Source organism: Candidatus Binatus sp. (assembly GCF_036567905.1).
Lineage (GTDB): Bacteria > Desulfobacterota > Binatia > Binatales > Binataceae > Binatus.
On sequence record NZ_DATCTO010000013.1, the window covers coordinates 1 to 95,645 of the forward strand.

86 protein-coding genes and 1 tRNA gene are annotated in these 95,645 nt (G+C 62.8%); 54 read left to right on the forward strand and 33 right to left on the reverse strand.

Translation table 11 applies throughout. From position 1 onward, the window contains the following. Window positions 1-281: 281 nt before the first annotated feature. From VIO10_RS01935 to VIO10_RS01945, 3 genes are all read right to left on the reverse strand, one after another. Window positions 282-545 carry a hypothetical protein gene (locus VIO10_RS01935; protein ID WP_331958500.1) on the reverse strand — a complete coding sequence of 88 codons (264 nt, stop codon included), beginning with the start codon at window positions 543-545 and terminating at the stop codon, window positions 282-284. A 750-nt stretch (window positions 546-1,295) separates the two neighbouring features. After that, window positions 1,296-3,206, reverse strand: a complete 1,911-nt coding sequence (locus VIO10_RS01940) for an alkaline phosphatase family protein (RefSeq protein WP_331958503.1) — start codon at window positions 3,204-3,206, stop codon at window positions 1,296-1,298. A gap of 73 nt (window positions 3,207-3,279) precedes the next feature. Continuing rightward, complete coding sequence (locus VIO10_RS01945; protein WP_331958506.1) at window positions 3,280-4,248, reverse strand: alpha/beta hydrolase family esterase; 969 nt, start codon at window positions 4,246-4,248, stop codon at window positions 3,280-3,282. Between the two features lie 181 nt (window positions 4,249-4,429). Here VIO10_RS01945 and VIO10_RS01950 point away from each other — a divergent pair, with 181 nt between their 5' ends. Further along, complete coding sequence (locus VIO10_RS01950; protein WP_331958509.1) at window positions 4,430-5,350, forward strand: methionyl-tRNA formyltransferase; 921 nt, start codon at window positions 4,430-4,432, stop codon at window positions 5,348-5,350. A gap of 16 nt (window positions 5,351-5,366) precedes the next feature. Here VIO10_RS01950 and VIO10_RS01955 read toward each other — a convergent pair whose 3' ends face one another. Further along, window positions 5,367-5,690 (reverse strand): hypothetical protein, encoded by a 324-nt coding sequence (locus VIO10_RS01955; RefSeq protein WP_331958512.1) that lies wholly within the window; start codon window positions 5,688-5,690, stop codon window positions 5,367-5,369. A gap of 237 nt (window positions 5,691-5,927) precedes the next feature. On the opposite strand from VIO10_RS01955, the gene VIO10_RS01960 reads away from it, so the two are divergent. Then, window positions 5,928-6,932, forward strand: a complete 1,005-nt coding sequence (locus VIO10_RS01960) for a hypothetical protein (protein ID WP_331958514.1) — start codon at window positions 5,928-5,930, stop codon at window positions 6,930-6,932. A gap of 38 nt (window positions 6,933-6,970) precedes the next feature. Here VIO10_RS01960 and VIO10_RS01965 read toward each other — a convergent pair whose 3' ends face one another. Beyond that, entirely contained in the window at window positions 6,971-7,780 is an 810-nt protein-coding gene (locus VIO10_RS01965; RefSeq protein ID WP_331958517.1) for an SDR family NAD(P)-dependent oxidoreductase, read from the reverse strand. Between the two features lie 185 nt (window positions 7,781-7,965). Here VIO10_RS01965 and VIO10_RS01970 point away from each other — a divergent pair, with 185 nt between their 5' ends. Next, entirely contained in the window at window positions 7,966-8,955 is a 990-nt protein-coding gene (locus VIO10_RS01970; protein ID WP_331958520.1) for an SPL family radical SAM protein, read from the forward strand. Here VIO10_RS01970 and VIO10_RS01975 read toward each other — a convergent pair. The 11 genes from VIO10_RS01975 to VIO10_RS02020 all read right to left on the reverse strand — a co-directional run bounded on the left by VIO10_RS01975 (window position 8,952) and on the right by VIO10_RS02020 (window position 16,756). Beyond that, window positions 8,952-9,695, reverse strand: coding sequence for a hypothetical protein (locus tag VIO10_RS01975; protein WP_331958523.1), 744 nt, complete (start codon window positions 9,693-9,695; stop codon window positions 8,952-8,954). The two genes, VIO10_RS01970 and VIO10_RS01975, sit on opposite strands and share 4 nt — an antisense overlap. Window positions 9,696-9,795: 100 nt before the next feature. Next, a tRNA-Leu gene (locus VIO10_RS01980) sits at window positions 9,796-9,881 on the reverse strand. 77 nt (window positions 9,882-9,958) lie between these two features. Then, window positions 9,959-10,342, reverse strand: coding sequence for a preprotein translocase subunit SecG (gene secG, locus VIO10_RS01985; RefSeq protein WP_331958526.1), 384 nt, complete (start codon window positions 10,340-10,342; stop codon window positions 9,959-9,961). 10 nt (window positions 10,343-10,352) lie between these two features. Further along, window positions 10,353-11,126 carry a triose-phosphate isomerase gene (gene tpiA, locus VIO10_RS01990; protein WP_331958529.1) on the reverse strand — a complete coding sequence of 258 codons (774 nt, stop codon included), beginning with the start codon at window positions 11,124-11,126 and terminating at the stop codon, window positions 10,353-10,355. A 25-nt stretch (window positions 11,127-11,151) separates the two neighbouring features. Beyond that, complete coding sequence (locus tag VIO10_RS01995; RefSeq protein ID WP_331958532.1) at window positions 11,152-12,327, reverse strand: phosphoglycerate kinase; 1,176 nt, start codon at window positions 12,325-12,327, stop codon at window positions 11,152-11,154. Window positions 12,328-12,479: 152 nt separating this feature from the next. Further along, window positions 12,480-13,415 carry a site-specific DNA-methyltransferase gene (locus tag VIO10_RS02000; RefSeq protein WP_331958535.1) on the reverse strand — a complete coding sequence of 312 codons (936 nt, stop codon included), beginning with the start codon at window positions 13,413-13,415 and terminating at the stop codon, window positions 12,480-12,482. 22 nt (window positions 13,416-13,437) lie between these two features. Then, entirely contained in the window at window positions 13,438-13,986 is a 549-nt protein-coding gene (locus VIO10_RS02005; RefSeq protein WP_331958538.1) for a hypothetical protein, read from the reverse strand. Then, window positions 13,983-14,204, reverse strand: coding sequence for a helix-turn-helix transcriptional regulator (locus tag VIO10_RS16155; RefSeq protein ID WP_349259213.1), 222 nt, complete (start codon window positions 14,202-14,204; stop codon window positions 13,983-13,985). Before VIO10_RS16155 ends, VIO10_RS02005 begins: the two co-directional genes overlap by 4 nt. Window positions 14,205-14,408: 204 nt before the next feature. Continuing rightward, window positions 14,409-15,413, reverse strand: a complete 1,005-nt coding sequence (gap, locus tag VIO10_RS02010) for a type I glyceraldehyde-3-phosphate dehydrogenase (protein WP_331958541.1) — start codon at window positions 15,411-15,413, stop codon at window positions 14,409-14,411. Between the two features lie 270 nt (window positions 15,414-15,683). Then, window positions 15,684-16,136 carry a MauE/DoxX family redox-associated membrane protein gene (locus VIO10_RS02015; protein ID WP_331958544.1) on the reverse strand — a complete coding sequence of 151 codons (453 nt, stop codon included), beginning with the start codon at window positions 16,134-16,136 and terminating at the stop codon, window positions 15,684-15,686. After that, the gene (locus VIO10_RS02020) at window positions 16,133-16,756 is read right to left on the reverse strand and encodes a rhodanese-like domain-containing protein (protein ID WP_331958547.1); all 624 of its coding nucleotides are present in this window, start codon (window positions 16,754-16,756) and stop codon (window positions 16,133-16,135) included. Before VIO10_RS02020 ends, VIO10_RS02015 begins: the two co-directional genes overlap by 4 nt. 500 nt (window positions 16,757-17,256) lie before the next feature. Between VIO10_RS02020 and VIO10_RS02025 the strand changes: the two genes are divergently transcribed. The 8 genes from VIO10_RS02025 (at window position 17,257) to VIO10_RS02060 (ending at window position 24,964) form a co-directional block, all read left to right on the forward strand. After that, a complete protein-coding gene (locus VIO10_RS02025) occupies window positions 17,257-18,855 on the forward strand; it encodes a B12-binding domain-containing radical SAM protein (RefSeq protein WP_331958742.1) in 1,599 nt (532 codons plus the stop codon). A gap of 116 nt (window positions 18,856-18,971) precedes the next feature. Continuing rightward, window positions 18,972-19,673, forward strand: coding sequence for a MotA/TolQ/ExbB proton channel family protein (locus VIO10_RS02030; protein ID WP_331958551.1), 702 nt, complete (start codon window positions 18,972-18,974; stop codon window positions 19,671-19,673). A gap of 11 nt (window positions 19,674-19,684) precedes the next feature. Continuing rightward, window positions 19,685-20,119 (forward strand): protein TolR, encoded by a 435-nt coding sequence (tolR, locus tag VIO10_RS02035; RefSeq protein ID WP_331958554.1) that lies wholly within the window; start codon window positions 19,685-19,687, stop codon window positions 20,117-20,119. Window positions 20,120-20,128: 9 nt separating this feature from the next. Next, on the forward strand, window positions 20,129-21,223 hold the full coding sequence (locus VIO10_RS02040) for a cell envelope integrity protein TolA (protein WP_331958557.1): 1,095 nt from the start codon (window positions 20,129-20,131) through the stop codon (window positions 21,221-21,223). Window positions 21,224-21,286: 63 nt separating this feature from the next. Beyond that, window positions 21,287-22,627, forward strand: coding sequence for a DPP IV N-terminal domain-containing protein (locus tag VIO10_RS02045; RefSeq protein WP_331958560.1), 1,341 nt, complete (start codon window positions 21,287-21,289; stop codon window positions 22,625-22,627). Next, the gene (pal, locus tag VIO10_RS02050; RefSeq protein ID WP_331958563.1) at window positions 22,620-23,156 is read left to right on the forward strand and encodes a peptidoglycan-associated lipoprotein Pal; all 537 of its coding nucleotides are present in this window, start codon (window positions 22,620-22,622) and stop codon (window positions 23,154-23,156) included. Before VIO10_RS02045 ends, pal begins: the two co-directional genes overlap by 8 nt. 11 nt (window positions 23,157-23,167) lie before the next feature. After that, entirely contained in the window at window positions 23,168-24,016 is an 849-nt protein-coding gene (locus tag VIO10_RS02055) for a tetratricopeptide repeat protein (protein ID WP_331958566.1), read from the forward strand. Window positions 24,017-24,040: 24 nt separating this feature from the next. Beyond that, window positions 24,041-24,964: a bifunctional riboflavin kinase/FAD synthetase gene (locus tag VIO10_RS02060; protein WP_331958569.1), complete on the forward strand. Its 924-nt coding sequence runs from the start codon at window positions 24,041-24,043 to the stop codon at window positions 24,962-24,964. A 3-nt stretch (window positions 24,965-24,967) separates the two neighbouring features. Here the strand turns inward: VIO10_RS02060 and VIO10_RS02065 are convergent, their stop codons facing one another. Further along, window positions 24,968-25,852, reverse strand: a complete 885-nt coding sequence (locus VIO10_RS02065; protein WP_331958572.1) for an LLM class F420-dependent oxidoreductase — start codon at window positions 25,850-25,852, stop codon at window positions 24,968-24,970. Beyond that, window positions 25,849-26,721 (reverse strand): hypothetical protein, encoded by an 873-nt coding sequence (locus VIO10_RS02070; RefSeq protein ID WP_331958575.1) that lies wholly within the window; start codon window positions 26,719-26,721, stop codon window positions 25,849-25,851. Before VIO10_RS02070 ends, VIO10_RS02065 begins: the two co-directional genes overlap by 4 nt. 269 nt (window positions 26,722-26,990) lie before the next feature. On the opposite strand from VIO10_RS02070, the gene hemE reads away from it, so the two are divergent. The 30 genes from hemE to VIO10_RS02220 all read left to right on the forward strand — a co-directional run bounded on the left by hemE (window position 26,991) and on the right by VIO10_RS02220 (window position 54,986). Further along, window positions 26,991-28,964: a uroporphyrinogen decarboxylase gene (gene hemE / locus VIO10_RS02075; protein WP_331958578.1), complete on the forward strand. Its 1,974-nt coding sequence runs from the start codon at window positions 26,991-26,993 to the stop codon at window positions 28,962-28,964. A 4-nt stretch (window positions 28,965-28,968) separates the two neighbouring features. After that, a complete protein-coding gene (gene hemH, locus VIO10_RS02080; RefSeq protein ID WP_331958581.1) occupies window positions 28,969-29,895 on the forward strand; it encodes a ferrochelatase in 927 nt (308 codons plus the stop codon). A 43-nt stretch (window positions 29,896-29,938) separates the two neighbouring features. Beyond that, on the forward strand, window positions 29,939-31,357 hold the full coding sequence (gene hemG / locus VIO10_RS02085; protein WP_331958745.1) for a protoporphyrinogen oxidase: 1,419 nt from the start codon (window positions 29,939-29,941) through the stop codon (window positions 31,355-31,357). A 21-nt stretch (window positions 31,358-31,378) separates the two neighbouring features. After that, entirely contained in the window at window positions 31,379-32,638 is a 1,260-nt protein-coding gene (dinB, locus tag VIO10_RS02090; RefSeq protein WP_331958584.1) for a DNA polymerase IV, read from the forward strand. 90 nt (window positions 32,639-32,728) lie between these two features. Beyond that, complete coding sequence (locus tag VIO10_RS02095) at window positions 32,729-33,208, forward strand: MarR family winged helix-turn-helix transcriptional regulator (protein ID WP_331958587.1); 480 nt, start codon at window positions 32,729-32,731, stop codon at window positions 33,206-33,208. A 69-nt stretch (window positions 33,209-33,277) separates the two neighbouring features. After that, window positions 33,278-34,684, forward strand: a complete 1,407-nt coding sequence (gene leuC, locus VIO10_RS02100) for a 3-isopropylmalate dehydratase large subunit (protein ID WP_331958590.1) — start codon at window positions 33,278-33,280, stop codon at window positions 34,682-34,684. A 173-nt stretch (window positions 34,685-34,857) separates the two neighbouring features. Continuing rightward, window positions 34,858-35,463 (forward strand): 3-isopropylmalate dehydratase small subunit, encoded by a 606-nt coding sequence (gene leuD / locus VIO10_RS02105; RefSeq protein WP_331958593.1) that lies wholly within the window; start codon window positions 34,858-34,860, stop codon window positions 35,461-35,463. A 67-nt stretch (window positions 35,464-35,530) separates the two neighbouring features. Continuing rightward, window positions 35,531-35,749 carry a hypothetical protein gene (locus VIO10_RS02110; protein WP_331958596.1) on the forward strand — a complete coding sequence of 73 codons (219 nt, stop codon included), beginning with the start codon at window positions 35,531-35,533 and terminating at the stop codon, window positions 35,747-35,749. 35 nt (window positions 35,750-35,784) lie between these two features. Beyond that, window positions 35,785-36,786, forward strand: a complete 1,002-nt coding sequence (locus VIO10_RS02115; protein ID WP_331958599.1) for an RluA family pseudouridine synthase — start codon at window positions 35,785-35,787, stop codon at window positions 36,784-36,786. 322 nt (window positions 36,787-37,108) lie between these two features. Beyond that, window positions 37,109-38,500 (forward strand): transcription termination factor Rho, encoded by a 1,392-nt coding sequence (gene rho / locus VIO10_RS02120; RefSeq protein ID WP_331958602.1) that lies wholly within the window; start codon window positions 37,109-37,111, stop codon window positions 38,498-38,500. A gap of 93 nt (window positions 38,501-38,593) precedes the next feature. After that, a complete protein-coding gene (locus tag VIO10_RS02125) occupies window positions 38,594-38,920 on the forward strand; it encodes a hypothetical protein (protein ID WP_331958605.1) in 327 nt (108 codons plus the stop codon). Window positions 38,921-38,925: 5 nt separating this feature from the next. Beyond that, a complete protein-coding gene (locus VIO10_RS02130; RefSeq protein ID WP_331958608.1) occupies window positions 38,926-39,264 on the forward strand; it encodes a hypothetical protein in 339 nt (112 codons plus the stop codon). A gap of 157 nt (window positions 39,265-39,421) precedes the next feature. Further along, the gene (gene rpsB / locus VIO10_RS02135; RefSeq protein WP_331958611.1) at window positions 39,422-40,204 is read left to right on the forward strand and encodes a 30S ribosomal protein S2; all 783 of its coding nucleotides are present in this window, start codon (window positions 39,422-39,424) and stop codon (window positions 40,202-40,204) included. Window positions 40,205-40,307: 103 nt separating this feature from the next. Then, on the forward strand, window positions 40,308-40,928 hold the full coding sequence (gene tsf / locus VIO10_RS02140; RefSeq protein WP_349259214.1) for a translation elongation factor Ts: 621 nt from the start codon (window positions 40,308-40,310) through the stop codon (window positions 40,926-40,928). Window positions 40,929-40,989: 61 nt separating this feature from the next. Next, window positions 40,990-41,739 carry a UMP kinase gene (pyrH, locus tag VIO10_RS02145; RefSeq protein ID WP_331958617.1) on the forward strand — a complete coding sequence of 250 codons (750 nt, stop codon included), beginning with the start codon at window positions 40,990-40,992 and terminating at the stop codon, window positions 41,737-41,739. 2 nt (window positions 41,740-41,741) lie between these two features. After that, complete coding sequence (gene frr, locus VIO10_RS02150) at window positions 41,742-42,299, forward strand: ribosome recycling factor (protein ID WP_331958748.1); 558 nt, start codon at window positions 41,742-41,744, stop codon at window positions 42,297-42,299. A gap of 47 nt (window positions 42,300-42,346) precedes the next feature. Further along, window positions 42,347-43,132 (forward strand): isoprenyl transferase, encoded by a 786-nt coding sequence (locus VIO10_RS02155; protein ID WP_331958620.1) that lies wholly within the window; start codon window positions 42,347-42,349, stop codon window positions 43,130-43,132. 31 nt (window positions 43,133-43,163) lie between these two features. Continuing rightward, on the forward strand, window positions 43,164-43,904 hold the full coding sequence (locus VIO10_RS02160) for a phosphatidate cytidylyltransferase (RefSeq protein ID WP_331958751.1): 741 nt from the start codon (window positions 43,164-43,166) through the stop codon (window positions 43,902-43,904). A 60-nt stretch (window positions 43,905-43,964) separates the two neighbouring features. Beyond that, window positions 43,965-45,317 carry an RIP metalloprotease RseP gene (gene rseP, locus VIO10_RS02165; protein WP_331958623.1) on the forward strand — a complete coding sequence of 451 codons (1,353 nt, stop codon included), beginning with the start codon at window positions 43,965-43,967 and terminating at the stop codon, window positions 45,315-45,317. Then, window positions 45,304-46,110 carry a tRNA (adenosine(37)-N6)-threonylcarbamoyltransferase complex dimerization subunit type 1 TsaB gene (gene tsaB, locus VIO10_RS02170; protein ID WP_331958626.1) on the forward strand — a complete coding sequence of 269 codons (807 nt, stop codon included), beginning with the start codon at window positions 45,304-45,306 and terminating at the stop codon, window positions 46,108-46,110. Before rseP ends, tsaB begins: the two co-directional genes overlap by 14 nt. After that, complete coding sequence (locus VIO10_RS02175) at window positions 46,071-46,301, forward strand: hypothetical protein (RefSeq protein WP_331958629.1); 231 nt, start codon at window positions 46,071-46,073, stop codon at window positions 46,299-46,301. The genes tsaB and VIO10_RS02175 overlap by 40 nt, the downstream gene beginning before the upstream one ends. 39 nt (window positions 46,302-46,340) lie before the next feature. Next, window positions 46,341-46,871: an acetolactate synthase small subunit gene (gene ilvN, locus VIO10_RS02180; protein WP_331958632.1), complete on the forward strand. Its 531-nt coding sequence runs from the start codon at window positions 46,341-46,343 to the stop codon at window positions 46,869-46,871. Between the two features lie 33 nt (window positions 46,872-46,904). After that, on the forward strand, window positions 46,905-47,921 hold the full coding sequence (ilvC, locus tag VIO10_RS02185; RefSeq protein ID WP_331958635.1) for a ketol-acid reductoisomerase: 1,017 nt from the start codon (window positions 46,905-46,907) through the stop codon (window positions 47,919-47,921). 6 nt (window positions 47,922-47,927) lie between these two features. Next, complete coding sequence (locus tag VIO10_RS02190; protein ID WP_331958638.1) at window positions 47,928-48,626, forward strand: phosphatidylserine decarboxylase; 699 nt, start codon at window positions 47,928-47,930, stop codon at window positions 48,624-48,626. Further along, on the forward strand, window positions 48,623-49,543 hold the full coding sequence (gene pssA, locus VIO10_RS02195) for a CDP-diacylglycerol--serine O-phosphatidyltransferase (protein ID WP_331958641.1): 921 nt from the start codon (window positions 48,623-48,625) through the stop codon (window positions 49,541-49,543). The genes VIO10_RS02190 and pssA overlap by 4 nt, the downstream gene beginning before the upstream one ends. A gap of 307 nt (window positions 49,544-49,850) precedes the next feature. Next, entirely contained in the window at window positions 49,851-51,419 is a 1,569-nt protein-coding gene (locus tag VIO10_RS02200; protein WP_331958644.1) for a 2-isopropylmalate synthase, read from the forward strand. Window positions 51,420-51,663: 244 nt separating this feature from the next. After that, entirely contained in the window at window positions 51,664-52,779 is a 1,116-nt protein-coding gene (gene leuB / locus VIO10_RS02205; RefSeq protein WP_331958647.1) for a 3-isopropylmalate dehydrogenase, read from the forward strand. Beyond that, entirely contained in the window at window positions 52,776-53,762 is a 987-nt protein-coding gene (locus VIO10_RS02210) for a hypothetical protein (protein ID WP_331958650.1), read from the forward strand. Before leuB ends, VIO10_RS02210 begins: the two co-directional genes overlap by 4 nt. Window positions 53,763-53,777: 15 nt before the next feature. Further along, window positions 53,778-54,509, forward strand: a complete 732-nt coding sequence (gene truA, locus VIO10_RS02215; protein WP_331958653.1) for a tRNA pseudouridine(38-40) synthase TruA — start codon at window positions 53,778-53,780, stop codon at window positions 54,507-54,509. 195 nt (window positions 54,510-54,704) lie between these two features. After that, a complete protein-coding gene (locus VIO10_RS02220) occupies window positions 54,705-54,986 on the forward strand; it encodes an HU family DNA-binding protein (RefSeq protein WP_331958656.1) in 282 nt (93 codons plus the stop codon). A gap of 70 nt (window positions 54,987-55,056) precedes the next feature. Here the strand turns inward: VIO10_RS02220 and VIO10_RS02225 are convergent, their stop codons facing one another. Next, window positions 55,057-56,421, reverse strand: a complete 1,365-nt coding sequence (locus VIO10_RS02225) for a replication-associated recombination protein A (protein ID WP_331958659.1) — start codon at window positions 56,419-56,421, stop codon at window positions 55,057-55,059. Between the two features lie 125 nt (window positions 56,422-56,546). On the opposite strand from VIO10_RS02225, the gene VIO10_RS02230 reads away from it, so the two are divergent. The 4 genes from VIO10_RS02230 (at window position 56,547) to VIO10_RS02245 (ending at window position 61,268) form a co-directional block, all read left to right on the forward strand. Continuing rightward, complete coding sequence (locus VIO10_RS02230) at window positions 56,547-57,362, forward strand: BadF/BadG/BcrA/BcrD ATPase family protein (RefSeq protein WP_331958662.1); 816 nt, start codon at window positions 56,547-56,549, stop codon at window positions 57,360-57,362. Between the two features lie 142 nt (window positions 57,363-57,504). Continuing rightward, entirely contained in the window at window positions 57,505-58,764 is a 1,260-nt protein-coding gene (locus tag VIO10_RS02235) for a CaiB/BaiF CoA-transferase family protein (protein ID WP_331958665.1), read from the forward strand. 16 nt (window positions 58,765-58,780) lie between these two features. Beyond that, window positions 58,781-59,998 (forward strand): CoA transferase, encoded by a 1,218-nt coding sequence (locus VIO10_RS02240; RefSeq protein ID WP_331958668.1) that lies wholly within the window; start codon window positions 58,781-58,783, stop codon window positions 59,996-59,998. Window positions 59,999-60,017: 19 nt separating this feature from the next. After that, on the forward strand, window positions 60,018-61,268 hold the full coding sequence (locus VIO10_RS02245; RefSeq protein WP_331958671.1) for an ABC transporter permease: 1,251 nt from the start codon (window positions 60,018-60,020) through the stop codon (window positions 61,266-61,268). Between the two features lie 55 nt (window positions 61,269-61,323). Here the strand turns inward: VIO10_RS02245 and VIO10_RS02250 are convergent, their stop codons facing one another. From VIO10_RS02250 to VIO10_RS02270, 5 genes are all read right to left on the reverse strand, one after another. Beyond that, window positions 61,324-61,611, reverse strand: coding sequence for a hypothetical protein (locus VIO10_RS02250; RefSeq protein WP_331958674.1), 288 nt, complete (start codon window positions 61,609-61,611; stop codon window positions 61,324-61,326). Between the two features lie 299 nt (window positions 61,612-61,910). Continuing rightward, a complete protein-coding gene (locus tag VIO10_RS02255) occupies window positions 61,911-62,243 on the reverse strand; it encodes an SCP2 sterol-binding domain-containing protein (protein ID WP_331958677.1) in 333 nt (110 codons plus the stop codon). A 135-nt stretch (window positions 62,244-62,378) separates the two neighbouring features. Continuing rightward, window positions 62,379-63,905, reverse strand: coding sequence for a TonB family protein (locus tag VIO10_RS02260; RefSeq protein WP_331958680.1), 1,527 nt, complete (start codon window positions 63,903-63,905; stop codon window positions 62,379-62,381). Window positions 63,906-64,008: 103 nt separating this feature from the next. Further along, the gene (locus tag VIO10_RS02265) at window positions 64,009-64,860 is read right to left on the reverse strand and encodes an LLM class F420-dependent oxidoreductase (RefSeq protein WP_331958683.1); all 852 of its coding nucleotides are present in this window, start codon (window positions 64,858-64,860) and stop codon (window positions 64,009-64,011) included. Window positions 64,861-65,016: 156 nt separating this feature from the next. Then, window positions 65,017-66,450, reverse strand: coding sequence for an MFS transporter (locus tag VIO10_RS02270; protein ID WP_331958686.1), 1,434 nt, complete (start codon window positions 66,448-66,450; stop codon window positions 65,017-65,019). 163 nt (window positions 66,451-66,613) lie between these two features. Here VIO10_RS02270 and VIO10_RS02275 point away from each other — a divergent pair, with 163 nt between their 5' ends. Both VIO10_RS02275 and VIO10_RS02280 read left to right on the forward strand, forming a co-directional pair. Then, window positions 66,614-67,246: a hypothetical protein gene (locus tag VIO10_RS02275; protein ID WP_331958689.1), complete on the forward strand. Its 633-nt coding sequence runs from the start codon at window positions 66,614-66,616 to the stop codon at window positions 67,244-67,246. Window positions 67,247-67,252: 6 nt separating this feature from the next. Further along, window positions 67,253-69,169: a glycoside hydrolase family 36 protein gene (locus VIO10_RS02280; RefSeq protein ID WP_331958692.1), complete on the forward strand. Its 1,917-nt coding sequence runs from the start codon at window positions 67,253-67,255 to the stop codon at window positions 69,167-69,169. A gap of 9 nt (window positions 69,170-69,178) precedes the next feature. Here VIO10_RS02280 and galK read toward each other — a convergent pair whose 3' ends face one another. Together galK and VIO10_RS02290 are read right to left on the reverse strand one after the other, a co-directional pair. Next, complete coding sequence (gene galK, locus VIO10_RS02285; protein WP_331958695.1) at window positions 69,179-70,597, reverse strand: galactokinase; 1,419 nt, start codon at window positions 70,595-70,597, stop codon at window positions 69,179-69,181. Next, complete coding sequence (locus VIO10_RS02290; protein ID WP_331958698.1) at window positions 70,594-71,352, reverse strand: nucleotidyltransferase family protein; 759 nt, start codon at window positions 71,350-71,352, stop codon at window positions 70,594-70,596. Before VIO10_RS02290 ends, galK begins: the two co-directional genes overlap by 4 nt. Window positions 71,353-71,437: 85 nt before the next feature. On the opposite strand from VIO10_RS02290, the gene ribB reads away from it, so the two are divergent. The 4 genes from ribB (at window position 71,438) to gyrA (ending at window position 79,797) form a co-directional block, all read left to right on the forward strand. Next, window positions 71,438-72,610 carry a 3,4-dihydroxy-2-butanone-4-phosphate synthase gene (gene ribB, locus VIO10_RS02295; protein WP_331958700.1) on the forward strand — a complete coding sequence of 391 codons (1,173 nt, stop codon included), beginning with the start codon at window positions 71,438-71,440 and terminating at the stop codon, window positions 72,608-72,610. Window positions 72,611-72,667: 57 nt separating this feature from the next. Continuing rightward, complete coding sequence (locus tag VIO10_RS02300; RefSeq protein ID WP_331958703.1) at window positions 72,668-74,488, forward strand: protein-disulfide reductase DsbD family protein; 1,821 nt, start codon at window positions 72,668-72,670, stop codon at window positions 74,486-74,488. Window positions 74,489-74,804: 316 nt separating this feature from the next. After that, window positions 74,805-77,219, forward strand: a complete 2,415-nt coding sequence (gyrB, locus tag VIO10_RS02305) for a DNA topoisomerase (ATP-hydrolyzing) subunit B (protein WP_331958706.1) — start codon at window positions 74,805-74,807, stop codon at window positions 77,217-77,219. 34 nt (window positions 77,220-77,253) lie between these two features. Beyond that, complete coding sequence (gene gyrA, locus VIO10_RS02310; protein ID WP_331958709.1) at window positions 77,254-79,797, forward strand: DNA gyrase subunit A; 2,544 nt, start codon at window positions 77,254-77,256, stop codon at window positions 79,795-79,797. A 76-nt stretch (window positions 79,798-79,873) separates the two neighbouring features. On the opposite strand, the gene VIO10_RS02315 is transcribed toward gyrA, so the two are convergent. Next, on the reverse strand, window positions 79,874-81,094 hold the full coding sequence (locus VIO10_RS02315; protein WP_331958712.1) for an alanine--glyoxylate aminotransferase family protein: 1,221 nt from the start codon (window positions 81,092-81,094) through the stop codon (window positions 79,874-79,876). 183 nt (window positions 81,095-81,277) lie between these two features. Between VIO10_RS02315 and VIO10_RS02320 the strand changes: the two genes are divergently transcribed. Genes VIO10_RS02320 through VIO10_RS02330 form a run of 3 tightly spaced genes read left to right on the forward strand, consistent with a single transcriptional unit; the run spans window position 81,278 to window position 85,282 of the window. Further along, window positions 81,278-82,711 carry an FAD-linked oxidase C-terminal domain-containing protein gene (locus tag VIO10_RS02320; protein WP_331958715.1) on the forward strand — a complete coding sequence of 478 codons (1,434 nt, stop codon included), beginning with the start codon at window positions 81,278-81,280 and terminating at the stop codon, window positions 82,709-82,711. Between the two features lie 22 nt (window positions 82,712-82,733). Next, window positions 82,734-84,005, forward strand: a complete 1,272-nt coding sequence (locus tag VIO10_RS02325; protein ID WP_331958718.1) for an FAD-binding oxidoreductase — start codon at window positions 82,734-82,736, stop codon at window positions 84,003-84,005. Further along, window positions 84,005-85,282: a (Fe-S)-binding protein gene (locus tag VIO10_RS02330; protein ID WP_331958721.1), complete on the forward strand. Its 1,278-nt coding sequence runs from the start codon at window positions 84,005-84,007 to the stop codon at window positions 85,280-85,282. The genes VIO10_RS02325 and VIO10_RS02330 overlap by 1 nt, the downstream gene beginning before the upstream one ends. Window positions 85,283-85,361: 79 nt before the next feature. Here VIO10_RS02330 and VIO10_RS02335 read toward each other — a convergent pair whose 3' ends face one another. The 6 genes from VIO10_RS02335 to VIO10_RS02360 all read right to left on the reverse strand — a co-directional run bounded on the left by VIO10_RS02335 (window position 85,362) and on the right by VIO10_RS02360 (window position 95,572). Next, complete coding sequence (locus VIO10_RS02335; protein ID WP_331958724.1) at window positions 85,362-86,807, reverse strand: glutamate synthase subunit beta; 1,446 nt, start codon at window positions 86,805-86,807, stop codon at window positions 85,362-85,364. A gap of 59 nt (window positions 86,808-86,866) precedes the next feature. Then, a complete protein-coding gene (gene gltB / locus VIO10_RS02340; RefSeq protein ID WP_331958727.1) occupies window positions 86,867-91,426 on the reverse strand; it encodes a glutamate synthase large subunit in 4,560 nt (1,519 codons plus the stop codon). After that, entirely contained in the window at window positions 91,423-91,986 is a 564-nt protein-coding gene (locus tag VIO10_RS02345) for an Lrp/AsnC family transcriptional regulator (RefSeq protein WP_331958730.1), read from the reverse strand. The genes gltB and VIO10_RS02345 overlap by 4 nt, the downstream gene beginning before the upstream one ends. A gap of 225 nt (window positions 91,987-92,211) precedes the next feature. Continuing rightward, on the reverse strand, window positions 92,212-93,645 hold the full coding sequence (locus tag VIO10_RS02350) for an ammonium transporter (protein ID WP_331958733.1): 1,434 nt from the start codon (window positions 93,643-93,645) through the stop codon (window positions 92,212-92,214). After that, a complete protein-coding gene (locus tag VIO10_RS02355) occupies window positions 93,642-94,658 on the reverse strand; it encodes a serine/threonine-protein kinase (RefSeq protein ID WP_331958736.1) in 1,017 nt (338 codons plus the stop codon). The genes VIO10_RS02350 and VIO10_RS02355 overlap by 4 nt, the downstream gene beginning before the upstream one ends. Before the next feature lie 86 nt (window positions 94,659-94,744). After that, the gene (locus VIO10_RS02360; protein WP_331958739.1) at window positions 94,745-95,572 is read right to left on the reverse strand and encodes a PP2C family protein-serine/threonine phosphatase; all 828 of its coding nucleotides are present in this window, start codon (window positions 95,570-95,572) and stop codon (window positions 94,745-94,747) included. Between the last annotated feature and the right edge of the window lie 73 nt (window positions 95,573-95,645).

Genomic DNA, 95,645 nt, shown 5'->3' on the forward strand with positions numbered 1-95,645 from the left:
CAGTCTCGGCGCCTTGACGCCAGCCGAGTTCGCAGCGTTAAAAAGACGGGAAACGCAACCGCCCGAGGAGGGCGAAAAAACCGGCGGACTCTACTTATGATTGGCGGGAAATTGGGGAGCAGGCCACTGGCATTCGATCCTGGCTGACTCCTCAGAGTTCCCCAGCACGACAGCTTAGCATCCCGAGCGAGGCCTTCCTCGCTGCCGCGCGATCCGAGCCGAGATTAGTGATCGCTGAGCATGCGCTTGATTACGCTGATAGTCTCAGCGACCTTCGCCACCTATTCGCAAATGACGCTGCGCTCGCGTTGGCGGACTATGCACAGAAGGTTGGGACAAATATAGGGGATTTGAGTGAGTTTTTTTTGCAACACGCTCTTCAGCACGCGTTGAACGGTCAAATCGTTATTGGATATAAGGTTACAATTGATAGTAGGGTCGTCATGAGAGGTTCGACGGAACAACACCTTACCAAAGGCAATAAGACTAACCGCGACAATGCTGCGCGAGTGTACTTCGACAGCATCGAATATCGAGGCCTTCATCTCGTGGCCGTCCTATACTGTGGTCCGCACCCACGGTCGAGTTTTCCGGTCGATGTAGATCTGAGCCATCTATTTGACCATTGAACCGCTGTCGCCTTCTCGCGCGCCCTCGTCCCGTAATCGCGCGACAATCGGGTAGGACAAAGGACTCTCCGTGCCGTGCTCCCGGGTTAGCCGCGCAAATGGATAAGATCCGGGGTCCCTCGGCTACGCTCGGGATGACGCAAAGATAAGAAGCGGACGGCTAAAGAATGGACGCAGAATCCTGAATCGCGCGCCCGTTGGCACGGGGCAGGGGTGACCCCTGCACCCACCGTTAAGAAAAGACGGCCGTTGGCACGGGAGGCCAGTATTAAGAAGGGGAAACAGGGCGCGCTGTAATCGGACCCTCACCTTCATCCTCTCCCTTACAGGGCGAGGAAATTAACGCGCAAGGCATGACGCAAAAACACAAGGCGCGGGCATCGAACCAGAACCATCAACAACCGCCTAATCCGCCCTCTAACCCTTCTAACAGGGCGAAGCCCGGCCGTTGGCACGGCTGGCCAGTATTAAGAGGCCGCGCGCGACAACGGAGCGCGGCCTTAACACTGGGTGCAGGGCTCAGCCCTGCGGTGCAGGGGTCACCCCTGGCCGTGGCGACGGCAGCGCAGTATTAAGCCGGTGGCAGGGGCCGCGCGCGACAACGGAGCGCGGCCTTAACACTGGGTGCAGGGCTCAGCCCTGCGGTGCAGGGGTCACCCCTGCCTTTTATGGTGAGCTGCCTAGCGGCTTATGCGCGACCGTCGAGCCGTCGAGATACGGCTCGTCGCCGAGCCAGGTCACTTGAATCGTCGTCACGGCCTCGACGCCTTGCAGCGTCAGGTCGGTCGTCATCGTTTGCGTATGCGCTCCTCCAGCGCCGTGGCGGCCATCGGTCAACGCCTCGGCCATCGCGCGCCCGGCGGGCGCCACACCGCCCGGGCCGATATTCGGCAGCATACCCAATATCTGCGTGATCGTCGGCGCAACGTCGATGTTCGCGGTGGGATTGAAATCGACGAACCCGCGCCGGAAGTCCGGGCCAATCGCAGCGCAAAAGTTATGAATCTCGCGCTCGCCTGCCGCGCCATGCATCCCCATCCCGGTCGTGAAGGTCTCGCTGGTCCCGCTATCCTCGTACACGAGTCCTTTTACCGGATGCACCAGTTCGGCGGACTTGTTGCGGGTCGAGACCTGTCCAGTCTCGCCGATCAGGAACGCGGGATTGCCCGGCCCGGTAAGGCCCTTGTTGTCGGCGTTGGGCTCCTCGCGAAATGAAATCACCAGGTCCGGCGAGCGCGCGGAATTGTAGAGACCCACGACGCGCTGGCTGAAGGTGCCGTCGATCCATCCGAGGTACGGTTTGGGCGCGCGCCGGCGGCGACGGCCACGACGGCTCGGCTCATCGGGCGCGGTGGCGGACTCGCGCGAGAAGATCGGTCCGCACCATTCCTGCGCCTCGGCGAAGTTGACGATCTTCTGCAGCACCGCGTGGCGCGACTGCGGCGTGGGAAATTCCGTCGGCGACAGGTAAACCAGGTCCGCGCCGCCGTTGGGGGCGACTATGATGTCGGTGCTGTCGTGCGATTTCTTGATTCCCGCCGCCACCAGCATTTCCGACAGAACGATTCGGAACTTAATCGTCGCGAAGCCGTGGTCCGAGACCACTATCAGGTCGGTTTTGTCCGCGATGCCCAGCGCGTCGATCGCCGCGCGAAGACGCATCAGGTTGTTGTCGCAAAGGCTGAGCGCCTCGATCGCGGGCGACGTGCCCAAGCCGGCAATGTGCTGCGTGAGATCGGGATTGTGCTGCCAGAAAACAACCAACGCAGGCCGGCCCGCATCCGCCGCGCGCTTGGCCGCCGGCAGCGCGTCTTCCACGGCCAGCCGCGCGAAGTACAAGTCGCGCTGCTCATCGGCGATCGGGGCTTTCGATTCGGGCGGCATCGCGGAGCTTATTTTCCGACTCACCGACTCGGGCTCGACCAGATCGTCCGAGGCGAACAGGTAATCCTTGTGAAGATCGCCGAGAATATCCTTGCCGTCGACGACCGTTTCAACGCGATTGTCAAACACCGAGGTCGGTCCCTGCTTGCCGATCACGGCGATGTAGCCGCCCTCGCGCGCGACTTCCTGCGTGATTGTGTCCAACCCGATCAGCCGGCCCTTGAATCCACCCGCGCCGTTTAAGTTGACGATTGCCCTGGCGCCCTCCGCCCAGACCATCCGACCCTCCGCGTCTTTCGCAATCGTGGGCGCCCCGGGCTTGGCCTCAAAGGGAAAAGTGTTGCCGATAGCCGGCGCCGCATCCGCCGGCACATAGAACACGTTGCCCTCGAGTCCGTTGACGCCGGGCGGCGCTCCGGTGGCAAGCGCGGTGGCGTTCACCATCGTAAGCGTCGGGAAGATCGCGTGATGGCGGTCAAAGCGCACGCCGTCGCGCGCCAGCCGGAAAAGATTCGGCGTGTCGCGTTGCGTGACGAAGTCTGGCCGCAGCCCATCCCACACCATCAGCACCACGATACGGCCGCGGCCGCGACGGGCACCCCAATGGTCTTGCGCCAGGCAGGGCGCGGCGACTGCGACTGCGAGTAAGAGGAGGATCGCGAGAATTTTGGGAGCGCGTCGAGTGAAGAACATTCGATCGGTCATCAAAGCGGGCTGCAACCGACCGTGTCAATCGTTCTTCGATGAAATTCAGCGAAGCATTGGCTCAAGGCGCCTGTGTCCGCGGATGCGCTTTGAAGAATTCCCAGATGACGTCGGTCGCGTTGAGACTGTTGCTCGGCTTGCCAACCCACTTCTCCGGCAGCTGATTGCGCCCGCCGGGCCACACATGGCCCAATCCTCTGACCCGGTAGTACTCGACCTCTCCGCCCTTGGCGCAGCGATCGTAGGTGATTTCGAGCACGCCGTTGCCGCGAGCCGTCTGCACTTCCGGTCCGCAGCCGAGCATCCGTTCCCACTCCTTGAGCGAATTCTCGACGGGCGGGTGGTACTGAGTCATCCCCCACGGGATTTTCACGTTGCCGCCGTCGATCGGGTTGAGCGGGTCTTTCGTTCCGATGATGAAGAGCAACGGAACGGGATACGTGAGTTGTTTTTCCTGGCACCAGAGATGGCCGGAGACGGGCGCGATCGCGGCGATTCGATTCGACAGGTTGAGTCCCACGCTGAACGTCATCGACGCGCCGTTGGAAAAGCCTGTGCAATAGATTCGGGCCGGGTCGGCGCCGTAGCGCGCCTCCAGGAAATCGATCATCGCGGAGATAAAGCCGAGGTCGTCCACCTTGTCCACGCCGATCGCGCCGCGGCCGGAGCCGTCGTTCCACAGCCGCGGATTGGTCAGGAATCGGGCCGGAAGCGCAGCGCGCGGCGGAGTGCCGTCGGGGAAAACCGCGATGAAGCCCTCGCGATCGGACTTCGCGCCCCATCCCGTCTGAGCGATCGCTTCCGCACCGCTGCCGCCCGCTCCGTGGAGCATAATCACCACCGGCAGTTTCGATTTGCCGTCGAACCGGGGAGGCAGATGCACGACGAACGTGCGCGCCGTCTTGCTGGCGCCGGCGCCGAGCTCGAGCGACTCGTCATGATTCCCCGCCGCCGGCACAGGCTGATACGCCGGCGCACCCGCCGTCGCGGAAAATACCACGGCCGTCAATATCACCGCGGCGACGGCCAATGAAAAAAGTGGAAAACTTGAAATGCCAAAACTGCGCATCGCTTGAGTTGCCCTGAAGCTCTGGTTCGATTCCCAGTTCAATGTACGCCGCAACTGACACGTCGTTTCAAGGTGCAAGTAGATTTTTGATTTGGTAGCGTGAGCGCAGAACTGCGCCGGAAACCTACGGAGGAACACCAGCTTGCGTATCGCACTGCTCGGCCAGGCTGCATTCGCGGAAAAGGCGCTCGAGGCGCTCGTCAATCACGGTGACGAAATCGTTCACGTCTTCGCGCCGCCCGATCCGCCCGCCGGCAAGGCGGACCCGCTGGCCGCCAAGGCGCGCACGATGGGCCTGCCGCTCAGCCAGCCCAAGTCGTTCAAGAACGACGCCGCGTTCGAGCATTTCAAAGCGCTGGACGCCGAGCTGGCCATCCTCGCGTTCGTCACCCTGATAATTCCCGAGCGGATTCTCTACGCGCCGCGCTACAAGTCGATCTGCTTTCACCCTTCCCTCCTCCCGCGCCATCGCGGCGCCAGCGGGATCAACTGGGCAATTATCCAGGGCGACGCGGAAACAGGAATCACCTGGTACTGGCCGGATAAGGGTATCGACACCGGACCGATCCTCGTTCAGAAGCGCGCGGCGATTGCGGAGAGTGACACCGTCGGCTCGATTTACTTCAACACGCTGTTCCCGATGGGAATCGACGCGATGGTCGAAGCGGTCGATCTGATCAAATCGGGCAACGCGCCCGCGCTCGTGCAGGACGAGAGCAAGGCGAGCTACGAGCCGCCGTGCCGCGACCAGCACGCGAAGATCGATTTTGCAAAACCGGCGCGCGAGGTCTTCAACCTGATTCGCGGATGCGACCCACAGCCGGGCGCGTTCGCCAGCGTCGGCGACAAACGCCTGCGCCTCTACGACGCCAGCTTCTCAGCAGGCCGCTCAGATGGCGATCCAGGAACGATAGCCGTTATCGATGCGGATGGAATGAAAATCGCGCTAGCGGGCGGGACGATTACGGTCAAGCGAGCGCGAATCGATCCAAATCCAAAGAAGGTAGCACCCGCCGAGCTCGCAGCTGCCGGCGATCTCAAAGTCGGCACCAAGCTGACGTAGGTTGTCCGCGCCGCCGTTATTTTGCTTTTGGCTTGAGGCGGGGATCGTCGGCCGAGACGCACACGGATTCCTCCATCCGTCTGCTCATTTCCGACTTACTAAGGGGATGCATTTTGGCCTTCAGCGTGGCCTGCGCGGCTATTTGATATTCGGATGGTGTCATTGGGTTTTCGATTGAGTCCTTCAGAGACGCCTCGCATTCCTTCGCGGAGTCAAAGCTCACGCTTTTTCTCCACTTCGACAAGGGCGCACCTGCGTCAACTCTGTTGTCGGCATTGATCGGCGGGATCATCAGATACCAGGCAACGATCGCGAGCGCGGCGCCGTGTCGAAGCTTCATGCGCATCTCTCTATCAAGGCGCGCCGCAAACCAGAAGATGCTCCGCCCGGCCAAGTTCTAACCGGGACGAAGTCCCGCATCTTTTCTTAACATTGGGGGCAGGGGTCACCCCTGCCCAAGGAAGCACGAAGCCCACGGTGGGTTTCGTTACAATCAAGTTCTTCTCCTTCCTCGCCGCTGTTGCGTCCGAGTCGTTTGCGCTACGATCGGTCGCGCTCACGAGAGGTGTACACTGGGATGCGTCTGTGCATCGGGACGGCCAAGGGCATTGTGATTCTGGATCCCTCGCGCGGCGGGGCTCCGCTGATGGTGCTTGCCGATCCGTCAGCCGTCTGGTGCATGGCGCAGGATACCGTCGATCCCACGCTAATCTACGCCGGTTCAACCGAGAGCATCCGCGGCAAGGGCACGCTCGCGCGATCGACCGACGGCGGCAGAACCTGGACCGACGTGACTCCCCCGCTCGCGCGCGAGGAAGAGGTCTGGTCGATCGCCGCCTCTCCCGCGGTGAAGGATCGCGTATTCATCGGAACGTCGCACGCCCGCCTGTTCCGCAGCGACGATCGCGGGCGCATCTTCAAGGAATCCGACGGCTTCCTGAAAATCCCGGGGCGCGACCGCTGGACGTTTCCGCCGGCGCCGCATATCCCGCACGTGCGTTCCATCGCCTTCGATCCGCATGACCCGTCCACGATGTACGTCGGCGTCGAGGAGGGCGGCGTCTTCCGCTCGCGCAGCGACGGCGCGTCCTTCGAGCCGCTCAACGACGGTCTCCATTGGGATGTTCATACCGTCGCGGTGGACTCGCGCGATTCGCACCGCCTCTACGCCACCACCGGCAATGGGTTCTACTTGTCCGGCAACGCCGGCAAATCGTGGCAACACGTGACGCGCGGGCTCAACCGCACCTACACTGTCCCGCTGCTGGTAAGCCGGCCGGACAGCGAAGACGTTTTTACCGTGGCCGCGATGGGCCCGCCGCCCACCTGGCGGGTCGGACCGGCCGGCGCCGACGCGATGCTGTTCCGCAGCGGCGATCGCGGCGAAAGTTTTACGCCGATTTCCACCGAACAGAGTTTTGGGCGCGGCATGGTGATGCGGCTGAAGGCCGATCCGGAGAACGGCGGCTTCTTCGCGGTCTGCAACGACGGCGCCGTCGTTCGCGCAACCGCTGACGGGTCGTCGCTCGCGACGATCGCGGAGAAACTGCCGCCCGCCTACGATCTCGCGACAATTCCATGAGCGAGTTGCCGGCGGTTCGAACAAGCTGACTATTCGCTTTACCGCAGCTCTTGCGGGGTCGACCCTTCGGTCACCTTCTTCGCGATGATCACCGCCGTCGATCGAGGCACCAGCCGCGTCGCATTGGCGCGCACCCAGTTGAACCATCCCGAGATAACGCTCGGCTGCTTGCCGAGCGCGTCGAGCGCGACCCGCACCACATTTTCCGCCGGCTCGCCGTGGTCAGGCCCCACGCTCTCCCCCGCCACTGCCTGGAACTCGGTCTTCGTGGCGCCCGGCTCTATCACCAGCGCATCGATGCCCGTCCCGCGCAGCTCGCCCCACAACCCCTCGCCGAACAGCAGATCGAATCCCTTGGTTGCGCTGTAAACCGCGTGCAGCGGCAGCGGCTGGCGTCCCGCCACCGATCCCACAATGATCACCGCGCCGCGTCCACGCTTGACCATCCCGGGCATGATGCGGCTGGTCAGCACCACCGGCACGACGCAGTTCACGACCACCATCGCGCGCAGCCGGTCGATTGCCTGCTTGTCGAAACGGCCCGCGTAGCCGAAGCCGGCGTTGTTGACCAGAAATGCGATCGGCAAATCCGCGACTGCGTCGGCCAGACGATCCGCGCCGTCCGGCGCCGCGAGATCGGCCGCGACCACCCGCGTATCGACGTGAAAATTCTGGCGCAGTTCCGCGGCGAGCGCATTGAGCCGTTCCTCGCGCCTGGCCGTCAGCACTATCGACATGCCCTCGCGCGCAAGCGCCCGCGCAAACTCAAGGCCAATTCCCGCCGACGCGCCCGTCACGAGAGCCCATTCGCCGTACTTCTCACGATATTTGCGCCCATTATCTGCCATCGCGATCTCCTCCCGCTGCGACGCGCTACCCCGCGCCACGCGCTCCGTATAGAACCTAGCAGCTTTGCCGCAGCAGATACTCCTGCATTTCCTCGGATGACGCCGAAATCCCGCCCAGCGCAAAGACGTCTGGCCGACACAGCTTGACTTTAGCGAAGAAAAAGCGAAAATAGCCGTGCCGTCAGATGAAAGCCGTCGCCACATTGCCGCTCTATTCGGCCCCGCCCGAAGACCTCGAAGCCACCCGCGGCGTCGAGTTTATCGAGATGCCGGTGCGGCAGATTCTCAATCGATGCGACAGCCCGCGCGTGCCGTTTCGATGGACGATCAACCCGTATCGCGGCTGCGAGTTCGGATGCGGGTACTGCTACGCGCGCTACACTCACGATTTTCTCGAGCTGCGCGACCCGATGGACTTCGAGCGCAGAATTTTCGTCAAGCGGATGGCGGCCGAGGTGCTGGCGCGCACGCTCTCGCGCACGCCGATCGGCACCGACGCGATCGCAATCGGCACGGCGACCGACCCGTATCAGCCGGCCGAGCGGAAATACGGGCTGACGCGCTCGATGCTCGAGGTTTTTGCGCAACTGTCGGGGCTGGAGCTGTCGATCACGACCAAATCCAGCTTGATCGTCCGCGACCTCGAGTGGCTCAAAAAGATTAATCGGCGCTCGAAGCTGTCGGTGAACTTCTCGCTGATAACGCTCGATCGAAAACTGCAACGAATCCTCGAGCCGCGAGCGCCGCGTCCGGGCCTGCGGCTGCGCGCGCTGCTGGAGCTGGCGCGGGCGGGTATCCGGTGCAACGTGCTGATGATGCCGATGATTCCGGGGCTGACGGACGATCCCGCGGCGATCGAGAGCGTGATTCGCGGAGCGCATCGCGCGGGCGCGTCGGCAGTGTGGTGGCGTTCGCTGTTTCTAAAACCCGCGGCGGCGCGCCGCTTCATTCCATTGGTCAGGGAGCGATTCCCGCATCTGGCGGAGCGTATCGACATGTTTTACGCGCGCGCCGAGTACGTTCCGCGTGCGTACGACGATCGGATGGGCGTGATTTTCGATCGCATTCGCGCGCGCTACGGCTTCCCTATCGAGCACGAACGCTGCACGGTGCGGCCGGCCGCCGCGCCGCAGCCGCGCCAGTTATCGCTCGGCGGCCTTGTGGAATTTCGCTAGTACCCAATGAAAACCGGCATGTACCTGGTTACTTCGACGTCGTAGCCTTCGATTTTCGGCGGTGCGGCGCGCCGAACTTTGTCGAGGCTCGCGTCTTCCTCGACTTCCACGTTGATGAAGATGCCGTCATCCGTGGGATCGAGCTCGACCTTGGCCACGTGCGGGATTTTCGTCAGTTCGTCGAGATGGCGTCGTCGCGCTTCGTCGGCCGCCTGCAGCTCGGGACTGTAGCTCGCGTCTGCTACCAGATCGAATGTGGTCGTTCGCGATTTGCCGCCTTTGCCGATGATTACTTTCACCTGCCCACGGCTGGCGCCCGATTGCTCTGGACAGAACCTGATTTCCGCGGCGCAGCGCTTTCCGGGGAGCAGATGGCCGCACGGATCGGGCTTCGAGCAGTCTCGTTCTTCTCCGTTTGGACTCTCACCCAAACCCCAGGACCCGGTCCCGCTAGTATCTTCCTCCGAAAAACCTGCACCGCTGAACTCGAGCTTCACTTCGACCGGCGCGTCGGAGTTGTTGGTGACGGCAACGGTGTCGCATGAGGAGCATTTCTGAAACTCGGCGCTCGCGCATCTGGACTCCGCGGACGGCTTCGGCGGCGGCATCGATGGGCCGCATTGCCACTTGCCGTAGTCGGAATCGTTAAGAAGACCGACCTGAACTGTGCCGGCGCTGAGGGACGCCGCCCGGATCAGCAGAACAGCCGCCGCAAGCGCAACTTTAGATGCGATTCCCATTACCCCCGAATCTCAGGATGACACAAAAGAACTCTGACAGGGACGAAGTCCCGCATCTTTTCTTTCTTTTCGTAATACTGGGTGCAGGGGTTGCCCCTGCTGGTGCGCGGGGCGGGACTTGAACCCGCACGGTATTGCTACCACCAGCCCCTCAAACTGGCGTGTCTGCCATTCCACCACCCGCGCATCGTGCATGCCGGCCGGAGCGAGGTTGAGGGTCTGAGCGCTCCGGCGCGAATTCGAAAGTACAGCTACTGCTTCTATTACTTCGCCGACGACGGCGTCGCGGCTCCGGCGGGAGGTTGACCGGCCGGGGCCGGCGCCGCGGGAAGCGCGTTTTTGGGCGCCTGCTTCGACGCCGGCATCACGCTCGACGCGGGCGCCGACGAAAACGGCCGATCGAAGATACTGCCGGTCACGCGCCGCGCCGAACTCAGCGCCAGGAAGATCGAGCTGGCGAAAAAAATAATCGCCAGCGTCCAGGTCGCCTTGGTCAGCGCGTTGCCTGCGCCGCTGGCGCCGAAGACGGTCTGGCTCGAGCCGCCGAAAACGGCGCCGACTTCCGCACCCTTGCCCTGCTGCAGCAGGATAATGATGCACATAGCCACGCAGACGATCACGTGAATCGAAACGACGATTGAAACCATTTTGTCTTCTTCAGCGAGTCCGCGCCCGAACGATGCGCGCGAACGAGTCAGCCTTTAAGCTTGCCCCGCCGACCAGAGCCCCGTCAATATCGGGCTTGGAGACGAGCGAGTCAACATTGTCGGCGTTTACGCTGCCGCCGTAGATAATCCGCATCGCCGACGCGCGCTCGGGGCCGTAGCGTTGGAGGATGGCGCCGCGGATCGCTGCGTGGACAGAATCGGCCTGGTCGGGCGTCGCGTTGCGCCCGGTGCCAATCGCCCACACCGGCTCGTACGCAATCGCGACTGCGCTGACATGATCGTCGCCAACGTTCTCGAGCCCGAGCCGAAGCTGGCGCAGCACGACATCGAGCGCACGGCCGCTGTCGTGTTCCGCCTGGGTTTCGCCGACGCACAGAATCGGCGCCATTGCGTGCTTGAGCGCGGCCAGCACTTTGCGGTTAATCAGTTCGTCGCTTTCATGAAAGATGTGGCGGCGCTCCGAATGGCCGGCGATGACGCAGGTCACGCCATAGGCCTTCAGCATCGGCGGCGACACTTCGCCGGTGAACGCGCCTTTATCCTCGTAGTGCATATTTTGCGCGCCCAGCAGGATCGACGAGCCCGCGAGCGCATCCGCCACGGCCGGGATGAGAATGGCGGGCGGCGCGACCATCACGTCGCGATCTTTGGCCAGCGCCGCGGCGTCGCGATCGATCTCGGCGCGGATAGCGGCGATGAGCGCGCGGGCCTCGAGCGGCCCAAGATTCATCTTCCAGTTTCCGGCGATTAGTTTTTTGCGCACGCGCGTCCTTCTTGTGTGTACGATGTCAGACTTCGAGCGCCTTCACGCCCGGCAGCTCGCGACCTTCGAGAAATTCCAGCGTGGCTCCGCCGCCGGTCGAGATATGGGTGAACTTGCTCGCCCACGGCGCATGGGCGAAGGCCGCAGCCGTGTCGCCGCCGCCGATAATCGAAATGACGCCCGCTTGATTGGCGAGCGCCTCGCCGACTCGCAGGGTGGCGCCGGCGAACGCCGGGAGCTCGAAAAATCCGAGCGGGCCGTTCCATATAACGGTTTTGGCGCGGGCGATTTCCGCGATAAACGCCGCCGCGGTATCCGGTCCGATGTCGAGCCCGATCATGTCGGAGGGAATAACGGCGACGGTATGAGGAGTCGCGTCGGCTTCGGGAGCGGATGCGACAATATGATCCGACGGCAGGACGATTTTGACGCCTTTGCGCGCGGCCTCGGCGAGCAATTCCTTTGCCAGCTCGAGCTTGTCGTCTTCGACGCGCGAGCGGCCGACGGCGACGCCCTGAGCCTTGAGAAACGTGTACGCCATCGCGCCGCCAATCAGGATCGCATCGACCTTGGTCAGCAGATTTCTGATGAGGCCGATCTTGTCGGAGACTTTTGCGCCGCCCAGGATCGCGACCGACGGGTGCTGCGGATTCTCGGTGACCGCGCGCAACGCCTGGAGCTCGCGCATCATCAGGAATCCGGCCGCGCGCTCGGCGATGAAGCGTGTGACGCCGACGGTCGAGGCGTGCGCGCGATGAGCGGAGCCGAAGCCGTCGTTCACGTAGACCTGTTTGTGGCGCGCCAGCTCATGCGAGAAGTCGCGATCGTTGGCTTCCTCTTCTTTGTGGAAGCGCAGATTTTCGAGCAGGATCGCGTCGCCCGGCTTGAGCGCCTCGATCATTTTGCCGGTGTGATCGCCGATGCAGTCGGGCGCGAGCGCAACCTTGCGCCCGAGCGCCTTGGATAGATACTCGGCGACCGGCTTGAGGCTGAGCGCGGCGCTGCGCTCTTTGGGACGCCCCAGATGCGAGCAGAGCACCGCGGTTGCGCCGTGGTCGAGGAGGTAGCGGATGGTGTCGAGGCTCGCGTCGATTCGCGCCGGGTCCTGGATTTTTCCCTCGGCGATCGGCACGTTAAAATCGCATCGCACAAGCACCTTCTTGTCTTTGAACTGAAGGCGCGTAATCGGTACTACGGGCATCTGGGGCGCCTGCTCAATCTCGGGTCGCTACTGACGCATTTTGAATTTTGCCACACTTCGGGCGAGTAATTTAACAGGATGCGGAAAAACATGCGATTGGAAAGAGCATTGCTTTTCACGGCAATGGAACGAGGTGCACTCGCGCCGTCTACTTAAAAGAGCGATGTCTGTAGTGCGCGTGGAGCCGGTTCTGCCAGCCGTTCCGGTAGGCGCGCCAATTCGCCCTCGAATCGAAACCTGCTCGCCTCAAGGTAGGGCGAGTGACTCTCGATGGCTATCCATTTGCGGCCCTCGCGTTCGCAAGCCTCGCCCGTCGTGTTGCTTCCAGCAAAGGGGTCGAGAACCAAATCGCCAAGGTCGGTAAGGAATCGAATGAAGAAAGCCGGCACCTGAACAGGAAAACGAGCCGGATGAGGCTTGATATTGTTCAGCTTGCATAGTTCAAGATAGCGCCCGTTGGCGTCGTTGTTGCCGTGCACCAGAAGATTCGATGGAATGGAACCGCCGCGATCGGTGAATTTCTTCGTAATGATATGTCCGGACGGACGGACTTTCGGTCTGTATCCGCGTTTTACCAGCCGTCGCATGTCTGGGCTGTATTCATTCAGCACGCGCTGATTGTCCGCCTTCGGGTCGGGCGTCTTTGACAGCCACCAAAGACAGTTGACTGCGTCTTTCATCCGGACCTTTCGGACTGTTACCCATTCTGCGGGTGAGGGAAGCTTCGCTGGATTGTACCAATAGAATTCTTGCGCCAGGTAGAAACCGACCTCCCGAACCAGAGCAATCAACAAATCGAAATGATACAAGGAGCGGGTCGGCTTACCGGGTGTCCAGGCACCGCCGATGTCGATCACAAAACTGCCGTCGTCTCGCAAGAGGCGGTGTACTTCGCGTGCGAACGGTAGAAACCACTCCACGTAATCGCGCTGGTTCGCGTTGCCGTATTCCTTCTTGAAGTGAAGTGCATAGGGCGGTGAGGTGAAAGCGAGATTGACGGTCCCAGCCGCAAGCCCGGGCATAAAGGGCAGGGAATCCGCTGCGTAGGCGCGACCCAGCTTCGTTTCGTAAAGCGGTTTCGTCGGCAACTGCGGGTCGCCGGAGTGCCCGCTACTTAATCGCGTCCTTGAAGGCATCTAATAGATCATAGCTCCAAAAGCCTTCCGGTTGGAGCGGAACGGGCTGCATTATCGTAAGAAATTCTGCTAGCGGCTTGGGCCGTCTGGTGAGACGGCGGGTCGCCACAAAAAGGTATTCCCACTTTCCGGTGAAATTAAAGAGACACGCAGCGAGCACGTCGAATTCCTCCGGCTTGTAGCCGCGTGTAGGCTCGCCTTTCTTGTTGTTGCGGGTCTTCTGGAGTTCGACGCGCGCCGATTCCTTAGGATGTTTGGTCTGGCCAGGCGACCGGACGTTCTTGCACTCGACCTTAAACTCCCGACCTGCATAGGACACGACAAAATCTGGTTGACCGTCCTTGTCTTGCCAGATGACGCTTTGGAGAGCACTTTCCTGTTGCATTTGTTCGAGCTTCTGAAAGAGGAACCACTCGGCAAGCTTGCCCTTCACGTCCACCTGCGCTCGAAATCCGCGCTCTATAGCGGACAGAATATCCCATGCTGTGGTGTCCCATTTCTCTTCGAGCGGATGCTTCTTCATCTCGCACCGCGCTCGGGAAAAAGCTCGCGCACCGCCACGCCAAGGGCTTGCGCAAGGTCACAAATAACGCGGAGAGTGGGATTCCTCTCACCCCGCTCGATACCGCCGACATAGGTCCAGTGTCGCCCGCATTTGACGGCGAGAGCTTCCTGGGTCCAACCTCGCTGTTCGCGAAGCTCGCGAACGCGTCGGCCGAATACGATAGAGGGCGACGCCACAATCGCATGAAAGCCGAAATGAAGACGATGTTTCTAGAGACTATAAGTATTGTGCACCATGCGCCGCGCGCCATGCTCGCCGAGATCCACAATGGGTTCACCGAGGGCTTCGACACGGCAGACCTGAAGAACGCCAAGGCGCTGCTCGAGGAGCTAAACGCTCAGCCGGTTCGGTCTGACCTCAGGCTGAAATACTCCGATGCGCTACAGGCGCTCCGCGACGAACGCGGCGACGTCCGCGAGCCGGTTCGAGTAGCCCCATTCGTTGTCGTACCACGAAAATACTTTCACCAGCCTGTTTCCAATCACCTTGGTCAACGGCGCGTCGAAGATCGACGAATGCGGATCGCCGTTGAGATCGATCGAGACGATGGGCGCGTCGCTGTAGGCGAGAATCCCCTTGAGCGGGCCGTCGGCCGCCGCCTTCATCGCGGCGTTGACGGATTTTACCTCGGCGTCCTTGTCAAGCGTCACGGTCAGGTCAACCAGCGAGACGTTCGCCGTCGGCACTCTGATCGCGAGTCCGTCGAGCTTGCCCTTGAGCGCGGGCAGCACCAGGCCGATCGCTTTGGCGGCGCCGGTCGAGGTCGGGATCATCGAGACCGCGGCGGAGCGCGCGCGCCGCAAATCCTTGTGCGGCCCATCCTGCAGGTTCTGATCCGAGGTGTAGCTATGCACCGTGGTCATCAGGCCGTGGACGATTCCGAAGCTGTCGTGCAGGACCTTGCCGATCGGCGCGAGGCAGTTGGTGGTGCACGAGGCGTTGGAAATCACGTCGTGCTTATTCGCGTCGTAAGCATCCTGGTTGACGCCCAGGCATAGCGTGACGTCGGCGCCGTCGGCGGGCGCGCTGATAACGACTTTTTTCGCGCCGGCGGAAAGATGCATCGCGGCCTTGTCGCGCGCCGTGAACAGGCCGGTGGATTCGACGACCACCTGCACGCCGAGTTTGCTCCACGGCAATTTGGCGGGATCGCGCTCCGCCAGCACCTGGAGCGGCTTGCCGTCGAGGAAAATAATCCCGCCTTCGGCCTTGACCTCATGGCGCAGGGTGCCGTGGATGGAATCGTATTTGAGCAGATGCGCGAGGGTGGGCGCGTCGGTGATGTCGTTGACGGCTACGATCTCGAGTTCCTTTTTGGCCAGGGCCGCGCGCAGGAACATTCTGCCGATCCGGCCGAATCCGTTTATCCCGACTTTTATCGCCACCGAAGGATCCTCCCGAGAGTGCGTTGCGTATCAGTGAAAAAGTGAACCCCTAAAGTACAACGACCCGAACCTTAAATAAGTCCGGGTCCGATGTGCAAGGGCGCTTCGACGGTTAATTCTACGCCGAGAAGGGTCGCGAATGTACGGGGCAGGGCTGAGCCCTGCACCCAGTAGTAATAAGACGCGAAAATCTGCGCAGCGCATCTTTTCGCGACTACGCGACGGAGCAGCCGCTGCCCTGACGGCCTCTTAGAACAGGTCAAGGGGGATCTACGGCGCCTGCGCCGGCAGCCGGGTAATCGAGCGCAAATATACGAACACCGCGCCCGAGAACAACACCACGTCCAGCGCGAGCTCTTGCCACATTCTCGATCGCGATGGCGCGCCGACCCCGAAGCAGCCGCAGTCGAGCGTGAGGCCTCGAAGCAGCGCGGACGCCAACGCCGTGAAAAACACCACAGAAATGACGGCGACCGCAAGCGCTCCGACCCGCCTGGTCCGTGACCCGAGCAACAAGACGCCGCATGCGATCTCGAATGGCGGCAGACCCAGCGCGAGCAGGTTGATGAATACCGCTGGCACGATCGCGAATGCAGCAGTGCTATCGGCGAACTGCAGCGGGTCGCGGATCTTGTCGATGCCCGCGTAAATGAATACGGCGGCCACGGCTATGCTGACCGCGAGCACCGCATAGTTGCGGCGCGAATTGTCCTGAGGCATCATCGTCCGCTCCCTGTAGCGGCCGGCAGCCCCGCCGCCGACCATGCATCCCATCCGCCGGTGAAGACGCTGACGTTGCCGAAGCCGAGACTCAGCAACGCGTTGGCGACGAGCCGGCTGTCATGGCATTCACCGCCCGAGCAGTACACGATGATCGGCTTGTCAGTGGCGGCTTTCAGCACGCCGGCCAGGCCCCGATAGTCGCGGGCGAAGTCGTCTCGCGCGAGATTCAATGCTCCCGGTACGTGCCCCTGCTCGAAGAACACGGACGGCCGGGCATCAAGGATGAGTGCGCTTTTGCTCTCGACGGCTGAACGGAATTCGTCAAGTCCGACAGTTGCTGCCGGCGCGATCTTGAACGGCGCCGCCGCAACCAAAGTCGTCAGCTCAGCATCGAAGCGCTGCTCCGGCGTTTGATAGACGATAGGAAGCGGACCGGGCGAAAACCGGTTAATCGCGAGTCCAGCCGCCAGGGACGCGATCGCGAGCATCGCAACCCGGCCGAGATCGCGCACAACCTGCGAGGCGAGACTCCTCGCTTGAGGCAGGGGCGCCGGATCTTGAGCGGCGATCGACACTGCTGAAGTCCGCCAATTGCGCGAGGTCACGTCGGAGTTGGGCACTGGCTCAGTTGAAGCGCCTCAATTGTGCCGGTCCGGAGACGGCGGCAGTGGGGAATATTGGCTCTGTGCAAATCGCCACGCGGAGATCCCAATGAGAAAGTAAAAGACCGTCAGCAGGCTTAATGGAACGATCCCGAGAACGTAAGGCCATTGGCGCATCAGGGGCAGATAAGCGTTTGGGAAAAAAACCTGGACTAAGAGCGTGACTAGTCCGACCGCTGCAAGCGCAAAACAAACCCGGTGAAGCGGCACGTTCTTGAGAGGATCGAACTTGACCACGTCCGCTCTTATAGCACGGATTCCGGCGAGTAGGTCATCTGCCGGCGTAGCGCGATGCAGGCGCATCACGGGAAACCTGCCGTGCTGGTTTTGGACGCGCCGATAGCGTTATAGTCAGTCGATCTTCAGCCGAATGATTCCGGCGAGTAGGCTCACCTGCTGGCGAGGGGCGACGCGGGTACAGCACGGACTCGGAGCGTTGGCGGCGAGCAGAGGTGGCCATGCTGGTATTTCTAATCCATGTTCGCGACCCGCAATTTTACGCCGTGCCGGCGGACGGCCGCGCGGAAAACGGCAACCTGCGCATCATGGGGTTCCCGCCGATCGGGATCATGTCGCTCTCCGCGGTGCTCAAACGCGCCGGCCATGAATGCGTGATGTTCGACCAGGCCAACAGCGAGACACCAAACCAGGTCATCGTCGAGCAGATTCGCACGCGGCGGCCCGACCTGGTCGGGTTGAGTTTTCTGAGCACGACCAGTTATCCCTACGCCAAGATTCTCGCCCGCCAGATCCGCGCCGTCGATTCCAAGGTCAGAGTCGCCATCGGCGGCGTCTTCGCGACGCTGAATGCGCCCTTGGTGAAACTGCAATGCAGCGAAGTGGATTTTGTCTGCCGCGGTGACGGTGAGCAGTTAATTCTCGACCTGGTTGACCAGCTCGACAATCCGGCGGCTGTCGCCGGGCTGACCTGGGCGCGAGACGGCCAGGTGGTAAACAATCCGGACCGGGCGGTCGAGCGCGACCTCGACCAGTGGCCTTTTCCGGACCGCGAAAGCCTCGCGCTGGACTTCATCGAGTCGATGCCGCTGGATGTGCCCACGGTTCTGTCAATGGACCGCTTCACCACGATGCAGACGTCGCGCGGATGCCCGTGGCCCTGCGTTTTCTGCGACATTCCGGTCTTCAACCAGAGCAAGTGGCGCTCGCGCAGCCCTGAGCACGTGCTCGCGGAATTCAATCATCTGAAGGAACACGGCTACGGTGCGGTGTACTTTGTCGACGATCATTTCCTGCTGCAACCCAAGCGGATCGAAGCCATCTGCAAAGGGCTAATCGAGAGCGGTCCGACCATCCACTGGGGATGCGAGGGCAGGGTCGATTCGGTTGCCCAACATCTGTTTCCGGCGATGGCAAAGGCCAATTGCCGCACTCTGATGTTCGGGATCGAGAGCGGCAGCCAGAAGATCCTGGACCGGCTCAAGAAGGAGCAGACGCTTAAGGAAGTTGAGACCGCGGTCACCAACGCCAAGCGGGCGGGAATCGAAATCGTGCACGGCTTCTTCACGGTCGGCAACCCCGACGAGACCGTGGCCGACCTGAGGGCGACATTTGATTTTGCCGCGCGGCTGCCGCTCGACACGTTCAACTTCAACCGCCTATGCGTCTATCGCGGCACCCCGTTGTGGCAGGAATATGTCCGCCGCAACCTGGTTGACGAGGCCCGAGACTGGTTCAAGTATTTCAAGTGTTCCGAGATCGATCCGACCTGCCTGCCGGGCGAGGTGATCAACCGCGAGCGCAGCGCGGGTTTCCGCAGGATATTCCGTTACAAGCTGCTTCATTATCCGCTGCAGACGGTTCGGCTACTGCGCCGTTTCACGCGCTTCATGCCGATGCGCGACGTGGTTTACCTGATACTCAAGCCCTTTTTCGGCAAGCCGCGCGGACCCACGGCGGCTGAGACCCTTTCGCGCGCCGTCGAGCATGCGGAGCTTAAGGACTCGGCCGCGGCCCTCACCCAGGTCAGCGACGCGATGTTCGAGCAGGCGATTGCCGAGTCCCAGGCCCAACGGGCCCTAATTCAGCCCGGGTCATGAAGTCCGGATAAATCGCGGGCGCGCCAGCGGCGAGATGACCGTGCTGGTTTTGGGCGCGCTGATACCCTTATAATAAACCGATTATTCAGCCGAATGGCGGTATTATGCTCCATCAGGTGAGTGGTGCAGGCGGGTTGGGGGTGGTGGAACTGGTGCTGGGCACGGGCCCGGTGGTGGCAGTCGTGTTGTGGCTGCTGGTGGCCTTTTCGGTCGGCAGTTGGGGGATCATCCTTTACAAACTGATTGAGATTTCGCGAGCGCGGCGCCAGTCCGAACGCTTCATCGCGATCTTCTGGGAATCGAAGAACCTCGCCGCGATTCACACCGCGAGCGTCGGGCTCAAGCGCAGCCCGGTCGCGCAGGTTTTCCGCGCCGGCTACCAGGAGCTCCTGCAACTCACCCGCGCCAAGCGCCAAGCGGTCGGAGCGGAAAGCGGCTTCTCGACCGATCTCGGTGGAATCGCCAACGTGATGCGCGCGATGAAGCGCCAGGAAAACGTCGAGCTGACCAAGCTCGAATCCGGCATCACGTTCCTGGCCACCACCGGTTCGTCGTGCCCGTTCATCGGACTGTTCGGCACGGTGTGGGGAATAATGACGGCGTTCCTGGGCCTGTCGGCGTCTCATACCTCGAGTATCCAGGCGGTCGCGCCTGGAATCGCCGAGGCGCTGATCACGACTGCGGTCGGCCTGGTCGCGGCGATCCCGGCGCAGATGTTCTACAACTACTTCATCGCGCGGGTGCGAGTACTGGCGACCGAGATGGATAATTTCACCGCCGAATTTTTGAACATCGCCGAGCGTCATTTCCTTTCGTAGGCGGCATCGCAATGGCATTCGATCCAGGACAGCGCGGGCAGATGGTTTCCCAGATCAACGTCACCCCGCTGGTGGACGTGATGCTGGTGCTGCTGGTCATCTTCATGGTCACGGCGCCGATTATTCAGCAGGGCGTCGAGGTCACGCTGCCCAGCGTCAAGGCCGAGGCGCTGCCCGGCAAGGAAGAGCAGTTCGTCGTGTCGATCACCCGCGACAGCCAGATTTATCTCAATGACGCGAAGCTCTCGGCGGATGACCTGACCGGCAAGCTGAAGGCGATTGCGCAGGAGCGTCCCGACCGCCAGGTTTTCATCCGCGCCGACGACCGGGTGCCCTACGGCGAGGTGATTCGCACGATGGCAGCGATTAAGGCCGCAGGAATCGAAAACGTCGGGATGGTGACGGAGATGCCGGCGGCCAGCGGCACCGACGCGGGCGCGAAGTGAGCGCTGAGCGTGGCATCGCGGGACCATAACGGTGACGAGCAGCCGTCGCGAATCGGGTATTTCGCGGCGGTCTTCGTCTCCGCGCTCGGGCATGCTGCGCTGTTCGCGACGGTGTTCTTCATCGCGCCGCGCTTTTTGCATCCCGAAGAAACCGCGCCGCCCGCATACACGGTGAAAATCGTCGATAACATTCCAGCCGGCGACCTCGGAACGCATCTGCCGCGCATCAATCGGCACCGGGCTGACGAAGCCAAGCAGGCGGCGCCCAAGCCCGAAGAATCGAAGATCAAGACCGAGCCGCCCAAAACAGAACTCGCGCTCAACGACGATAAGAACGCGCTCAAGATAAATGTGAAGGCGACCGACGCTCCGACCGCGACCCCCACGCCCGAGCCAACTGTCGAAGCGACGCCGGAGCCCACTATCGAGCCCACCGTCGAGCCCACGACCGCGCCGACGATTGCGCCAACGCCGCAGCCCACTCCGGCGCCGGCGAAGCGCGCGAAGCCAAAGCCCACGCCCGATCAGGCGTCGCGCAATCGGCCCAAGCCTGAATCGACGACAGCAAAGGCAAAGATCGCATCGACGCCAAGCGTCGCGCAGCAATTTGCGAAACTGAGGCGCCACTTGCTCGCGGAGCATGTCGAGGAGCTGGCGAAGAACCCGCCTGAAGATGAAGATGGCGACGATTCCGGCGCGGCCGAGGCCAATCCCAAGGGTCCGGCCGGCGGAGGACCCGTCGTCGCAAGCCGGGCGAGTGAAGGAGCGGGCTACGGAGTCGGCGCCGGCAAGGGCAGCGTCGGGATTCTACAGGACCCGGAATTTATCATGTACTATAAGACCGTGCAGGAACAGATTAAAAAGTCGTGGACCTTTACCGGCGGGTCGAACGATCTGACCGCGACCGTCAATTTCGCGATCGGCCCCGACGGTGCGCTGACCGCGGTGAAGATAGGCACGAGTTCGAACGACTCGGCGTTCGATGATTCCGTGATTCGCGCGATTCGCCGGGCGGCGCCGTTTCCCGCGCCGCCGGAAAAGTTTCGCGACCAGTTTTCTTCCGGGATCAAAGCCTTGTTTCAGCTCGGCGAACTCAAGTCCTGAGCTTGTGATGCTGCTGGAGGTGCGGATGAACTTTATCAGTGTTTGTTTTTTCAGTGTCGAAACATGAAGCGGATAATTCAAGCTTGCGCGGTTGTGTGCGCGATTGTTTTGGCGGCGACGGCGGGCCGGGCGGTCGCGCAGCCCGCTGGCGCAGGGCCGATCACAATCACGATCGCGGGACCCGGCTCGCAGCTCTCGGCAATCGCGGTGTCGGGGCTGAAGAATCTCGGCGGCGACGACGACCATCGCGCCGGCAGCGCGTTTGTCGGCACGCTGCGGCGCGACCTCGAGCTTTCGGGTTATTTCAGAATTATCGATCCGCACGCGTACATCGAGGACCCGCAAGCGTCGGGCTTCGAGCTCGGCCAGTTCAATTTCACCGACTGGCGATCGATCAACGCCGACTTTGTGGTCAAGGGTTCGGTCTCTGCCGGCGGCGCGGGGGTGAAGCTGACGGCTTTTCTCTACGACGTGGCGCAGCAGCGGCGCATGATGGGCAAGAATTACAGCGGCGACGCGGGTGACGTGCAGCGGATGGCGCGCCGATTCGCCGACGCGATCCTTGAAGCTGCGACCGGGCAGCGCGGGCCGTTCGATTCCAAGCTCGCCTTGGTCTCGACCGGCGGCGGCCGCTTCAAGGAAATCTATACGCAGTCGATCGACGGCCAGGACCTGTTCAAGCTGACCGACAATCCGACCATCAACCTGTTCCCGAGTTTCGATCGCAGCGCGCGCTACGTGCTGTATCTCTCGTACAAGAGCATGGCGCCGGCGCTTTATCTGGCCGATCTCAAGGACCAGCGCGAAACCAAGCTCGACAGCCCGCGCGGCCGCGTGATCGGCGGCACGATCTCGCCCGACGGGGAGCGAATCGTCGCCGCGATCGAGCGCGACGGCACCACCAATCTGTATCTGATAACGCGCGAGGGCGCCGAAATTCGCCAGCTCACCGACACCAACGGAATCAACGTCAGTCCCGCGATTTCCCCCGACGGCGGCACCCTCGCGTTCACGTCGGATCGCTCGGGCTCGCCGCAAATTTACGTGATGAATCTGGCCGGCGGTGCGCCGAAACGACTGACCTATAGCGGCGATTACAACACCACGCCCGCGTTTTCGCCCAAGGGCGACAAGCTGGCATATCAGAGCCGCAACAACGGACATTTCGACATCTGGACGATTCCGGCCGCCGGCGGTGAACCCGTGCAAGTGACAGATGGCAACGGCTCCAACGAGTATCCGAGTTGGTCGCCCGACGGACGCTATCTCGCGTTCAGCTCGACGCGCGGCCACAACTCGCGAATCTATATAGTGATGGTCGGTAACCGGAAAATTATTTCCGCTTTGACGGAGGGTAATGGTAATGATTCCTGTCCAGCGTGGTCGGGGTGGTTGGGTGACTAGTCGTTCGACGATCGCCAGAGTGGTTACGATTGTGGGTGTTGCGGTGATGCTGGCGCTGGCCGCATGCTCGTCGAAGAAGCCGGCCCCGATAGGCGGCGAAAACAATCTCAACGGGAGTCAACTTGGTGAAAATGGGGTTGGCAAGGGCGGCGGCAACTCGCTCGAGGACTGGAAGAACGGAAAATTCGGCGCGCAAGGTCCGCTCAGCGACATTCACTTCGCGTACAACGAGTACACGATTCAAGAGCAGGACGGCTCGGTGCTGAAATCCAATGCGAGCTGGCTGCAAGCGCGTCCGCAGACGCGGGTCCAGGTCGAGGGTCATTGCGATGAGCGCGGCTCCGAGGAATACAATATCGCGCTGGGCGCCAAGCGCGCGCAGGCCGCCAAGGATTACCTGGTGACACTGGGAATCAGCGGCAGCCGAATCTCGACGATCAGCTACGGCAAGGAGCTTCCACTTTGCACCGAGCACGACGAAAGCTGCTGGTCGCAGAACCGGCGCGATCACTTTGCGGTAAGCGAATAAGGATTAGAAGCGTGCGAAAAACGAACTGGACGATCGGCGCCATCGCCGCCCTTGCCGCGGCCTTCGCGCTGGCCGGATGCGCCGAGCAAGGCGACGTGCAGCAGCTCAATCAAAACGAGTTCACCCTGCGCGGGATGATCGCGAGCGACCGCCAGCAAATCAATTCCCTCAAGCAGCAGATTCAACGTCAGAACGATCAGATCGAGGAGCTCAAGCACGGCGCCGCCGGCGCTGGCGGCAACGCCTCGTCGATGAACGATCGAGTCGCGAGCCTCGAGGCCGAAGTGAAAGCATTGCAGGCCGGGATGGCGGCAACGCCCGGCGCGGGGGCAGACTCCGTCGGCCCGGCGCCCGCGCCGGCAGTAGCGTCGGCAGAGACGCCGTCGGGCGGCGCCGCTGCGCCCGCCACGCCCGCCGCGATCCCTCCGACCTGGCCGAGCGAACTCGATCAGGAAATTGCGGACGCCGGGACTTCGAACGAGCCGGGCGTGAAGATCTATCGCGAAGGCCTCGACGCGATGAAGGCCGCCAAGTATCCGCTCGCGGTTACCAGGTTCACCAAGCTGCAGCATGCGTACCCGAAATCGCCGCTGAGCGAGCCGGCCGAATACTTTGCCGCCAACGCGTTGTTTGAAACCGGCGGTTACGACCAGGCGATTTTGCAGTTCAACGATCTCGTGATGCGCTTTCCCAAGGGCAAATACGCCAGCGCCGCCTTGCTGCGCGAGGCGCAGGCATTTGTCAAGCTCAACGATCGAATCGACGCGCGCCTGACCCTGCAGAAGCTGGTCGCCGATCACGCGGGAACTCCGGAAGCGGACTCCGCGAACACGATGATGAAAGATCTCGCGAGCGATTAAAGCTGCGCCTTCGCGCACGATTGAATGGAAATAATTCGCGACCTCGGAGCGCTCGCGCGCCATCCCTACCCGGTCACCGCGATCGGTAATTTCGACGGCGTCCACCTCGGCCATCGCGCGATCTTGAAGGCCGCAATCGATCACGCGCGCGCGGCCGGCGGCACCGCGTTCGCGCTCACGTTCGATCCGCTGCCGGCCAAACTGCTGGCGCCGGCCCGCGCGCCGCGGTTGATCCTGACCCCGGATGACAAACTCGAAATGCTGCGGCTGTCGGGCACCGACGGCGTGATCGTGCTCGATTTCACGCGCGCCCTGAGCCTGCTCTCGCCCCGCGATTTCGTGCGCGACTACCTGCGCGCAAAGATCGGCGTGCACGAAGTGGTGGTCGGGCACAGCGTAAGCTTCGGCCACAATCGCGCGGGCAACGCGGCCATGATGGTCGAACTCGGCCGCGAATTCGGTTTCGATACGGAGGTGGTCGGACCGATCAAAATCGGCGGCATCGAAGTCAGTTCAACCAAGGTGCGCGGGGCGATCGCGGCCGGCGACCTGCGCGGCGCCGCCAGGCTGCTGGGCCGTTACCACTTTTTACGCGGGACCGTGGTGCGCGGACGCGAGCGCGGACGGACCATCGGATTTCCGACGGCGAATCTCGCCAACGAGACAGAATGCATCCCGCCCGACGGCGTTTACGCCGCCCGCGTCATCCTCGACGACGGCGCCTACCCGGCGATCGCCAACATCGGGATGCGTCCGACATTTTCGGAGAGCGAGCGATCGATCGAGGCGCATATCTTCGACTTCACGCGCGACCTCTACGGGACGCGGATCAAGCTCGAACTGGTCGAACGAATCCGCGCCGAGCGCAAGTTCGACAACGCCGATGCGCTCAAGGCGCAGATCGCTCTGGACCTGAGCAAGGTGCGCGAGGTCCTGTCCGCGGCCTAGGCGCTAGCGGATTTTTGCGGCGGGTTCGATCCAGTCGCGCGCGATCTGCTCGATCCATCGGCCGATTTCCGACTCGTCGTTGGGCGGATAGGCGGGTATCACCAGTTCGTTGACGCCGGCCGCGCCGTACTTCTTCAAATCGCCGGAAGTGATCTGCTTGGTATACGGGCAGACCATGATTTCGACTTCGCTCGGGTCGCGTCCGTTGGCTTTCAGCATCGCGCGCAGCTTGTCCGCCAGCGGCGCCGCCTCGTCCGGTCCAACGCTGAAGCCGAACCATCCGTTGCCGATGTCTGCCGAGCGTTTCAACGCGGGCGCGCTTTCGCCGCCGAAGATTATCGGCAGCTTTCCGCCGCGCACCGGCTTCGGAAAACTTCTCGCCGCATCAAAATTCACGAATTCGCCGTGGAAGGTCGTCACCTCCTCGGACCACAGCCGCCGCATCACTTCGATGTACTCACGCGTCCGCTGCGCGCGCCGCTCGAACGGAATTCCCAGCGCCGCAAATTCCTCCGCCGACCATCCGATCCCCACCCCCAGCGCGAATCGTCCTTTGGAGAGCCGGTCCAGGCTCGCGACTTCCTTGGCCAGCACGACGGGGTTGTGCTCCGGCACCAGGCAGATCCCCGTCGCCAGCCGGATCGTTCGGGTCACCGCCGCCGCAAACGTCAGCGTGATAAATGGATCGAGCCAGTCCGCACCGCCCGGCAGGGGGAACACGCCACTCTCCGCGTAGGGGTACCGGGAATCCTGGCGGTCGAAAAGCACGACGTGCTCCGCCGCCCATAGCGTTGAAACTCCGCAACGCTCTGCCGCCTCGGCCGTCTTCGCAATCACGCCGGGACGCGCGCCCGTGCCGATTCCCAGCGCGAACAGGCCGACCTTCATTGGCCCGGCTCCGAACCATTTGCGCCCGCCGCGATTGCCGCCGCTTTGCTGAACTTGAGCATGAAGCGATCGGTCTGACCGCGATGCTTGAACACAATCCAGGTGCGATCGTCTTCAGGGTGGCGTAGCGCGCTCGACGCTCCGGACAGCCTGAAGCCCGCCTTCTCCACATCCTTGATTAGAAAATTCTCGTCGATTCGGTGGAGCGTGGTGGTCACCGTATCTTTGGCGCCCGGCTGCGCGCTGTGATCGACGATCCCGTAAATCCCGCCCGGCTTGAGCGCCTTGAACACCGCCGCGTTCACGTTCTCGCGATTGAGCTTGAAGCCGACCATGTCGTGGTAGTTGAGATGGATGATCACGGCGTCGAGCGAGCCCGGCGGCGCCGGCAACAGGTCGGGCGCATCGAAGGGTTTGCTGACCTTGACGACGTTCTTGAGCGCCGGCTCTTTGAGCCGTTCGTTCCAGATATCTTCGCTTTTCTTGAACTGCACAGGGAACGGTCCGTTCTGCGAGTAAACCGTGCCGGTCGATCCGACGATTCGCGCATACAGCTCGGTCATGTACCCGCCGCCCGCGAATATGTCGGCAATCTTCATCCCGGGCTTGATTCCGTAAAACGCCATGATTTGATCGGGCCTGCGGCCTGCGTCGAGCGCCTTGTCCGCGGCCGGCCGATCGGGCGATTTGATCGCGTCGGTAATTTCCTTGGAGATCTGCGCGGCGGGAATTGGGGCGCTTTCAGCCACGCTCGCCGCAACCGGGGCATTCTGCGCGCGCGCCGGCGGCGAGATCCACGCGACTGCGGCGAATGCGACCATCGTTGACAGGACCAACCGGCAGGCTCCAATACGCATTCTCATAGTCATCTCGATTCTCCGCGCAGCGGTGGACTTTTTCGCGGCTCGCTTTTCACTGTTCGCTTTTCACTGTTCGCCACAGCCGACAGCTAACACACCGGTCGCAAAACGGGCAATGCGGTTTCTGCCGCCGCTCGCGCGCGCCCCGCATAGCGCAAAGGCAGGCGGCGGGGGAGTGGACGCGGGCATCGTGCGCGCGGCAAGATTAACGACGCGGCGTGGCCGCTCGCGATGAACCCGGAAACGGAATCCAATTCTCGAGACACCCCCAGCTTCAGATGAACCCACAGACAGACTCCAATTCCTCGGACGGCACGCCCGGCTTCGGCAGACTTCGCGTCGTCGCGTTCGAGAGCCGCATGGCGGCGGAAGTAGCGACGATGATCGAGCGGCGCGGCGGCGTCGCGATTATCGCGCCGGCGATGCGCGAGGTGCCGCTCGAGGACAATCACGCGGCGCTGGATTTCGCCGATCGCCTGCTGGCCGGCAAAAGCGAATTCGAGGCGGTCATTTTTATGACCGGCGTTGGGACCCGCGCGCTGTTCCAGGCGATGGAAACGCGCCATCAGCGGGCGTCGATAGCGGCGGCGCTGGCCGCAATCGCAACTGTGGCGCGCGGCCCGAAAGCTATTCGCGCGATGCGTGATCTTGGGGTCGAACCGTCAATAATGGTGCCGGAGCCGAATACCTGGCGCGAAGTGCTCAGCGCGCTCGCGTCGCAGGTCGAACTCAAGGGCAAGCGCGTCGCGATCCAGGAATACGGGGTTTCCAATCACGAGCTGACCGCGGGGCTCGAGGCGCGCGGCGCCCGGGTCACGATTATTCCGGTATATAGGTGGACGCTGCCGGCCGATCGCGCGCCGTTGCGGGCGGCGTTGAACGCGATCGCGGCGGGCGCAGCGGACGTGGCTATTTTCACCAGCTCGAACCAGGTCACGAACGTCATTCAGCTCGCCGACGCCGAGGGAATCGGCGACGCCGTCAGGCGCGGACTGGCGCGCATGGCGGTTGGCTCGATCGGACCGGTATGCTCGGAGCAGATTCGCGCCTACGGGCTGCGCGTGGACTTCGAGCCGGAGCATTCGAAGCTCGGCCATCTGGTTAAAGCGGCGGCGGCGCAGGCGGCTTCGATTCTAATCGCGAACCGCGCCGACACCCATCGGATTGAACCGGGCCCGGCGCCGAATCCGCGGCGGCGGGCGATTTCGAACGCGCCGCGATCTCCGCTCGCCGACCATCCGATGCTCAAGGCGTGCCGGCGCGAAGCCGCCCCCTACACTCCTGTCTGGCTGATGCGCCAGGCGGGCCGCTACATGCCGGAGTATCGGCGCGTTCGCGAGCGTCATGGCTTTCTCGAGATGTGCAAGCGGCCCGAGTTGGCCGCTGAAGTCACCGTCACGGCGGTCGAGCGGCTCAAGGTGGATGCGGCGATCATTTTCGCCGACATCCTGCTGCCTCTGATCCCGATGGAAGTCGGGCTGCATTTCGAAAAAGGCGACGGGCCGGTGATCGATCGCCCGGTTCGCACCGAGGCCGACCTCGAACGGATTCCCACCGTCGACGTGGCGGCGCTCGGCTTCGTTGGCGAGGCGATCAAGCTGGTGCATCGCGCGATCGGCGCGACGACTCCGCTGATCGGATTTGCCGGGGCGCCGTTCACGCTCGCGTCGTACCTGATCGAAGGCGGCTCGTCGCGGCAATACCAGGCGACCAAAACTTTCATGTACATGCAGCCCGAAACGTGGCATCGCCTGATGGAGCGGCTGGCGCGCACGACCGCGGATTATCTTAAGATGCAAATCGCGGCGGGCGCCGACATCGTCCAGATTTTCGACAGCTGGGTCGGCAGCCTTGGCCCGGACGACTATCGCCGCTTCGTGCTGCCGCATACCGCGTCGGTGATCGCGGCGATTCCCGCCGACGTGCCCGTAATCCACTTCGGGACCGTGACGGGAAACCTGCTCGAGCTGATGCGCGAGGCGGGCGGCGACGTTATCGGCCTGGATTGGCGCGTCGATCTGGCCCAGGCGTGGGCGCGGCTCAATTACAGCGTGGCGGTGCAGGGCAATCTCGATCCGATCGCGCTGTTCGCCGACGTTGCCGACATCCGCACACGCGCCCGCGCGATTCTCGATCAGGCGGGCGGACGCCCCGGACATATTTTCAATCTCGGCCACGGAATACTTCCGGATACGCCGGTCGATCACGTGATCGCACTGGTCGATGCGGTTCACGAGATGAGCGCACGCTGACGCGATGACCACGAAGGCAAAGTGCGACGCGGTGTTGATGATCGGGTTCGGCGGACCGACGCGCGCCGACCAGGTGCGGCCGTTTCTCGACAGCGTTCTGCGCGGACGGCCAATCCCGCGCGAGCGCTACGAGGAGGTGGTGCATCATTACGATCTTCTCGGCGGGCGCTCGCCGTACAACGATCTCACGATGCGGCAGGCGGCGGCGCTGCGCGAGGAGCTTGCAAAAAAAGGCGCGCGCGTGCCGGTCGCGGTCGGGATGGCCAAGTGGGAACCGTATGTTGCCGACTCGATCCGCGCGCTCGCTGACGGTGGAGCGCGGCGCGTGCTCGGCTTCATCATGGCGGCGCATCGCAGCGAAGCCAGCTTCGAGCGTTACCAGGCAACCGTCAACGACGCGCGCGCTGCTTTGGGCGAAGCGGCACCCGAAGTCGTGTATCCCGAGGGGTGGCACGACCATCCGCTGTTCATCGCGGCGGTGGCGTCGCGCACGCGCGAGGCGTACGCGCGGCTGGACGAGCAAGAGCGGCCGCGCGCGCGGCTGATCTTCACCGCGCACAGTATTCCGCTCGCGATGGCGCAGGCCGGGCCGTACGTCGAGCAGCTTACGCAGTCGGCGCGGATGGTCGCTGCGGAGCTTGGGATCGGCACGTGGCAATTCGCATATCAAAGCCGCAGCGGCAGCCCGCGCGAGGCGTGGCTCGAACCCGACATCAAGGATGCGCTTGGGCGCCTGGAGGCGAGGCCGGCGGTAGTCGTGCCGATCGGTTTTTTGTGCGATCACGTCGAAGTGCTGTACGATCTCGATATCGAGGCGGCGCAAATCGCGCGCGCGGCCGGAACCAGGATGGAGCGCGCGCCGACGGTCGGGGACCATCCGTTGTTTATCGAGATGATGGCTTCGATAATCGCGCCGTACGCGCGCGGCTGACGGATCGCACGAGGGAGATGTTCAAACGGACTCCGGCGCACATATCAAACGGGTTGCGGTAATCGGCGGAGGAATCACCGGGCTCGCCGCGGCGTATCGGCTTCGCGAGCTCGCGGCGACGCGCGAATTTCCGCTCGAAGTGGAATTGCTGGAACGCGGCGCGAGCTGCGGCGGAGCGCTCGAGACGATTCGCCGCGACGGATTTGTAATCGAGACCGGCGCCGATTCTTTTTTGTCGGAAAAACCATCGGCCGCCGAGCTCGCGCGGCGGCTTGGCCTCGGCGCGGAACTGATTCCGACCCGCGAGATCTACGGCAAGACCTTCGTGGTGCGTGCGGGGCGGCTGGTCGAGGTCCCGGCGGGATTTATGATGCTCGCGACGGCGCATTTCGGGCCGGTTTTTCGAAGTCCGCTTTTTTCGCCGCTCGGAAAATTTCGGATGGCGCTGGAACCGTTCATCGCGACGCGAACCAGCGGCGACGACGAGAGCCTGGATTCGTTCGTGACGCGGCGACTGGGGCGCGAGGTGCTCGAGCGCGTTGCGCAGGCGCTCGCGGGCGGCATCTACACCGCCGATCCGAAACACCTCAGCACCACGGCGACGATACCGCGCTTTGTCGAGATGGAGCGGCGCCATGGCAGCCTGTTCAAGGGAATGCGCGCGGCAGAGCGGGCGCGCGCGTCGCAGAGTCCGGAGGTGAGCGGCGCGCGATGGAGCTTGTTCCAGAGCTTCAGGAATGGGATGGCGACGCTGCCCGAGACAATTGCGGCGCGGCTGGGCGGGTCGATTCGCACCGGAGCGGAAGTCATCGGGATGTCGCCCACGGCGGACGGATGGCGGCTCGCTTTGGCCGCCGGCGGCTCGATCGACGCCAACGCGGTAATCTGCGCCGCGCCGGCGTACGCGGCCGCGCGGATCGTGTCGCCGCTTGAGCCGGCGGCGGCGAAGTTGCTCGCCGGAATCAGTTACGCGTCGGCGGCGACGGTCAACCTGACCTTTCGCGAGAGCGACTTCGAGGGTCCTCCGCGCGCATTCGGCTTCGTGGTGCCGGCAATCGAGCATCGGCGCATAATCGCGGCCAGCTTTTCGAGCTTCAAGTTCGAGGGACGCGCACCCGCGGGCGCAATCCTGGCGCGCGCGTTCATCGGCGGCGAGCTGCATCGCGAAATGATGAACCTTGGCGACGACGAGATGGTCACCGCCGTGCGCGACGAGTTTCGCGCGCTGCTCGGCGTGACCGCGGCGCCGGGAATCACCGTGGTCAGGCGATGGCCCGATGCGATGCCGCAGTACGACGTCGGGCATCTGGCGCGGGTCGCCGAGATCGAGCGCCTGGTCGCCCCGATTCCCGTCTTCGCAATCGCGGGCGCGGCTTATCGCGGCGTGGGCAGTCCCGATTGCGTGCGCGGCGGCGAAGCTGCGGCCGATACGATCTTCGCCAAACTCTCGATGCCGAAATAAGACTCCGATGATGGCGCGGCCGTGAGCATCGAGGAAGCTCCCACCGCCGGCTCCGCGGCCCATTGGCCGCGAGTGATCGCGCACGCGGACATGGACGCCTTCTACGCGTCGGTCGAAGTGCTCGACAACCCCGCCCTGCGCGGCCTGCCGGTAATCGTGGGCGGGCGCAGCGCGCGCGGGGTGGTGACGTCGGCGTCGTACGAGGCGCGCAAATTCGGCGTGCGTTCCGCGATGCCGACCGGGCAGGCGCGCAAACTGTGTCCGCAGGCGATCTTCGTGCCGGGCCGGATGGATCGCTACGTGGAAATCTCGCGGGTGGTGCGCCGCGTGTTCGAGAGCTTCAGTCCGATCGTCGAACCGCTCTCGCTCGACGAGGCTTTTATCGATCTGACCGGCACCGAGCGCCTGCTCGGGCCGCCGCTGGACGCGGCGCGCGATCTCAAGCGCCGGGTGCTCGAAGAAACCGGGCTGGTCGCATCGGTGGGCGTCGCGCCGACCAAGATGGCGGCGAAGATTCTGAGCGACATGTCGAAGCCCGATGGATTGCTCGCGGTGGCGCCGGAAAAAATGCAAGAATTTCTGACCCCGCTGCCGGTCGAAAGGCTGTGGGGAGTCGGACGGGTGACGCTCGCGCGGATGCATGAATGCGGGATTAAGACGGTCGGCGACCTTGCGCGGCGCGATCCGGCGGAGCTCAAGAACCTGTTCGGCACGATGGGACCGCATCTGCATGAACTGGCGTCGGGCAACGACACCCGGCCCGTAATCGCCGACTGGCAGCGCAAGTCATACGGCGAGGAAAATACTTTCGCGCGGGACCTGGCGCTCGACTCGGATGAAATCAGGCGGATTCTGATCGCGCATGGCGACGCGCTGGCGCGCCGGCTGCGCGCCGACGGGGTGCGCGCGCGCACGGTGACGCTGAAGCTGAAGTTGGCGCGTCCACTCGGCGGCGGGCGCTATCCGTTGATCACGCGCAGCTTCTCGCTGGACGCCGCGACCAATGACGGGCCGGAAATCTCGCGCGTCGCTACGCAGTTGCTGTCGAAGGCCGGTGGGCAGGACAAAATTCGTCTCGCCGGCGTGCAGGTGCATCAGTTGGAGCGCGCGGATAGTGCGCAGCTCGGACTGTTCGACGCGCCGTCGGCGGACAATCGCGATCGCAAGCGCGACCGGCTCAATCGGGCGCTGGATTCTGTCGCGAAGAAGTTCGGTGACGAGGCCGTGACGCGCGGGTTGGCGCGCGCGGAGCGCGCCGCGCCGACGCGGCGAATCAAATGACCCAAGCCCTTCGCTGACGGGAAGGGAAACCCATCGCCGGCTATTCCGCCGCTTGCAAAGATTGCTTAACTAGAGTTAATATCTTGCCTGATGCAAGCAGTTGGACGCCGCGACCCAATCTTCCGCGCGATCGAAGCGATGACCGCGCTGGCCGAAATCTTCGAGCGCCGGCGCGAGGTGCTGGCCCGCGACGCGGGCATCACGATCGAGCAGTGGCGCGTGCTCGAGGAAATCTCGACCGAGCATTTTATTCCGTCGATGTTCGCGCGCAGCCGCGACAGTTCGGCGGCGGCGGTGTCGAAAATATTGCGCCAGCTTCTCGACAGCGGACTGGTCTCGGCCGCGATTGGACGGGCCGACCGCAGGAACCGGCGTTACAAGCTGACCGCGAAGGGAACCAGAGCGCTGGGCAAGCTGCGCGCGTCGCGCCAGGCGGCGATCGAGGCGATATGGACGGGATTTTCGCGCGACGAGCTGGCCGCATTCAGCGCGTTCGCGATCAAGCTCTCCGATCGGATCGAACGCTATTCGCGCGGGAAAAGTGCGCGGCGCGCGGCGGCGGCCCGATGAACTTCAACGGCGCTCTTTTGCTAATTTAGAAATCGTTACGCCGCCGATGCGGCGGGAGTTGAAAACGCAATGGCCGCAAAGACCCTGTTCGAGAAAATCTGGGAAGAGCACGTGGTCCGCGAAAAGCAGCGTGAGCCTTCCCTGCTCTACATTGACCTGCACCTGGTTCACGAGGTCACGTCGCCGCAGGCGTTCGAGGGACTGCGCCGCTCGGGGCGCAATGTCCGCGCGCCGCATCGGACCTACGCCACGCAGGATCACAACGTGCCGACAACCGATCGGAGCAAGCCGATCACCGATCCCGATTCGAAATTGCAGATCGAGACGCTCAGGCACAACTGCGCGCAGTTCGGGCTGCGGCTGTTCGATATCGGCTCGCGCGAGCAGGGGATCGTGCACGTCATCGGGCCGCAGCTCGGGCTGACGCAGCCGGGCATGACGATCGTTTGCGGCGACAGCCACACCGCTACTCACGGCGCATTCGGGGCGCTGGCGTTCGGCATCGGCACCAGCGAGGTCGAGCACGTGCTGGCGACGCAATGCCTGTGGGAAGAGCGTCCGCAGACGTTTGAAATTCGCGTCGATGGAAAGCTCGGCACGGGAGTCGGCGCCAAGGATTTGATCCTCGGCATCATCGGCAGGATCAAGACCAACGGCGCCACCGGGCACGTGATCGAGTATCGCGGCGCGGCCGTCGAAGCGCTGTCGATGGAAGAGCGCATGACAGTGTGCAACATGTCGATCGAAGGTGGCGCGCGCGCCGGGATGGTCGCGGCGGACAAGACCACCGTCGAGTATCTGCGCGGGCGCCGGTACATCCCCAGCGGCAAGGAGTTCGACGATCTCGCGGCGCGATGGCTCGAATGCCGCAGCGACGCCGGCGCGAAGTTCGATCGAAGCCGGGTATTCGACGCCGCGACGTTCGCGCCGCAAGTGACGTGGGGCACGAATCCCGGGATGGTCACCGACGTTGGGGGAAGCGTGCCGAATCCCGCCGAGATCGGCGACCAGCAGCAGCGCGAGACGGTCGAGCGGGCGCTCGCCTACATGGCGCTTCGGCCCGGCACGAGAATCGAGGACATCAAGATCGATCGCGTGTTCATCGGATCGTGCACCAACTCGCGGCTGAGCGATCTCACGGCCGCCGCCGCCGTCGTCAAGGGACGCAAAGTTGCGCCGACCGTGCACGCGATGGTCGTGCCGGGATCGCAGGAGATCAAGGCGGAGGCGGAGAGTCTCGGGCTGGACAGAATTTTCACGGAGGCCGGCTTCGAGTGGCGCGAATCGGGATGCAGCATGTGCCTGGCGATGAATCCCGACGTGCTGCAGCCGGGCGAGCGATGCGCCAGCACGTCGAATCGCAACTTCGAAGGGCGCCAAGGCAAGGGCGGACGCACGCACCTGGTCAGCCCCGCGATGGCGGCGGCGGCGGCGATAGCAGGACACTTCGTCGATGTGCGCGAGTGGCAGGGGTGACCCCTGCACCCAGTATTAAGGCCGCCCGCCGTTGGCGGGCGCGGCCCCTGCCGCGGGCGCGCAGTCTTTTAATACTGGCCAGCCGTGCCAACGGCCAGGGGTGACCCCTGCACCCAATGGTAATGGCAGGATGCGGGACTTCGTCCCTATTAGAACTTAGTCAGGAGACACAGATGCAGGCATTCAAGAATTTCAGCGGGATGGTCGCGCCGCTCGATCGCGCCAACGTCGATACCGATCAGATCATCCCCAAGCAGTTTCTGAAGGCTGTTGTGCGGACCGGCCTCAAGAGGGGGCTGTTCATCGACTGGCGGCTCAATCCCGACGGCACCGAGAACAAAGATTTCGCGCTGAACAAGCCGCGCTTCCAGGGCGCGTCGATTCTGGTCGCGCGCAACAATTTTGGCTGCGGCAGTTCGCGCGAGCATGCGGTGTGGGCGCTCGATGACGCGGGCTTCCGCGCGGTGATCGCGCCGGAGTTCGCCGATATCTTCCACAACAACTGCTTGAAGAACGGCCTTCTTCCGATCACGCTCCCGGCCGGCGAGGTCGAGCATATTTTTCGCGCCACCGGCGACTACGAGGCGTACCGGCTCACGATCGATCTCGAAAAGCAGACGGTGTCCGACGATTTCGGATGGACCGCGGATTTCGAGATAGAGCCGTTCCAGAAGAAGTGCCTGCTCGAGGGTCTCGACGATATCGCGCTGACGCTTGCGCACGAGGACCGCATCCTTGCGTACGAGAAGGCGCATCCATTGCCGCATCGCTTCGAGTAGATGCGTCGCCGGCGACGCTGGCGCCGCGTGCGTCGCGGGGGGAAACTCATCGCAGGTGCCAAATCGCATGAAACCAATCTTCTCGATGGTAATCGTCGCGCTGTGCTCGACCGCGCTGGCTGGATGCTGGTTCTATTCGAGGCCCGACTCTTCGACTGGCTGTCAGAAGACCACCTACGGCGTCGTCACCGCCACCACCAGCAGCGAGAATTGCCCTCCCGCTGACGCCGGCAAACCGCCACCGCCGCTGACCGCACCGCCGTTACCGCCGCCCTCGATGCCGTGATTTGTGCGTCGAGGTGGTAAATCGCGCTCGTGATTTTGCCAACGACAATCACCGCGGGCGCCGGGCACGACCGCATGCGGCTGGACGTGTTCGTATCGATGCGGCTGGCGCCGGAGTACTCGCGCTCGCAAGTGGCGCGGATGATCAAGGCGGGACTGGTTACAGTCAACGGCGCTGTCGCGCGCGCGTCGAGCGGGGTGCGAACGGGAGATCGCATCGACGTCGCCGCGGCGCCCGCCGGTGCGCTGTGCGATCCTTCAAGCTACACGGAAGGTGACGTGCCGGAGATTTCCGTAATTTTCGCCGACGACGAAATAATTGTCGTGAACAAGCCCGCCGGCATGACGGTGCATCCCGCACCCGGCCATCCCAACGGCACGCTCGTGGACGCGCTGCTGGCGCGATTTCCCGAACTTGCCGCGATGGCCGAGCCTGACGGCGTGCTGCGTCCCGGCATCGTGCATCGCCTCGACAAAGACACCTCGGGCGTGATGGTGGTGGCGCGGACGCCATTTTCGCGCACCGCGCTTTCCCGGCAGTTCAAGGAACGCAGCGTGAGCAAGACCTATCTGGCGATCGTCAAGGGCATCGTCGCGCGCGATCGGCTGACGATCGAGCGTCCCGTCGGGCGCCATCCAGTGGAGCGCAAGCGGATGTCGGTGCGATCGCATGCGCCGCGCGACGCGGTCAGCCATCTGACGGTGCTTGCGCGCTTCGATCCCGTGAACCCGGGCGAAGCCGGAGCGTCGCTGGTGCGGGTAAAACCTGACACCGGCAGGATGCATCAGATTCGCGTGCATCTCGCGTCGATTGGTCATCCGTGCCTGGGCGATCCTTTATATGGCGGCAAGGCGGGAGACGGTGGATTTTTTCACGGACAGGCGCTGCATGCGCTGGCGCTTTCGATCGCGCATCCGAGGTCGGGCGCGCGGCTCGAATTCATTGCGCCGCTGCCAATCGAATTCGTCGAATTTCTCGCGCAGAAGTCATTTGCGGCGGATGCGCCCGAGCTTCGGCGATGGATCGAACTTGCTTGATGGCCGTTGACACGGAGGTCCGATCCCCGTTGACACGGCGGCAATGCTTGGGTAGCGTTTTGGTAGAGCTTCCGCACTGAGGACGCTGAGACGGGTGGGGTGGCGAGTCCCGTTTCCCTGCGGTCCGTAATTCCGAACTCGAACTCAAGGCGTTAGTTGTTCCGAATCCCGGCCGCTCGAGCACTCATGAATCTATGATGGTATCTCCCGACGTGGGAGGCCATTTACAAGCAAACGACCATAGCCTGCGGCGCGCGCGCTTAAACGGCGGCGGGTTGCAGCACTCAAGAACATGATGGAGTCCAGGTTGCGGGGAAGGCATATGGGCAAGGGCAGAGGGGCTGCGAAGAACGACGAAGGACGCTTCGACGACTCGCGTTCGTCAAACGGGGCGCCGCGCCAGGTAAATCTGGATGGCAATCCGAATCTTCCGCCGCCGGCGCCGGTAATCAGCGACGAAGGGGTGCTCAACCTCAAGTCGCTCAAGCGCGCGAAGATAACCGAACTGGCGCAGATGGCGCGCGACTTCAACGTCGATGGCGCCACCAACATGCGCAAGCAGGAGATGATCTTTGCGGTGCTGCAAGCGCAAGCCGCCAAGAACGGCTCGATCCTCGGCGAGGGCGTGCTGGAAATTCTGCCCGACGGCTTCGGCTTCCTGCGCGCACCGGACTACAACTACCTGCCCGGCCCCGACGACATTTATATTTCGCCGAGCCAGATTCGCAAGTTCAATTTGCGCACCGGCGACGTGGTATCCGGCCTGATTCGCCCGCCGAAAGAAGGCGAACGCTACTTCGCGCTGCTCAAGGTTGAATCGATCAACTACGAGGATCCTGAAAAGGCGCGCGACAAGATCCTGTTCGACAACCTGACCCCGCTCTATCCCGAGGAGCGCATCAAGCTCGAATACAATCACGAGGATCTGACCACCCGCATCATCGATTTGATCGCGCCGATTGGCAAAGGCCAGCGCGGACTTATCGTCGCGGCGCCGTTCACCGGCAAGACCATGATGCTGCAGGCGATCGCCAAGGCGATCGCGCACAACCATCCCGAGATCGTGCTGATCGTGCTGCTGGTCGATGAGCGGCCCGAGGAAGTCACCGACATGCTGCGTTCGGTGCAGGGCGAGGTCGTAAGCTCGACCTTCGACGAGCCGGCCACGCGTCACGTGCAGGTGGCCGAGATGGTAATCGAAAAGGCGCGGCGGCTGGTCGAGCACGGGCGCGACGTCGTGATTTTGCTCGACTCGATCACGCGGCTGGCGCGCGCATACAACACGGTGGTGCCGCCGTCGGGCAAGATACTGTCGGGCGGCGTCGATTCCAACGCGCTGCACAAGCCCAAGAAGTTTTTCGGCGCCGCGCGCAACACCGAAGACGGCGGCAGCCTGACGATTATCGCAACCGCCCTGGTCGATACCGGCAGCCGGATGGACGAGGTTATTTTCGAGGAGTTCAAGGGCACCGGCAATCAGCAGATAGCGCTGGACCGGCGCCTGCTGGAAAAGCGGATTTTCCCGACGATCGACATCCAGCGCTCCTCGACCCGCAAGGAAGAACTGCTGCTGCCGCGCGCCACCCTGAACCGCGTGTGGATACTGCGCAAGCTGCTGGCGCAGCTCAACGCAGTCGAAGCGATGGAATTCCTGATCGACAAGATGGACAAGACCAAGACCAACGAGGAATTCCTCGAGTCGATGAACGCCTAAGCGGCGCGGGAACCGACCGGATAGCGCCTCAGGTGATCACAGATAACGACTGGGTCGATGAACTTTTGCCCGCGAAAAGCGTATAAGTTGCGGGTGGGCAACGGAAAAATCCGCCACGTCGCCGCGCTCGCGTTCGTCGGCTGGTATCTGATGATGCCGCCTGATTCCACCAAAATCCCTCATGAGGTTGATTCCGACGCTCCGCTTTCGCGCTGGACTGTCGTCGCCACTTTCGACACCGAGGATAACTGCGAGAAGGTGCTCACGGGCGTTCAGAAAACGGAGCAGGACCCGATCGAGCTCGACAAAACGGGCAAGCTCAAGCGCCTCCAGAAAAATGACGCCGCATTGGGAAAATCGCGCGCGATTAATGCCGGCTGCGTCGAGAGTGACGATTTCCGCCTGAAGGGGAAAAGATAAGGCAGATGCGACACTGCTATCGCCACGCCGCCGCGCTCGCGCTTGTGGGCTGGTATCTGATGGTTCCGCCTCCGCCTCAGGATGCTCGCGATCCAAATCCCAACGAGAAGGCACCTATGTCCCAGTGGAGTCTACACGACAGCTTCGACACCGCCGCGGAATGTCGCCACGCAAAGACCTTGGAAGAGAAGCGCCTGCATGGGATGTTTGTGAAACAATCGGACCCTCCGCATAATCCGTTTCGATTGCATTCTGGACTGGCAGAGCTTTCCCGCGTCCTGTACCGGCAGATGCTTGCTGCTGAGTGTATCGCGACTGACGATCCGCGACTCAAGGAAAAGTGATTCGGCGAAATCCAGCCACTCGTGATTTCAAAACCAGCCACTCAAGCTGAAATCAGGCCAGTACCCCGGATTGCCGGGCGCTTTCCTACCACGCCCCAGCCTGATATTAGTTCAAGATTGCCCCGCATACGGGGCCAAGAGGCAGGAACAAAATTCTATGACTGAAATCAGCATGAAGCAGCTTCTGGAGGCCGGCGTTCATTTCGGCCATCAGACCAGCCGCTGGAACCCGAAGATGAAGCAATACATCTTCGGCGCCCGCAACGGTATTTACATTATCGATCTTCAGCAGACGGTGAAGATGTTTCGCGCGACCTACGACTTCGCGCGCGATCTCGCTGCGGCGGGCGGCACCATGCTGTTCGTCGGCACCAAGAAGCAGGCCCAGGACATCGTCAAGGAAGAGGCCGAGCGATGCGGGATGTTTTACGTCAACAACCGCTGGCTGGGCGGGATGCTGACCAACTTCCAGACTATCCGCGCCTCGATCGACAGGCTCAGGAAGCTCGAAGAAGTCATGGCCGATCCGGAGATGATTCGCGCACTCAGCAAGAAAGAGATGAGCGACAACGGACGCGAGCATGAAAAGCTGATGAACACGCTGGCCGGGATCAAGAACATGCGCAAACTCCCGGACGCGCTGTGGGTGATCGACACCAAGAAGGAAGATATAGCCGTTGCGGAGGCGAACCGCCTCGGTATCCCGGTCGCCGCGGTGGTGGATACCAACTGCGACCCCGACCTGATCGCGTATCGAATTCCCGGCAACGACGACGCGATCCGCGCGATCAAGCTGTTCACGGCGGCGGTCGCCGACGCGATCATCGAAGGCAGGCAAATCGCCGAGGAACGCGCCAAGGGGCAGCAGGATATCCGCTCGGACGCCGGCGCGGTGGCAGACCCGGGAGCATCGGCGCCCGATTCTCCAAGCGCGGTCTAGCCGATAAATTCGACCTTCAGGCCGCAAACCGAGCCGGTCAGCCGTGGCCGTCGCTTGCAGTACAGCGACCGGCCAAGAATACTAGCTCAACTCAGGAATTGTGATGGAACTAAACGCGAATCTGGTTAAAGAACTGCGCGAGAAGACCGGCGCCGGCATAATGGATTGCAAGCGAGCGCTGGCGGAGACGGCCGGCAATCTCGAAAAGGCCGTCGTATGGCTGCGCGAGAAGGGAATCGCCGCAGCGGCAGGCCGCGCCGGCCGGGTCGCATCCGAAGGATCGGTCGGTTCGTATATTCATGCAGGCGGCAAGCTTGGCGTGTTGATCGAAATCAATTGCGAAACCGATTTCTGCGCCAAGTCGGAAGCGTTCCAGGCGCTGGTGAAGGAACTGGCGATGCAGGTGGCGGCGGCCAATCCGCGCTGCGTGCGGCGCGAGGAGCTGTCGCCGGCCGTTATCGAGCAGGAGCGGCAGATCTACGCGTCGCAGGCCGAGGGCAAGCCGGCGGCGGTCGTGACCAAGATCGTCGATGGCAAGATCGAGAAATTTTACAAGGAAGCCTGCCTGCTCGAGCAGGCTTACGTCCGCGATCCCAACAAAACTGTCAACGATCTGCTTGGCGAGGCCGCCATCCAGATGCGTGAGAAGATCGACGTGCGCCGCTTCGTGCGCTACCAATTGGGCGAGGCGCTCGACGGCAAGGCAACCACGACGGCCGCCTGACGCGGGCGCATTTGCAGACGCGACGGGGCTTCAACGGGGGCTTCGACGGGAGCTTCGAGAGATGGCTGAAGTTCAAAGTGGGGTGAACGGCAAGCCGCGCTTCAACCGTATCCTGCTTAAGTTATCCGGCGAGGCGCTCGCTCCCGCGCAAGGGTCGGGACTCGATCTCGACGCGCTGGCGGAGATTGCGCTCGAAATCAAGGAAGTGGCGGCGCTCGGGGTTCAGCTCGCGCTGGTAATCGGCGCCGGCAATTTTATCCGCGGCAGCGACTACGAGGCGCGCGGGATGGATCGCTCGACCGCAGACCAGATGGGGATGCTGGCGACGGTGATCAACGCGCTCGCGCTGCAAAACGCGCTCGAGCATGCCGGCGTGGTCACGCGGGTACTGTCGGCCATCGGGATGCAGGCGCTGTGCGAGCCGTACATCCGCCGCCGCGCCGTGCGCCATCTCGAAAAGGGCCGCGTGATCATATTCGCCGCCGGCACCGGCAATCCCTATTTCACCACCGACACGGCGGCGAGCCTGCGCGCGATGGAAATCGGTGCGGAGGTAATCCTCAAGGCGAGCCATGCGGTGGACGGCGTTTACGATCGCGACCCGATGCGCGAGCCGGGGGCCAAGCGCTTCGATCGGCTCACTTATATCGAGGTGCTGCAGAAGAACCTGAAGGTGATGGACTCGACGGCGATCTCGATGTGCATGGATAATCGCCTGCCGATCATCGTGTTCAATTTGCGTAAAGCGGGTAATATAAGAAGGGCCGTGATGGGTGAGCAAATCGGAACCCGGGTGGAGAGCGCACCGTGAGCATGCTTACCGACACCATCGAAGACGCGCGCAAGGAAATGGACAAGACCGTGGAGGCGTTTCGCCACGAACTGGCCCGCGTCCGCACCGGCCGCGCTTCAACCGCGCTGGTGGAAAATCTGCAGGTAAATTACTACGGCGCGAAGACTCCGCTGCGGCAATTGGCCGGGTTGTCGGCGCCCGAGCCGCGCTTGATAGTGATCACGCCATACGACAAGGGCGCGATGCACGAGATTGAAAAAGCGATCCAGGCTTCGGATCTTGGCCTGATGCCGATGAACGACGGCAAGTTGATCCGGATTCCGATCCCCGAGCTGACCGAGGAGCGCCGCAAGGAGCTGGTGAAACACGTCCGCAAAATAGGCGAGGAATTCCGCGTCGGCATCCGCAACCATCGCCGCGACGCCAACGACATGTTCAAGGAGCTGCACAAGGAAAAGCAGGCCACCGAAGACGAGATGCGATCGGGCGAGGCCAAGGTGCAGCAGTACACGACCGAGTTCATCGAGAAAATCGACAAAGTGCTGACCGCCAAAGAAGCGGAAATCATGGAGGTCTGAGCTCGCCCGTCTGCGGCGCGCGAGCTTCGGTGAAACCTGAACCCCAAGTGGCCATCTCACTCCCACTGAGCGATTTCCCGAACCTGTCTCTGGATCCGTCGCGGATGCCGCGCCACGTGGCGATCGTGATGGACGGCAACGGCCGCTGGGCGAACCGGCGCGGGCTCTCGCGCCACGAGGGCCATCGGCGGGGCAAGGATTCGGTGCGCGCGGTCGTCGATGCGGCGCGCGAACTCGGCATCCCGTACCTGACGCTGTACGCATTTTCGAGCGAGAACTGGGGCCGGCCGACCACTGAAGTCAGTTTCCTGATGCAGCTGTTCCACCGCTATCTCATCACCGAGACCAAGCGCCTGATGAAACGCGACATCCGCGTGGTGGCTCTGGGAGATACCGAGCGGTTACCGCGGCGGGTGCGCGAGGCGTTGGCCGAGACCGTCGCGGCGACCCGGGAAAATCGCACGATGACGGTGGCGTTGGCGTTGTCGTACGGCGGGCGCCAGGACATCGTAAACGCGGCGCGATCGATCGCGCGCGCGGTGGCGCAGGGTGCGCTTTCACCCGATCAAATCGACGAGCCGATGCTGGCGCGCGAACTGACTACCAGCGGGCTGCCCGATCCCGACCTGCTGATTCGAACCTCGGGAGAGCTGCGAATCTCCAATTTTTTTCTCTTTCAACTCGCCTACACCGAACTTTATTTCACCGACACCCTGTGGCCCGATTTCCGCGAGCGCGAATTCCTGAGCGCGATCGCCGCCTACCAGCTTCGCGAACGCCGCTTCGGCGCGATCTCGAACGGCTCCGACACCCGGCTGCGTGCTCAGAACTAGGCTCCTGACAGCGGCGGTCCTGTTGCCCGCGGTGGGGGCGCTGGTAGTTTTCGCGCCGGGCTGGTTCTTCACGATTTTTATTGCGACCGCCGCAATCTGGGGACTCTACGAAGTCGCCGCGATGACCGGCGCTGTGCATATGGTCGCGATACCGCTGTTCGCCGTCGTCGGGGGCGTGCCGTTGTTCGGGCTTCTCTACGGCGGCGACGTGGGATGGCTGGCGCCGGTGCTGGTGATCCTCATGATGCTTGCGCTGGTGGCGCGGGTCGCAGTGGCCGGCGGCGCCGGGGCATTGAGAGGCCCGCGACTGGTCTTCATTGGCGCGGCGTACGTCGGAGTTCTGTTCCCTTATTTCGCGCTGCTGCGCAACGGTTCCGGCGGCATCGACATTTTGCTGCTGGTCATCTTGTTGGTGGTAGTGAGCGACAGCGGCGCATACTTCGTCGGGAGGTATCTGGGCCGGACGAAGCTCGCGCCCAACGTCAGCCCAAATAAGACGGTCGAAGGCGCGGCGGGCGGCCTGATCGCGACGATGGCGGCCGGGTGGTTGCTGTTTCAGATACGCGGCGGGTCGTGGGATACGGGCCCGGTAGTGCTATTTTCGGCTATGATTTCCCTTCTCGCGCAGCTTGGCGATCTGGCCGGCTCGGCATTAAAGCGAGCTGCGGGAGTCAAGGACTCGGGCTGGATTTTCCCGGGGCACGGCGGTCTGCTCGATCGAACTTGTTCGCTAGTCTTCGCAGTGGTTTTCGCCTACTATTGGTCTCGTTGATGCGGCTTTGGGAGCCGCATTTTCACGCTTTCCGCATAAGGACTCCCGGGTAGAAACTAAATGATACCGTCGATTCTATACGCGGCACTGGTCTTCGCAGTGTTGGTGGTCGTGCATGAGGCGGGACATTTCGCGATGGCGAAGAAGGTCGGCGTCCGCGTGCTGCGATTCTCGATCGGCTACCCGCCAAAAGTATTTGGAGTGCGGCGCGGCGAAACCGAGTACTCGATCGGCGCGACCCCCTTCGGCGGCTATGTCCGAATGCTGGGCGATGAAGTCGGCGAGGAACCCAAGCCTGAAGAACTCACCTTGTATCTTCACGAAATCGGGCTCGACCTGATTGGCGCAGCGCGCGAGCCCGGCGTGGTTCAAGCCGCGTCAGGCTTCGACGACAATTTGCGCGCGCTGGCGGATCGCCTGAGCGGGCCGGGCGCCGGCGTTGCGCACAGCGTCATCGGGCGCGAGCTCAAGCCCGACGAGGCGCTCCTGCTCGACGAAGTGCGCCGCCAGCCCAAAGTTGACGACGCGATCAAAACGCTGGCGGAACATTCTCCCGCCAAGCTGGCCGAGGCGTACTGCAAGCGGGCGTTCCCGACTCAGCCGCTCGGCAAGCGCGTTCTGATAGTGCTGGCGGGACCGCTGGCGAATATTATCTTCGCGCCGATTCTGCTCACATTGGTTTTCATGACCGGGGTGCCGGAGTTGTTGCCGGTCGTCGGCAAGACCACCAACAATCTCCCGGCGGCCAAGGCCGGACTTCGCGCGGGCGACCGGATTCTCGCGGTTGACGGCCGGCCGATGGAAAGCTGGGCCGATTTCTCCAAGACGGTGAAGGCGGGAGACGGCTCTGCGATCAAGCTGGAAATTGATCGGCAGCAGCAGGGCACGTCCGCGCGCAGCACGATCGTCATCAAGCCGACCCGGCTCGATCAGAAGACCATTTATGGCACCAACGCGACCACCTGGGTAATCGGAGTGCAGCCGCGCGGCGACGAGATAACCAAGCAGTACGGTCCGTTCGGCGCGGTGAAAGAAGCGGGCGAAACCTCGGTCGAGATGACCTACCAGATGGTGGTCGGAATCGCCAGTATCTTCAGCGGCAGTACGCCCGTGCGCGAGGCGCTCGGCGGACCGATCATGATCGCGCAGATGGCCGGCAAGGAGGCGCGTGAGGGATTCGCGAACCTCGCAATGTTTACCGTGATGCTGAGCCTCGAGCTCGGCATCATAAATCTGCTGCCGGTGCCGCTGCTCGACGGAGGGCATCTGCTGTTCTTCATCTTCGAGGGCGCGCGCGGCAAGCCGCTCGAACTTCGCTACCGGGAGGCGATGCTCCAGGTGGGACTGTTCTTGCTCGTGGCATTGATGGCGTTTGTAATTTTCAATGATATCTCGCGTATTGTGCAGGGTTAATCGGCTGCTCGAACAGACGGCCGCGACGCGGCCGGTCCTGGGACTCGACACCTCCACTCCAATCGCAAGCCTCGCCCTGATTGCTCACGGGACAGTCGCCGCGTCCGTGGCACGGTCCGTGACCTCGCATGGCGCCGCATTGCCGGGCGCCGTCGACGAACTTCTGAGCGCGGCGGGACTGGCGATTGGCGCCCTCGGCGCAATCGCGGTCGGGACCGGGCCCGGATCGTTCACGGGACTTCGCATCGGGTTGAGCTACGCCAAGGGAATCGCGATGGCGTCGCGATGTGCACTGGTCGGCGTGCCCAGTTTCGACGCGATGGCGTTAGCCGCGCTGGAGCGCAACAATACCGATCCAGGCGGGTTGGTCTGCGTGGTTGTGGACGCTCGAAAAGGCGAAGTTTACGCGGCCCTTTACCGGGTCGTGGCCGATGGGCTAGAGAAATTGTCAGAGGAACTGGTAATCGCGCTGGAACGCCTGGCATCGCGCATCACCGAGGACGTCATGCTCGTCGGTGACCAAAGAGCGAAGGAAGCGGCGGCCCTTGTGGAATCGCGCGGCCATAGGGTGGCGCTTTGCGAAACAGGGACGCTCGATTTGCGCGGAGTTTGCGTCGCGGCGATTGGCGGGGCGCGGTTTGCCCGTGGTGAAACGGATCGCGCGGCTTCGCTGGAGCCGCTATATATCAGAACGCCGGAGGCCACGTTCAAGCCCACTAAGAAAAATCCGGCGGACATAGGCACGGAGGGCGTATGGAGCATCGAGAGGAAGAACTCATTCGGCAGCATCTGAACCACGACGAGGAACTGAGAGGCCTCTACACGCAGCATCAAGAGCTGAAACAAAAGCTCGAAGTTTTCAGAAATAAGCTTTACCTGACCAACGAAGAGGAAATCGAAGAAAAGCGGATCCAGAAGCTTAAGCTCGCCTCGAAAGACCGCATGATGGCGATTCTCGGCCGCTATCAACAAGAGGCTCGCTGACGCCACCGGCCCGGGCCATGAGCGCGCGCACTCCACCCCATGACAAGTCATACAATATCGGTTCTGGTTGAAAACGAATTCGGCGTGCTCGCACGCGTGGCCGGGCTGTTTTCGGGCCGCGGCTTTAACATCGAGTCACTGACCGTCAACGAGGATCCGCTCGATCCGACGGTGTCGAGGATCGTGCTGGTGACCTTTGGCGACGATCAGATCGTCGAGCAGATCAACAAGCAGCTCAACAAGCTCGTCTCCGTCATCAAGGTAGCCGACTTCAAGGACGTCGAGACGCTCGAGCGCGAGATGGTGATCGTCAAGGTCGCGGTGGACGAGCGCACGCGCTCCGAGCTCGACTCGATCGTAGCCGCGTTTCGCGCCCATGTAATCGATATCGGCCCGCGCGCAATCACCGTCGAGTTGACGGGCGACTCCGAAAAGATCAAAGCCTTCATCGCGATCGTGCGCCCGCTCGGAATCAAGGAAGTCGTCCGTTCGGGCAAAGTCGCGATGGCGCGCTCGGTCCAGCTGAGCCACGATAATCATCAGAGTCGCCGAGCACGCGAAGCTGAATAATCTGACAGCGAGAAAATTCGGGAGAGCATTCAAATGAAGGTTTATTACGACCGCGACGCGGACCTGTCCGCGCTCAAAGGCAAGAAAATCGCGGTCATTGGCTTTGGAAGCCAGGGACATGCCCACGCGCTCAACCTGCGCGACAGCGGGATGGACGTATGCGTCGGGCTGGGCGCCAGCTCGCCGTCGCGCGAAAAAGCCAAAAAGCAGGGCCTGCCGGTGTTCGACACCGCCGACGCCGCCAAGCGCGCCGACGTGATCATGATGCTGGTGCCCGACGAGATGGGCTCGGAGATTTATGCGGCGGAGATTGCCCCCCATCTCACCAAGGGCAAGTACCTGGCCTTCGGCCACGGCTTCAACATCCATTTCAAATTCATCAAGCCGCCCGCCGACGTCAATGTCTTCATGATCGCGCCCAAGGGACCCGGTCATCTGGTGCGCTCCGAATACACCAAGGGCCGCGGCGTGCCGTGCCTGCTCGCCGTGCAACAGGATCCGTCGGGCGACACTACCAAGGTCGGGCTCGCGTACGGCAGCGCGATCGGCGGCGGCCGCGCGGCGATTATCGAAACCTCGTTCAAGGAAGAAACCGAAACCGACCTGTTCGGCGAGCAGTCCGTCCTCTGTGGCGGACTTACCGAACTCATCCGCGCCGGTTACGAGACGCTGGTCGAGGCCGGCTACGCGCCCGAGATGGCGTACTTCGAGTGCCTGCATGAAGTGAAGCTGATCGTGGACCTGATCTACGAGGGCGGAATCTCGAACATGCGCTACTCGATCAGCAACACCGCCGAGTACGGCGACATGACGCGCGGCAATAAGGTGGTGGGCGCTGCGTCGCGCGCGGCAATGAAACAGATCCTGGCCGACATCCAGTCCGGCAAGTTCGCCAACGAATGGATCGCCGACTACAAAGCGGGGCTGCCGCGTTTCCGCGAGCTGCGCAAGGAAGCCGCGGCGCATCCGATCGAAGAGGTCGGACGCAAGCTGCGCGCGTTCATGCCGTGGCTCGCGAGCGATCGGCTGGTCGATAAGTCGAAGAACTGAACCGCCGTGGCGGGCGAAACCGACAGCGGGCGCCCGGCGCCGGGCGCCGTTCTCGCGCGCATCGCAGGCGCGATCGGAATAGCGGCCGAAGGCGCGGCGCTGTCGCTCGGATTGGCGGTAGTTGGGATCATACTCATTGCGCTGGGCCTCAAGTCGCCGGGTGCGATCCTGCTACTGGTCGCAATCCCGATTGCGCTTTTCTTTCGCGATCCCGATCGCTATCCGACGCGCACCGAAAACGTCGTGATCTCAGGCGCCGACGGCAAAATCACAGATATTTCCGACGTCTCCTTTCCGGGCTCGACCGGCCGGCTCTGCCATCGGGTGTCGGTGTTCATGTCGCCGCTCAACGTCCACGTGAACCGCGCGCCGGTGGGCGGCGAGGTAACCAGGGTCGAGCACACCGCGGGCGAGTTCCGCGCCGCGTTTCGCGATGACGCCAGCGAGCACAATGAGCGCAATCTGATCGCGATGACGGACGCGTCGGGCCGCATGTTCGGGATGCTGCAGGTGGCCGGATATCTCGCCCGGCGAATAGTTTGCCGGCTCCGCGCGCGTGATAGAATACAGCCGGGTCAGCGGATAGGGCTTATCATGTTCGGAAGCCGCGTCGATCATTTTTTTCCGTCTGAGTACCGGGTCACGGTGTCGTTGGGACAACGCGTGCGCGCCGGAGAATCCATTATCGGAGCAATCGAGCAATGAGCCGCAATTCCCGCCGCTCGCGCGAAGAGCGCGCGCGGATGGAGCTCTATTCAGGTCAGGGCCGCGAGCCGGGCCTCAAAACGGAAGGCCCGCTGCGCCGCGGCGTGTTCCTGCTGCCCGCGACGATCACCTCGATCGGCCTGCTGTCGGGCTTCTACTCGATAGTCTCCGCGGTGAGCGGACACTTCGAGGTGGCCGCCGTGATGATCGTGATCGCGTTCGTGTGCGACGGACTCGACGGGCGCATCGCTCGCGCGTCGCGCACCTCGAGCCAGTTCGGCGTCGAGTATGACAGTCTCTCCGACGTAGTCGCCTTCGGCGTCGCACCCGCGATGCTGGTCTATTCGTGGGCGCTGAAACCGATCGGTTCGCTCGGAATCGGCGTCAGCGGACTGTTCGTGCTGTGCTCGGCGTTGCGCCTGGCGCGCTTCAACGTACAGACCGCGACCGCGGACAAGAGCCGTTTCGTCGGCCTGCCCGTGCCCGGCGCAGCCGTGATGATTTCCGGGCTCGCGCTCGCCTACAGCTACTTCGAAATCGATGCGCCGCGCACGCTGTGTACCTTCATGGTGCCGATCACGCTTGCGCTCGGCGGGCTGATGATCTCGCGCGTGCCCTACCCCAGCTTCAAGGCGGTCAAGCTTGAAAAACGCGCGCAGATCGAACTGGTCATCACGATGATGGTGTTCGCCGCGATGCTGTTCGCGATGCCGCAGCTCACCGCCTTTTTGCTCTCGACTGCATACGTGCTGTCGGGTCCTGCGCTGATGCTGCGCGGCGAACGGCTGAGCGCCAAAGTTTCGGTGCTGCGCCCGGTCCCGCCCGCCAAGCCTCAAGAGGCTAACGGCGCTGCGGCTCAAGGCGGCGCCGCCCCAGGCGTCAGCGGTCTCCGCGAGCATCCACGCGGGCAACAATAGAGCGCTTGGCCGGCACAACCCGGTCCTTTGCGCCATCGACGACCGCCTTGACTGGCGTCTGGCCCCCCGCTTAGAATCCCTACACGATGTATTGCAACCTGCTACCGGAGCTGCTGCTGAGCCTGGCCCTTACCGGGGCCCACGCCAGACGCGCGTCCGGACAGGTCTAACAGCCTGAATAAACTGAGACACACGCCCCGGGCAGTGGGCCGATCGAAGCCGCCCGGGGCGTTTTCTTTTTCTTTTCAGTGCTCCCGGTGGACGATGGGCACGCTGATCCCGCGGCGACGATGCGGGAGGAATGACGATGGCACACGCGAACACGGCCTCGAAGGACGCCGACTACGTCCGAATCTTCGACACGACGCTGCGCGACGGCGAGCAGTCGCCCGGATGCACGATGAACGTCGAGGAGAAGATCGCGCTCGCGCGCCAGCTCGAACGCCTCAACGTTGACATCATTGAGGCCGGTTTCGCCGCTTCTTCGCCCGGCGATTTCGAGTCTGTGAATCGGGTCGCTCAGGCGGTGACCGGACCGGTCGTGCTCAGCCTCTCGCGCACCCGCGAAGAGGATGTCGATTCGGCGCTGCGCGCAGTTGACAAGGCCGCGCATCCGGGAATTCACATCTTCATCGCGACCTCGGAAATACACCTCAAATACAAACTCAACATGAACCGCGAGGACGTGCTCGACGCCGCCACCTGGGCCGTCACCCGCGCAAAAAAGCATCTCGACTACATCGAGTTCTCGTGCGAGGACGCTTCGCGTTCCGACTGGGACTATATGGTTGACGTTTGCAGCGAGGTGATTCGCGCCGGCGCCACCGTGATCAACCTGCCCGACACCACCGGCCACGCGATCCCGGATGAATTCGGCCGGATGTTTGCCTACATGCGCGAAAAAGTTCCCGGCGCCGACAAAGTCATCTGGAGTGCGCACTGTCATAACGATCTCGGCCTGGCGGTCGCGAATTCGCTGGCGGCGGTTCACAACGGCGCCCGTCAGGTCGAATGTACGATCAACGGAATCGGCGAGCGCGCGGGCAACTGCTCGATGGAAGAAGTCGTGATGGCGATGAAGACGCGCCGCGACCTGATTGGCGTGGATTCGCGCGTCAACACCCGGCAGATCTATCCGGCCTCGCGCCTCCTGGCCCAGGTCATCGGCCAGTCCGTGCCGGCCAACAAGCCGATCGTCGGCGCCAATGCGTTCGCGCACGAAGCCGGAATCCATCAGGACGGCGTGCTGAAGTACAAGCTCACCTACGAAATCATGAAGCCCGAGGATGTCGGCATCCCGTCGAACAAGCTGGTGCTGGGCAAGCATTCCGGGCGCCACGCATTTACCAACCGGCTCAAGGAACTTGGCGTCGATACCGGCGAGGTGGACGTGAACAAGGCGTTCGCCGAGTTCAAAGCGCTCTGCGACAAAAAGAAAATTGTGTACGACGACGACATCCTCGCGCTCGTAACCGAGGAGGCGCGCCGGACAATCGATCACTTCGAGCTGGTCGATTTGAAAGTCGGTTCGTCCAGCAAGAGTACGCCGCACGCGCAACTCACGATGCGCGTGGACGGAAAAGAGTGCTCGGCCGAGAGCGAAGGCGACGGGATGGTCGACGCGTGCTACAAGGCGATCTACAAAATCGCCGCAATCAATCCGGCCCTGGAACGCTACGCGGTCAAAGCGATTACCGGCGGCACCGACGCGCTCGGCGAAGTGAGCTGCATGATTCGCGACAACGGGGTGACCGTCGCCGGCCAGGGCGCGCACAGCGACATCGTGATGGCCAGTGCGCTGGCGCTGGTAAACGCGCTCAACCGGCTGAAGGCGCGCAAGCATGCTCCGCTCAAGCCCACCACCGACGTCCCCTGAGCCGTCGTGGGGCTTGCCCGCAACTTCCACTTGGGCTAGTGCTTTGGGGGCTTGAGTTTGAACTTGAATTCGCTCTTCACCCTGTGCGACGTGCGGCTTTTGGCGGCGCCCGCCATTGAGGCGGGGTTTGCTACAGCGCCCTCGCGCCAATCTGCGCTCCTAATTTTCGAGGCTATCCACTGACGGGTCGAGACGGTCTGACGCTCCTCCCGATCATTCACGTCCAGGCGTTCAGCGCTTTCGCATGGCCTATAAAATTCTAGTTCTCAAAGGTGACGGCATCGGCCCCGAGGTCGTCGGCGAAGCCACGCAGGTTCTCAAGATCATCGCGCGCCGGTCCGCCGTCAATCTCGAGTTCAAGGAGGGCCTGATTGGCGGTCACGCGCTCGACACCGCCGGCACTCCGCTGCCCGATGAAGTGCTCAAGCTCGCGCAGGACAGCGATGCGATCCTGCTCGGCGCCGTCGGCGGACCGAAATGGGACAAGCCCAATGCAGAGAAGCGTCCCGAGCAGGCGCTGCTTGGATTGAGAAAGGCTCTGGGTCTGTTCGCCAACGTCCGTCCCGTCAAAACCGTCAAAGAGCTGGCGGCCGCGTCGCCGCTCAAGGCCGACGTGATCGGCGGCGTCGACATGGTCCTCATTCGCGAGCTGACCGGCGGCATCTATTACGGAAAGCCGAGCGAAAAGCGCATGGCGAAGGACGGCCGCGAGGCGGTCGATACCTGCTTTTACACCGAAGCCGAGATTACCCGCGTGCTCAAGTTTGGCTTCGAGCTGGCTCGCGAGCGCCGCAAAAAACTGACCTCGGTTGACAAGGCCAACGTGCTCGCGACCTCTCGCTTGTGGCGCGAGATCGCGGCCGAGTTGAGTGCGCAATTCAAGGACGTCGCGTTCGAGAATCAATTGGTCGATTCGATGGCGATGCATCTGATACGCCGTCCCAGGGACTTTGACGTGGTCGTCACCGAGAACCTGTTCGGCGACATCCTGACCGACGAGGCCTCGGTAATTGCCGGCTCGATGGGCTTGTTGCCGTCGGCGTCGCTCGGCGAGGAGCTCAACAGCGCCGGTTTCCGCGTCGGTCTCTACGAACCGATTCACGGCAGCGCACCGGACATCGCCGGCCGCGACGAGGCCAATCCGCTCGCCGCAATCCTGTCGGCGGCTCTCCTGCTCGAACATTCGCTAGGGATGCGCTCCGAGGCCGAGCTGATTTCGCAGGCCGTCGAATCTGTCGTGCGCGACGGCTATCGCACTCGCGACCTTCACGGCGGCGCCGGAACGCAGACCGTGGGATGCAAGGCGATGGGCCGTCTGGTGCGTGAAAAGCTCGAGAGCACCGAAAGCGAAGGCGAATGAGTATTTCCCGCGAGCCGAGAGTGGCGGTTGTCGGCGCCACCGGCGCGGTCGGCAACCAGCTCATCGAACTGATCGCCGCGCGCGGATTCCAGCTCAGCGAACTGAAACTCTTCGCCACCGAAGCGGGCGCCACGCAGACCGTCGACGCCGCCGGTGAGGAGCGCCTGGTCGATGCGCTCGAGAGTCCCGCCGGTCTTCGGGATTTCGATATCGCTTTTCTCGCAGTCCCCGCTCCGCGCGCCGCCGAAATTGTGGCCGCACGGCCGGGACCGATTCTGATCGATCTCAGCGCGGCGAATCGCCCGCCCTCGGATGTGCCGATGGTCGCGCCCGGACTCACTTCGCGCGAGGCGATCGCGCAATTGCGCAACGCGCTGGTTTTCGCAACTCCTCATCCCGTCGCCCACGTTCTTGCCACCTGTTTGAAGGCCCTTGGCGCCCACGGCGGATTCGCCGCCGCCACCGCGATGCTCGGCGCGAGCGCCGGTGGCAGGGACGTGCTGACCGCCGCGGTCGATCAGACCACGGATCTTCTGAGCGCGCGCCTGGAGCTCGACGATGACGAAGTCCAGCGCGGCTTCAACGCCTTCATGCGCGAGCATGAGCGCTCCGTCGCGACTGCAATCGCCAGGCAGGTCGCGGCGCTGCTCGACGGCTCGCCCGTGCTTTCCGTGCAGGTCGCCGCAATTCCCGTCCTTCACGGTTCCGCGTTGACCGTCGATATTTCGCGGCCCCGCGATGGCAGAGGCAACGGCGAAGACGCGGTCGAACTGCTGCGCGCCGCCCCCGGCATTCTGATCGCCGAAGAAGGCGAGCCGCTCGGTGTGATCGACGCGGTGGGCCAGGAGGCGATCGTCGTCAGCGTCGAGCCGCGCCCCGACTCGCTGTCACTGTGGTGCGTGTTCGATAATACGCGCCTAGCGGCTCTGGGAGCGCTCTGGATCGCCGAGACGCTGGCGCTCAGTTCGCCGGCGCTGGCCTGACCCGGCCGCCGCGCGATGGTCCTAAAGCTCACGCTCGAGTACGACGGCGGCAACTATTCCGGATGGCAGCTTCAGCCGCGCCACGATTCCATACAGGGAAGGATCGAAGCCGCGCTCGAGCGGATCTTCTTAACCCCGGTGCGCGTGTACGGTTCGGGCCGCACCGACGCCGGCGTGCATGCGCGCGGGCAGGTCGCTTCGATTTCACTTCCACGTCCGTTCGACCCCGCCGAATTGCAGCGCGCGCTCAACGCGATGCTGCCCGCCGACATCGTGGTGCTCGACCTCTCGCCCGCGCCCGATGACTTCGACCCGCGGCGCGCCGCGCGCTCGCGCGTGTACGAATATCGCGTGTTGAATCGCAAGCTCGCGTCCGCCTTCGAGTATCGCTACAGCTGGCTGGTGCGCGACCGTCTCGATCTTGCGCCGATGAATTCCGCCGCGCGCATCTTTGTCGGCGAGCACGATTTCGCCGCGTTCCGCTCGCTCGGCAGCGAAGTAAGGACCACGGTCCGCCGCGTGATTGCAAGCCGATGGACGCGCGACGCCGAGGTTTTTCTCTACCGCGTCGAGGCAACCAGTTTCCTGCGCCACATGGTGCGCGCGATGGTCGCGGCGATGGTCGACGTGGGACGCGGCAAGCTCACGGTGGATAAAATCGCCACGATTCTCGCCGCACGAAATCGTCAAGCGGCCCCGGCCAACGCGCCGCCCGGCGGCCTTTACCTCGTTGAAGTCCGCTACTGACAGCGCGATCGTGCGGGTTGCGCGATCCGTCGGCGTAAAACCCTTGCGGCTCAACGCGCACGCGACCGGCCTGTGCAAAAACCATCACGATCCCTAGAAATAATCGCGATTTTCCTCCCGTCCGCACTTGAAATTCACGCGCTACTGGTTCACCCTCACTGAAAGCCGGCAACCCGGGATGCAAGGAGGAGGATGATGACGCAATCGCAGGTAGCAGCCTACATGGCTGAAAAGCTCGGACTCACCAAGAAGCAGGGGAAGACCGTGCTCGAGGAACTCAACGCGCTGGTCGTCCGCGAGCTCAAGAAGGAAGGATCGCTGCGGCTGGCCGGCCTCGGGATCTTCCGCAAGCGCAAGACCAAGGCGCGCATGGGCCGCAACCCGGCCACCGGTCAGGAGATCAAGATTCCGGCGCGCACCAGGCTTCGCTTCACCGCTGCCAAAGCGTTGAAGGACTCGGTCCTCGGCACGAAATAATCTCTTGGCCTGACTTTTGTGAACCGCGGGAACGGACACGGTCCGGCTCTCGCGGTTTGCTTTTTTTCTGTCAGTCTTTCCCGGCCGGCTTGCGCCGCGATGTGTGGTTGCGTGCCTCGCGCGCGCGGGCAAGAAACTCGCGGATCCTGATTTCGTATCCGCGCTCGGACGGTTCGTAATATATCTTTTCGCCCAGTTCGTCCGGCAAATAGTTCTGTGCGACCAGCGCGCCTTCGAAATCGTGCGGATAGCGGTAGTCCTTGCCGTAACCGAGTCCTTTCATCATCGGCGTCGGTGCGTTGCGCAAATGAAGCGGCACCGGCAACGCGCCAAGCGTTTTCGCATCTTCGCCCGCCTGGCGCATCGCGCGATACGACGCATTGGACTTGGGCGCACTGGCCAGGTACGTCACGCCCTGCGCGAGCGGAATCACCCCTTCCGGCATCCCGACAAAATCTACCGCCTCCTTGACCGCGACCGCAATTTGCAATGCGCGCGGATCGGCGTTGCCGACGTCTTCTGACGCAAACACCACCATCCGCCGCGCGATGAACAGCGCATCCTCGCCTGCCTCGACCATCCGCATCATCCAGTAAATCGCGGCGTCGGGATCGCTGCCACGCATGCTCTTGATGAAGGCCGAGATGACGTTGTAGTGCTCCTCGCCCGCGCGATCATAGAGCAGCGCCTTCTGCTGCGCCGACTCGCGAATGTGTTCGGGCGTGATCAGCGTCGCGCCCGCGTTTTGCGCGAACTCCGCCGCAATCTCCAGCGTGCCGAGCGCTCGCCGCGCGTCACCGGCCGCGTATCGAACCATCTCGTCGATCGCGCCGACTCCCAGCTTGAGCCCGGTCCCGCCGAACCCGCGCTCCTTGTCGGCGAGCGCGCGATGCACCAATGCCGCGAGGTTTTCCTCCGAGAGCGGATGCAGCACGAGCAGCCGCATCCGCGAGAGCAGCGCCGAGATGACCTCGAACGAAGGATTTTCCGTGGTCGCGCCGATCAGCGTGATCAGCCCGCTCTCGACATGCGGCAGGAACGCATCCTGCTGCCCGCGGTTCCATCGATGGATCTCGTCGATGAAGACCACGGTGCGCTTGCCCGCGTCGAGATCGTGGCGCGCCGCTTCCACCGCCTCGCGCAGATCGGCGACGCCCGACGTTACTGCGGCAAGCTTGCGGAACACCGCACCCGAGTGTTCCGCGAGCACCAGCGCAAGCGTCGTCTTGCCCGTGCCCGGCGGGCCCCACAGGATCATCGAATGGAGCACGTGCGCCGCCACCATCTGGCTCAGGAACTTGCCCGGACCCAGCAGATGCTCCTGGCCGACAACTTCGTCGAGCGTGCGCGGACGCATCCGATCCGCCAGCGGCTGGCTGAGCGGCGTGCGCGATGGAAACAGACTATCCGACGAATCGGCCTTGCGCCGTGCCATTTTTGAAACCTAGCACAGTAACCGGGTCCGGCTAAGGCGGCTCCTGCCCCGGTCGCCGCCTCGTTGCGCGGGTGGCTGTGGCTGTTCTAGCTTCAAGACGGGCCGGACAGGAGCCGGCATCACCTATGATCGTTGGCATCGATATCGGCGGTTCGACCACCGACGCCGTCATCCTCGAAAATAGCGGCCTGCACGTCGTAACGATCGAGGCCAACGACCCGGTCGCCGCGGCGGCCGGCGCGCTCGGAAAACTGGTCACCGACTTCGGCATCAAACTCGAAGACATCGAATGCGTCGCCGCCACCGGCGCGGGCTCGCGGGTGCTCGCGGAATCCCTGCTCGGCAGGCCGGTGGTCAAGGTCAACGAGTTCACCGCAATCGGAATCGGCGGCACTTCGCTGGCCGGAAAGGAAAGCGCGCTGGTGGTCTCGCTTGGCACCGGCACCGCAATCGTATCGGTCACGCCCGGCAAAATCGCGCACTTCAGCGGCACCGGCATCGGCGGCGGCACGCTGCTCGGACTCGCCAAGCACATGCTCGGCGTCTCGACGATCGAGCGGCTCGAAGAACTCGCGCGCAAGGGCGATCTGCGGCGTATCGATCTCAGCGTTCGCGACATCGCCGGCGGCGCGATCGGCGACCTGCCGCCGTCCACCACCGCCGCCAACTTCGGCAAGATAAGCGCCGACGCGACGCCCGAGGACAAGGCGCTGGCGATCATGAACATGATCGTCGAATCGATCGGGGTGCTGGCGATGGCCAGCGCGCGCGCCTGCGGGCAGGAGAATATCGTGCTGACCGGCAAGTTGTCGCGCCTGTTCCGATTCATGCAGGAGATGAGGCGCCTCACGTTTCCGTTCGGCCGGCGCTTCGTGATTCCCGAGCATGCCGATTTCGCGACCGCGATCGGGGCCGCGCGCCACGCCCGCCAGCAGGAATAGCCGGCAGTTCCTGTCTTCTTGCGGTAGCGGGGTTACATCTTTGGCGCCGTAGGATATAAACTTCCGAGACTGACGCGCGGGCGGAGCCACGAAACGGGATTTTGCGGCCGCGCCCGGCGCTTTCGCGAGGTTTAATTCATCGATGCCATCAGAGTTGCTCAGAGGATTGCGGCTGCTCGATTTGACCGACGAGAAGGGCGCGTTGTGCGGCAAGATGTTCGCCGATCTCGGCGCCGAAGTTATCAAGGTCGAACCGCCCGAGGGATGCTCGACGCGGCGCATCCCGCCCTATCTCGAAGATATCGCCGACGCCGACCACTGCCTCTATTCGATCGCCTATCACGCGGGAAAAAAATCCGTGACCGCCAACCTCGCCACTGACGACGGGCGCGCAATCGTCGCCGGTCTCGCGGCGCAATCCGACTTCCTCGTCGAGTCGCACCCGCTCGGCCATCTCGATTCAATCGGTCTTGGCTACGACGCGCTCGCCAGGAAAAATCCGCGCCTCATCTACGCCTCGATCACGCCGTTCGGCGACAGCGGTCCCGGCAAGGACTACGCCTGGGCCGACATCATCTCGTGGGCGGCCGGCGGCCAGATGTACCTGATGGGCGAGGAGGGAAAGCCTCCGCTCCAGATGAGTCTGCCGCAAGCCGGGTTGCACGCGGGCGGCGAGGCGGCCGTCGCCATGATGCTCGCGCACTACCCGCGCCAAATCGACGGGCTCGGCCAGCGAATCGTCGTCAACATGCAGGCCTGCATCGTGTGGACGCTGATGAACGAGCAGGCGATGCCGTTCCTGCACGGCAGCCATCTGTCGCGCACCGGAGTTTTCTTCGGCTCGGCCGACGCACGGCGCAAGATGGTGTACGAGTGCAAGGACGGGCACATCTCGACCCTGATCGCCGGCGGCATGACGTTCGGCAATTCGACCAAGGCGCTGATCGAGTGGATGCGGGAGAACGGATTGGGCGCCGACTGGATGCGGACCAAGGATTGGATTTCGTGGGTGCCCGGCGTCTTCATGGAGATGACCGAGCAGGACCACAGGGAGACCGAAGAACTCGAAACCACGATCCAGCGCTTCATGCTCACGATGACCAAGCGCGAAATCTACGCGCAGGCGCTCAAGCGCCGCATCTTCCTGGCGCCGGTCGCGACGGTAGCCGACATCGCAGCCGACGAGCAGCTCAAAGCGCGCGACTTCTGGACTGCGGTGCCGCACGACACGATCGGCCGCACGCTCACATTTCCCGGACCATTCGCGAAACTGACCGCGACCCCGATCGGATCGACCGCTCGCGCGCCGCGAATCGGCGAGCACAGCGACGAGATTTACCGTGGGCTGCTCGGGCTTGCGCCCGAGCGCTTGAACAAGTTGCGAGCCGCCGGCTCGATTTAGCCAGGAGAAATTCGAGATGAGCCGTTTCGCATTGGAAGGAGTTCATGTCCTCGACTTCGCCTGGGTCGGCGTCGGCCCGATCACGACCAAATATTTCGCCGACAACGGCGCCGACGTGATTCGCGTCGAGTCGGCTGCGCGCCCCGACGTGCTGCGAATCGGTCCGCCGTGGAAAGACGCGATGCCCGGGATCAACCGCAGTCAGTTTTTCGCCAGCTTCAATACCTCGAAAAAGGGAATCACGCTGGACTTGAGCAAGCCCAAAGCGCGCGAACTCGCCAAGCGCATGGTGCCGTGGGCCGACATCGTCGTCGAGAGTTTCACGCCCAAGGCGATGCGCAACTGGGGACTCGATTACGAAAATCTGCGTGAGTTGCGCCCCGACCTGATCATGCTCTCGACCTGCATGCAGGGACAGACCGGCCCCAACGCGCTCTATCCCGGCTTCGGCCAGCTGATGTCCGCGCTGTCGGGCTTCTACTACATCTCCGGTTACGGCCCCGGCTCATGCACGCCGCCGTACGGCGCCTATACGGATTTCATCGCGCCGCGCTTTTCCGCGATCACGCTTCTCGCCGCGCTCGACTATCGGCGCCGCACCGGTCAGGGCCAGTACATCGACATGTCGCAGTACGAGGCCGCGATGCAGAATCTCGCGCCTGCGTTGATCGATTACTTCGCAACCGGACGAGTGCTTGGCCCGCGCGGCAACGCGTCCGCGCGTTACGCTCCGCACGGCGCCTACCGATGCGCCGACGAGGACGGTAACGAGCGATGGATCGCGATCGCCGTCGCGGGCGACGATCAATGGCGTGCGATGCTCACCGCGCTCGCCGCCGATTCCACCGACCGGCGCTTTGCGACCGCGTCCGCGCGCATCGAGAACGCCGCCGCAATCGATGAGTTCGTCGGCTCGCTCACGCCCGTCCACAACGCTCACGATCTCACCGCGAAGTTGCAGGCCGCCGGAGTTGCCGCCTACCCGGTGGAGAACTGCGTCGATATCCACCAGGACGACAACCTCGAAGCGTTCGGCTTCTGGCATTGGCTCGAGCACAAGGAGATGGGGCCGTCGCCGTATGAGGGCCTCGAACATCGCATGAGCCGCACGCCCGGCACGCTTCGCTCGGCCGCGCCGATTCTCGGCCAGGACAACGACGAGGTCTTTCGCGAGATGCTCTCGCTCAGCGCCGATGAGATCGAGCAGCTGAAAAAAGAATACGTGATATTCTGAGTTCCTCCCGCGATCTCTCGTGCGATACGAACTCAAAATTGCGCTCCGCTATCTGCGCGCCCGCCGCAAAGACGCCTTCATCTCGATCACGACCATCTTTACCGCGGTCGGCGTGATGATCGGCGTCGCCGCGCTCACCGTGACGCTCTCGGTGATGGGCGGCTTCGAGCAGAGCCTCAAAGAACGCGTGCTCAGCCTCAGCCCGCAGGTCCAGATACTCAATTCGCAAGGATCGATCGACAACTACGCCGAGATCGAGAAGAAAGTCGCCGGCGTGCCCGGCGTCAACGGCTCCGACGCGTACATCGTGGGCCAGGCGATGCTGAGTTCGGGACGCGGAATCGGCGGCGTCATCGTGCGCGGAGTCGAGCCGAAAAATCCCGTCGTGCGCGCGCAATGGGGCCGCTACATGACCGTCGGCGGTCTCGACGATCTCTCGCGAAGCTACGCGATCCCCGCAAGCGCCGCCGGCCCCGCGGTTACCGCAGGCGGCCTCGCCATCGGAGTCAGCCTTGCGAAAAAACTCAAGGCCAAACCCGGCGACGCGGTTCGGATGGTTGCGCCGATTATTTCGCCCGATGGATCGCTCTCAACCAAGAGCGGCCAATTCGCGATCGGCGCGATCTTCGACTCGGGAATGAACTTCGTCGATACCAACATGGTCTTCATGGATCTCGCGCACGCCCAGGATTTCTTCGGACGCACCGGACGAGTGGACGGCATCGATATCCATCTGACCAATCTCGACCAGACCGACGCGGTCACCGATGCGGTGCGCAAACTGTTCGCGAGTCCATACCAGGTGCGCAACTGGATCGAGTTTAACGAATCTGCCGCCGCCGGCTTCGAACTGCTCAAGCGCGTCTATGCACTCGTGCTCGTGATGCTCATCGGCGTCGCCGCGTTCAACCTGGTCGCGACGCTGATCATGGTCGTGATGGAGAAGCGCAAGGACATCGCCGTGCTGATCGCGATGGGTGCGACGCGGCGCGACGTGCGCCTGATCTTCGTGATGAAGGGACTGATCGTCGGTGGGGCTGGAACCGCGGCCGGATTGATCCTCGGCGCCGCCGGATGCTTCGCGCTTGCGCGTTACCAGTTCATTCACATCCCGCGCGAAATTTACGGCATCTCGACGCTGCCGATCGCCGTAGATCCGTGGAACTTCGCCGCCGTCGCGCTTGCCTCGATGCTGCTCTGCCTGCTCGCGACCGTCTATCCGGCCCGCCAAGCGTCGCGAGAGATGCCTGTCGAAATCTTCCGCTCCTGACTCCGGCGCGCGCCCCACCACACATCCGCGAACAGGTGAAAAAGTGAAAAACTGACTACTGATTATTTGGTGTGTGATTCGTATTCGTGGGGGCCTTGCCGGCGAGCTTCGGTTTGCGAACGACCAAAGTCTCGTGACCGCGAACCTTGATCGTGCGGGCCGGCTCTGACTGAAAGTTCTGACTCGGTCCGTCAGAATGCCGTGGCTGCGACGACGTGCGCTTGCGCCGCCAGTTGCTGAGCTCCTTCGACAGTTTTGAGGCCAGCGAATCGTTGTCCTGGCCGTTCTCGGTCGATTCTCCGCTTTCCTTGTTGAGGTCGCCCTCAAACTCCGCGGAACTCATTTGCGTTCTCTCTTCTTGTGACGTGGATTTGTCCTCCTTGCTTGGGAGCGTTTAAGAAACAGAATTCTAGTTTCCAAAATTGATGTACTGACAGTAATCGGCGCTCGCGCTCGCGGCAGCCTGGGGTCGTTAATCAGTGGATAAGATTGTGTCTCGACTGCGTACCGAATCTGAGTTTTATCGGCGCGTTTCGGCTCGGGATGATTTTGTGCGGGATGCTTTGCAGGCGGATTTTCCGCCGGCCGGGCCTGTTTTGGCTCCGGCCGGCGCGCAATTCATTGGTATCTTAGATTCACGGTTTAGGCAAACAGACTCTGCATGCGCAGCGCGAGCCCCATGTCGCCCGCGATTCGCAGTTTGCCGCTCATGAATGCGACCTGCCCGTTGAGCTTGCCGCTGGTCATGTCAACGTAGTCCTGCGCCGTCATCGAAATCGTGATGCTTGGCGAAGCGGCCGGTCCGTCTTTGACCGTGCAGGTTCCGTCGTTGATAATTACGTGCCACTTGCCGCCGTTATCGCCCGAGAGGTCGAACTGGTACGTCGCATTCAATCCCTTCGCCGCGTCTTTGTTGAAGCGACCGGGCATCGCCGCAAAGATTTCCTTCGGTGTCGTCGGTGCTGCATCAGCCATGGAAATAGATTCCTCCTGGTGGGAGCGTCCTATACTGCGCTCTTTCCGCCATATAAGCGTTCGCCTCTGACCCTGTCAATAGTACCACGCCCCACAGGATTAATCATACTCGGCAACATCATCAGCGACCGCGGGTCAGAATCCGAACATGTTTCCGGGCACAACCGTGATCAGATTCGTCTGCACGTGCACCCCTGGCGACGCGTTCTCGGCGATCGTCACTGCTTGCTTCTTTTGCGCGTCGCTCTTGACTGTGCCGCCAAGATACGCGTCGTGGCCGATCACTTTCACCGTCACGCTGTTCAACCCCGCGGCAAAAAGCTGCGACGCGATCGCAGTCTGGCGCGCTGCCCAATCGGCCGTGTCCGTCGTCAGCGAATCGATCACGTTGCCGACCCCCGGCACCTGGCGCACGATTTTTTCCGTATACAGCTTGGCGTCGGCGTCGAACACCTTGCCAAAAATCGTCACCGCGCTGCCACTGGTGTAACAGTCCACGCGCCGCGTCCTGGGATTCGACCCCAGCACCTGCTTGACGCGCTGCTGCAAGGTCAGCGGCGGCGGCCTGGGCGCGCGGCTCGCCACGTGATGCTTGCGCGGCGGGGGCGCCAGTGACGGCGCCGGCTCGGCCACCATCGGCGCCGGCGTCTCGACTGACGCCGGCGATGGAGCGCTCGCCGCTTGCGACGCGGCCGGCGACGGCGCCGGCGGCGCGCTGGCGAATTCCGGCGCCTCGGTGGGGCTCAGTGCGGCCACCTTCGAGCTGAGTTGCGATTCGAGCGCGTCCTTCGTCGTGGGATCGTTGGTGAAAATTATCGGATAATCGATCTCGACCTGGCCGCCGCTGAACGGCGCGAAATTCCACGCCGAAACGTCCTTCACTATTTCCGCGTCTAACGCCGGATTCGCATTGGTCGAGGTCCGCACCGACGCCTCGTCCACGCTGCCGTTGGGCAACACCCTAATCCGCACCGCCATCGCATCCTGCAGCGTGCTGTCACCGGCGAGCGCATGCGAATAGCTTTCCAGCAATCCGTCCTTGTGATCTTCGAAAACTTTTTGCGCTGTTTCCTGATTGCGCTCGGGCGCCGCCGCCGATTCCCCCGTCACCTGCACCCCGATCGCCTTCGACAATGCTACCAACGGCCCACTCGGCGCCGCCGCTGTCACCGACGCGATCGCCGCCGGCGACGCATTCGCCACCGGCTGCTCCGCGGGTTTAGTGCTGAGATGAAGCGCGAGCCACGCGCCGCCCCCCAGCGCGACTATCGCCGCGATCAAGTACCAAACGACGCTGAACCGCCCGCGGCCTTCGTCTTCGCCGCCGCCGTCCGGCATCCCGCCCGTGATGCGCATCGACGGCGACGGATCGCGCCGCACCGTCGTCCCGCCCCGCGGCGGCGCCGACGACGGCTGCTGTATGTACGACGCTGCCGCCGATTCCACCCCGAGCCGCGCGCCGCAGAAGTTGCAGATCAGTTCCCCCGGCTGCGCCTTGCCGCCGCATACCGGGCACTCGATTTGCTCGCCGGCGTCGCCCGCGCCGGTGGCGGCCGCCCCTTCGGCAAAGGCGGGACCCGCCTGGACCAGCGCGGTACCGTCAGCTTCGCAAAACGTTTCCGAGTCGGGGAAGGTTTTTTCGCAGCGCGGGCACCTTTTCATCTTGGTAAGCGCTCCTCCGGCGCAAGTTTCGATGATATCCGCGCCAATTGCGACACGCCAACAGGCTGCGCAACGCCTGCACGCCGATACTGTCCGCTCGCGATCACTGCCTGGCGATTACCTCGGCGCCGAACTTTTCCATCGACGCGATTTGCTCCCGCGTCGTCGCGGCCGGCCCAATGATTATCCGCGACACGCCCATCGCGGCGAATCGCTCGATGTCTCCGGGCTTCAATTGTTCGCGCAACCTGCTCACCGTTAGTTCCAGCGGCGCCGTCCGCCCCGCCGCGCGTTCATGCTCGCGCAGTCGCTTGATCGTCGCCGCAATCTCGTCGATACCGTCCGCGATTCCATACCATCCGTCGCCGAGTTTCGCCGCCCGCTTGAGCGACGGCTCGGTGCTGCCGCCGAACACGATCGGTGGATGCGGTCGCTGTGCGGGTTTGGGCATGAACTTGAAGCCTTCAATCGAAATCGTCTTGCCGTGATACTCCGGCGACTCCTTGCTCCACAGTTCCTTCATCAGCGCCACGTATTCGCGCGTGCGAAACGCGCGATCCTTGAACTCCATGCCGACCGCGTCGAACTCCTCCTCGAGCCAACCGATCCCGACGCCGAAAATAAATCGCCCGCCCGAAAGCACGTCCAGGCTGGCGACCGCCTTGGCAGTCGCAAACGCGTTGCGAATCGGGATCACGAATACTCCCGTCGCCAGGCGAATTTTCGTGGTGATCCCGGCGACGAACGCCAGCGCCAGCATCGGATCGTGCAGCGGCGTCTCCGGCGGCGCACCCATCCTGCCACTGGATGAATACGGATACGGCGAGCGGTAGGTTACGGGCAGAATAATATGCTCCGGGATCCAAAGCGATTCGAAACCGCTCTGCTCGGCTTTGCGCGCGACCGCCGCGATACTGTTGGGCGATGTCTGATACAAAAATGTTCCAAATTTCATTGCGTTCAACCCGCCTGGCGCCCGAACTTTTACAATCCTAGCCAGTTTCCAGCTTCACCGCGAAGCCCGCATCTTCTCCGGACTCAGGTGCAGCGGCTGGCCCCCTGCTCAAGGAAGGGCGAAACCCACGGTGGGTTTCGTATAAAATAAAGTCCCTCAGTTCTCTCTCTCATCTTTCTGCTCGACCTCCGCCTGCGCCTGCGCAATCAACTTGAGTTTCGTCAACAAAATAAATCCGCACAGCAGCGAGAACGACGCGCAGAACAGCACCGCGGTGCGCGGACTAAAATGCTCCCCGATATAGCCGACCGCCAGGCTGCCCAGCGGCGCGCTGCCGATGAATGATAAGGTATAGATACTCATCACGCGGCCGCGCAGTTCGTCCGCGACGAACATCTGCAGGAGAGTGTTGGTCGTCACCATGTGATTCATCAGGCCCACGCCGATGAACAATTGCGCAAGCAGCGAAATCGCCATCCACCTCGACACGCCGAACCCCGCGACCGCTATCGCCATGCAAAATATGCCGAACACCAGGTTCTGACGCAGCGCTCTGGGAGCCGTCGAGCGCGAATTCATCACGATCGCGCTTGCCACCGCGCCCAACCCCTGCGCCGCCATCAGAAAGCCGTAGCCATGCGCCCCGACGTGCAGCAAATCGCGCGCGAACACCGGGATCAGCACCGAGTACTGCATCCCGATTCCCATGTTGATAGCGACCAGCACCAGCAGCCACAGGGTCGGGCGATGCCGCCAGACGTAGGCAAGGCCCAGCCGCACCTGTCGCATCATCGTGGCGCCGAATTCGCGGCGCTCGTGGCGCGGCAGTTGCATCTCGAACAGGCTCCAGATGACCGCGAGATAGCTGACGCCGTTGAGCATGAAGCAGCCCGTAACTCCAATCACTGCGATCGACAGACCCGCGATCGCCGGCCCGATCATTCGCGCGCCGTTGAAGATCATCGAGTTCATCGCGATCGCATTGGGCAGGTCTTCGCGCCCCACCATCTCGACCACGAACGCCTGCCGCCCCGGCATGTCGAACGAGCTCACCAGCCCGTTGAGAGCGGCCAGCGCGATCACGTATTCGACCTTCACCGCGCCGCCCCACGTCAGTCCTCCGAGCACGAACGCGCTCAGCATCAGCAGCGTCTGCGCGCCGATTATAAGGCGTCGCCGATCGACGTGATCGACCACCACGCCGGCGAACAATGCGACCAGCACAACTGGCATGTAACTCGCAAACGCCACCACGCCCAGCATCAGCGATGAATTGGTGAGCTTGAGCACCAGCCACGCTTGCGCGACCGTTTGCATCCAGGTGCCGATCAGCGAGATCAGCTGTCCGACGAAAAACAGTCTGAAATTGCGATGCCGCAGCGCGCGAAACGCGGTCAGTCGGCCGCCCCAGCTATCCTGCGCGGGTACGTCTCCACCCGCCTCGTCAGCCTCGGCGGCCTCTATCTCCGGCGGCGTGTCGATGACTTCTCTCTCCCACCTGATGGCTGAGATTATCTCGCCCTTGCTGGTTCTAACAGGGCCCTTCGAATACTCAGGAAAAACTCCGCCCGCGTCTTTTATCCTTATCAAGCTGCAGGGGACGGCCCCCTGCTCTCAACATTGGGTGCAGGGGTCATCGCTGCTGAAACCCAGGGTGAGTTTCACATTACAATTAAGCCCGGATTTCCGTTTTCCAAGTGAACTGCCAATTTGATACGGCCTGAAGTACATTCCAGGCAGGAGGTCCGAGAATATGAGCGAACCGGCACGCGCGGCGCTCGCCGTGCTACGAAGTCCCGCCAATTTCGACTGGACAATCGTGTACCTGCTAATCCTGACCTTGTTCATCTATTCGGGCGAGATCATGGCGCAGCGATGGAACGTGATCGCGGCGGGGCTGGCGCTTTGGTTTGCCGACTGGATTAACGAACTGGTTAATTCGGCGATTTTGTTTTGGACCGGACGCGCGCCGTTATGGGTCGAGACCGGGCACACCTCATATCAGATCCTGGTCGGGCTCAACGCCGAAACCACGCTGTTGTTTTTGATCTACGGGATGGCGTTTGCGAAGCTGCTGCCGGCAAATCCGCGCGCGAAAATATTCGGCTTGAACCGCCGATGGATGTTGATCGTCGGACAATCGGTCGTATCGGTGATCCTGGAAGTCGTGCTGAATCGATGGGGCTACCTGAACTGGTACTGGCCCTTTTGGAATCTTGGCGCGGGACTGATCTTGATCGTCATCTTCGGATACGCCTGGTTTTTCGCGGTCGCTGCGTGGGCGCATGACGCTGAAACTGAAACGAAGCGATGGAGCATCGTGGGTGGATTGGCCTCCGTTTCCCTCTTGCTCGCAATTGTCTTTGGCTCGCTCGGCTGGCTGTAGGTCTTTGTGACGAACGCACTCCTGTCGCGAATCGAACTCCGCTTCCTCGACGCCGCCGGCCACGCGCGCGCGCTCGATCTTCCCGCGCCCTTCGGTGCGCGCGAATCGAGCGTCGTCGCCGACGGCCTCGCAATCTCCGCCCGTCTCGAACCCGCACTCGGCGGCGCCGTCGTTCGCGCAACCGTCGCCAATCGCGGCGTCGATCCGGTTCGACTCACGTCTGCGATCTTCGAAGTCTCGACCGGCTTCGCGCCGTCCGCCCCGGCCCGATTCTTCAAGCATGGATACCAATCGTGGAGCGCCTCGGGCGGCTGCGATGTAGGCGCGTCGCAAGAAAACCATCCGCGCGACACCGCCCTTTTCCTCATTCGGCTCATGCACCAGAGCGAACCGGCTCGCCCGCCTGAATTCCCCGAGGCGGATACTTCTGAGCTTTTCACGATTGTCGAAAGCCGCAGCGCCGCGGCGCGCGTCCTGGCCGGATTCATCGGAGCCGCCACTTCGCTTTCGACCCTCACCGTGTCGAGCCCTGAAAAAATAATCGCACGCGCGATCCTCGACGATGTAACTCTCGCGCCGGCCGCGCATCGCGAACTCGACCCGCTGTTCATCGCCGCCGCCGATGAGTCCGCCGCGCGGCTGGCCGCGCGATGGGCCGGCCTGGCCGGACGATGGATGAACGCGCGGGTCAGCGCGCCGTTTCAGCGCGGATGGTGCTCCTGGTACCACTACTTTGACGCGATCACCGAGGACGCGCTGCGCGCCAATATCAAATCGCTCGAAGCGATGCGCTCCGAGTTTCCGCTCGACGTGATCCAACTCGACGACGGCTTTCAGTCCGCGCTCGGCGACTGGGATACCACCAACGCCAAATTTCCGGGCGGGCTGAAAAAAATCGCCGGCGAAATTCGCGCCGCCGGCTTCAAAGCCGGGCTGTGGACAGCGCCGTTTCTTGCCGCCCGCGACTCGCGCTTGATGCTCGATCATCCCGACTGGTTTATCATGCACGCGGAAACCGGCGAACCGGTTCGCGCCGGCTACAACGCGAACTGGACGAAGAGCAACGACGCGTTCGCCTACGCGCTCGACCCGAGCAACCCGGCGTTTCTCGAGCACCTCCGCCGTCTGTTCGCGAAGCTCACCCGCGAGCTGGGCTACTCGTATTTGAAACTCGATTTTCTTTACGCGGCCGCGGCGCCCGGCCGGCGTCACGATCCAAATCTCACGCGCGGCGAAACCTTGCGCCACGGCCTCGAGGCGATTCGCGCCGGCGCCGGCGACGACGCGTTCATCCTCGGATGCGGCTGCCCGATTGGCCAGGCGGTCGGCGTCGTGGACGGGATGCGCATCGGCCCCGACGTTTCCCCGTTTTGGGGCTCAACCGCTTCTGGAGCGGTCGACCCGTCCACCGTCTATGCGCTCGACGCGATCATCGCGCGCAGCTTCATGCATCGGCGTCTATGGCTGAACGACCCCGACTGTTTGATGCTGCGGGCGCGCGAAACCCTCCTCAGCGCCGACGAGCGCGCAGCGCTGGCCGCGACCATCGTCGCCAGCGGCGGGATGCTCCTCATCTCCGATGACATGGGCATCCTCGACGCCGAAGCGGGAAAATTGTTTCGCGCAGCCGCGCAAATCAGCACTGAGATCGATTCCAACGCGGCGCGCGAACCGGTACTCGCGCTCGACCTGATGGCCGCGGGCGACGTCCGCGGCCTGATCGCTGAAACCGCCGGCGGCGCCGGCGCGATCGCGATGCTCTTGAATCGCGGCGACTCGCCCGCACCAGTGGATACATCCGAACTGAAGTTGGGCGCCGCCGAGATTGACGCGTTAGATCTCGCGGGCAGCGAGAAAATTGAAGTACTCAGTACTATCGATCTCCCGCCGCACTCCGCGCGCATGCTGCGCCTCAAGCGCTAGCCGGAGCTCTCACACCGTGCGTAAATCGATCACGCTCGCGCCCCCGCCCGCGTGCAACACGGCCCGCCAATTTTCGCTTTCTTCACTCGACGCGCCGGGATCCAGCTTCGCGTAATATCCGCGATCGATCGATTCGATCACCGCGTCCGCGCTCGCCACGTCGCACATCGCAACAATCGAACCGCCGAAACCCGCGCCCGTCAGCCGCGCGCCGAACGCGCCCCCGCGCCGCGCGCATTCCACCACGGCGTCGAGCCGCCCCGTGCTGCATTCGAAGTCATCGGCGAGACTCTGATGCGACGCGTTCATCAGCTTTCCCATTTCATCGAGGCGCCCCGCCTCGAGTACCTCCGCCGCGCGAATCACCCGCTCGGTCTCGCTCAGGACATGCCGCGCACGTTTCAGAATTTCCAGCGGGCGGCTTGAATCCAGCGCGATTCGAGTCGATCCGCGGCCGAGCAACTCTGCTTCAAGCGCCGACGGTGAGACGCCCAGGATGTTCGCCGCCTCTTTCAGATCTGCGCCGAGCCGCGCGGGCGCGGCTGCCGCGAGTTTCTCGACGAGTTCCGCCGCGCTCCATCCGGGTAATGCGCGAACCACGTCGCCAAGGATCGTCACGCCGTCGAGCTCGAGCGCGTGCCCTAAAATTCGCGCCGCCAGCGCGCATTCGACGACCCGCCGGTTGTATTGCGCGCGCACCATCCCCGACTTGTCCGCTATTTCCCGGCTATCCGCCACGACCAGCGCGGCGTTCGCCGGCATCTTCACTGCGCGCACGCGGATCGGGTCGAACTCGATAAACAGCGCATGATCGCGACGGCCGAGAATCGACGCCGCCTGGTCCATTCCGCCCGCCCGCGTCCCGACGTACCATTCGCTGCGCGCCACCATCGTCGCGGTTTCGATCGGGTCGAGTTCGAGTTTGTTGACCGCCATGAATGCCATCGCGGTCGAAACCGTGAGCGCGGCGGACGACGACAGCCCCGCGGCCAGCGGCACGCGGCCATCGACGACCATCGATGCGCCCCGCAGGTTGTCAACTGAAGTTGAGGGCATAGAAAAACGTCCGCGCCGCGCAAAATGATCGACCACTCCCTGGATCGCCGCCTTCACGTAGTTCGCCCAATCGCCGGTTGCGTACGGTGGAATCTGCTGTTCGATTTCAAAACGGCGCGAGGACCAGCCGGGGTCGGCGTTCGCCAGTTCGATTTCGGCGGCCGTGATGGCGGCGGCGACGACGATTGTGGATCGATCGATCGCAACCGGCAGCACGGGCAGGCCGCTGTAGTCCGTGTGCTCGCCGATTAGATTGACGCGACCGGGCGCGCGGGCCGCGAAGATTCGCGCGTCGGCGCCGGCGCGGACTCGACCGCCGAGGCGGGCAGCGCGCGCCAACTCCCCGGCGTCCCATCCGTCGGGCAGACTCATCGCCGCTTCCTTTTTGGCTTGAACCAGGCGCGCGCCGTCTCGAGATCTTCGGCCGTGCCGACGTCGCTCCAGAATCCGCGCATATCAACCGCGCGCACCACCCGGCCGTCGGCGATCATTTGCGCGATTGCACCGGGGATTTCGAGCTCTCCGCGCACCGACGGTTGAAGCCGCGCGAGGTAGTCGAAAATTATCTGGCTGCTGGCGAATAGTCCCGCGTTGTTCCATTGGGTCGTGGCGGTCCCGGGCGCCGGTTTTTCGTCGAGGCGCTCGACTATCATGTGCGGGGTCACATAGACGGCGGCGCCGCGAAACGGATCCTTGACGCGATTCACCGCGAGCATCAAATCGTACTCCTCGATCCGCGCGTGATGGATGAAGCGCGGGTAGTTCGCGCGGTCCATCAGAATATCGCCCCATCCGAAGACAAAGCGCGCCACGCCCGCAAGATGCGCCTTCGCCGCAAGCATCGCGCCGCCGGTCCCGTTCAATTCCGCCTGCCTGACGGTGGTGATTTTGATTTCCGGATTTTCGCGCTGCCAGGTTTTCGCCCATCCTTCAATTTGCTCGGACAAATAGCCCACCACGACGATGAAGTGCGTCAGTCCGGCCGCCGCGAGCGCGTCGGTAATATGCGAAATCAGCGGCGAGCCCGCGATATCGAGCATCGTTTTGGGAGTCTCGGCGGTCAGAGCGCCCAGGCGTTTGCCGCGCCCCGCCGCCAACAGGACCGCCGTAGTAATTTCCGCCGCCATGGCGCCCAAGATAGCACCGCGCAGGCTTCGAGGATGCTTGGCTGGCGGTATATAGTTAAGTAAGAGTTTATCGAGAGCCGCACAAATGTTTGGTGAGATAAGTCCCCGCAAGAAAGCCCCCGCGCCGTTCATTTCGATCGAGGAAGCGCTCGATGAAACCCGCCGCGGCCACATGATCATCCTGATGGATGACGAACAGCGGGAGAACGAGGGCGATTTGTGCATGGCCGCCGAAAAAGTCACCCCCGAGGCGATCAACTTCATGGCCAGGTTCGGGCGCGGGCTCATCTGCCTGCCCATGTCGGCCGAGCGAATAGACAGACTCGGGCTCAGCATGATGGTTGGCGACAACCAGGCGCCGCTCGGGACGGCATTCACGACGGCGATCACCGCGCGGCGAGCGTCGGGGTCGGGAATCTCGGCGCAGGATCGCTCGACCACGATTTTGCAGGCGGTGCGCGAGGACGCCAGCGGCGCCGAGTTCATCACACCCGGCTACGTCTATCCGCTGCGCGCGCGCGACGGCGGCGTGCTGGTGCGCACGGGGCAGACCGAGGGCGCGGTTGACCTCGCGCGGCTGGCGGGCCTCAAGCCGGCGGGCGTCATCTGCGAGATTCTGAAGGAAGACGGCACGATGGCGCGGCGCGACGACCTGGTCGAGTTCGCCAAAGTGCACGGGCTCAAGATTGTCACGGTCGCGGACATCATCGAGTACCGGCTGCGCAACGAGACCATGGTCCAGCGGATCGCGGAAGCGAAGCTGCCGACCGCGTTTGGCGAGTTCCGCGCGATGGTCTATCGCAACCTGATCGATCACACGGAGCACCTGGTGCTGGTGATGGGCAAGGTCGATCCGGCCAAGCCGATCCTGGTTCGGGCGCATCGCGAGTATCTGCCGGGCGACGTGTTCGGCTACTCCGTTCGCAACACCCGCAACCTGCTGCGCTCCGCGATGGAACGAATTTCGGCGGCCGGCGAAGGCGTGCTGTTGTACCTCAAGCGCGAGTCCAACGCACTGGCGTCGGATTTTGAGGGCGGGCGCCCGGCGCGCCGTGCAACTACGCGGGTCAACGCGCCCGAGGCTGATTTCCGCGATTACGGAATCGGCGCGCAGATTCTCCGCGACGTGGGTGTGCGCAAGATGATTATCATGTCCGACGCGACGCCGCGGCTTGCCAATCTGCCGGGCTACGGATTGGAGGTCGTCGGTTCGGTTCCGCTTTCAACCAACGGCAAGCAAAGCACCGCCGCCAAGTAGCGGCAGACCGCGCGAATGAAACCAGAGCTGCGCCGATGACGTTCTAACTACTGACAAATGATCTCGCGCGAATCCCGATTGTTCACCCACGGCACAAAGACTCGCCCATTCTGGCGGGCCTCGATCGTATCGGTCGCCTTTGCGCTCGCCTGGCTGGTTTTCGCGCCGGCGGCGCATGCTAATCCCAAGGCGAATGAACTCGTAAAAATCATCTCGGCCACGATCGATCCTCCGCTGCGGGCCGGCGGCGCCAGCACGCTCAAGGTTGCCGCGCAGGTGATCGCGGGATGGCATATCAATTCCGACAAGCCGCTCAGCGAGGATTATATTCCGACCAGGCTCGAGGTAAGCGGCCCGGCCAGCGTGACGCCGGGCGCAATCAAGTATCCGCCTGCGAAAACAATGGCGCTCGAAATCGCGGGGGCCGACAAGATCTCGGTGTTCGGGGGCGATATCAAGTTTGAGGCGCCGCTCAAGGCGGCTTCCAACTTCGCGCCCAAGCCCGGCGACGTGCTCACGGTTACCATCGACTACCAGGGCTGCAACAACAACGAATGCCTGCGGCCGGCGTCGGTCAGCACGACGGTCGCGCTGGCGGCTCCCGGCGCGGCGGCGGGAGCGCTGGAGGGGGTAGGCACGGCAGGCGCGAAGAGCGGCGGTATCGGCGGCGGCGATGATTCCGGCGCCGCGGTCGCGGCCATCTTCGCCCATCATGGATGGTTTCTCGGCTTCCTCGCGGTATTTCTTGGCGGCCTCGCGTTGAATCTGACGCCGTGCGTCTATCCGCTAATCGGCGTGACGATCGCGTATTTCGGCAGCCAGGGCGGAGGCCATCGCCGCGTGATGTTTCTGGCGACGGTTTTCGTGCTCGGAATCGCGCTGATGTTCTCGGCGGTAGGCGTCGCCGTCGCCATGTCGGGCGGATTGTTCGGCGCTGCGATGCGCAATCCGTTCGTGCTCGTCGCGCTGTCCATGATGCTGCTGACGCTGGCGGCGTCGAGCTTCGGTTTGTTCGTCTTGCAGCCGCCGAATTGGATGCTGCAGCGCGCGGGCACGGCCCGCCCCGGATACGCGGGCGCGCTGCTGATGGGCCTGGGGATGGGCGTGGTGGCGGCGCCATGCATCGGCCCGATCGTGCTGGGTTTGCTGCTGATGGTGGAGAGAAGCGGGAGCGCACTATTCGGTTTCGCGCTGTTCTTCACGCTGGCGCTGGGACTTGGCGTTCCATATATCGGGCTGGCGATGGCGGCCGGGCACATCCGCCGCCTGCCGCGTTCGGGCCAGTGGCTTAAGTGGGTCGAGGAGCTTTTCGGGTTCGTCCTGGCCGGGCTCGCGCTCTACTTTCTCGATCCGGTCGTACCGAACAACCTGATGACTCGAATTCTGCCGTATTACGCGGCCGGTGTGGGGATTTACCTCGGCTTCATTTCGCGCGAGGGGAGAAGCTGGCGACCGTTCCTGGTGCTGAGGTCTGCGCTCGGGATAGCTGCGGTGGGAGCGCTCGCGATCATGCTCTATCCGCGCCGGGTGCCGGAGCAGCTTCGCTTCGAGCCGTTCAACCCCGAGCGGCTCGCCTCGGCGGCTCAGGCGCGCAAGCCCGTGCTGATCGATTTCAGCGCCGACTGGTGCATCCCATGCCGCGAGATGGAGCATTCGACCTTTGTCGATCCATCCGTGGTCAGCGAGGCCAGGCGCTTCGTGCGGATGAAGGCTAATCTGACCGCACAGGACAAGGCCACCGACGCGCTGACCAGCAAGTTCGAAATCCAGGGCGTGCCGACGACGATGCTGATCGATTCCGCAGGCAAAGTGGCGCAGCGCAAAGTCGGCTACATCGGCCCGCAGGAGATGCTGTCGGAGCTGCGCCAGGTCGATTGAACGCGGCCGATTTCCCTTTTCCCTTTTTCACTTTTTCGCTGCTTCAGGGAGTTGTTCCGTGTGCATATCATTTTCGCAAAATCGTGTTCTGTTCAAGACACAGCGCGCTTTTCCAAAAACGCCTTTATTGCGTCGCGTCGATAAGCTGAAAAGCGCCCACTGATTGGCTGCTTTCCTATCCACTGGCGCGTAACTCAAATACTGTTTGATTAATCGATCAAACACTCGGTTGTTCCTTTACTTTTGTCTCATAGACGAATACTATTTTGACAAGTGGTGGGGATGCGGAAAGGTAGTTCATCGCTCGTCTTTTTCTATGCCAAATAAACAATCGTCCGACGGCTATGGCGCCGAGTCCATCAAGGTACTCGAAGGACTCGAAGCAGTTCGCAAACGCCCCGGGATGTACATCGGCGACACGGCCGAGCGGGGATTGCATCATCTCGTCACCGAGATCGTGGACAACTCGGTTGACGAGGCGCTGGCCGGTTTCTGCAACGAGATCAACGTCGTAATTCTCAGCGACGATCGGATTTCAGTTGAGGACAACGGCCGCGGGATTCCGGTCGATATGCATCCGACGGAAAAGCGCTCGGCGCTCGAAGTCGTGCACACGGTGCTTCACGCCGGCGGCAAGTTCGAAAAGAGCGCCTACAAGGTTTCCGGCGGACTGCATGGCGTGGGCGCGTCGGTGGTCAACGCGCTCAGCGACGAGTTCGAAGTTGAAGTTCACAAGACCGGCAAAATTTATTTTCAGCGCTACGAGCGCGGGCTTCCTAAAACGAAGGTCGAGGAGCGCGGCTCGACCAACAGCAAGGGCACCAAGACCACCTTCTCGCCCGACTCGAAGATATTTCCCGAAATAAAGTTCAAGTATGAAATCATCGCGCGTTATCTGCGCGAGATGGCGTACCTCAACGCGGGACTGCGGATCAGGCTTCGCGACGAGCGAATCAACAAGGCCGAAGAGTTTCACTACGAGGGCGGAATTGCCGAGTACGTCGCGACGCTGAGCAAGAGCAACGAAGCGCTTCACGAGGTGATTTTCTTCAAGGGCGTGCGCGAGGGCGTCGATGTCGAAGTCGCGCTGCAATGGACCGACGCGATCCACGAGGTCATTTTCACCTACGCCAACAACATTCACACCGCCGAGGGCGGGACCCATCTGTCGGGACTCAAGTCGGCGCTGACGCGAACGATCAACTATTACGCGACCAAGAACAATCTGTTCAAGAATAAGGATATGCGGCTGGAGGGCGACGACACGCGCGAGGGTCTCGCCGCGATCGTCAGCATCAAAATCGCCGAGCCGCAGTTCGAGGGCCAGACCAAGACCAAGCTCGGCAACTCCGAGGTCGAAGGAATCGTTTCGGGGCTGGTGAACGAGAAGCTCGGCGAGTTCCTGGAGAAGACACCGCCGGTGGCGAAGAAGATTGTAGCGCGCGCGGTCGAAGCCGCCACCGCGCGCGAGGCCGCGCGCAAAGCCAAGGAGTTGGTGCGGCGCAAGGGTGCGCTCGATTCGGGCTCGCTGCCCGGCAAGCTCGCGGACTGTCAGGAGCGCGACCCGGCGCGCAGCGAGTTGTACCTGGTCGAGGGCGCGTCGGCGGGCGGGACCGCCAAAGAGGGCCGCGATCGCAAAACGCAGGCGATCCTGCCGCTGCGCGGCAAAATATTGAACGTCGAGCGCGCGCGCATCGACAAGATGCTGTCGTCGCAGGAGTTGCGCATCCTGATTACGGCGCTCGGGATGGGAATCGGCGTCGACAAGGACCTGAGCAAGCTGCGCTATCACACGATCGTGATCATGACCGACGCGGACGTGGACGGCTCGCACATCCGCACGCTGCTGCTGACGTTTTTTTTCCGCCAGTTCATCGAGATTATCGAGAATGGCTATCTCTACGTCGCGCAGCCGCCGCTGTTCCGCGCGAAAAAAGGCAAGACCGAACGCTATCTCAAGGATGAAACGGCGCTGGAAGATTATCTGACCGATCTCGGCGCCGAGGCGGTGACGTTCGAAGCCGGCAAGGGCAAGGACGCGCGCGAGTTCAAGGGCGCGGCGTTGAAGATAATCGTGCGCAAGGCGCTGTTCTTCGAAAAGATGTTCGAGGCGCTGGAGCGGCGCTCGAAAGAGCGCTCGATCATCGCGTCGCTCGCCAAGCTGGCGGCCGGCAAGACGATCGATGATGAGAGTTTTGAATCCGAGAAAGCGGCGAAGCAGATGGCCGAGGCGATTGCCAAAGACTCGAAGAACGACAACCTGGTTTACAAGCTCGAGCCCGACGGCGAAGCGCATTGGCGCGCCGTGTTCAGCCATTCGCAAAACGGCGCGACGCCGCCAACCGTGGTTGACCTGACGCTGTTGCATAGCGGAGAGCTGCGCGAGATTCGCCGGCTCGATCCGGAACTCGAGGCCATCAAAGCGCCGTTCAAACTGAAGATTGGCGAAGGCGAATCGACGGTCGATACGCTCAAGGCGGTGGCGGAGGCGGTGCTCGGCGCGGGACAAAAGGGCGTGGACATCCAGCGCTACAAGGGGCTGGGCGAGATGAATCCCGGACAGCTCTGGGAGACCACGATGAACCCGGAGACGCGGGCGATGCTGCGGGTGCAGATTTCGTCGCGCGAGGACGCCGAGGAAATCTTCGGCACGTTGATGGGCGATCAGGTCGAGCCGCGGCGCCAGTTTATCGAGGAGAACGCGCTCAACGTCCGCAACCTCGACATCTGACGATTGCTCGGAACTCGCGGGAGCTCCGGATTAAATGGCTGAAACCAACGGCAACGAACCGCATCGCAACGAACCCGCGCTGCTGAATATCGAAGACGACATGCGGCAGTCCTACCTGGACTACGCCATGTCGGTGAATATCGGACGCGCACTGCCGCAAATTCGCGACGGACTCAAACCCGTCCATCGCCGCATCCTGTACGCGATGTTCCGCACCGGCCTGCTGTCGAACCGCCGCTACACCAAGTGCGCGGCGGTGGTGGGCGAAGTGCTCGCTCGTTACCATCCGCACGGCGACATGGCGGTTTACGATTCGCTGGTCCGCATGGCGCAGCCGTTCAGCCTGCGCTACCTGCTCATCGACGGCCAGGGCAATTTTGGATCGATCGACGGCGATCCGCCCGCTGCGTATCGATACACTGAGTGCCGCCTGACGCGGCTGGCCGAGCGGATGCTCGCCGATATCGACAAGGACACGGTCGATTTCGTCCCGAACTTCGACGGCTCGCACCTGGAGCCCGAGATCCTGCCGGCGCAATTTCCGAACCTGCTCGTCAACGGCTCGGACGGCATCGCGGTCGGGATGGCGACCAACATCCCGCCGCATAATCTCGGCGAGGTTTGCGACGCGCTGCTGGCGCTGATCGACAAGCCGGGGATCACGCACGAGGAAATTCTCGACATCGTGCCCGGCCCGGATTTTCCGACCGGCGGTCAGTTGCTCGGCCGCCAGGCGATTCGCCAGGCGTATCTGACCGGCCGCGGCACGCTTACGATGCGCGCGCTGGCTGTGATCGAGACCGACAAGCGCAGTTCGCGATCGTCAATCATCATTCGCGAAATCCCGTACCAGGTGAACAAGGCGCGCATGATCGAGCGGATGGCCGAGCTGGTCAACGACAAGCGCATCGAAGGGATCAGCGACATCCGCGACGAATCGGATCGCGACGGGATGCGCGTTGTCATCGAGCTCAAGCGCGACGCCGAGCCGCGCATCGTGCTCAACCAGCTCTACAAGCTGACCCAGATGCAGCAGGGCTACGGGATCATTCTGCTCGGCATCCACGAGGGCCGCCCCAAGGAGATGAATCTTCTGCAGATGCTCGTTGCGTTCCTCGAGCATCGCAAGATCGTGCTGACGCGACGCACGCGTTTCGAGCTGAAAGAAGCCGAGGCGCGGCTGCATATCCTCGACGGCTTGCTGACCGCGCTCAAGAATCTCGACGCGGTCATCAATCTGATCCGCAAGTCCAAGGATGCCGAGACCGCCCGCAGCGGCTTGATGAAGCAGTTCGGCCTCTCGCAGTTGCAGGCGCAGGCGATCCTCGATCTGACGCTGCGCCGTCTCACTTCGCTCGAGCGCGAGAAGATCGAAACCGAGCACAAGGAGACCGTCGCTCTGATCGCCGGCTTCAAGAAAATTCTCGCCGACGAGAGGGAATTGCTCAAGCTGATCGCCGGCGAGCTCGACGAAATAAAAAAAGAATTCGCAGATCCGCGCCGCACCCAGATCATCGAAGCGGAGGGCGAGTTCTCGGTCGAGGATCTGATCGTCGAGGAGGACGTGCTGGTCACCGTCACGCACGGCGGCTACCTCAAGCGCACCCCGCTCTCGCTCTATCGCACGCAAAAGCGCGGCGGCCGCGGCAAGATCGGCGCGACCACCACCGAAGAAGATTTCGTCGAACATCTCGAGCGCGTCTCGACGCACGACCGCCTGATGTTCTTCACCAGCGCGGGCAAGGTTTACGAGCTCAAGGCCTACGAGCTGCCCGAGGGCGGGCGCGCCGCCAAGGGACGCTCGATCGCCAACCTGCTGAGCCTCGCCAATGACGAAACGCTATCCGCATTTATTCCCGTGCCGCGCGAGACTGCGGGCAAGTTCGTCTTCTTCTCGACTCGCCGCGGCCGCGTGAAAAAGACCGCGCTCGACGAATACGAAAATATTCGCTCGACCGGAATCATCGCGATCAATCTCGAAGACGGCGACACGCTGGTGGACGTGCGAATCACCGACGGCAATCAGCAAATCGTGCTCTCGACGCGCGAGGGACAAGCGATTCGCTTCAAGGAAGAGGAGGCGCGCCCGATGGGCCGCGCGACCGGCGGCGTGGTCGGCATGGAACTCGAGTCGCAACCGGTCAAGGAAGGCAAGACCGTCATCCTGGTCGAGGACGAAGTCGTTTCGATGTCAACCGTGCGCGACGACGAGACCCTGCTGACGGTTTCGGAACTCGGTTACGGCAAGCGCACGCCCGCCTCCGACTACCGGCTGACCCATCGCGGCGGCAAGGGCGTCATCACGATGAACGTGACCGAGAAGACCGGCAAGGTGATCAGCGTCCGGCAGGTCGGGATCGACGACCAGGTGATGCTGATAACCGACGGCGGCAAGGTGATTCGATTGGCCGTCAAGGGAGTGCGAATCACCGGCCGCAACGCGCAGGGCGTGCACATGGTGCGACTCGAGGGCGACGAACGCGTCCGCGCCGTGGCCGGGATGGCGGAGCGCGACGAGGAGGAAGGCAACGGCAACGGATCCAACGGCAACGAAGGCGCAGAGGAATCGGAAGACTAGCTAATGTAGTGACTATTTCGCAGTAGTCACTGACTATGCCTTGGCGCTCGGGTGCGAAGACGCATTACTACCATCCTCATGATGCTTCCGCGGGCGGCTCGCCCGCGCCGGTGCCCTCCGCACTGTAGGCATCCTCGGCTGCGGTCAGCGCCCGGCCGCGCGCAATCTCGAATCCCATCGAGCCCAGGATTTCTTCGAGTGCGTTCAGCGCCAGCATCACGTTTTCGCGCCGCGAACCTTCGCCCATCAGACCGACGCGCCAGATCTTGCCTTTGAGCGGTCCGAGTCCGGCTGCGATTTCGATATTGAACAGCCGTAATAATTCCGTTCGCACCTTCGCTTCGTCGATTCCCGCCGGCACCGCGATCGTCGTGAGCTGCGGCAACCTGTATCCTTCCTGCGCGGCGAGCCGCAGACCCATCGCCCGCACTCCGGCCTGGAACGCGGCTGCGTTGATGCGATGCCGCCGCCATCGCGCTTCCAACCCTTCCTCGACGACGATCCGCAGCGCCTCGTAGAGCGCATAGTTCATCGTGATCGGCGCCGTATGATGGTAGAGCCGGTCGGGTCCCCAGTACTGCTCGATCAACGCAACGTCGAAGTACCATGAGTGGCACTTCGTTTTGCGCTGGCGCACCGACTCCATCGCGCGCGCGCTGAACGTCACCGGCGCCAGCCCGGGGGGCGCGCCGAGTCCCTTTTGCGTGCAGCTGTAGCAGGCGTCGATGCCCCATTTGTCAATCTCGACCGGCACGCACGCGAGCGATGTCACCGCGTCGATCGCCATCATCGCGCCGTGTCGATGCGCCAGCTCGGCGATTTCCTCGATCGGCTGATGTATCCCGGTCGATGTCTCGGCGTGAACTATCGCGACCAGCTTCGGGGCTTTTGCCGCGTTGAGCGCCGCCGCGACTTGCGCCGGTTCCACGATCGTTCCCCAATCCGCCTCGACCTTGTGGACCTTTGCGCCGAGTCGCGATGCGACTTCCGCCAGCCGCGTTCCGAACACACCGTTGACGCCGACCACGACCTCATCGCCGTCTTCGATCAGATTCGCCATCACGGCTTCCATTCCCGCGGAACCGGTGCCGGAGACGGGAAACGTGATCTCGTTGCTGGTGCGCAAGACGATGCGCAGCAGCCGCTTGATATTCTCCATCACCTTCACGAAATCCGGATCGAGGTGGCCAACGACCGGCGACACCATCGCTTTCATCACGCGCGGATTGACGTTGGATGGCCCCGGACCGAGCAGAATCCGCGCCGCAGGCTTGAGTTCTGGAAATGAATCCGCCACGTGTGTTTCTCCTTGCAACGAATCGCCGGAGGTTTCCGCGCGCACCAGTCGCGCGCCCACGCGATTCCGGGCTGAAATCGAACCTTGCTATTATGACCGCGAAGGACCGAGCGCAAAAGCGGTACTCGCGCGCCTGATTCGCGGTCGTGGTAGAGTGCTGTGGGGATTGGACGCGCTGTCGCAATGAGCACCATCGACCGCAAACTTCTCGATGAGCTTGGCGAAATTCTCGGGGCCGACGGGATCGTCTCGCGCGCCACCGAGCTGAAGGTTTACGAGTGCGACGGATGGACCATCGAGAAGAGCGCCCCCGACGTGCTGCTGCTTCCGCGCTCGACCGCGCAACTGAGCGCGATCCTCACCGCGCTGCATCGCCGCGGCATTGCCTTCGTTCCGCGCGGTGCGGGCACGGGCCTTTCGGGCGGATGCCTTTCGTTGAACGCGCCCGCGATGATCTGCACTTCGAAGATGAACCGGATTCTGGAAATCGATTTCGCCAATCGGCGCGTCGAGGCCGAGAGCGGCGTGGTCAACCTGCACGTCACCAACGCGGTTAAGTCGAAAGGATATTTCTACGCGCCCGATCCATCGTCGCAGGTGGCATGCACCATCGGCGGCAACATTGCCGAGAATTCGGGCGGTCCGCATACCTTGAAATACGGAGTGACCACCAACCACGTGCTCGCGCTCGAAGTCGTTCTGCCCGATGGCGAGGTCGTCGAGCTCGGCGGACCGGCCGAAGAGCGATGCGGCTACGATCTGGTCGGCGCCGTCGTCGGCGCGGAGGGCACTGCGGGAATCGTAACGCGTGCAACGCTCAAGCTGATGCGCGAGCCCGAAAATCATCGCACGCTGCTGGCCGCCTTTCCCGACGCCGACACCGCGACGCGTGCCGTCTCGATGATAATCGCATCGGGAATTGTGCCGGCCGCGCTCGAAATGATGGACCAGCTCATCATTCGCGCCGTCGAGGAGGCGTTCAATGTCGGGCTGCCGCTGGACGCGGGCGCGGTGCTGATCATCGAGCTCGAAGGTCTCGAGGCTGGACTGACCGCCTACGCCGATGAGGTGGCGAAAACTGCGAACCTGGCCGGCGCGTCGAGCGTCAGGCTCGCGCGTGACGAAGCGGAGCGCGCGCTGTTGTGGAAGGCGCGCAAACGCGCGTTCGGTGCGGTCGGCCGCCTCGCGCCGAACTACGCGACTCAGGACGGCGTCGTTCCGCGAACCTGCCTGCCGCGGATTCTGCGCGTGATCGCCGACGTCAGCCGTCGCTACGACTTGCGCATCGGCAACGTATTTCACGCCGGCGACGGCAATTTGCATCCGATCATTCTTTACGACGAGCGCGAACCTGATCAGGTCCGCCGGGCAATCGACGCGGGACGCGAAATCCTCAAGGCCTGCATCGAGATGGGCGGCAGCCTCACCGGCGAGCATGGAATCGGCGTCGAGAAAATCGGCGAGATGCCGCTGATGTTCTCGCCCGACGATCTTCGCGTCATGACGGAGTTGCGCCACGTGTTCGATCCAATGGAGCGATCGAATCCCGGCAAAGTGATTCCGCAGCCAGGCGCATGCGTCGAGGTCGCCGCGCCGCGCCGGCAGGTGCCAATCTAAGGCTGCCCGTCCAACGGATATCGTGGCTGCCACTACATCTTCGAATCTGGCGAACCGGCTCGACTCAATCGTCGGCGCCGGCCGCGTTCGCGCGCCAACCGATGCTGAGGCGCGCGCCGCGGATACGATCGTCGAGCCCGCCTCTGTCGAGGAAATTTGCGAGATCGTCCGGATGTGCGAAGCGGATCGGATTGCGCTCGCGCCCATTGGCGCGGCACGCTCGCTCGCGGGGATTCGGCGCTCGCCCGTCGCGCTCGGTATCTCGATGGCGCGGCTGGCGCGAATTGTCGCCTACGAACCCGACGACATGACAATTGTTGCGGAGTCGGGAATCACCGTCGGCAGACTGAATGCTGCCATGGCCGATTCCCGCCAGCGGCTCCCCGTCGATCCATGCAGCCCCGCGATGACGACTCTCGGCTCGTTAATCGGCGCCGCGCACTCCGGACCGCTTCGCCTTTCCGAGGGCACCTCGCGCGACCTGCTGATCGGAGTTCGCTTCGTCGGTCACGGCGGCAACCTCGTTCATGGCGGCGGCCGCGTGGTCAAAAACGTCGCCGGCTATGATTTGATGAAACTGATGGGTGGGGCATTCGGTACACTTGGAATAGTAACTGAGGCGACGTTCAAAGTGCGTCCCATCCCATCTGACTACTGTATCGCGGTCATTCCTCATGCGCGCGCAGCAGACGCGTTCGCCGCTGCCTGCATACTCAATGACTCACTGCCACTGAGTAATCTCGACATACTCAGTCCTGGCCTTGTAACTGGCTTCAATTCTGTTGGTCAATTTCTTCTTCTGGCCGGTTTTTCTGGAAGTCCACTGGAGATTGGCGACCAGGCTGACCGGATTCGCGATTTGGTCGGCGCGCGCGGTGAAATTCTGAGCGCCGACGGCGCTCTCAGGAGTTACGAGCTGCTGCGCGATATCGATTTCCATTCGGCTCCGCTGGCCGCTCAAATCGCGGTTCCACCCGCATCCCTCGCGCGAGTGCTGGAGGCCTGCGGCAACGACACCGAATTTCGCGCTCACGCCGGCTCCGGCGTCGCACAGATAATCCTGGCCGGCGAACACAGCGCGGAGGCCGCCGCTAAAGCCATCGCGCGATGGCGTGAAGTTGCGCGCTTGGCGCGCGGCAGTCTTCGACTGATCGCCGCCGCGCCTGCCATCCGTGACTCGCTGGAATTCTTCGACACTCCCAACGCCGGCGCGCTCGCGCTTATGCGTCGGCTCAAGGCGGCCTTCGATCCGGCCGGGATCTTCAACCCCGGATGCTTCGTCGGAGGAATCTGATGGCCGCGGCCTCCATCATGCCATTGAATCCGGTTCGCGGCGTCTCCGGCTACGACCTGCTGTTCGACTGCGTTCATTGCGGGCTCTGCGCCGAGGCTTGTCCAACCTACGTTGTAACGCGATGCGAGATGGACTCCCCGCGCGGCCGAATCTATTTGATGAAGTCGCTGGCCGAAGGTCGCATCGACCTCGACGACGACGCGGCGCGCCATTTCGATTTGTGCCTCGGATGCCGCGGTTGCGAGACCGCCTGCCCGTCCGGCGTTCATTACGGCCGCTTGATCGAGGGCACGCGTCTGCTAGTCGAGCAAAATCATCGCCGCAGCTTCGTCGATCGATTCAAGCGGCGCACCGTCGGCGCGATTTTTCCGTACCCGCATCGTCTCCGGGTGCTGCTCGCACCGCTGAAGCTTGTCGATCGCCTCGGCCTGAGACCCGCTCTGAGAGCCGTCCTGCCGCGCACGATTCACAATTGGCTCGATCTTCTTCCGCCGCTTGAACCTGACTTGCGACCGCTCGCCAGGGAAGCAACCACCGCGCCGCGCACGGACGCACCGACAGTCGTCGTGCATCGCGGATGCGTCGCGCAAGTACTTGCGAATTCGGAAAATTTGAACAGTGAGCGTCTGCTCGCCGCCGCCGGTTATCGCGTCGTCCAACTCGAACCAGTCTCATGCTGCGGAGCACTTGATCTGCATTCGGGTAACGGATCGCGAGCCCGCGATTTTGCCCGCGCGAACGTTCGCGCGCTGAAGAATTCCGGCGCCGATGCAATCGTGTCGGCCGCGTCGGGATGCTCGGTGGCAATCGCAGAATACGGTGATTTGCTCAAAGACGAACCGGAGTTTGCTGAAGATGCGCGCGCGGTTTCCTCGAAAGTCCGGGACCTGAGTTCGTTGCTGCTCGACGCTCCGCCGAGTCCGAAGCGCGAATTTCGATGCCGCATTACTTATCACGACGCTTGTCACCTCGTGCACGGACTCGGGGTGCGCGAAGCGCCGCGCAAATTGCTCGCCTCGATTCCGGGCGTGACGATCGTCGAGATGACGGAGTCCGAACTCTGTTGCGGTTCGGCCGGATCCTACAATCTGACCGAGCCCGCAATGGCGCGCGACTTGGCCCGGCGCAAAGCCGACAATATTGTTGCGACCGGCGCGGACTGGGTCGTGCTGGCGAATCCCGGATGCGAGTTCCAGATCGCCGCCGAACTTCGCCGTCGCGGTTCGAGAATCAAGGTCGTCCACCTCGCAGACTTTCTCGCTATGGCGTCTAATTGATCCTGTCCGATGAACGGCAGCCTGCACGAAATCAAGCTCTACTTCGCATACACGAGTCCGCTCGCGGCGCATGCAGCGATCAGAGTTCCGGACTCGAAGGCAGGAAGGTCTCGCCCATCAGGTAGGCATCGACCGCGCGCGCCGCTTCGCGCCCCTCCCATATCGCCCACACCACCAGCGATTGCCCGCGATGTGCGTCTCCGGCGGCGAAAACGCCCGGCACGCTCGACATGTAACTCTCGCACTGCACGTTGCTGCGCGGGTCGAGCTTGACACCAAGCTCCGAGATTATGCCCTCGGGCTCGGGGCCGAGAAATCCGAGCGCGAGCAGCACGAGGTCGCACTCGATCTCGAAATCGGTGCCCGGAATTTGCTCCATCACCATCCGCCCGTTGTCATGCTTCCAGTTGAGCCGCACGCCGTGGAGTTTTTTCACCACGCCGTTTTCGCCGGAAAACTTGCTGGTGTTCACGCTCCAGTCGCGCTGCACGCCCTCTTCGTGCGAGCTCGAGGTGCGCATGATCATCGGCCAGTCGGGCCACGGCATTTCGGCGGTACGCTTTTCAGGCGGCATCGGGAGCAGTTCGAACTGATGCACCACGATCGCGCCCTGGCGATTTGAGGTGCCCAGGCAATCGGAACCCGTATCGCCGCCGCCGAGAATGACCACCCGCTTTCCGTTCGCAGTGATCTCGGCCGCCGGATCGAGCGCGTCGCCGAAGTTACGCTTGTTCTGTTGCGGCAGGAATTCCATGGCAAAATGGATTCCCTTGAGCTCCCGTCCCGGGATCGGCAGGTCACGCGGCTTGGTCGCGCCCATCGCAAGTACGATTGCGTCGTACTTCGACCGCATCTCGTCCGCGTGGATGTCGAAGCCGACGCGGCAGTTGGTGACAATCTCCAGGCCTTCGGCCTTCATTTGCTCAACGCGCCGGTTGACGATCCACTTTTCCAGCTTGAAGTCTGGAATACCGTAAGTGAGCAATCCGCCCACGCGATCCGATCGCTCGTAAAGCGTGACCGAATGTCCCGCGCGCATCAGTTGCTGCGCGCACGCCAGCCCCGACGGTCCCGAGCCCACGACCGCAACGCGCTTTCCCGACTTGCGCGCGGCCGGCTGAGGCACGATCCATTTTTCTCCCCAGGCGTGATCGATGATGTTCTTCTCAATCAGCTTGATCGTGACAGGATCGTTGTTGATGCTGAGCACGCAGGCTTCTTCGCACGGCGCGGGGCAAACTCTGCCGGTGAACTCCGGAAAGTTGTTGGTCGCGTGCAGCCGGTCGATCGCCTCGCGCCATCGGCCCCGGTAGATGAGATCGTTCCAGTCGGGAATGATGTTCCCGAGCGGGCAACCCTTGTGGCAGAAGGGAATCCCACAATCCATGCAGCGGGCGCCCTGCGCGCGCAGTTTGTCTTCGGGCATCTTGAGATCGAATTCGCGCCAATCCTTCAGGCGTTCCCTGACCGGTCGCCGCGAAGGAGTCTCGCGCTTGATCTCCATGAAGCCCGTAATCTTGCCCATCGCAGCCGTGATCTCCCCAGTCAGGTCAGTTCTGATTAGTCAGTCGATTACTCACTCGGCTAAACTGCCGCCAGCCGCGCGAGATCGGAATTCATGTTGAGATGTTGCCGTTCGAGCACCATACGGTACTCAGTCGGCAATACTTTTACAAACTTCGTCGCGTAGTCGTCCCACTTGTCGAGGACTCGCCGCGCGACCGTGCTCTGCGTGTACTGCAGGTGCCGCACAATCAAGGCATGCAACTGCTTGAGTTCGTCGCGATTGCCGATCGGACCCAACTCGACCATCCCGGTGTTGCAGCGCGACGGAAACGAGCCGTCTTCGTCAAGCACGTACGCCACACCGCCGCTCATGCCGGCTGAGAAGTTGCGGCCGGTCTTGCCTAGAACCACGACCAACCCGCGCGTCATGTACTCGCATCCATGGTCGCCCACTCCCTCGACGACCGCGTGCGCGCCGCTGTTGCGCACCGCGAATCGCTCGCCGGCTACGCCGCGGAAGAACGCTTCGCCGCCGGTGGCGCCGTAAAGCGCGACGTTGCCGACAATGATGTTGTCCTCGGCCTTGAAGGTCGCTTCTTCTGGCGGACGCACCGAGATAAATCCGCCCGAGAGTCCTTTTCCACAGTAGTCGTTCGCGTCGCCTTCGAGATGGAGCGCGATTCCCGGCGCGAGCCACGCGCCGAAACTCTGGCCGGCCGAACCTTTGAGATGAATCTGAACCGTGTAGGGCGGCAGCCCCTCCGCGCCGAAGCGGCGCGACACTTCCGCCGACAGCATCGTGCCGACGGTGCGGTTCACGTTGCGGATGGGAAGATGGATTTCGACCGGCTTGCGATGCTCGAGCGCGTCTTTTGCAAGCTCGATGATCTGGTTGTCGAGCGCGGCGCCAAGGCCGTGATCCTGCAGCTCGACACAATGCAGCGGTTCGTCCGGCCCGACGTCGGGACGACGAAGAATATTGGCCAGATCGACGTTGCGCGCCTTCCAATGCGCGATCGCTTCGTTGGCGTCCAGGCATTCGACGTGGCCAACCATTTCGGCAACGGTGCGAAAGCCCAACTGCGCCATGTATTCGCGCAGTTCGTCCGCGATGTACATCATGAAGTTCACGACGTGCTCGGGCTTGCCCGAGAACTTCGCCCGGAGCACCGGATCCTGCGTCGCGATGCCGACCGGGCAGGTGTTGAGATGGCAGACGCGCATCATGATGCATCCCGAGGCAACCAGTGCGGCGCTGGCGAAACCGAATTCCTCGGCGCCGAGAAGGGTGGCGATAGCGACGTCGCGGCCGGTCTTGAGCTGGCCGTCGGTCTCGACGTGAATGCGTCCGCGCAGGCCGTTCATCACCAGGGTTTGCTGCGTCTCGGCCAGTCCCAGCTCCCACGGAACTCCCGCGTGCCTGATCGATTGCAGCGGAGACGCGCCGGTGCCGCCGTCGTAACCGCTAATCAGCACGACGTCGGCTTTGGCCTTTGCAACGCCCGCGGCGATGGTGCCGACGCCGACCTCGGCGACCAGCTTGACGCCGATGCGCGCGCGATTGTTGGAATTCTTGAGATCGTGGATAAGCTGCGCGAGATCTTCGATCGAATAGATGTCGTGATGCGGGGGCGGCGAGATCAATCCCACGCCGGGCGTCGAGTAGCGAATCTTCGCGATGAAATCGTCAACCTTGTGACCGGGAAGCTGGCCGCCCTCGCCGGGCTTGGCGCCCTGCGCCATCTTGATCTGGAGTTCGTCGGCGTTGACCAGGTAATGACTGGTGACGCCGAAGCGCGCCGAGGCCACCTGTTTGATCGCGCTGCGGCGGCTGTCGCCGTTGGCGTCGGGCACGAAGCGCGCCGGATCCTCGCCGCCCTCGCCGGTGTTGCTTTTGCCGCCTATCCGGTTCATGGCGATGGCGAGGTTTTCGTGCGCCTCTTTGCTGATCGATCCGAATGACATCGCGCCGGTTTTGAAGCGTTTGACGATCGCGGTGGCCGGCTCGACTTCCTCGAGCGGCACGGGCGGCCGATCAGAATTGAACTTGAGCAGCGAGCGAAGCGTGGTGAGCGAGCGACTCTGCTCGTCAATCGCCCTGGTGTAATCCTTAAACAGCCGGTAATTTCCCGAGCGCACGGAATGCTGCAGCCTGGCGATCGTGTTCGGGTTGTACATGTGGAACTCGCCGGCGCGGCGCCACTGGTACTGGCCGCCGATATCGAGATCGCCGTCGAGGTTCGCCGCCACCTTGAACGCGTAGCTGTGACGCGCAGCCGTCTCGCGCGCGATCGCGTCGAGGCCGACGCCTGCCACCCGCGACGGCGTCCAGGTGAAGTACTTGTCGATCACGTCCTTCGCCAATCCGATCGCTTCGAAGATCTGCGCGCCGCGGTAACTCTGCGTCGTCGAGATCCCCATCTTGGACGCGACTTTGGTAATGCTCTTGGAGACGGCCTTGATGAAGTTGTGGACCGCGGTGTCTTGGTCGATGTCGCGGAGCTCGCCGTCGCGAATCATCCCCGCCATCGTCGCGTACGCGAGGTACGGATTGACGGCGCCCGCGCCGTAGCCGACCAGCAGGCAGAAATGCATCGCCTCGCGCGGTTCTCCCGACTCGACGACGAGGCCGGCCCGGGTGCGCGTCCCTTCGCGAATCAGATGATGATGCACGGCGCCGGTCGCGAGCAGCGCCGGAATGGCGGCGTAGTCCGCGTTCACGCCACGATCCGAAAGCACGATTATCGTGTAGCCGGATTCGATCGCGTTCGAAGCGGCGCGGCAAAGCGCGTCGAGCGCGGCGCGAAGCCCGCCTTCGCCGTCATCAACGCGGTAGAGCGTGGAAAGCGTGACGGTGCGCAGGCCCTCGACGGCCAGCCGTTTGATCCTTTGAAGCTCCTGGTTGGTGAGAAGCGGCTGCTTGAGTTGAAGCTGGCGGCAATGGAGCGGCGATTCTTCGAACAGATTATCCTCGGCGCCGATTGTCGTTTCGGTCGAGGTCACCAGTTCCTCGCGAATCGGATCGATCGGCGGATTCGTCACCTGCGCGAACAATTGCTTGAAGTAGTTGTAAAGCAGCTGGGGTCTGTTCGAGAGCACGGCGAGCGGAGTGTCGGTGCCCATCGAGCCGACCGGCTCCTGGCCGTTGGTAGCCATCGGCGCGAGGATCATTTTGAGATCCTCGATCGTGTAGCCAAACGATTGCTGCAGCTTGAGCAGCTCGTGCTCTTCAAAGCAGTCAACCGCTGGCGCGCCGCTGGCCTCGGGGAGCGCCTCGAGTGCGACGAGATTGGCGTCGAGCCAGGCGCGATACGGCTGTCGCGCCGCCATCGAATTCTTGATTTCTTCGTCCTGCACGATTCGGCCGAGCGAGGTATCGACGAGAAACATTCGGCCCGGCTGCAGCCGTCCTTTGAGCGCGACGTTGCGCGGCGCGATGTCGAGGACGCCGGTCTCCGACGCCATCACCACCAATCCGTCCTTGGTCACCGTGTAGCGCGACGGACGAAGGCCGTTGCGATCGAGCACCGCGCCGATTCTGATCCCGTCGGTGAACGCAATCGACGCGGGGCCGTCCCACGGTTCCATCATGCATGAATGAAAGCGGTAGAATGCGCGCTTGCCGTCGCTCATCTGCGGGTCGTTCTGCCACGCTTCCGGAATCATCATCATCATGGCGTGCGGCAGCGAACGTCCGGTGCGAACCAGCAGTTCGAGACAATTGTCGAAGGTTGCGGAGTCGCTGCCGTTGGGCTCGACGATCGGCAACAGCTTTTTGATCTCGTCGCCGAACAGCGGCGAAGAGAACAGCTTCTCGCGCGCGTGCATCCAGTTGATATTGCCGCGCAGCGTGTTGATCTCGCCGTTGTGCGACATGAAGCGGTAGGGATGCGCCCGGTCCCAGCTCGGAAACGTGTTGGTCGAGAAGCGCTGATGGACCATCGCGAGCGCGGTCTTGACGGCGCCATTTAGCAAATCGGGGAAGAACTGCGGGATTTGCGTGGAGATAAGCTGACCCTTATAAACGACGGTCAGCGCCGAGAGGCTGCAAAAATAAAACAGCTCCGGATCGAACAGCCCGAGTTTTTCTGCTGCTGAAGCGGCGCGCTTGCGAATTACGTACAGCTTGCGCTCGAGCGCCTCGGCGTCGGGCAAGTCCGGGCCGCGCGCGATGAACACCTGGCGGATTGCGGGCATCCCGCGTCGCGCGATATCGCCGCACGCGGATTCGACCACCGGCACGTCGCGCCATCCGAGCAGACGCTGACCTTCCTGGTTGACGATTCTCTCGAACGCGTCCTCGCATTCCTTGCGCTTGAGCGGGTCGAGCGGCAGGAAGACCTGGCCCACGCCGTATTCGCCGGGCGCGGGCAGTTCGAAGCCGAGCCGGGCCGCTTCGTTCGAGAAAAACTCGTGTGGAATCTGCAGCAGGATTCCAGCGCCGTCTCCCGTGCGTGGATCGCATCCGCACGCGCCGCGATGGGTCAGGTTGTCGAGCACCTGCAGCGCTTTCGCCACGATGTCATGCGAGCGCTCGCCCTTGATGTTGACGACGAAGCCAACGCCGCACGCGTCGCGCTCATAGGCGGGATCGTAGAGGCCCTGTGCTTTAGGAATGCTTCGGTAGTTGTGCATCATGACACCCGTCTCGGTTCCGCAGGCGCAGGTTTCGCGGCGCCGTGGCGATGGCGCCTGCCGTTGCCAGGCTCGTGCGAGTCGCCGTCGGGATGAACCGAAATCAAACCGCGCTCGGTATGCGTCGACAGCACCACCATCGTCTCCGTCCGCGCCACTCCTTCGATCGAGCGGATCGCACTGATCAGCCGCTCGAGCGACGAAGTGTTGTCGGTTTTGATTTTCAGCAGGAGCGTGTGCTGGCCGGTGACGTGATGGCATTCGAGCACGTCGTCGAGCAGTGCGACGGATTCCTTGAACAGCGAGATTGTTTTCGGATGCGAAATCGACACGCCGATAAACGCGGTGACGTCCTTGCCGAGGCGGGTCGCATCGACGGCGGCGTGATAGCCGGTGATAACTCCGCCGTCTTCGAGTTTTTTGACGCGTTCGTTGACCGACGGCGCCGAAAGCCCGACTTGCTCTCCGAGCTTGACGAACGGAATGCGGCCGTGTTCCTGCAGCAGGCCGATAATCTGCAGATCAATGGCATCGAGTTCGGGGGAATCTCCGCCGAATTTCATAAGGTTATCCTCGTCGAGTGACGATGAAGATAGGCAGAAAGTGGAATCGTGTCAAGTGTTTATAAGGATTTGACTCAATAAAAGATGAGTTTGTGCAGGCCAATATGATGCGCGCCTACGAAATATAGGCCCAAACCAGCGATTGCCGCTCACCTATACTGCGATTGTTGGGGTGCAAGCGCGATCGCTCAGGTAATGCGCCGCTTGCGCCGAACCCCCGGCCAACTACGAATGTGGATAGGCGTCGCTTCCCATCTCAAGCGCATCCAGCCCCGACCATTCGACTTCCACCAGCACGCGGTTGCCCACCGTGCGCTCGACGATCTTGAAGAACAGGATCGCAAGGCCGAATACCACGACCACGTTCACCGTGACACCAATCAACTGGGCAAAAAATTGACCAGCGTCGCCGTAGAGCAGGCCGCGCACCGGACCCGCGACACCGTTCCATCCGTCGCCGTAGGTGCCGTCGGCAAACAGACCAAGCGCCAGCGCTCCCCATATTCCGCACGCACCGTGCACCGCGATCGCGCCGACGGGATCGTCGATTCGAAAGCGGCGTTCCAGTTCAAGCACCGCCCACACGACCAGCAGTCCCGCGATCACGCCAATCAGAACAGCCGCCGCCGGCGTTACGAATGCGCACGGGGCGGTGATTGCGACGAGTCCGCCCAGCAGGCCGTTGCAGGCGATCGCGACGTCGGGCTTGTTATACTGATTCCACAAATAGAGCAGCGCCGCGAGCGCGCCGGCCGCAGAGGCGAGCATGGTGTTCACCGCGATGATCGCGATTCGGGGATCCGATGCGGCCAGCGTTGAGCCGGCGTTGAAGCCGAACCATCCGAACGCGAGAATCAACGTTCCGCTGACGGCCATGGGCAGGTTATGTCCGGGCAACGCGCCGATGGCGCCGTCGCGCCGGAACTTTCCGATGCGCGGACCCACCATGTAAGCGCCGGCGAGACCGGCCACTCCGCCCGTCATGTGCACGACCGACGATCCGGCAAAATCCAGATGGCCGTGGCCCAGGCCCAGGTTCGCGCCGAGCTGCGAGAGCCATCCTCCGCCCCATACCCAGTTGCCATACAACGGGTACAGGAACATCGACATGAACAGTCCGTAGATGAAGAACGCTTTGAACTTCCATCGCTCCGCCATCGCACCCGTCGGAATGGTCGCGGCGGTGTCCATGAAAACCAGCGAGAATAGAAACATGCCCAGGCTGGCCGGATCGCGACTGACGCTGAGCAGCGCGAACTTGCTGAAGCCGATGATTCCATACGAATGCGCGCCGATCGTGATCGACAGCTCGTGATGGCCAATCGCGGCCATGCCAAGCGAGGGCCAGTGCGCGACCCCGCCCATCATGAAGCCGTAGCCGGTGAGCCAGAAGCCGATGATGCCGATCGGGTAAATGATCAGGTTCATCGCCATGGTATTGACCGCGTTCTTGGAGCGCGTGAACCCCGTCTCCACCATTGCGAATCCGAGCTGCATGAACATCACCAGGAAGCCCGCGACCAGCAGCCACGCGAGGTTCAGCGAATTGTCCAGCGGCGGCGACGACGCGGCAGTCTGCGCGCGCGCCAGCGGCGAAAATAGCGTCAGCGCGGCGAAAGTGGCGGCGGCCAATCCGAGTTGCGATCGTCTCGGCATCATCTCACCTGCCCTCGATATGACCGGCGCGGCGGAGTCGGCGACGCCGGGTAACGGTTTGCAAGCCAAATCAGAAATACAAAGATCCCGATGAGCGACGTGAAAAACAGCACGTACCCGGCCGTACGACGCGCACGCTGCAGCGCGAGGCTGCGTGGATGGAGGTTCTGCGCGCGGCCCTTGGGTACGACGCGCGACGGATCGCGCAGGTCCGCAAGCATCTCGGCCGCGCTCGCATAGCGGTCACGCGGAGAGCGCTCGATCGCGTGAAGGATGATCTCCTCTAGATGCGGATCGAGATCAGGCTTGAATGCGGTTGGCGGCTGCGGATCTTCCGAGGCCTTCGCGCGCATCACGTTGTAAACGTTGGGCCCCGAGTGCGGCAGGTGCCCGGTCAGCATCTCGTACAGAATCACGCCCAGCGAATAGATGTCGGTGCGAACGTCGCCGCGCCGGCCGCTGACCTGTTCGGGCGCCATGTAGTCGGGCGTGCCGATGGTCGATGACAGGCCGGACCACGTCAGCCGCCGCGCCGATTCGTCGAGTGCGATTCCGAAATCCATGATCTTGGTCCGGCCTGCGGCCGTCACCAGGACGTTTTCCGGCTTCAGATCGCGATGCACCACGCCTTCACCGTGCATGTATACAAGCGTCTCCGCCAACTGCCGCGCGAGATCGAGCGCCTTTTCCACCGACAGCCCGCCGGGCTCGTGCATCATCGCGCGCAGCGAGGGACCCTCGATGTACTCCATCGCGATATACATGCGGCTTTTGCGCCTGGGTGCGAGGACCTTGATGATGCCGGGATGATCGAGGCGGCGTCCGACTTCTTCTTCGCGTTGAAAGCGGCCGTAGAAGACCACGTCGCTCTCGAACTGGATGTAGGGGACTTTGATCGCGACGGTCGCGCCGTCGACTTGATCGATAGCTTTGAAGATCGACGCCATCCCGCTGCGCGCGATCACCTCGATCAATTTGTACTGATCGAGGTTTTCACCAACGCCGACCTCGCGCATTTTTCAGACCGTCTTGAGAAAAAGCCGGTCAGCGGACGTTAACATCCCCCGCGCAGGCAATGGAAGGGGATGCGGCGCCAAACACTTCATCGTCTGAACCATCCTCGCAATCGATCGCGCCATCCGCCGATGGTCACCGTATGCCCGGTCGGCGACGTCATTCTGAAGACGGCGCAGGTCACATTGTCAGCGGTGCCGCGCTTATTGGCCGTGTCGATCAAGTTGCGGCATCCCGTCTCGGCGTCAACGCCGCGCGTCAGTGATTCCAGTTCCTTGTCATCCAGTACATTGTAAAGTCCGTCGCTGCACAGCAGCAGCCGATCGCGCTCCAGCAGCGGCATCGCGATCCGATCGATCGACACGATTAACTCGTGTCCAAGGCTGCGCAGAAGCATCCCGCGCTCCGGATGATCCTTGGCCCGCGCCGCCGACATCATACCCATCCTGACCCGGTCGGCGACCATCGTGTGGTCTTTTGTGATTTGCGAGATCTGGCTCTGACGGATCAGATGGAGCCGGCAATCTCCGACATGTACCGCCGACAGCATCCCCTTCTCCACCGCGACCGCCGTCATTGTGGTCGCCATCCGGCCCAGTTCCGGCACGGTCAGCGCCTTGTCGTGAATCTCGATGTTGGCCCGCGTAATCGCGCGATGGAGCCGCTTGGCGGCGCCCCACGCCGGCGGGCTCTCGCGGTAAGCTTCAAGAGTTATGTCGATCGCCATCCGGCTCGCGATTTCACCGCCTTCGTAGCCGCCGACGCCGTCGGCAATCGCGAACACCACGCTGTCGGGACTCTCGATGAAATGCCCGCACGAGTCTTCATTGTCGGGGCGGTCCGTACCTACGTCGGACAACAGCGCCAACTCGAAAGCCTGCTCTGCCGAAGGAGGAGCGGAGAGCGACGAATCCATTTGGATTGAGCTACCCGGCTGACGCTGGCGAGTAAAGCTGGTTGAACGGCCAAGGGGCGAGCCGCGACCACTC

Coding starts and splice junctions, on each gene's coding strand:
- VIO10_RS01935 (WP_331958500.1), bottom strand. CDS start 545: ATGAAGGCCTCGATATTCGATGCTGTCGAAGTACACTCGCGCAGCATT.
- VIO10_RS01940 (WP_331958503.1), bottom strand. CDS start 3,206: ATGTTCTTCACTCGACGCGCTCCCAAAATTCTCGCGATCCTCCTCTTA.
- VIO10_RS01955 (WP_331958512.1), bottom strand. CDS start 5,690: ATGAAGCTTCGACACGGCGCCGCGCTCGCGATCGTTGCCTGGTATCTG.
- VIO10_RS01960 (WP_331958514.1), top strand. CDS start 5,928: ATGCGTCTGTGCATCGGGACGGCCAAGGGCATTGTGATTCTGGATCCC.
- VIO10_RS01965 (WP_331958517.1), bottom strand. CDS start 7,780: ATGGCAGATAATGGGCGCAAATATCGTGAGAAGTACGGCGAATGGGCT.
- VIO10_RS01970 (WP_331958520.1), top strand. CDS start 7,966: ATGAAAGCCGTCGCCACATTGCCGCTCTATTCGGCCCCGCCCGAAGAC.
- VIO10_RS01975 (WP_331958523.1), bottom strand. CDS start 9,695: ATGGGAATCGCATCTAAAGTTGCGCTTGCGGCGGCTGTTCTGCTGATC.
- secG (WP_331958526.1), bottom strand. CDS start 10,342: ATGGTTTCAATCGTCGTTTCGATTCACGTGATCGTCTGCGTGGCTATG.
- VIO10_RS01995 (WP_331958532.1), bottom strand. CDS start 12,327: ATGCCCGTAGTACCGATTACGCGCCTTCAGTTCAAAGACAAGAAGGTG.
- VIO10_RS02005 (WP_331958538.1), bottom strand. CDS start 13,986: ATGAAGAAGCATCCGCTCGAAGAGAAATGGGACACCACAGCATGGGAT.
- VIO10_RS02015 (WP_331958544.1), bottom strand. CDS start 16,136: ATGATGCCTCAGGACAATTCGCGCCGCAACTATGCGGTGCTCGCGGTC.
- VIO10_RS02025 (WP_331958742.1), top strand. CDS start 17,257: ATGCTGGTATTTCTAATCCATGTTCGCGACCCGCAATTTTACGCCGTG.
- tolR (WP_331958554.1), top strand. CDS start 19,685: ATGGCATTCGATCCAGGACAGCGCGGGCAGATGGTTTCCCAGATCAAC.
- VIO10_RS02045 (WP_331958560.1), top strand. CDS start 21,287: ATGAAGCGGATAATTCAAGCTTGCGCGGTTGTGTGCGCGATTGTTTTG.
- VIO10_RS02060 (WP_331958569.1), top strand. CDS start 24,041: ATGGAAATAATTCGCGACCTCGGAGCGCTCGCGCGCCATCCCTACCCG.
- VIO10_RS02065 (WP_331958572.1), bottom strand. CDS start 25,852: ATGAAGGTCGGCCTGTTCGCGCTGGGAATCGGCACGGGCGCGCGTCCC.
- VIO10_RS02070 (WP_331958575.1), bottom strand. CDS start 26,721: ATGACTATGAGAATGCGTATTGGAGCCTGCCGGTTGGTCCTGTCAACG.
- hemE (WP_331958578.1), top strand. CDS start 26,991: ATGAACCCACAGACAGACTCCAATTCCTCGGACGGCACGCCCGGCTTC.
- hemH (WP_331958581.1), top strand. CDS start 28,969: ATGACCACGAAGGCAAAGTGCGACGCGGTGTTGATGATCGGGTTCGGC.
- VIO10_RS02095 (WP_331958587.1), top strand. CDS start 32,729: ATGCAAGCAGTTGGACGCCGCGACCCAATCTTCCGCGCGATCGAAGCG.
- leuC (WP_331958590.1), top strand. CDS start 33,278: ATGGCCGCAAAGACCCTGTTCGAGAAAATCTGGGAAGAGCACGTGGTC.
- leuD (WP_331958593.1), top strand. CDS start 34,858: ATGCAGGCATTCAAGAATTTCAGCGGGATGGTCGCGCCGCTCGATCGC.
- VIO10_RS02110 (WP_331958596.1), top strand. CDS start 35,531: ATGAAACCAATCTTCTCGATGGTAATCGTCGCGCTGTGCTCGACCGCG.
- rho (WP_331958602.1), top strand. CDS start 37,109: ATGGGCAAGGGCAGAGGGGCTGCGAAGAACGACGAAGGACGCTTCGAC.
- VIO10_RS02130 (WP_331958608.1), top strand. CDS start 38,926: ATGCGACACTGCTATCGCCACGCCGCCGCGCTCGCGCTTGTGGGCTGG.
- rpsB (WP_331958611.1), top strand. CDS start 39,422: ATGACTGAAATCAGCATGAAGCAGCTTCTGGAGGCCGGCGTTCATTTC.
- tsf (WP_349259214.1), top strand. CDS start 40,308: ATGGAACTAAACGCGAATCTGGTTAAAGAACTGCGCGAGAAGACCGGC.
- pyrH (WP_331958617.1), top strand. CDS start 40,990: ATGGCTGAAGTTCAAAGTGGGGTGAACGGCAAGCCGCGCTTCAACCGT.
- frr (WP_331958748.1), top strand. CDS start 41,742: ATGCTTACCGACACCATCGAAGACGCGCGCAAGGAAATGGACAAGACC.
- rseP (WP_331958623.1), top strand. CDS start 43,965: ATGATACCGTCGATTCTATACGCGGCACTGGTCTTCGCAGTGTTGGTG.
- VIO10_RS02175 (WP_331958629.1), top strand. CDS start 46,071: ATGGAGCATCGAGAGGAAGAACTCATTCGGCAGCATCTGAACCACGAC.
- ilvN (WP_331958632.1), top strand. CDS start 46,341: ATGACAAGTCATACAATATCGGTTCTGGTTGAAAACGAATTCGGCGTG.
- ilvC (WP_331958635.1), top strand. CDS start 46,905: ATGAAGGTTTATTACGACCGCGACGCGGACCTGTCCGCGCTCAAAGGC.
- pssA (WP_331958641.1), top strand. CDS start 48,623: ATGAGCCGCAATTCCCGCCGCTCGCGCGAAGAGCGCGCGCGGATGGAG.
- VIO10_RS02200 (WP_331958644.1), top strand. CDS start 49,851: ATGGCACACGCGAACACGGCCTCGAAGGACGCCGACTACGTCCGAATC.
- leuB (WP_331958647.1), top strand. CDS start 51,664: ATGGCCTATAAAATTCTAGTTCTCAAAGGTGACGGCATCGGCCCCGAG.
- VIO10_RS02210 (WP_331958650.1), top strand. CDS start 52,776: ATGAGTATTTCCCGCGAGCCGAGAGTGGCGGTTGTCGGCGCCACCGGC.
- truA (WP_331958653.1), top strand. CDS start 53,778: ATGGTCCTAAAGCTCACGCTCGAGTACGACGGCGGCAACTATTCCGGA.
- VIO10_RS02220 (WP_331958656.1), top strand. CDS start 54,705: ATGACGCAATCGCAGGTAGCAGCCTACATGGCTGAAAAGCTCGGACTC.
- VIO10_RS02225 (WP_331958659.1), bottom strand. CDS start 56,421: ATGGCACGGCGCAAGGCCGATTCGTCGGATAGTCTGTTTCCATCGCGC.
- VIO10_RS02230 (WP_331958662.1), top strand. CDS start 56,547: ATGATCGTTGGCATCGATATCGGCGGTTCGACCACCGACGCCGTCATC.
- VIO10_RS02235 (WP_331958665.1), top strand. CDS start 57,505: ATGCCATCAGAGTTGCTCAGAGGATTGCGGCTGCTCGATTTGACCGAC.
- VIO10_RS02240 (WP_331958668.1), top strand. CDS start 58,781: ATGAGCCGTTTCGCATTGGAAGGAGTTCATGTCCTCGACTTCGCCTGG.
- VIO10_RS02250 (WP_331958674.1), bottom strand. CDS start 61,611: ATGAGTTCCGCGGAGTTTGAGGGCGACCTCAACAAGGAAAGCGGAGAA.
- VIO10_RS02255 (WP_331958677.1), bottom strand. CDS start 62,243: ATGGCTGATGCAGCACCGACGACACCGAAGGAAATCTTTGCGGCGATG.
- VIO10_RS02260 (WP_331958680.1), bottom strand. CDS start 63,905: ATGAAAAGGTGCCCGCGCTGCGAAAAAACCTTCCCCGACTCGGAAACG.
- VIO10_RS02265 (WP_331958683.1), bottom strand. CDS start 64,860: ATGAAATTTGGAACATTTTTGTATCAGACATCGCCCAACAGTATCGCG.
- VIO10_RS02275 (WP_331958689.1), top strand. CDS start 66,614: ATGAGCGAACCGGCACGCGCGGCGCTCGCCGTGCTACGAAGTCCCGCC.
- galK (WP_331958695.1), bottom strand. CDS start 70,597: ATGAGTCTGCCCGACGGATGGGACGCCGGGGAGTTGGCGCGCGCTGCC.
- VIO10_RS02290 (WP_331958698.1), bottom strand. CDS start 71,352: ATGGCGGCGGAAATTACTACGGCGGTCCTGTTGGCGGCGGGGCGCGGC.
- ribB (WP_331958700.1), top strand. CDS start 71,438: ATGTTTGGTGAGATAAGTCCCCGCAAGAAAGCCCCCGCGCCGTTCATT.
- VIO10_RS02300 (WP_331958703.1), top strand. CDS start 72,668: ATGATCTCGCGCGAATCCCGATTGTTCACCCACGGCACAAAGACTCGC.
- gyrB (WP_331958706.1), top strand. CDS start 74,805: ATGCCAAATAAACAATCGTCCGACGGCTATGGCGCCGAGTCCATCAAG.
- gyrA (WP_331958709.1), top strand. CDS start 77,254: ATGGCTGAAACCAACGGCAACGAACCGCATCGCAACGAACCCGCGCTG.
- VIO10_RS02320 (WP_331958715.1), top strand. CDS start 81,278: ATGAGCACCATCGACCGCAAACTTCTCGATGAGCTTGGCGAAATTCTC.
- VIO10_RS02330 (WP_331958721.1), top strand. CDS start 84,005: ATGGCCGCGGCCTCCATCATGCCATTGAATCCGGTTCGCGGCGTCTCC.
- VIO10_RS02335 (WP_331958724.1), bottom strand. CDS start 86,807: ATGGGCAAGATTACGGGCTTCATGGAGATCAAGCGCGAGACTCCTTCG.
- gltB (WP_331958727.1), bottom strand. CDS start 91,426: ATGATGCACAACTACCGAAGCATTCCTAAAGCACAGGGCCTCTACGAT.
- VIO10_RS02345 (WP_331958730.1), bottom strand. CDS start 91,986: ATGAAATTCGGCGGAGATTCCCCCGAACTCGATGCCATTGATCTGCAG.
- VIO10_RS02350 (WP_331958733.1), bottom strand. CDS start 93,645: ATGATGCCGAGACGATCGCAACTCGGATTGGCCGCCGCCACTTTCGCC.
- VIO10_RS02355 (WP_331958736.1), bottom strand. CDS start 94,658: ATGCGCGAGGTCGGCGTTGGTGAAAACCTCGATCAGTACAAATTGATC.
- VIO10_RS02360 (WP_331958739.1), bottom strand. CDS start 95,572: ATGGATTCGTCGCTCTCCGCTCCTCCTTCGGCAGAGCAGGCTTTCGAG.